General features: G+C 69.3%; 113 protein-coding genes, 3 tRNA genes and 1 other annotated feature (1 of these 117 cut by a window edge). Of the genes, 54 read left to right on the top strand and 62 right to left on the bottom strand.

Annotation, left to right across the window (positions count from 1 at the left end; genetic code table 11):
• Positions 1-91: 91 nt before the first annotated feature.
• Positions 92-1,210, top strand: a complete 1,119-nt coding sequence (gene ald / locus EES48_RS01455) for an alanine dehydrogenase (RefSeq protein ID WP_122464601.1) — start codon at positions 92-94, stop codon at positions 1,208-1,210.
• 161 nt (positions 1,211-1,371) lie between these two features.
• Here ald and EES48_RS01450 read toward each other — a convergent pair whose 3' ends face one another.
• The 5 genes from EES48_RS01450 to EES48_RS01430 all read right to left on the bottom strand — a co-directional run bounded on the left by EES48_RS01450 (position 1,372) and on the right by EES48_RS01430 (position 7,960).
• Complete coding sequence (locus EES48_RS01450) at positions 1,372-2,100, bottom strand: TlyA family RNA methyltransferase (protein ID WP_122464600.1); 729 nt, start codon at positions 2,098-2,100, stop codon at positions 1,372-1,374.
• Complete coding sequence (locus EES48_RS01445; protein WP_122464599.1) at positions 2,097-4,811, bottom strand: valine--tRNA ligase; 2,715 nt, start codon at positions 4,809-4,811, stop codon at positions 2,097-2,099. The genes EES48_RS01450 and EES48_RS01445 overlap by 4 nt, the downstream gene beginning before the upstream one ends.
• A 105-nt stretch (positions 4,812-4,916) precedes the next feature.
• Positions 4,917-5,525 carry a DUF2497 domain-containing protein gene (locus EES48_RS01440; RefSeq protein WP_122464598.1) on the bottom strand — a complete coding sequence of 203 codons (609 nt, stop codon included), beginning with the start codon at positions 5,523-5,525 and terminating at the stop codon, positions 4,917-4,919.
• Positions 5,526-5,642: 117 nt separating this feature from the next.
• Complete coding sequence (locus tag EES48_RS01435) at positions 5,643-7,193, bottom strand: TolC family outer membrane protein (protein ID WP_122464597.1); 1,551 nt, start codon at positions 7,191-7,193, stop codon at positions 5,643-5,645.
• A gap of 125 nt (positions 7,194-7,318) precedes the next feature.
• Positions 7,319-7,960, bottom strand: coding sequence for a protein-L-isoaspartate O-methyltransferase family protein (locus EES48_RS01430; RefSeq protein ID WP_122464596.1), 642 nt, complete (start codon positions 7,958-7,960; stop codon positions 7,319-7,321).
• A gap of 144 nt (positions 7,961-8,104) precedes the next feature.
• Here EES48_RS01430 and EES48_RS01425 point away from each other — a divergent pair.
• Both EES48_RS01425 and EES48_RS01420 read left to right on the top strand, forming a co-directional pair.
• Positions 8,105-8,178 (top strand) — tRNA-Cys (locus EES48_RS01425).
• A 61-nt stretch (positions 8,179-8,239) separates the two neighbouring features.
• Complete coding sequence (locus tag EES48_RS01420) at positions 8,240-8,842, top strand: hypothetical protein (RefSeq protein ID WP_122464595.1); 603 nt, start codon at positions 8,240-8,242, stop codon at positions 8,840-8,842.
• Here EES48_RS01420 and mgtE read toward each other — a convergent pair.
• From mgtE to EES48_RS01390, 6 genes are all read right to left on the bottom strand, one after another.
• Positions 8,839-10,254 (bottom strand): magnesium transporter, encoded by a 1,416-nt coding sequence (gene mgtE / locus EES48_RS01415; protein WP_122464594.1) that lies wholly within the window; start codon positions 10,252-10,254, stop codon positions 8,839-8,841. The two genes, EES48_RS01420 and mgtE, sit on opposite strands and share 4 nt — an antisense overlap.
• Before the next feature lie 61 nt (positions 10,255-10,315).
• Positions 10,316-10,400: transfer RNA gene (locus tag EES48_RS01410), tRNA-Leu, on the bottom strand.
• A 61-nt stretch (positions 10,401-10,461) separates the two neighbouring features.
• Positions 10,462-11,226, bottom strand: coding sequence for a metallophosphoesterase family protein (locus EES48_RS01405; protein ID WP_122464593.1), 765 nt, complete (start codon positions 11,224-11,226; stop codon positions 10,462-10,464).
• 128 nt (positions 11,227-11,354) lie between these two features.
• Positions 11,355-12,134: a nucleotidyltransferase family protein gene (locus EES48_RS01400; RefSeq protein ID WP_240623175.1), complete on the bottom strand. Its 780-nt coding sequence runs from the start codon at positions 12,132-12,134 to the stop codon at positions 11,355-11,357.
• A 74-nt stretch (positions 12,135-12,208) separates the two neighbouring features.
• The gene (locus tag EES48_RS01395; protein WP_122464591.1) at positions 12,209-13,108 is read right to left on the bottom strand and encodes a class I SAM-dependent methyltransferase; all 900 of its coding nucleotides are present in this window, start codon (positions 13,106-13,108) and stop codon (positions 12,209-12,211) included.
• 4 nt (positions 13,109-13,112) lie between these two features.
• Positions 13,113-14,909 (bottom strand): gamma-glutamyltransferase family protein, encoded by a 1,797-nt coding sequence (locus EES48_RS01390; RefSeq protein WP_240623174.1) that lies wholly within the window; start codon positions 14,907-14,909, stop codon positions 13,113-13,115.
• A 128-nt stretch (positions 14,910-15,037) separates the two neighbouring features.
• Here EES48_RS01390 and EES48_RS01385 point away from each other — a divergent pair.
• From EES48_RS01385 to EES48_RS01305, 16 genes are all read left to right on the top strand, one after another.
• Positions 15,038-15,114: transfer RNA gene (locus tag EES48_RS01385), tRNA-Arg, on the top strand.
• Positions 15,115-15,397: 283 nt separating this feature from the next.
• Positions 15,398-16,186 carry a PDZ domain-containing protein gene (locus EES48_RS01380; RefSeq protein ID WP_122464589.1) on the top strand — a complete coding sequence of 263 codons (789 nt, stop codon included), beginning with the start codon at positions 15,398-15,400 and terminating at the stop codon, positions 16,184-16,186.
• 202 nt (positions 16,187-16,388) lie between these two features.
• A complete protein-coding gene (locus EES48_RS01370; RefSeq protein WP_205679319.1) occupies positions 16,389-17,843 on the top strand; it encodes a hypothetical protein in 1,455 nt (484 codons plus the stop codon).
• A 90-nt stretch (positions 17,844-17,933) separates the two neighbouring features.
• Positions 17,934-20,570, top strand: a complete 2,637-nt coding sequence (locus tag EES48_RS01365) for a TonB-dependent receptor domain-containing protein (protein WP_240623173.1) — start codon at positions 17,934-17,936, stop codon at positions 20,568-20,570.
• Positions 20,571-20,712: 142 nt separating this feature from the next.
• Complete coding sequence (locus EES48_RS01360) at positions 20,713-21,588, top strand: type II secretion system protein N (protein WP_162997950.1); 876 nt, start codon at positions 20,713-20,715, stop codon at positions 21,586-21,588.
• Positions 21,585-23,687, top strand: coding sequence for a type II secretion system secretin GspD (gspD, locus tag EES48_RS01355; protein WP_338067361.1), 2,103 nt, complete (start codon positions 21,585-21,587; stop codon positions 23,685-23,687). The genes EES48_RS01360 and gspD overlap by 4 nt, the downstream gene beginning before the upstream one ends.
• Positions 23,684-25,195, top strand: coding sequence for a type II secretion system ATPase GspE (gene gspE, locus EES48_RS01350; protein WP_122464585.1), 1,512 nt, complete (start codon positions 23,684-23,686; stop codon positions 25,193-25,195). The genes gspD and gspE overlap by 4 nt, the downstream gene beginning before the upstream one ends.
• Complete coding sequence (gene gspF / locus EES48_RS01345) at positions 25,182-26,399, top strand: type II secretion system inner membrane protein GspF (RefSeq protein ID WP_122464584.1); 1,218 nt, start codon at positions 25,182-25,184, stop codon at positions 26,397-26,399. Before gspE ends, gspF begins: the two co-directional genes overlap by 14 nt.
• An 84-nt stretch (positions 26,400-26,483) precedes the next feature.
• On the top strand, positions 26,484-26,963 hold the full coding sequence (gene gspG / locus EES48_RS01340; protein WP_122464583.1) for a type II secretion system major pseudopilin GspG: 480 nt from the start codon (positions 26,484-26,486) through the stop codon (positions 26,961-26,963).
• Complete coding sequence (locus EES48_RS01335; RefSeq protein ID WP_122464582.1) at positions 26,935-27,399, top strand: GspH/FimT family pseudopilin; 465 nt, start codon at positions 26,935-26,937, stop codon at positions 27,397-27,399. The genes gspG and EES48_RS01335 overlap by 29 nt, the downstream gene beginning before the upstream one ends.
• Positions 27,392-27,751 carry a type II secretion system minor pseudopilin GspI gene (gene gspI, locus EES48_RS01330; RefSeq protein ID WP_122464581.1) on the top strand — a complete coding sequence of 120 codons (360 nt, stop codon included), beginning with the start codon at positions 27,392-27,394 and terminating at the stop codon, positions 27,749-27,751. Before EES48_RS01335 ends, gspI begins: the two co-directional genes overlap by 8 nt.
• On the top strand, positions 27,748-28,341 hold the full coding sequence (gspJ, locus tag EES48_RS01325) for a type II secretion system minor pseudopilin GspJ (RefSeq protein WP_122464580.1): 594 nt from the start codon (positions 27,748-27,750) through the stop codon (positions 28,339-28,341). Before gspI ends, gspJ begins: the two co-directional genes overlap by 4 nt.
• Positions 28,338-29,315 (top strand): type II secretion system minor pseudopilin GspK, encoded by a 978-nt coding sequence (gspK, locus tag EES48_RS01320; RefSeq protein ID WP_122464579.1) that lies wholly within the window; start codon positions 28,338-28,340, stop codon positions 29,313-29,315. The genes gspJ and gspK overlap by 4 nt, the downstream gene beginning before the upstream one ends.
• A complete protein-coding gene (gspL, locus tag EES48_RS01315; protein WP_122464578.1) occupies positions 29,312-30,412 on the top strand; it encodes a type II secretion system protein GspL in 1,101 nt (366 codons plus the stop codon). The genes gspK and gspL overlap by 4 nt, the downstream gene beginning before the upstream one ends.
• On the top strand, positions 30,409-30,885 hold the full coding sequence (gspM, locus tag EES48_RS01310; RefSeq protein WP_122464577.1) for a type II secretion system protein GspM: 477 nt from the start codon (positions 30,409-30,411) through the stop codon (positions 30,883-30,885). Before gspL ends, gspM begins: the two co-directional genes overlap by 4 nt.
• Positions 30,886-31,071: 186 nt before the next feature.
• Positions 31,072-31,710 (top strand): YceI family protein, encoded by a 639-nt coding sequence (locus tag EES48_RS01305; protein WP_122464576.1) that lies wholly within the window; start codon positions 31,072-31,074, stop codon positions 31,708-31,710.
• Here EES48_RS01305 and EES48_RS01300 read toward each other — a convergent pair.
• On the bottom strand, positions 31,686-31,976 hold the full coding sequence (locus EES48_RS01300; protein ID WP_122464575.1) for an RNA-binding S4 domain-containing protein: 291 nt from the start codon (positions 31,974-31,976) through the stop codon (positions 31,686-31,688). The genes EES48_RS01305 and EES48_RS01300 overlap by 25 nt on opposite strands.
• 41 nt (positions 31,977-32,017) lie before the next feature.
• A complete protein-coding gene (locus tag EES48_RS01295) occupies positions 32,018-32,602 on the bottom strand; it encodes a GGDEF domain-containing protein (RefSeq protein WP_240623172.1) in 585 nt (194 codons plus the stop codon).
• Between the two features lie 128 nt (positions 32,603-32,730).
• Here EES48_RS01295 and purE point away from each other — a divergent pair, with 128 nt between their 5' ends.
• Both purE and EES48_RS01285 read left to right on the top strand, forming a co-directional pair.
• Positions 32,731-33,222: a 5-(carboxyamino)imidazole ribonucleotide mutase gene (gene purE / locus EES48_RS01290; RefSeq protein ID WP_122464574.1), complete on the top strand. Its 492-nt coding sequence runs from the start codon at positions 32,731-32,733 to the stop codon at positions 33,220-33,222.
• Complete coding sequence (locus tag EES48_RS01285; RefSeq protein WP_122464573.1) at positions 33,223-34,296, top strand: 5-(carboxyamino)imidazole ribonucleotide synthase; 1,074 nt, start codon at positions 33,223-33,225, stop codon at positions 34,294-34,296.
• 6 nt (positions 34,297-34,302) lie between these two features.
• Here EES48_RS01285 and EES48_RS01280 read toward each other — a convergent pair whose 3' ends face one another.
• The 5 genes from EES48_RS01280 to argB all read right to left on the bottom strand — a co-directional run bounded on the left by EES48_RS01280 (position 34,303) and on the right by argB (position 39,877).
• Positions 34,303-36,327: a RyR domain-containing protein gene (locus tag EES48_RS01280; RefSeq protein ID WP_162997949.1), complete on the bottom strand. Its 2,025-nt coding sequence runs from the start codon at positions 36,325-36,327 to the stop codon at positions 34,303-34,305.
• Entirely contained in the window at positions 36,324-37,172 is an 849-nt protein-coding gene (locus tag EES48_RS01275) for a toll/interleukin-1 receptor domain-containing protein (RefSeq protein ID WP_122464571.1), read from the bottom strand. The genes EES48_RS01280 and EES48_RS01275 overlap by 4 nt, the downstream gene beginning before the upstream one ends.
• Before the next feature lie 85 nt (positions 37,173-37,257).
• Positions 37,258-38,118 (bottom strand): 2,3,4,5-tetrahydropyridine-2,6-dicarboxylate N-succinyltransferase, encoded by an 861-nt coding sequence (gene dapD, locus EES48_RS01270; RefSeq protein WP_122464570.1) that lies wholly within the window; start codon positions 38,116-38,118, stop codon positions 37,258-37,260.
• Positions 38,115-38,957, bottom strand: coding sequence for a pyrimidine 5'-nucleotidase (locus EES48_RS01265; RefSeq protein WP_338067360.1), 843 nt, complete (start codon positions 38,955-38,957; stop codon positions 38,115-38,117). Before EES48_RS01265 ends, dapD begins: the two co-directional genes overlap by 4 nt.
• Positions 38,954-39,877: an acetylglutamate kinase gene (argB, locus tag EES48_RS01260; RefSeq protein ID WP_122464568.1), complete on the bottom strand. Its 924-nt coding sequence runs from the start codon at positions 39,875-39,877 to the stop codon at positions 38,954-38,956. Before argB ends, EES48_RS01265 begins: the two co-directional genes overlap by 4 nt.
• Before the next feature lie 73 nt (positions 39,878-39,950).
• Between argB and EES48_RS01255 the strand changes: the two genes are divergently transcribed.
• The gene (locus EES48_RS01255; protein WP_122464567.1) at positions 39,951-40,136 is read left to right on the top strand and encodes a hypothetical protein; all 186 of its coding nucleotides are present in this window, start codon (positions 39,951-39,953) and stop codon (positions 40,134-40,136) included.
• Between the two features lie 7 nt (positions 40,137-40,143).
• Here the strand turns inward: EES48_RS01255 and EES48_RS01250 are convergent, their stop codons facing one another.
• On the bottom strand, positions 40,144-40,380 hold the full coding sequence (locus EES48_RS01250) for a zinc-finger domain-containing protein (protein ID WP_122464566.1): 237 nt from the start codon (positions 40,378-40,380) through the stop codon (positions 40,144-40,146).
• Between the two features lie 85 nt (positions 40,381-40,465).
• Here EES48_RS01250 and EES48_RS01245 point away from each other — a divergent pair, with 85 nt between their 5' ends.
• The 7 genes from EES48_RS01245 (at position 40,466) to EES48_RS01215 (ending at position 45,749) form a co-directional block, all read left to right on the top strand.
• Entirely contained in the window at positions 40,466-41,440 is a 975-nt protein-coding gene (locus tag EES48_RS01245) for an ABC transporter ATP-binding protein (protein WP_122464565.1), read from the top strand.
• 91 nt (positions 41,441-41,531) lie between these two features.
• A complete protein-coding gene (locus EES48_RS01240) occupies positions 41,532-42,668 on the top strand; it encodes a homogentisate 1,2-dioxygenase (protein WP_122464564.1) in 1,137 nt (378 codons plus the stop codon).
• Positions 42,665-43,135: a methyltransferase family protein gene (locus EES48_RS01235; protein ID WP_122464563.1), complete on the top strand. Its 471-nt coding sequence runs from the start codon at positions 42,665-42,667 to the stop codon at positions 43,133-43,135. Before EES48_RS01240 ends, EES48_RS01235 begins: the two co-directional genes overlap by 4 nt.
• Positions 43,126-43,392: a hypothetical protein gene (locus EES48_RS01230; RefSeq protein WP_122464562.1), complete on the top strand. Its 267-nt coding sequence runs from the start codon at positions 43,126-43,128 to the stop codon at positions 43,390-43,392. Before EES48_RS01235 ends, EES48_RS01230 begins: the two co-directional genes overlap by 10 nt.
• 51 nt (positions 43,393-43,443) lie before the next feature.
• Positions 43,444-44,511, top strand: a complete 1,068-nt coding sequence (locus EES48_RS01225) for a helix-turn-helix domain-containing protein (protein ID WP_122464561.1) — start codon at positions 43,444-43,446, stop codon at positions 44,509-44,511.
• Between the two features lie 66 nt (positions 44,512-44,577).
• The gene (gene fdxA / locus EES48_RS01220; protein ID WP_122464560.1) at positions 44,578-44,919 is read left to right on the top strand and encodes a ferredoxin FdxA; all 342 of its coding nucleotides are present in this window, start codon (positions 44,578-44,580) and stop codon (positions 44,917-44,919) included.
• Between the two features lie 293 nt (positions 44,920-45,212).
• Positions 45,213-45,749: a CarD family transcriptional regulator gene (locus EES48_RS01215; RefSeq protein WP_122464559.1), complete on the top strand. Its 537-nt coding sequence runs from the start codon at positions 45,213-45,215 to the stop codon at positions 45,747-45,749.
• A gap of 66 nt (positions 45,750-45,815) precedes the next feature.
• Here EES48_RS01215 and EES48_RS01210 read toward each other — a convergent pair whose 3' ends face one another.
• Complete coding sequence (locus EES48_RS01210; protein WP_122464558.1) at positions 45,816-46,946, bottom strand: hypothetical protein; 1,131 nt, start codon at positions 46,944-46,946, stop codon at positions 45,816-45,818.
• Complete coding sequence (locus EES48_RS01205; RefSeq protein WP_122464557.1) at positions 46,943-47,242, bottom strand: PadR family transcriptional regulator; 300 nt, start codon at positions 47,240-47,242, stop codon at positions 46,943-46,945. Before EES48_RS01205 ends, EES48_RS01210 begins: the two co-directional genes overlap by 4 nt.
• A gap of 100 nt (positions 47,243-47,342) precedes the next feature.
• Between EES48_RS01205 and EES48_RS01200 the strand changes: the two genes are divergently transcribed.
• Positions 47,343-47,696 carry a DUF2200 domain-containing protein gene (locus tag EES48_RS01200; protein ID WP_122464556.1) on the top strand — a complete coding sequence of 118 codons (354 nt, stop codon included), beginning with the start codon at positions 47,343-47,345 and terminating at the stop codon, positions 47,694-47,696.
• 50 nt (positions 47,697-47,746) lie between these two features.
• Positions 47,747-47,811 (top strand) — a sequence feature (sul1 is cis-regulatory element that is thought to sense ions involved in sulfur or methionine metabolism; They are found in Alphaproteobacteria).
• 66 nt (positions 47,812-47,877) lie between these two features.
• Positions 47,878-49,362 (top strand): SulP family inorganic anion transporter, encoded by a 1,485-nt coding sequence (locus EES48_RS01195; RefSeq protein ID WP_122464555.1) that lies wholly within the window; start codon positions 47,878-47,880, stop codon positions 49,360-49,362.
• A 7-nt stretch (positions 49,363-49,369) separates the two neighbouring features.
• On the opposite strand, the gene EES48_RS01190 is transcribed toward EES48_RS01195, so the two are convergent.
• The 5 genes from EES48_RS01190 to rlmH all read right to left on the bottom strand — a co-directional run bounded on the left by EES48_RS01190 (position 49,370) and on the right by rlmH (position 53,536).
• The gene (locus EES48_RS01190) at positions 49,370-49,909 is read right to left on the bottom strand and encodes a GNAT family N-acetyltransferase (RefSeq protein ID WP_122464554.1); all 540 of its coding nucleotides are present in this window, start codon (positions 49,907-49,909) and stop codon (positions 49,370-49,372) included.
• A complete protein-coding gene (gene thpR, locus EES48_RS01185; protein ID WP_122464553.1) occupies positions 49,906-50,442 on the bottom strand; it encodes an RNA 2',3'-cyclic phosphodiesterase in 537 nt (178 codons plus the stop codon). The genes EES48_RS01190 and thpR overlap by 4 nt, the downstream gene beginning before the upstream one ends.
• A gap of 8 nt (positions 50,443-50,450) precedes the next feature.
• Entirely contained in the window at positions 50,451-51,866 is a 1,416-nt protein-coding gene (locus tag EES48_RS01180) for a S41 family peptidase (RefSeq protein WP_122464552.1), read from the bottom strand.
• Positions 51,867-51,989: 123 nt separating this feature from the next.
• Positions 51,990-53,072, bottom strand: a complete 1,083-nt coding sequence (locus EES48_RS01175; RefSeq protein ID WP_122464551.1) for a murein hydrolase activator EnvC family protein — start codon at positions 53,070-53,072, stop codon at positions 51,990-51,992.
• Positions 53,072-53,536, bottom strand: coding sequence for a 23S rRNA (pseudouridine(1915)-N(3))-methyltransferase RlmH (gene rlmH, locus EES48_RS01170; protein ID WP_122464550.1), 465 nt, complete (start codon positions 53,534-53,536; stop codon positions 53,072-53,074). The genes EES48_RS01175 and rlmH overlap by 1 nt, the downstream gene beginning before the upstream one ends.
• A gap of 151 nt (positions 53,537-53,687) precedes the next feature.
• Here rlmH and EES48_RS01165 point away from each other — a divergent pair, with 151 nt between their 5' ends.
• From EES48_RS01165 to EES48_RS01155, 3 genes are all read left to right on the top strand, one after another.
• Positions 53,688-53,957 carry a hypothetical protein gene (locus tag EES48_RS01165; protein ID WP_122464549.1) on the top strand — a complete coding sequence of 90 codons (270 nt, stop codon included), beginning with the start codon at positions 53,688-53,690 and terminating at the stop codon, positions 53,955-53,957.
• Between the two features lie 159 nt (positions 53,958-54,116).
• Complete coding sequence (locus tag EES48_RS01160; protein ID WP_122464548.1) at positions 54,117-56,195, top strand: S9 family peptidase; 2,079 nt, start codon at positions 54,117-54,119, stop codon at positions 56,193-56,195.
• A gap of 68 nt (positions 56,196-56,263) precedes the next feature.
• Complete coding sequence (locus tag EES48_RS01155) at positions 56,264-57,004, top strand: lysozyme inhibitor LprI family protein (protein WP_122464547.1); 741 nt, start codon at positions 56,264-56,266, stop codon at positions 57,002-57,004.
• 4 nt (positions 57,005-57,008) lie between these two features.
• Here EES48_RS01155 and EES48_RS01150 read toward each other — a convergent pair whose 3' ends face one another.
• From EES48_RS01150 to EES48_RS01100, 10 genes are all read right to left on the bottom strand, one after another.
• Positions 57,009-58,493, bottom strand: a complete 1,485-nt coding sequence (locus tag EES48_RS01150; protein WP_122464546.1) for a sigma-54-dependent transcriptional regulator — start codon at positions 58,491-58,493, stop codon at positions 57,009-57,011.
• A gap of 96 nt (positions 58,494-58,589) precedes the next feature.
• Positions 58,590-60,437: a DUF4153 domain-containing protein gene (locus EES48_RS01145; protein ID WP_122464545.1), complete on the bottom strand. Its 1,848-nt coding sequence runs from the start codon at positions 60,435-60,437 to the stop codon at positions 58,590-58,592.
• Entirely contained in the window at positions 60,434-60,871 is a 438-nt protein-coding gene (locus EES48_RS01140; RefSeq protein WP_122464544.1) for a DUF1801 domain-containing protein, read from the bottom strand. Before EES48_RS01140 ends, EES48_RS01145 begins: the two co-directional genes overlap by 4 nt.
• 3 nt (positions 60,872-60,874) lie before the next feature.
• Positions 60,875-62,290 (bottom strand): NAD(P)(+) transhydrogenase (Re/Si-specific) subunit beta, encoded by a 1,416-nt coding sequence (locus EES48_RS01135; protein WP_122464543.1) that lies wholly within the window; start codon positions 62,288-62,290, stop codon positions 60,875-60,877.
• 22 nt (positions 62,291-62,312) lie between these two features.
• A complete protein-coding gene (locus EES48_RS01130; protein WP_122464542.1) occupies positions 62,313-62,603 on the bottom strand; it encodes a hypothetical protein in 291 nt (96 codons plus the stop codon).
• The gene (locus tag EES48_RS01125; RefSeq protein WP_122464541.1) at positions 62,600-62,908 is read right to left on the bottom strand and encodes a hypothetical protein; all 309 of its coding nucleotides are present in this window, start codon (positions 62,906-62,908) and stop codon (positions 62,600-62,602) included. Before EES48_RS01125 ends, EES48_RS01130 begins: the two co-directional genes overlap by 4 nt.
• A complete protein-coding gene (locus EES48_RS01120) occupies positions 62,905-63,219 on the bottom strand; it encodes an NAD(P) transhydrogenase subunit alpha part 2 (RefSeq protein WP_122465079.1) in 315 nt (104 codons plus the stop codon). The genes EES48_RS01125 and EES48_RS01120 overlap by 4 nt, the downstream gene beginning before the upstream one ends.
• Before the next feature lie 238 nt (positions 63,220-63,457).
• Positions 63,458-64,570, bottom strand: a complete 1,113-nt coding sequence (locus EES48_RS01110) for a Re/Si-specific NAD(P)(+) transhydrogenase subunit alpha (RefSeq protein WP_122464539.1) — start codon at positions 64,568-64,570, stop codon at positions 63,458-63,460.
• An 81-nt stretch (positions 64,571-64,651) separates the two neighbouring features.
• The gene (locus EES48_RS01105) at positions 64,652-64,966 is read right to left on the bottom strand and encodes an aa3-type cytochrome c oxidase subunit IV (protein ID WP_122464538.1); all 315 of its coding nucleotides are present in this window, start codon (positions 64,964-64,966) and stop codon (positions 64,652-64,654) included.
• 83 nt (positions 64,967-65,049) lie between these two features.
• A complete protein-coding gene (locus EES48_RS01100; protein ID WP_122464537.1) occupies positions 65,050-65,259 on the bottom strand; it encodes a hypothetical protein in 210 nt (69 codons plus the stop codon).
• 77 nt (positions 65,260-65,336) lie between these two features.
• Between EES48_RS01100 and EES48_RS01095 the strand changes: the two genes are divergently transcribed.
• Both EES48_RS01095 and EES48_RS01090 read left to right on the top strand, forming a co-directional pair.
• Positions 65,337-66,314 (top strand): helix-turn-helix transcriptional regulator, encoded by a 978-nt coding sequence (locus EES48_RS01095; protein ID WP_122464536.1) that lies wholly within the window; start codon positions 65,337-65,339, stop codon positions 66,312-66,314.
• Between the two features lie 359 nt (positions 66,315-66,673).
• Entirely contained in the window at positions 66,674-68,098 is a 1,425-nt protein-coding gene (locus EES48_RS01090; protein WP_122464535.1) for a hypothetical protein, read from the top strand.
• Positions 68,099-68,102: 4 nt separating this feature from the next.
• Here EES48_RS01090 and EES48_RS01085 read toward each other — a convergent pair whose 3' ends face one another.
• A complete protein-coding gene (locus EES48_RS01085) occupies positions 68,103-69,296 on the bottom strand; it encodes a glycoside hydrolase family 5 protein (RefSeq protein WP_205679318.1) in 1,194 nt (397 codons plus the stop codon).
• A gap of 135 nt (positions 69,297-69,431) precedes the next feature.
• On the opposite strand from EES48_RS01085, the gene EES48_RS01080 reads away from it, so the two are divergent.
• Positions 69,432-70,328, top strand: a complete 897-nt coding sequence (locus EES48_RS01080) for a 2-dehydro-3-deoxygalactonokinase (RefSeq protein ID WP_122464533.1) — start codon at positions 69,432-69,434, stop codon at positions 70,326-70,328.
• Positions 70,325-70,951 carry a 2-dehydro-3-deoxy-6-phosphogalactonate aldolase gene (locus tag EES48_RS01075; RefSeq protein ID WP_122464532.1) on the top strand — a complete coding sequence of 209 codons (627 nt, stop codon included), beginning with the start codon at positions 70,325-70,327 and terminating at the stop codon, positions 70,949-70,951. The genes EES48_RS01080 and EES48_RS01075 overlap by 4 nt, the downstream gene beginning before the upstream one ends.
• Here EES48_RS01075 and EES48_RS01070 read toward each other — a convergent pair.
• Positions 70,948-72,498, bottom strand: a complete 1,551-nt coding sequence (locus EES48_RS01070) for an alkaline phosphatase D family protein (RefSeq protein WP_122464531.1) — start codon at positions 72,496-72,498, stop codon at positions 70,948-70,950. The genes EES48_RS01075 and EES48_RS01070 overlap by 4 nt on opposite strands.
• 141 nt (positions 72,499-72,639) lie before the next feature.
• On the opposite strand from EES48_RS01070, the gene EES48_RS01065 reads away from it, so the two are divergent.
• Positions 72,640-72,891: a hypothetical protein gene (locus tag EES48_RS01065; protein WP_122464530.1), complete on the top strand. Its 252-nt coding sequence runs from the start codon at positions 72,640-72,642 to the stop codon at positions 72,889-72,891.
• 4 nt (positions 72,892-72,895) lie between these two features.
• Here EES48_RS01065 and EES48_RS01060 read toward each other — a convergent pair whose 3' ends face one another.
• On the bottom strand, positions 72,896-74,542 hold the full coding sequence (locus tag EES48_RS01060) for an MFS transporter (RefSeq protein WP_122464529.1): 1,647 nt from the start codon (positions 74,540-74,542) through the stop codon (positions 72,896-72,898).
• Between the two features lie 74 nt (positions 74,543-74,616).
• Positions 74,617-75,096, bottom strand: a complete 480-nt coding sequence (locus EES48_RS01055) for a DUF3617 domain-containing protein (RefSeq protein WP_122465078.1) — start codon at positions 75,094-75,096, stop codon at positions 74,617-74,619.
• Between the two features lie 203 nt (positions 75,097-75,299).
• Between EES48_RS01055 and rpmB the strand changes: the two genes are divergently transcribed.
• Positions 75,300-75,596, top strand: a complete 297-nt coding sequence (gene rpmB / locus EES48_RS01050; protein WP_122464528.1) for a 50S ribosomal protein L28 — start codon at positions 75,300-75,302, stop codon at positions 75,594-75,596.
• A 138-nt stretch (positions 75,597-75,734) separates the two neighbouring features.
• On the top strand, positions 75,735-76,214 hold the full coding sequence (locus EES48_RS01045) for a hypothetical protein (RefSeq protein WP_122464527.1): 480 nt from the start codon (positions 75,735-75,737) through the stop codon (positions 76,212-76,214).
• On the opposite strand, the gene EES48_RS01040 is transcribed toward EES48_RS01045, so the two are convergent.
• Positions 76,211-78,382, bottom strand: coding sequence for a TonB-dependent receptor domain-containing protein (locus EES48_RS01040; RefSeq protein ID WP_162997947.1), 2,172 nt, complete (start codon positions 78,380-78,382; stop codon positions 76,211-76,213). The genes EES48_RS01045 and EES48_RS01040 overlap by 4 nt on opposite strands.
• Positions 78,383-78,539: 157 nt before the next feature.
• On the bottom strand, positions 78,540-79,181 hold the full coding sequence (locus EES48_RS01035; RefSeq protein ID WP_122464525.1) for a response regulator transcription factor: 642 nt from the start codon (positions 79,179-79,181) through the stop codon (positions 78,540-78,542).
• Positions 79,182-79,448: 267 nt separating this feature from the next.
• On the opposite strand from EES48_RS01035, the gene EES48_RS01030 reads away from it, so the two are divergent.
• The 5 genes from EES48_RS01030 to EES48_RS01010 all read left to right on the top strand — a co-directional run bounded on the left by EES48_RS01030 (position 79,449) and on the right by EES48_RS01010 (position 84,711).
• Positions 79,449-79,991 (top strand): DUF4402 domain-containing protein, encoded by a 543-nt coding sequence (locus EES48_RS01030; protein WP_122464524.1) that lies wholly within the window; start codon positions 79,449-79,451, stop codon positions 79,989-79,991.
• Positions 79,992-80,109: 118 nt separating this feature from the next.
• Complete coding sequence (locus EES48_RS01025) at positions 80,110-80,949, top strand: fimbrial biogenesis chaperone (protein ID WP_122464523.1); 840 nt, start codon at positions 80,110-80,112, stop codon at positions 80,947-80,949.
• A 65-nt stretch (positions 80,950-81,014) separates the two neighbouring features.
• On the top strand, positions 81,015-83,705 hold the full coding sequence (locus EES48_RS01020) for a hypothetical protein (RefSeq protein WP_162997946.1): 2,691 nt from the start codon (positions 81,015-81,017) through the stop codon (positions 83,703-83,705).
• Positions 83,702-84,247, top strand: a complete 546-nt coding sequence (locus EES48_RS01015) for a hypothetical protein (RefSeq protein WP_122464521.1) — start codon at positions 83,702-83,704, stop codon at positions 84,245-84,247. Before EES48_RS01020 ends, EES48_RS01015 begins: the two co-directional genes overlap by 4 nt.
• Positions 84,244-84,711: a hypothetical protein gene (locus tag EES48_RS01010; RefSeq protein ID WP_122464520.1), complete on the top strand. Its 468-nt coding sequence runs from the start codon at positions 84,244-84,246 to the stop codon at positions 84,709-84,711. The genes EES48_RS01015 and EES48_RS01010 overlap by 4 nt, the downstream gene beginning before the upstream one ends.
• Here EES48_RS01010 and EES48_RS01005 read toward each other — a convergent pair.
• The 4 genes from EES48_RS01005 to EES48_RS00990 all read right to left on the bottom strand — a co-directional run bounded on the left by EES48_RS01005 (position 84,702) and on the right by EES48_RS00990 (position 88,480).
• The gene (locus EES48_RS01005; protein WP_122464519.1) at positions 84,702-84,986 is read right to left on the bottom strand and encodes an Hpt domain-containing protein; all 285 of its coding nucleotides are present in this window, start codon (positions 84,984-84,986) and stop codon (positions 84,702-84,704) included. The two genes, EES48_RS01010 and EES48_RS01005, sit on opposite strands and share 10 nt — an antisense overlap.
• A complete protein-coding gene (locus EES48_RS01000) occupies positions 84,983-85,366 on the bottom strand; it encodes a response regulator (RefSeq protein WP_122464518.1) in 384 nt (127 codons plus the stop codon). Before EES48_RS01000 ends, EES48_RS01005 begins: the two co-directional genes overlap by 4 nt.
• Entirely contained in the window at positions 85,363-87,846 is a 2,484-nt protein-coding gene (locus EES48_RS00995; RefSeq protein WP_122464517.1) for a CHASE3 domain-containing protein, read from the bottom strand. Before EES48_RS00995 ends, EES48_RS01000 begins: the two co-directional genes overlap by 4 nt.
• 70 nt (positions 87,847-87,916) lie before the next feature.
• Positions 87,917-88,480, bottom strand: a complete 564-nt coding sequence (locus EES48_RS00990; RefSeq protein ID WP_205679338.1) for an HNH endonuclease — start codon at positions 88,478-88,480, stop codon at positions 87,917-87,919.
• Between the two features lie 151 nt (positions 88,481-88,631).
• Between EES48_RS00990 and EES48_RS14695 the strand changes: the two genes are divergently transcribed.
• A complete protein-coding gene (locus EES48_RS14695; RefSeq protein WP_162997945.1) occupies positions 88,632-88,793 on the top strand; it encodes a hypothetical protein in 162 nt (53 codons plus the stop codon).
• On the opposite strand, the gene EES48_RS00985 is transcribed toward EES48_RS14695, so the two are convergent.
• The 3 genes from EES48_RS00985 to EES48_RS00975 all read right to left on the bottom strand — a co-directional run bounded on the left by EES48_RS00985 (position 88,774) and on the right by EES48_RS00975 (position 93,727).
• Entirely contained in the window at positions 88,774-90,276 is a 1,503-nt protein-coding gene (locus EES48_RS00985) for a CoA-acylating methylmalonate-semialdehyde dehydrogenase (RefSeq protein ID WP_122464515.1), read from the bottom strand. The genes EES48_RS14695 and EES48_RS00985 overlap by 20 nt on opposite strands.
• A gap of 72 nt (positions 90,277-90,348) precedes the next feature.
• The gene (locus EES48_RS00980; protein WP_122464514.1) at positions 90,349-92,511 is read right to left on the bottom strand and encodes an amylo-alpha-1,6-glucosidase; all 2,163 of its coding nucleotides are present in this window, start codon (positions 92,509-92,511) and stop codon (positions 90,349-90,351) included.
• Between the two features lie 103 nt (positions 92,512-92,614).
• Positions 92,615-93,727, bottom strand: coding sequence for a glycosyltransferase family 4 protein (locus EES48_RS00975; RefSeq protein WP_122464513.1), 1,113 nt, complete (start codon positions 93,725-93,727; stop codon positions 92,615-92,617).
• A gap of 184 nt (positions 93,728-93,911) precedes the next feature.
• Between EES48_RS00975 and ligD the strand changes: the two genes are divergently transcribed.
• Together ligD and mmcB are read left to right on the top strand one after the other, a co-directional pair.
• Positions 93,912-96,485, top strand: coding sequence for a DNA ligase D (gene ligD, locus EES48_RS00970; protein WP_122464512.1), 2,574 nt, complete (start codon positions 93,912-93,914; stop codon positions 96,483-96,485).
• Positions 96,486-96,529: 44 nt separating this feature from the next.
• Positions 96,530-96,976, top strand: coding sequence for a DNA repair putative endonuclease MmcB (gene mmcB, locus EES48_RS00965; RefSeq protein WP_122464511.1), 447 nt, complete (start codon positions 96,530-96,532; stop codon positions 96,974-96,976).
• Positions 96,977-96,979: 3 nt separating this feature from the next.
• Here mmcB and EES48_RS00960 read toward each other — a convergent pair whose 3' ends face one another.
• Together EES48_RS00960 and EES48_RS00955 are read right to left on the bottom strand one after the other, a co-directional pair.
• Positions 96,980-97,549, bottom strand: a complete 570-nt coding sequence (locus EES48_RS00960) for an ActR/PrrA/RegA family redox response regulator transcription factor (protein WP_122464510.1) — start codon at positions 97,547-97,549, stop codon at positions 96,980-96,982.
• A gap of 31 nt (positions 97,550-97,580) precedes the next feature.
• The gene (locus EES48_RS00955) at positions 97,581-99,032 is read right to left on the bottom strand and encodes an ActS/PrrB/RegB family redox-sensitive histidine kinase (protein ID WP_240623171.1); all 1,452 of its coding nucleotides are present in this window, start codon (positions 99,030-99,032) and stop codon (positions 97,581-97,583) included.
• 29 nt (positions 99,033-99,061) lie between these two features.
• Between EES48_RS00955 and EES48_RS00950 the strand changes: the two genes are divergently transcribed.
• The 3 genes from EES48_RS00950 to EES48_RS00940 all read left to right on the top strand — a co-directional run bounded on the left by EES48_RS00950 (position 99,062) and on the right by EES48_RS00940 (position 101,251).
• Positions 99,062-99,685, top strand: coding sequence for an SCO family protein (locus EES48_RS00950; protein ID WP_122464509.1), 624 nt, complete (start codon positions 99,062-99,064; stop codon positions 99,683-99,685).
• A 114-nt stretch (positions 99,686-99,799) separates the two neighbouring features.
• Complete coding sequence (locus EES48_RS00945) at positions 99,800-100,558, top strand: Bax inhibitor-1/YccA family protein (protein WP_122465076.1); 759 nt, start codon at positions 99,800-99,802, stop codon at positions 100,556-100,558.
• 90 nt (positions 100,559-100,648) lie between these two features.
• On the top strand, positions 100,649-101,251 hold the full coding sequence (locus EES48_RS00940) for a glutathione S-transferase N-terminal domain-containing protein (RefSeq protein WP_122464508.1): 603 nt from the start codon (positions 100,649-100,651) through the stop codon (positions 101,249-101,251).
• A gap of 63 nt (positions 101,252-101,314) precedes the next feature.
• Here EES48_RS00940 and EES48_RS00935 read toward each other — a convergent pair whose 3' ends face one another.
• The 4 genes from EES48_RS00935 to argH all read right to left on the bottom strand — a co-directional run bounded on the left by EES48_RS00935 (position 101,315) and on the right by argH (position 105,110).
• Positions 101,315-102,094 carry a sulfite exporter TauE/SafE family protein gene (locus EES48_RS00935; protein WP_122464507.1) on the bottom strand — a complete coding sequence of 260 codons (780 nt, stop codon included), beginning with the start codon at positions 102,092-102,094 and terminating at the stop codon, positions 101,315-101,317.
• Between the two features lie 73 nt (positions 102,095-102,167).
• A complete protein-coding gene (gene lysA / locus EES48_RS00930; protein WP_122464506.1) occupies positions 102,168-103,457 on the bottom strand; it encodes a diaminopimelate decarboxylase in 1,290 nt (429 codons plus the stop codon).
• 4 nt (positions 103,458-103,461) lie between these two features.
• Positions 103,462-103,701, bottom strand: coding sequence for a hypothetical protein (locus tag EES48_RS00925; RefSeq protein WP_122464505.1), 240 nt, complete (start codon positions 103,699-103,701; stop codon positions 103,462-103,464).
• Positions 103,698-105,110, bottom strand: a complete 1,413-nt coding sequence (gene argH, locus EES48_RS00920; protein ID WP_122464504.1) for an argininosuccinate lyase — start codon at positions 105,108-105,110, stop codon at positions 103,698-103,700. The genes EES48_RS00925 and argH overlap by 4 nt, the downstream gene beginning before the upstream one ends.
• Here argH and EES48_RS00915 point away from each other — a divergent pair.
• Complete coding sequence (locus EES48_RS00915; protein WP_122464503.1) at positions 105,109-105,711, top strand: TlpA family protein disulfide reductase; 603 nt, start codon at positions 105,109-105,111, stop codon at positions 105,709-105,711. The two genes, argH and EES48_RS00915, sit on opposite strands and share 2 nt — an antisense overlap.
• Here EES48_RS00915 and EES48_RS00910 read toward each other — a convergent pair whose 3' ends face one another.
• The 7 genes from EES48_RS00910 to EES48_RS00880 all read right to left on the bottom strand — a co-directional run bounded on the left by EES48_RS00910 (position 105,712) and on the right by EES48_RS00880 (position 110,465).
• The gene (locus EES48_RS00910) at positions 105,712-106,269 is read right to left on the bottom strand and encodes a DUF3035 domain-containing protein (protein ID WP_122464502.1); all 558 of its coding nucleotides are present in this window, start codon (positions 106,267-106,269) and stop codon (positions 105,712-105,714) included. It abuts the gene before it with no gap.
• 55 nt (positions 106,270-106,324) lie between these two features.
• Entirely contained in the window at positions 106,325-106,876 is a 552-nt protein-coding gene (lspA, locus tag EES48_RS00905) for a signal peptidase II (protein WP_122464501.1), read from the bottom strand.
• Positions 106,876-107,127 (bottom strand): DUF3297 family protein, encoded by a 252-nt coding sequence (locus tag EES48_RS00900; RefSeq protein WP_122464500.1) that lies wholly within the window; start codon positions 107,125-107,127, stop codon positions 106,876-106,878. Before EES48_RS00900 ends, lspA begins: the two co-directional genes overlap by 1 nt.
• 55 nt (positions 107,128-107,182) lie before the next feature.
• The gene (locus EES48_RS00895) at positions 107,183-108,091 is read right to left on the bottom strand and encodes a MotE family protein (protein WP_122464499.1); all 909 of its coding nucleotides are present in this window, start codon (positions 108,089-108,091) and stop codon (positions 107,183-107,185) included.
• Positions 108,092-108,177: 86 nt separating this feature from the next.
• Entirely contained in the window at positions 108,178-108,768 is a 591-nt protein-coding gene (locus tag EES48_RS00890) for a DUF6468 domain-containing protein (protein WP_122464498.1), read from the bottom strand.
• Complete coding sequence (fliM, locus tag EES48_RS00885) at positions 108,768-109,817, bottom strand: flagellar motor switch protein FliM (RefSeq protein ID WP_122464497.1); 1,050 nt, start codon at positions 109,815-109,817, stop codon at positions 108,768-108,770. The genes EES48_RS00890 and fliM overlap by 1 nt, the downstream gene beginning before the upstream one ends.
• Before the next feature lie 3 nt (positions 109,818-109,820).
• Complete coding sequence (locus tag EES48_RS00880) at positions 109,821-110,465, bottom strand: flagellar basal body-associated FliL family protein (protein ID WP_122464496.1); 645 nt, start codon at positions 110,463-110,465, stop codon at positions 109,821-109,823.
• 182 nt (positions 110,466-110,647) lie between these two features.
• On the opposite strand from EES48_RS00880, the gene flgF reads away from it, so the two are divergent.
• Positions 110,648-110,665, top strand: partial view of a flagellar basal-body rod protein FlgF gene (gene flgF, locus EES48_RS00875; RefSeq protein ID WP_122464495.1) — the 5' end (the start) only. Its footprint extends 720 nt past the window's final position; only the first 18 of its 738 coding nucleotides appear in the window; it begins with the start codon at positions 110,648-110,650; its stop codon lies beyond the right edge, outside the window.

Genomic DNA, 110,665 nt, shown 5'->3' with positions numbered 1-110,665 from the left:
ATCATTACGCCCCACTGGCCGTATTCCCTTGAACGGTTTATGAGCGACCCGCCCCGATCAGAGGGCGAATGTGTGCAGGGACGGACCTCAGATGCGCGTCGGTGTGCCGAAGGAAATCAAGAAGAACGAGCACCGCATCGGGCTGACGCCCACGGCGGTGCGGGAATATGTCGCCCACGGCCACGAGGTCATGGTCGAGACGAACGGCGGCATGGGCGCCGGCTTCACCGACGATGACTACACGCGCGCGGGCGCGACCATCGCGCCGGACGCCAAGTCGATCTTCGCGGCGGCCGACATGATCGTGAAGGTCAAGGAGCCCCAGAAGGTCGAGTGGGAGATGCTGCGCGAGGACCAGATCCTCTACACCTACCTCCACCTGGCCCCCGATCCCGAACAGACCAAGGGGCTGATGGCGTCCAAATGCGCCGCCATCGCCTATGAGACGGTTACCGACGCCAAGGGCGGCCTGCCGCTGCTGGCGCCGATGTCCGAGGTCGCGGGGCGGATCGCGGTCTTTTCGGCGGCGGAGACCCTGTTGAAGCACAATGGCGGCATGGGTCTGCTGTTCTGCGGCGTGCCGGGCGTGGCCCCGGCGCGGGTGCTGGTGCTGGGCGGCGGCGTGGTCGGGCTGAACGCGGCGCGCATGGCCATGGGCCTGGGCGCCGAGGTGGTGGTGCTTGAGCGCTCGATCCCGCGCATGGCCTATATCGACGAGGTCACCGGCGGCCGGGTCATCACCCGCTATTCCTCGATCAACGCGATCGACGAGGAGATGGTCAAGGCCGATGTCATCATCGGCGCCGTGCTGGTGCCGGGCGCTTCCGCGCCCAAGTTGATCAAGCGCGAGGATCTCAAGGCGATGAAGAACGGCTCGGTGCTGGTCGATGTCGCCATCGACCAGGGCGGCTGTTTCGAAACGTCCAAGCCGACCACCCACGAAGACCCGACTTATGTCATCGACGGCGTGGTCCACTACTGCGTGGCCAACATGCCCGGCGCCGCGCCGCGCACATCGTCCGAAGCCCTGAACAACGCCACCCTGCCCTTCGGCCTCGCCCTGGCCGATCACGGACTGGAGGCGCTGCGCAAGGATCCGCACCTGGCGCGCGGCCTGAACGTGCTGAAGGGCGAGATCACCTATCCGGCGGTGGCCGAGGCCATGGGCCTGGGCTGGACCGATCCGTTCGGCGTCTGGCCCAAGGGTTGAGCGTGAGGTGAACGAAGATGAACGGCCCGCTCAATGGCCGTTCAGCTTAGCGGCGCTAAACCTGACCCTGCGCCGCCGGTTATTCTTCAGCCCCCCTGTCGATCGGCGACGTACAGACCCCCGGCGGAGCGATCCGTCGGGGGTTTGGTGTTTTCAGAGCGCTATCGCTCGCGGCGGGCCCACAGCAGGTATTCGTGATTGCCGTCACCGCCCTGGATGGGGCTGTCGGCGGTGGCCTGAACGGCCCAGCCCTGATCCGTCAGCCAGCCGACGACGCGGTCGAGCGCGGCCTGGCGGGCCTCCTCGTCGCGGACCACGCCCCGGCGGCCGACATCGGCGCGGCTGTCCATCTCGAACTGCGGCTTGACCAGGGTGACCAGGTCGGCGCCCGGCGCGGCGAGGGCCAGGGGTGCGGGCAGAAGCTTGGCCAGGCCGATGAAGCTGGCGTCGCAGACGATCAACTCGGGCGGCTGGGCGATCAACGCGGGCGTCAGATCGCGGGCGTCGGTACGCTCCAGATTGGTCACGCGCGGGTCGTCGGCCAGGCGCGGATGGAGCTGGCCGAAACCGACATCGACGGCGAAGACATGCGTGGCCCCGCGCTCCAGCAGCACCTCGGTGAAGCCGCCGGTCGAGGCGCCGAGGTCGAGGCAAACGCGACCCTCGACCGGGACCGGCCACAGGGTCAGGGCATGGTCGAGCTTCAGCGCGCCGCGCCCGACGAAGCGATGGGCCTCCGCATAGCTGACCTCCGCGTCCTCGGCGACCTTCTGGGCGGGACGCTGGGCCGTCTCGCCACCGACCGTGACACCGCCGGCCTCGATGGCGGCGCGAGCCTTGGCGCGCGTCTCGGCCAGACCGCGCGCGACGAGGAGCTGGTCGAGCCTCACCCGACCGCCGCCAGCCGCGCCAGGGCCGCCTGCAGGCGAGCCTTGCCGGCCTCGGCCTCGGCCAGCTTGGCGCGCTGTTCCTCCACCACCTCGGCGGCGGCGCGGGCGACGAAGTTGGGGTTGCCCAGCTTCTTGCCGAAATGGGCGATGTCGCTGTCGAAGGCGGCGATTTCCTTGGTCAGGCGCGCGCGCTCGGCGTCGAGATCGATGATCCCGGCCAGCGACAGGGCGACCGTCGCGCCGCCGGAGACCAGGGTCACCGCGCCTTCCGGCGCCGCGTCGGCCGCGCCGATGTCCGACACCCTTGCCAGGGTGGCCAGCAGATCGCGATGGCGGTCGATGCGGGCGGTGGTCTCAGAGCCCGGTGCGATGACGGTCAGCGCCGGCTTGGCCGACGGCGGCACGTTCATCTCTCCGCGCATCTGGCGGATTTCGGTGACCAGATCGACCAGCCAGCCGATCTCGGCCTCGGCCTCCGCGTCGACGAAACTGTCCGGGAATTCCGGCCAGTCGGCGCCGATCAGCAGGCTTTCGCGGGCCGGGCCTTCCTTGCCCAGTTCGGCCCACAGCTCTTCGGTGATGAAGGGCATGACGGGGTGGAGCAGCTTCAGCGTCTGATCCAGCATCCAGGCGGTCATGGCGCGGGTCTCGGCCTTGGCGGCCTCGTCCGAGCCCTGGAACACCGGCTTGGCCAGCTCCAGATACCAGTCGCAGAAGACGTTCCAGATGAAGCGGTAAAGCGCCGAGGCCGCATCGTCGAAACGCCCGCCCTCGATGGCCGCCGACACCTGGCGCTCGGCCTTGACCAGTTCCCCGCGAATCCAGCGGTTGATCGTCTGCTCGACCGTCGAGGGATCAAAGCCCTCGATGCGGCGCGCCTCGTTCATCTGGCTGAAGCGGGCGGCGTTCCACAGCTTGGTGCCGAAGTTGCGATAGCCCTCGATGCGCTGTTTCGACAGCTTGATGTCGCGCGTGCCCGACAGGATGGCCATGGTGAAGCGCAGCGGATCGGCGCCCAGGTCGTCGATGATGGTCAGGGGATCGATGACGTTCCCCTTGGACTTGCTCATCTTCTGGCCCTTCTCGTCGCGGACCAGACCGTTGATGATCACGCGGGCGAAGGGCGTCTCGCCGGTGAAGTGCAGGCCCATCATCATCATCCGGGCGACCCAGAAGAAGATGATGTCCGCCGCCGTGACGAGATCACTGGTCGGATAGAACCGCTCCAGATCCTCGGTCTTGTCCGGCCACCCCATGGTCGAGAAGGGCCAAAGCGCCGAGGAGAACCAGGTGTCGAGGACGTCTTCGTCCTGGGTCAGGGGCAGGTTTCCGGCCTGCGCTTGAGCCTCCTCTTCCGTCTCGGCCACGAAGATCTGGCCGTCCGGTCCGTACCAGGCGGGAATGCGGTGGCCCCACCAGAGTTGGCGGCTGATGCACCAGGGCTCGATGTTGCGCAGCCATTCGAAATAGATTTTCTCGTAGCTCTTGGGCTCGAAGACCGTCGCGCCCTCCTCGACCGCCTTGATGGCCGGCTGGGCCAGGGTGTGGGCGTCGACGTACCACTGGTCCGTCAGCCACGGCTCTATGACCACGCCCGAGCGGTCGCCGTGCGGGACCATGTGGCGAGTCTTTTCGATCTCCTTCAGCCAGCCCTCTTCCTCGGCGCGGGCGACGATGGCCTTGCGGGCGGCGAAGCGGTCCATGCCCTCGTATTCGGCGGGCACGTCGGGCGTGTCGGCGGCGGTGATGCGGCCGAAGGCGTCGAGCACATTCAGGGTCTGGAGCCCCGCCCGCTTGCCGACCTGGAAGTCGTTGAAGTCATGCGCGGGCGTGATCTTCACCGCGCCCGAGCCCTTGGTCGGATCGGCGTAGTCGTCGGCGACGATGGGGATGCGGCGGCCGGTGATCGGCAGGATCACAGACTTGCCGACCAGTTCGGCGTAGCGCGCGTCGTCCGGGTGCACGGCCACGCCGGTGTCGCCCAGCATGGTCTCGGGCCGGGTGGTGGCGACGACGATGTGGTGGCGGGTCTCCCACTCGGTGGCGTTCCCGTCATCGTCGAAGGCGACCGGATGCTCATAGGTCAGGCCGTCGGCCAGCGGATAGGCGAAATGCCAGTAGTGGCCGTCGACCTCGCGCTGCTCGACCTCGAGGTCGGAGATGGCCGTCTGGAAATGCGGGTCCCAGTTCACCAGCCGCTTGTCGCGGTAGATCAGGCCGTCCCTGTGCAGCTGGACGAACACCTTGCGGACGGCCGCCGACAGGCCCTCGTCCAGGGTGAACCGCTCGCGCGACCAGTCGCAGGACGAGCCCAGCCGGCGCAGCTGGCGCACGATGGTCCCGCCCGACTCAGCCTTCCATTCCCAGACCTTGTCGACAAAGGCCTCGCGGCCCATCGATCGGCGATCCGCATTGCCCGCCTTCGCCAGTTCGCGCTCGACAACCATCTGAGTGGCGATGCCGGCGTGGTCCGTGCCCGGCAGCCACAGCACCGCCTTGCCCTTCATCCGGTGATACCGCGCCAGGATGTCCTGCAGCGTGTTGTTCAGCGCATGGCCGATGTGCAGCGAGCCGGTCACGTTCGGCGGCGGAATGACGATGGAATAGGCCTCGGCGGCCGTGTCCTGACGAGGCGCGAACAGGCCCGACGCCTCCCACTCAGCGTAAAGACGCGGCTCGGCGGCCTGGGGATCGAAGGTTTTCTCAAGCATGGCGGTCGTTTCGGGTAAGGCGCGCCGGAAGTCCAGCGGCGCAAAGGAAAAGGGCGGCTCCCGCCGGGGGAGCCGCCCTTTGAAGGGATCGCGATGTGCGACGGGTCAGCTGGCCGAGCGGGCGATGCGTTCGACTTCCTTGCGTACCTGGGCCTCGACGATGGCGGGCAGATTGGCGTCGAGCCAGTCCTTGAGCATCGGCTTCAGCAGTTCGCGCACCAGGGCGTCGATGGTCGGGCCGGACACGGCGGGCGCGTCCGGAGCCTCGGGCTTCCTGAGCGACGAGGCCAGGCCCGCGAAGGCCGAGGCCGAAGCGGCGGCGGCGGTGTCGCTGACCAGCGGCGCGGATGGCGCGGCGGGAGCCGGCGCGGGCGCGGAGGGGGCCACGTCGAGGTCGCCGATAGTCTCGGCCGGCACCTCGTAGGTGTCGGTCAGTTCCAGCACGTCCTCGTCGGCCGCGGCAGGTTCAGGCTCCTGAACCGAGGGCGTCTCGTCCATCATCGCGGGCGAATCCGCGACGGCTTCGGGCTCGGGCTCCGGAGCGGCGGCTTCCGTGACAGGCACAGGCTCGGCAGGCGTCTCCGGCGCGGGCTCTTCGTCGGCCGCATCTGCGGCGGGCGCCGCCTCGGCCGGAGCGTCGTCTTCGGAGATGATCCGCCGGATGGAGGCGAGAATCTCCTCCATCGTCGGTTCCTGAGCGGCCTGATCCGTCATGCCTATCCCCTGCGCCGCCCGAACCCGGGCGTGTCTCGACTCAAATGATCGCCAGTGGTCGCATCAAGCGGGCGGCAAATCAACGGTTCTCGGTTCGCGCCAGAGGCGAATGTCCGGTCAGGTCCCCGGCGCGGTCTGGATGACTTCCGACTTCAGTTGGGCGTCGACCGGGGCGTCTTCCTGATCGTTGGCGGGGACGATGGCCGGGGCGGCGATGCGGTCCAGGCTCTCGACCAGGAACTCCCACGGCACGGCGCCGCGGTTGCGCACGCGCTGGAAGTTGTCGGCGGGATCATAGGCCTCGACCGGCGCCAGGCTGGCCCCCGACAACTGGCCCATGGCGGCCAGCAGGGCGGCCTGGGCGACGTATTCGTTGCGCCGGGCGTTCGCCAGGGTCACCTGGGCGGCGCGCAACTCCAGTTCCTGGTTCAGCACGTCCAAGGTGGTGCGCAGGCCGACCTGCGCCTCCTGGCGCACGCCCTCGGCGGCGATGGTCGCGGCGCGCACCGCCTCCTCGCCCGCCTGCAGGGTGGAGCGGGCGGCGATGACCTGGGCATAGGCCGAGCTGACCAACTGCAGCACGTTGCGGCGCTGGCCCTCAACGCCGATCTGGGCCGCGTTGGCGCGCTCCAGCGCCTGGGCGACGCGCGAGGCGTTCAGCCCGCCGGTGAACAGGGGCACGCTGATATTGGCGGTGGCGCTGAACTCGCGGCTGCTGTCGTTGAGGTCCAGGTTGCTGAGGCTGTCGAAACTGTTGCCGAGCGAGGCCGACAGCCCGACGCTGGGGCGGTATTCGGCGCGGGTCTGGGCCACCTGGGCCTCGGCGGCGCGCAGATTGTACTCGGCCGCGGCCAGGGCGGGGTTGCGGACCAGGCCGGAGTCCAGCGCCACGTCGAAGTCGGTCGGCGCGGGCGGCAGGGCGGGGGTCGCCTCCAGGGTTGCGGGGGCCTGGCCGACCACGGCGGCGAAGGCGGCGCGCGACACCGACAGCTGGGCCTCGGCGACCGCCAGGTCGGATTCCGACTGGGCCAGTCGCGCCTCGGACTGGGCCACATCGGTGCGGGTGATTTCTCCGACCTCGAACCGCGCGTTGGACTCCTCCAGCTGGCGTTGCAGCACGGCGATGTTGTCGCGACGGATGACCAGAACCTCCTCGTCGCGCAGAACGTCGACATAGGCCTGGATGACGCTCTGCATCACCTCCTGCTCGACGTCGCGCAGGTTCTCCCGCCCGGCCAGCACCGAGGCCTCGGCGGCGTTGATGCCATGGGCGATCCGGCCGCCGGTGTAGAGGTTCTGGTTCAGCGAAACGCCGACGCTGGCGGTGGTGCCGTCAGAGATGTTGTCGCTGCCCGGATCACCCGGAAAGTCCTCGATGCCGTCCCCGTCGAAATCGAAACCAGGGGTTGGAGGCGTATCTGGCAGGTCACGGTAGCTATACCCCGTGCCTCCAGAGACGCTCAGCGTCGGGCGCAAGCCGCTGCGGGCCTGAACATAGGTCTCGTCCAGGGCGCGCTGGTTGGCGCGCTGGGCCAGCAGGGTCGGGTTGGTGCGGTACGCCAGGGCGATGGCGTCCTGCAGCGACTGGGCCTGGGCTGTCGTGGCGAGGCCGGCGACGGCGATGGCCAGGGCGGCGGCGGTGGCCAGGGCACGCGAGCGGTTCGACATCAGTTCATCCCAGGCGGACGCATCGCGCGCCCCAGTATCCGTGTGGTCCGGCGACAAGTGACCGCTGAGGGTGCGCCTGGCCAGTTAAGTTTTTTTCACGCGGCCGGGCCCGCTTTCCGTCGCGCCTAAAGGGCGAAGGCCGGGCGCGGCGTCATTCCCGCCAGCATCGTTGGCGCCGAATCGAACAGGACGCGACGCGACACACCCGCGCGGCCCCGCTCGTAAAGCACCGCCTTGCCGCCGGGGCCGGAGCGTTCGACGAAGGCGGCGCGGCCGCCGACGCGCAAGGCCTCGATCCACGCGTCGGGCCGGACGCCGACCGCGCCCTCGGAGATGATCACGTCCCAGCCCTCGCCCTCGGGCGCGTCCAGGGCGGACACCACGGTCCGGACCCCGAAGTCAGACAGGGCGGCGCCGACCACCTCGAATACGGCCGGGTCCGCCTCCTGGGCAGTGACCGTCAGCCCCATGCGGGCCAGGATGGCGGCGGCATAGGGCGCGGCGATGGCCAGGGCGCGCTCGCCCGGCCGGGCATCCAGCGCCTGCAGCAGCTTGGCCACGTCCCGGGCCTGCATCAGGGTGCGGTCGCCGGCGATGGGGACATCGACCTCGGCATAGGCGGAGAAGGCTCGGTCAGGGGCGCAGAAGCGCTCGCGCGGCACGACACGCAGGGCCGACTGCAGGGCGTGGTCGGTGACGTCGTTCACCCGGATCTGGCTATCGACCATGATTTGGCGGGCGGCGGCGAAATCCGGGGCGGAACTCATGCGGGCGATCCTGAACGGCGCGGGTCGGGAAGGCCCGGCTTATAGGCCGAGCGGCATTCAGCGAAAAGCCCGCGTTGCGGCCTCCGTCGCGATCTGATAGCGAACCGCTCCCGTCGCGGACGCTTCGCTCGTCCACGACCCGGCGGCCTGATGGCGGAGTGGTTACGCAGCGGACTGCAAATCCGTGTACCCGAGTTCGATTCTCGGTCAGGCCTCCATCCCTTCCCCGCGACATCGAGAACGCTCGCCCCGGCCCACGGCCAAGGTTAGGGTCGGCGGATGAAGCTCGCTCTGATCGCCGTCTCCGGCGCCGCCCTCGCCCTGGCCGCCTGCTCCAGCGAGCCGGCCGCCGCCCCCGAAGCCGCGCCCGAGGCGACGAACCCGCAGGACGCCTTCTTCGCCAACTTGTCGGCCCTGTGCGGCCAGACCTTCGAGGGCGAGGTGGCGACGGAGGATCCGCTGGACGCCGACTTCATGGGTCAGCGGCTGGTGATGACCGTCACCGACTGCACCGACGATCAGGTGCGCATCCCCTTCCACGTCGGCGAGGACCGCTCGCGCACCTGGGTGGTGAGCCGCACCGTCGACGGCCTGCGCCTGAAGCACGATCACCGTCACGCCGACGGGACCGAGGACACCGTCACCCAGTATGGCGGCGACACCGCCGACGCCGGGACCGAGACGCGCCAGGAGTTCCCGGTCGATCAATTCTCGATCGACATGTTCACCCGCGAGGACATGACCGTGTCCAACACCAATGTCTGGGCCATGGAGGTCCATCCGGGTCGTCAGTTCGCCTACGAACTGCGCCGCGAGAACCGGCATTTCCGGGTCGAGTTCGACCTCGCGGAGCCGGTTTCGGAGGCCGGACCGGCCGCCTAGAGCAGAATCAGCGTCGCCAGGCCGAGGAAGCTGAGAAAGCCGACCACGTCGGTGATCCAGCTGACGAACACCGGTGAGGACACCGCAGGGTCGCGATCCAGCCGGTCGAGCAGCAGCGGGATCAGCGTGCCCGCCAGCGCGGCCGCCAGGATGTTGATCAGCACCGCCAGGCCGATGACCAGCGACAGGTCGGCGCGCCCGAACCACACCCCGGCGATGATCGCCAGCAGCACGCCGATGGTCAGGCCGTTGGTCAGGCCCACGCCGACCTCGCGGCCGACGATGCGCAGGGCGTTGGCGGCGCTCAATTCGCGTGAAGCCAGAGAGCGGACGGCCACGGTCAGGGCCTGGGTCCCGGCGTTGCCGCCGATCGAGGCCACGATCGGCATCAGGATGGCCAGGGCGACCAGGGCCTCAATCTGATCGGCGAACTGGCCGATGACCAGCGAGGCCATCACCGCCGTGCCCAGGTTGATGACCAGCCAGGGGATGCGCGAACGCACCACGCCCATGACGTTGGAGCCGCGATCCTCGTCCGACACACCGGCCAGGCGCAGGATGTCCTCGCGGTTTTCCTCCTGGATGATGTTGACGATGTCGTCGACGGTCAGCTGGCCGACCAGCCGCCCGGCCGAGTCGACCACCGGGGCCGAGATCAGGTGGTATTTCTCGAAGACATAGGCGACCTCTTCCTGGTCCTGGCCGACGACGATCTCATTGATCGGCTCCATCAGTTCGGTCAGCGGCACATCGCGCCGCGCGCGCAACAGGCGGCTGACGGGCACCCCGCCGATCGGTCGGTTGACCGGATCAACCACATAGATGTCGAAGAACAGCTCGGGCAGGTCGTCGCCCTGGGACCGCAGGTGATCGATGGTGTCGCCGACGGTCCAGAACTGCGGCGCGGCCATCACCTCGCGCTGCATCAGGCGGCCGGCGGTGTCCTCGGCGTAGCCCAGCGAGCTTTCGATGGCGGCCCGGTCCACCTCAGGCATGGCGGCCAGCACACGCTCGCGCTGATCGTCCTCCAGATCCTCGACCACGGCGGCGGCGTCGTCGGAATCCAGCTCCTGCAGCGCGGTGGCCAGGGTCAGGTGCGGCACCCGCTCCAGCACCTGTTCGCGGATGCCGTCGTCCAGCTCGGGCAGGGTCTCGGCCAGCACCTCGGGCGGCAGGCTCTGGACCACGACCGAGCGGTGCTCGGCGGTCAGAAAGCCCATCAGGTCGGCGATGTCTGCGGGGTGCAGCTCGTGCAGCAGTTCGGCCAGCCGCGCGGCGTCGCCGGCGTCGGCCGCGTCCACCACCTTTTCGACGAAGGCGGCCGACAGGGCGTAGTCGTCGCGGTGCGGATCGTTCGGGTCGGCTGCGACGTCGAGGTTCAAGCCAGGCGGGCGCGCGGTCTCGATGCTCATCGCCTCGCCCTCCCCTCAGATATCGCTCAGTTAGCCGACGGCTGACCCTTCAGATGATCGATGGTGCGGTCGAGAAGACTCGAACTTCCACGGGTTGCCCCACAGCGACCTCAACGCTGCGCGTCTACCAATTCCGCCACGACCGCTCGCATCGGAGCGGGGCTGATAGCGGAGGCCGGGCGATAAGGGAAGTGGGGCCCGAAAAACTCAGACCTCGAACACGCGATAGGGCAGATCGCCCAGTTCGCGCAGCACCGGCAGGGCGACATTGAACACCGGCACGCCGCCCTTGGTCGCGCCCGCCGGGGCGCCCCGGTGAGCATGGCCGTGAACCACCAGCTTGACGTTCTCATAGCGGTCGATGGTCTCGGCCAGGCGCGACGAGCCGAGGAAGGCGTGGATCTCCGGCGGCTCGCCGATCACGGTGTCGACCACCGGCGCATAGTGCAGCAGCACCACCGAGCGTTCGGTCCGCAGCGAGCGTATCGAGGTTTCGATCTGGTTGGCGTCCTCCACCGCCGCCTGGACGAAGGTCTTGACCGCGTCCTCGCCGAACGAGCTGAGCATGTAGCGGCCGAAACCCCCAACGAAGCCCTTGCCGCCGGCGAAGCCGACGCCCTCGATCTCATAGGAGCGGCCGTCGGCGATCATCTTGACCCCCGCCTCGCACAGCATGTCCATGACCACTCCGGGCTGGCCGTGCTCATGCTCGTGGTTGCCCATGACCCCGACCATCGGAATGCGGCAGGCGCGCAAATCCTCGATCAGGATCTCGACCTCACGCGTCTTGCCGAAGTTCACCAGGTCGCCGCACAGGGCCAGGACATCGGCGTCCTCATGCACCCGATCGAACAGGTCGCGATACGGCCGTTCGCTGGACTCGCCGACATGCAGGTCGCCCACGGCGGCGACCCGAAGCTTCTTCGACGGGCCAGCGTCGAGGCCGGGCTGGGGGGTCTGGGGATCGGTCATGCAATGCGCCTGTGGTCTAAAGCGACTGACATCGGTACGCGCGGTCCTGGGCCCCGGCTTTCGCCGGGGAAACGGGGTATTTCTGCGCTCAAGTAGCGAGCCGCCGCGCGGCGAACGATAGCGCCCTCCTAGTGTATCGGGTCGTGGCGTTCTTCGAGGCCCTTGCCGACCACGTCGCCAAAGCCCCATTCCGAGATGTCGGTGACATAGTCGCGCGGGCTGAACAGCCGGCCCCGGCACACCTTCACCCGTGGCGGCGGCAGGTCGACCTGGGCCGCCAGCCGCTCGGCCAGCTCGGTCATCAGCCAGCCGGGCACCCGGCCCCGCTCGGTCGGATAGGCGAAGCGGAAATTCAGGAGATGCGCCATCAACACCTCCCAATACAGGTCCATCTGATCCAGCAGGCTCTTCCAGTCGATGGATTCGGCCTGTTTCAGGATGACGTGGTTCACATCGGCGCCGTCGTACCGATATCGGTCCTGGATGAAGACCTTGGACAGGATCAGGGCCGTGGGCGGGGTGATTTGCACCTCATGGCCGTAGACGGTGATCCGGTCGCCGCCGAACCAGCTGTCATTGACCGCGATGGTGCCGTTGGACATGGCGAAGATGACGTCGAAGAAGTGTTTCTCGTCCTTCCAGACCTTGGCGATCCAGCGCTCGTCCTCGACGTCGGTCCGATAGCCGCGCGCCTGGAAGAAGGCGAGGATGCGGGGATAGTCGCCGGGCTTGCAGAAGACGTCGAGGTCCTTGGTCGGCCGGCTGATTCCCGTGTAGGCCGTGACCGCATAGGTGCCCGACAGCAGGAACGGAATGCCGGATTCCTTCAGCAGCCGCAGGCTCTCCTCGTAAAAGGCCAGGGCGTCGGCGGGCGGCTCAAAGGTGGGGGAGATGACGACGTCGGACACCGGGCGCTCCGGGTGGAAGGTCGGGAAACGGCGCGCGACCGGCCAAGGTTCCTGAACGCCGGCCTGCCCGTCCATCAGCGCACCGCTTCGAACACCTTGTATCCGTTGCGGTCCGCGACCGGCCGGACTCGCGAGAAGGTCTCGGCCAGCGGCCGCTCGTAGGGCAGGTGCCGGTTGGCGACCAGCCACAGGACGCCGCCCTTTCTAAGCATCGCCGCCGCCTTGGCGATGAAGGCCTGGCCCAGCCGTCGATCCTCGGCGCCGCCGTCGTGGAAGGGTGGGTTGGAGACGATGAAATCCAGATCGCCGGAGGCCGCAAGCGTCCGCACATCGGCCCAGGCGACGTTGGCGCGCGGATCGTCGAGGTTACGCCGGGCGGCCTCGACGGCGCGCCGGTCGAGGTCTGTCAGGGCCAGCGCCTCCACCCTTTCCGAGCTCAGGACCGCGCGGGCAAGCGCGCCCCAGCCGCAGCCGAGGTCGGCGCCGCGCCCCTTGAGCGCCGGCAGGTGCTCGATCAGCAGGGCGGAGCCGGGATCGATCCGGTCCCAGGCGAAAATGCCCGGCTGGGTCCAGGCGTCCAGAGCCTCGATCCGGCGCGGCCCACCCTCGGCGATGGCCGCGTGCAGACCCGTCACGGCGTCCGGCCGGACCGCCTCGCAACGGCGATGGTGCGCCTTGGCCGTCTCGCCGACCTCGACACCGAAGCCGGCCAACTCCTTCTTCAGCCGCGAGCCGCCCTTGTCCTTGGGCGTCATGACGTCCAGCCGCCCGCCCGGCTTCAGCGCCCTTAGCGCGAGGGCCAGCACATGCCGTCGCTCGACGACGCCCGGCGGCGCGTAGATCACCGTCTCGTCCAGCGAACCCGGCCCCACCGCCTCCAGCGACGCCGAGCCGGGGATCAACGGCGAGACCTGCAGCGCGTCCGACGGCGGATCGAAGACCAGCGGCGGCCGGCCATAGACGACGCGATCCATCGCCTCAGCGCGCGCCGGCGCGGTTGGTCGGGATGACCTCCTCGCCGACCGGCGCCTCGATCTCGGGCGCGGGGATGCTCGGCAAGGGGCTCAGCGCATCCAGCACCACGCCCTCGCGGCGGCGATCCGCCCCGCCGGTCCAGCGGCCATCTCGCCACAGAACGCCGTGCAAGCCGGAGTTCTCGGCGTCGTTGGGCCGGAGCGCCAGACCGGCCTCGGCCAGGGCCGCCTCCATCTCCATCGAGAACATCGCCGTGTCCGCGCCGACCGTTTCGCCGCGCGCCACCAGATTGGGCAGGTCGATGGCGTCCTGGATCGGCAGATCCCAGATCAGCATGCCGACGAGGGCCTTCAGATTATAGGCCAGGATGGCGTTGCCGCCCGGCGAGCCGATGGCGGTCACCAGCCGGTTCCGATTGTCGATGACGATGATCGGGCTCATGGACGAGCGCGGCCGCTTGCCCGCCGCCACCGCATTGGCGACCGGCGCGCCCGAGGCGTCGGTGGGCGTAAAGGAGAAGTCGGTCAGCTGGTTGTTAAGGAAGAAGCCCGCCGCCATCCGACCGGAGCCGAAGATCGACTCAACCGTGGTGGTCATGCTGACCGCGTTGCCGCGCGCATCCACCACGACGAAGTGCGAGGTGCCGGCCGGCTCCTGAGTGGCGTCGGGGCCGGTGAAGATGCCGCCGGGCGGCGAACCGGCCGGGATCGGGCCCCGGCTGGACAGCGCCAGCTCGGCGCGGCCTTCTGTATAGCGCCCGTCCAGCATCCCCTGCACCGGCACCCCGACGAAGCCGGGATCGCCCACATACTGGTCGCGATCGGCGTACATGGCGCGCTGAAGACGGCCGAAGGCGATCCAGGCGCGAGCGTCCTGCGGGCCGTACTCCAGTTCGGGCGCGTGCTCGGCCATGGCCAGGAACTGCAGCACACCGACCCCGCTGGACGGCGGCGGCGGCACACAGACGACATAGACGCGGAACGGCCGGCACAGGGCGCCGCGCTCCAGCGGTTGATAGGCGGCGATGTCCCGGGTCGTCAGGCCGCCGGGACGCGGACCTTCCTGAACCGCCGCGACGATGGCCTCGGCGATCGGCCCGGTCTGAAAGGCCTCGGCGCCGCCCGCGGCGATGCGCCTCAGGGTGTCGGCGTAGGCGGGGTTGCTGAGGGTGTCGCCCGCCTGGACCCGACTGCCGTCCGGCATGGTGAAATAGCGCCGGGCGTCGGGCGAGGACGCCTGGGGCGCCTCCGACGCGATCATCCCGGCCAGCCGCGGCGAGACGGTGAACCCTTCGGTCGCCAGCCGCTCGGCGTCGACGAACAGCTCGGCCCAGGGCAGGTTTCCGTGGTCGCGATGAGCCAGGGCCAGCATCGGGATCGCCCCCGGCGCGCCCGTCGAACGACCCGACAGGATGGCGTTGCGATAGGACAGCAGTTCGCCGTTCTCGTAGAACAGCTCGGGCGTGGCCGAGGCCGGCGCCGTCTCGCGCCCGTCATAGGCGGTGAGCTCGCCGGTGACGGCGCTGTAGCGCATCATGAACGCTCCGCCGCCCAAGCCGGAAGACTGGGGCTCGACCAGACCCAGCACCGCCTGGATGGCTACGGCCGCGTCGACCGCCGATCCGCCCCGCTTCAACACTGCCATGCCCGCCTCCGCGGCCAGCGGATTGGCGGCCGAGACCATCGGCCCGACCCGCGCGTATTCCGGGGGCTCAGTCGGCCCCGTGGCGCAGGCGGACAGGATCAGGCCGGTCGTCACCAGAGCGGCAAGAACGCGACGAGGCGCGTTGAGGAGGGTCATCAGCTTCATCCCTCCGCCCTAGAACCCCCGCCCCTCCCCGCCAAGCCCAGGCGAGATTTTCGCACGACCTCTTGCATCGCGCCCCGGCGCCCGCTAGGTGACCGCCCTTCGCGAAACACGCGATCAGCGCGCCCGTAGCTCAGCTGGATAGAGCATCAGACTACGAATCTGAGGGTCGGACGTTCGAATCGTTCCGGGCGCGCCATTCTTTTCAAAGACTTAGCGGTCTGCCTGACCAACGCAGCCAAGCTGTTTTGCAGCTATTTGCACCCGGTTTTACAATGCCGGTTCACGATCCGTTCGCCGCCTCCTAGCGCGGACGGCCAGCCCCTGACGACGCAGTCGACACGAGATTGCGCCGAGTCCGCCACGCGGAGCTTCAGAGCGCGGGTCTGAGCGATCGACTTGTCCCTATCGTCGCAAAACAAACGCAAAATCGTCGTGCGAAAGTGAGAGCGCGGCTGACGTCGCCCGGGCAGGATGACGTGATGCGCGCACCATCCTTCTCACGCGAGTTGATCCGACGTGCGGTCGAGTGGGGGCTGGGCGGGGCGCTGACGGCTGTCGGCGGAGCGTGTCTGATCGTCGCCACCCATCCGCCCGCACCGCTCTCCCCTGCGCCAGTCGTCGATCAGGACCCCTCCGTCGAGAGCCTGGCCGTAGCGAACACGGCATTTGCGGAATCACCCGATGTCGGCGTGTCATCGGCCCCCACTCAGTACAGGCTGTTTGGCGTGCGCCAGGCGGGGCCCGCGTCCTCCGCCATCCTCGCGATGGAGGATGGGCGACAGCATGCCGTGCGGATCGACGCGCTTCTTCCGGATGGCGCGATACTGTCCAGTGTGGCGTCCGACCACGTCATCCTGACGTTGGGCGAGCGCCGTGTCCGCGTCGAATTCACGACCGAACCCCCGCAGACAGGCTCGCCTGACGTATCGGCTGGCGATGCTCCCTCTTGGCTGACGGACGTCGGCGCGTCCCGGTCGCGCCTGGACGGTCCACGCGGCGCGGGCGACGCCACCTCCTTCACCTCGGCGTTGCGGCCGGTGCGCCGAGGGCAGGAGCGAGGATTCGTTTGGCGCCCGGGCGCGCGAGTGGACGTGTTGGCCAAGGCGGGCTTGCGTCCCGGCGACACCCTCGTCGGACTCAACGGCATGGAATTTCACGATCCCGAACGCCTTCAGGAACTGGCCGACGAGCTGGCGATGGGCCGGGCCGTCTCCCTGACCTATGTGCGTGGCGGCCAGCGGCATGAAGCCACGGTGGGCGCACGATAAACGGCCGACGCACCCGCGCGGCACCGGGTCGGCCGACCTTGCGGTTACGACGAATTTATTATGTCAGAACCCTGATAATATTCGAGAAATCCCGGAGAAGGGTGTCATTCAATCATTGCAAAGCCCGGGCATGGGGCGGGTCGGGGGTCGACGGTGAGCGCGGCTCCGTGACCGCATCAGTCTCAGCCGGGGATACCCTCCTATGTCTCGCATCACGAAGTTTCTCTTGGCCGGCGCGGCGACGCTGGCCCTCGCCGCCTGCGGCAGTTCCGAAGTCGCCTCGCCCGGGGAAGGCGGCTTCGGCGGCGGCGGCGGCGGCAATGGCGGCGGCGATGGCGGTAACGGCGGCGGCGGCGGCGGAGCCGCGCCGGATTGCCCGACCGGTTTCTCCAATGTCGGCGTCATCAACGACCTGCGCAATTGCCAGCTGCCCGCCACCATCACCGGAAATCTGGTGGTGCCCGAGCGCGACGGCACCATTTACTCGCTCGGCGGGCGCACCGATGTCGGCACCGACCGTGGGCCGGATCCGTCCGCACCGCGCGCCGGCAGTGCGCAGGGGATCCTGACCATCGAGCCGGGCGTCACCATCTTCGGCTCCAGCGGCGCCGATTTCCTCGTCATCAACCGCGGCTCGCAGATCTTCGCCGAGGGCGAGGACGACAATCCGGTGATCTTCACCAGCCGTCAGAGCGTGCTGGGCGAGACCGGCGTGGACTCGATCGGCCAGTGGGGCGGCATCGTCATCCTCGGCCGCGCCCCGACCAACGCCTGCCCGGCCGGCGTGACCCCCCCGAACATCGCCTGCGAAGCCCAGGTCGAGGGCACCAATGCCTTTTACGGCGGCAACACCCCGGCGGATAACTCGGGCCGCCTGCGCTATGTGCGGGTGATGCACCCGGGCTTCGAGGTGCTGCCGGGCAATGAGCTGAACGGCATCACTCTGGCCGGGATCGGCTCGGGCACCACGGTCGAATACGTTCAGGTCCACAACAGCTCCGACGACGGCATCGAGAACTTCGGCGGTCGGGTGAACCTGAAGCACATCGTCTTCACCGGCATCGACGACGACAGCTTCGACACCGACACCGGCTGGCAGGGGACGATGCAGTTCCTGATCGCGGTCCAGCGCGAGAACGGCGGCGACCGCATTTTCGAAATGAGCTGCGCCGGCAATCCGGCCCTGTGCTCCTTCCCGCAGGTGTCGAACGCCACCCTGGTCCACCGTCAGGCCGGCGGCGACAACATCATCCTGAACTCGGGCACCGACTTCCTGCTGCTGAACTCGGTCTCGACGCGGATGGGAACCGGCGGCGCCTGCCTGCGCATCGACGGCGCAAACACCGCAGCGGCCAATCCGACCTTCAACTCGGTCTACTTCTCCTGCCCGACGCCGTTCTCCGACAGCGCCTCCTCGATCGGCGCCTCGGCGACGGCGGCCTACTTCAACGCCGGCCAGAACAACACCGCCAACGGGACCTCGACCCTGACGCAGATGTTCATCAACGGCGCCAATGAGAATGCGGTCACGGCGACCAATCCGACGACGTTCAACAGCGCCTTCACGGCCGTGGACTACATCGGCGCGGTCCGCGACGCGGCCGACGACTGGTGGGACGGCTGGACCTGCGGCCTGACCTCCGACGCGACCTGCTGAGGGTGATCGGGCGGCGGGATGTTCCCGCCGCCCGGCTCTCATCTTTCGCCCTGTCCGATGCGCCCCTCTCGAAGGCCTGATCCCATGAAGATGACCACCCCCCGCCTGGGCGCGCTGCTGCTCGCGACCAGCGCCCTGATCGCTCCGGGTCTGGCCCTCGCCCAGACCACCGATCCCAGCCCGCCGCCCCAGCCGGAAACCGTCGACACCGCCCCTCAGGACGAGGTGACGCAGGTCGAGGAGATCGTGGTTCTGGGTCGCTACATTCCCCAGCCCCTGCGCCAGACCTCCGAAGTCGCGGCCTTCATCACCACAGAGGACCTGGAGCGCACCGGCGACGCCAACGCCGCCGAGGCCCTGACCCGCGTCACCGGCCTGACCATTTCCCAAGGTCGCTTCGTCTATGTTCGCGGATTGGGAGAGCGCTATTCCTCGGCCCGCCTGAACGGGTCGCCCCTGCCCAGCCCCGAGCCGCTGCAGCGCGTGGTGCCGCTGGACCTGTTCCCGTCCAGTATCCTGGCCGGCGTCACCGTCCAGAAGACCTATTCGCCCAACTATCCGGGTGAGTTCGGCGGCGGCGTGATCGACCTGACCACCATCTCGACCCCGTCCGAGCCCTTCCTGACGCTCGGCGTCGGCATCGGCGGCAACACAGAGACGACGGGCAAGGATGGGCTGGTCTACTACGGCTCGCGCACCGATTTCACCGGCTTCGACGACGGCACGCGCGACATGCCCGGCGAGCTGAAGGCGGCCCTGGCCACCGGCAACCGCATCGTCGCCGGCGCGAACTTCACCGATCAGGAAATCCAGCAGATCGGCTGGGATTTCGTCAACGCGCCACTGAATCTGCTGCAACGCCAGCGCCGTATCCCGGTCGATTTCGGCTTCGACATCTCGGCTGGTCGTTCGGCCGACATCGGGGGCGCCACCCTGGGGATCATCGGGGTGCTCGGCTACGATAACGGCTGGCAGACCCGATCCGGCGTGCAGGGCGAGGGCTTCCTCGACCTCGACGAACTGGTCGCCCGTCGCAGCTACGACTTCATGTCGACCGAAAACAATGTCGGCTGGGACGGCCTGCTGGGCCTGAGCCTGGAGAACGGCGACCATCTGGTGCGCTGGACCAATCTCTATGTCCGCCGCACCACCAAGGAGGCGCGCACCCGCGCGGGCTTCGACTTCGATGCGCCGGGCAACAACCTGGTCCGCGACGACTTCACCGCCTGGTACGAGCGGCAGCTGTTCAACACCCAGCTGGCCGGCGAGCACGCCTTCGGCAATCTGGAGATCGACTGGCGCGCGGCCTACGCCATGACCGAGCGCAACGCGCCGTACGAGAAGTACATCCGCTACTCGGTCGGCGACGACGGCGTGCCGTTCCACGAGGGTCAGCGCAACTCCACCTCATTCAGCGAGCTGGACGACAACGTCCTCAGCGGCGGCGTCGACCTGAAATACACCCTGCCGCTGTCGGACCTGCGCGAGATCGTGTTCTCGGTCGGGGCCGAGACCCTCGACAACGAGCGGGACTCCGAAACCCGCATCTTCCGCTTTCAGGGCAGCGGTCTGTCGGAAGAGTTCCAGCGCCAGCGCGTGGACTTCTTCTTCGCCGACTTCAACCAGGGCCCGGGCCTGATCCAGTTGGTGGAGATCACCGGCTCGGACGGCGCAGCGGCCTATGAGGCGGAGCTTCAGGTCGATGCAGCCTACGCCCAGATCGACGCGGAGCTGATCCCCCTGGTCCGCACGGCGATCGGCGTGCGCTATGAGGACGCGGTGCAGACGGTGACGCCGTTCGATCTGTTCGGGGGCGCTTCGCCGTTTATCCCGACCTCGATTGAGAACTCCTACTGGCTGCCGGCCGGCACCCTGACCTGGAACTTCGCCGAGGACCTGCAATTGCGCCTGGGCGCATCCCAGACCATCGGACGTCCCCAGTTCCGCGAACTGGCGCCGCAACAGTATCTCGATCCTGACAGCGACCGCCTGTTCATCGGCAACCCGTTCCTGACCGACACCGAACTGACCAATCTGGACGCGCGGCTGGAGTGGTATTTCGCCCAGGGCCAGTATCTGACCGCCGGTGTGTTCCACAAGGATCTGGATCGCCCCGTCGAGTCGGCCATCAACGACATCGGGTCGGTCGTCCAGCAGACCTACATCAACGCCCCCGCGGCCACGCTCACCGGCTTCGAGATCGACGGCAAGATTTATTTCGACAGCCCGATGCAGGGCGGTTTCTGGGACTCCAAGCGCTGGCTGATCCAGGCCAACTACACCTACACCGACAGCCAGCTGGACGTGGGCGCCGACGACGTGGTCTTCCCGCTGTCCAGCGCGGGGGTGGCCCAGCCGGCGACCAACTACTTCCGCGACGGCGACCAGTTGCAGGGCCAGTCCGAGCACCTGGCCAACCTGCAGTTCGGCTTTGAGGACGACCTGGCCCGGTCCCAGGCGACCATCCTGGTCAACTACGCCTCGGAGCGGTCGGTTGCGCGCGGACGGCCGGGCGAACCCGATCTGCTGTTCGATCCGGGCGTCAATCTCGACTTCGTCTACCGCAAGGGTTTCGACGCCTTCGGTCGCGAGATCGAGCTCAGCTTCGAGGCCCGCAATCTGCTGGGGACCGAGTTCGAGGAGTACCAGGAGCAGGTCAACCGCATCGACATCAACCGCTACGACCGTGGGACCAGCCTGTCGCTGGGTCTGAAGGCGAGCTTCTGATCGACCGGGCGTCCTCCCCGGCCGCGCGGGCCGGGGAGGACGCTGTCACAAGCCTGTCGCGCAGCCGTCATCGCGGCGAGCGAGTAGCGTCATCATCCCCGCGCTAAGACCCGCCTCGACGGATCGTCGGTGGGAAAACTCCGTGTTCAGCGCATTGTCACAGGACCAGGCCTGGCGTCTCCCGACGCTGTCGCTGCCCAAGCGCAGGGTCGGAGGCACTGTCCGAATTCTCAAGTTCGACCGCTCAACGGCGCTGCGTTACGCCGCTGTCGGCGGTGTGATCACGGCGCAGATCGCGGCGGTTGGCTGGGTGATGGCCACGCCGCCATCCGCCCCGGCGACATCGCTTACGTCGGCCCCCCCGCCGACCCTCCCGGCCCTTCAGCCCAGCGCCGGATTCGATCCCTTCTTCCGGGTCGGCGCCCAGGGGGCGTTGGCCGAGGCCACCGCGTCGGCGGGCGGCGCGCTCAGCCTGTTCGGCCTGCGCGCGGGCGGCGAAGGCGGCGGTTCGGCGATCATCGGCCTGCCCGATGGACGCCAGGTGTCGATCGCGGTCGGAGAGGCCGTCGAGCCGGGCCTGATCCTGGCCGAGGTCGGCGCCGACCACGTGGTTCTGGCGCGGGGCGCCTCCCGCAGCCGTCTGGGGTTCGGTCAGGCTTCCGTCGATGCTCCGGCTCGGCCGACGCCGCCCGCGCCGCCGACGCCCGCGACCGATCAAATCGTCACCCCAACCAGCGGCGGGGCGGTCGAGGCGGTCGATCCGAAACAGGCGCTGGCGGCCATCGGTCTGCAACCGCGCGAGGGCGGCGGCCAGATCGTTTCGGGCCCCCAGGCCATGCTTGGCGCGGCGGGCCTGGAGGCGGGCGACGTCATCCTGGCCATCGACGATCGACCGCTGAACGGGCGGGTGTCCAAGGCCATGCTGGCGCTGCGTTTCGCCGGGCGTCGTTCGGTCGAGCTCCAGATCGAGCGTGATGGCCGACCCCTCACCCTGACGGCGGGGCTGGACCGGTCGTGAAACGCCTTCTGATCCCGGCCCTGGCGGCCATCCTGGCCGCGACGCCGCCGTTGATGACGGCCGGGCCCGCATGGGCCCAGGCCCAGACCCTGAATGTTCAAGGCGCCGACATCCGCGCCTTCATTCAGGACATCGCCCGCACCACGGGTCAGACCTTCATCATCGATCCGCGCGTTTCGGGCACGGTCAGCGTGGTCTCGGACCGCCCCTTGTCGCGCACCGAGCTGTTCGAGGTCTTCCTGTCGACGCTGAGGGCCAACGGCCTGGTGGTGGCCCGGACGTCCTCGGGCGCCTATCGCGTCGCCCCGGCCGAGGGCGCCGCCCAGGCCCCGGCCACCGGCGGCGCCGAGGGCTTCGCCACCGAGGTGTTCCGACTGAGGAACATCGACGCGACCTCGGCCGCCGAGACCATTGCGCCTCTGGTCGGCGCCCAAGGGTCGGTCACGGCCAACCCGCGCGGCAACACCGTGGTCGTCGCCGATTTCGCCGACAATCTCAGCCGGATCCGCTCGCTGATCGCCAGCATCGATGTCGATCGCTCGTCTTTCGAGGTCGTGACCCTGACCAGTTCATCGGCGCGCGAGATCGCCCGGGTGATGAATGAGCTGCTGGCCCCGGCCGGCGGCCAGCCGGGCCAGGGTATGGTCACGGTGGTGCCGGTCGAGAGCTCCAACTCGGTCATCCTGCGCGGTGATCCCGACGCGGTGGCGCGGGTTCGACCCCTGATCCAGGACCTGGACGGTCGCGCGGGCAGCGCCGGCGATGTGCGCGTCATCTTCCTGGACCACGCCAGCGCCGATCAGATCGTGCCGATGCTGCAGCAGATCGTCGGCCAGACCACCGGCGTCCTGGCGGCGACCCAAGGCGCCGCGGTCGAGACCGGCGAGGACGGCGCGGCGCCGATCACGCCCGCCGCCACGGGGCCCACGCCGGGCGCCCGCGCCAACATCGCCCTGTTTCCCGGGGCCAACGCCCTGGTGGTGTCGGCCCCGCCCGAGACCCAGCGCATGATCGCCGAGGTCGTGCGTCGGCTCGACACCCGCCGCCAGCAGGTCCTGGTCGAGGCCATCGTTGTCGAACTGTCCGACGACGCCGTGCGCCAGCTGGGCGTCCAGTGGCTGGTCGCCGGCCGCGACGGCAATCCCCTGGCCGCGACCAACTTCTCCAACATGCCGGGCATCCTGCCGATCGCGGGCGCGGTGGCGGGGCAGAACAATCTCGACGAGGATTCGCCCCTGCTCGACGATCTGCGCGACGCCGCCCTGGATACGATCCTGGGCGCGCGGGGTCTGATCGGTGGCGGGGGCGGCGGCCTGGGCGGCGATGGCCTGTTCGGGGCCATCATCAACGCGGTCAAGGCGGACGGGAATTCCCACCTGCTGTCGACGCCCTCGCTGATGACCCTGGACAACGAGGCGGCGACCATCCTGGTCGGCCAGGAAGTGCCGATCACCACCGGCGAGGTTCTGGCCGACAACAACGCCAACCCCTTCCGCACCACCCAGCGCCAGGACATCGGCGTGAAACTGGAGGTGCGGCCGCGCATCAACGCCGAGGGGGCCATCACCCTGGAAATCCGTCAGGAGGTCTCCAGCGTGAACGGTCTGCTGACCGCCAACGCCAGCGACCTGGTGCTGAACAAGCGCGAGATCGAGACCACCCTGATCGTCGACGACGGCGACATCGCCGTGGCCGGCGGCCTGCTGGACCAGAACGACACCCAGACTGTCGAGAGCATTCCTCTGCTGGGCGACATCCCGGTGATCGGCAACCTGTTCCGCTCGACCTCGCGCGAGCGCGGCCAGACCAATCTGATGGTCTTCATCCGGCCCACGATCGTGCGCACGCCCGACGAAGCGGCGCGGCTCAGCGCCGAGCGTTGGGACTATATGCGCCAGCGACAGCGCATCGCGGACCCGCTGTCCGAGCCCAGCCTGGACCAGATGGTGCGCGAGTATTTCGGCGCCATTCCGCCCCCGCCGCCGGTTCCGGGCGAGGTCACCGCCACGCCCACGGGCCTGGTCCCCGGGCAGGTCACGGCCGAGCCCCTGCCGCCCGTTCAGCTCCGGCCGGATCAGATCCCCTCGGGCCGCCCATGACCGAGGCGCGGACCGACCCCGTCCTGCCCTACGCCTTCGCCAAGCGCCACGGCGTGGTGCTGATCGAGATGGGCGAGCGGGCGCGGCTGGGCCTGCGTCAGGGCGGCGATCCGCTGGCCCTGGCCGAGGCGCGGCGCGTGCTGGGCCGCCCGGTCAGCGTCGAGCCCCTGGCCCAGGCCGAGTTCGACCGTCGCTTGTCGGAGGCCTATGTCGATCACGGCATGGCGTCCTCGGCCGAGGACTTCGACCTGCCGAGCGATCTGGACACCCTGGCGCATGAGCTGCCGGCGGCCGCCGATTTGCTGGACACCACCGACGACGCCCCGGTGATCCGCCTGATCAACGGCCTGATCGCCGAGGCCGCCCGCACCGGGGCCTCGGACATCCACATCGAGCCCTATGAGAGCGCCCTGGTGGTGCGCATGCGGCGCGACGGCGTGCTGCGCGAGGCGCTGCGGCTGCCGGCGCGGATCACGCCCATGCTGGTGTCGCGGGTCAAGGTCATGGCCCGGCTGGACATCGCCGAGCGCCGGGTGCCGCAGGACGGCCGCATCCCCCTGACCCTCGGCGGCAAGTCTCTGGACGTGCGGGTCTCGACCCTGCCGTCGCGGGCCGGGGAGCGGGTGGTGCTGCGCATCCTCGACAAGGAGCAGGCCGGGCTGAAGCTCGAGGAGCTGGGCATGGATCCGGTGTCGCTTGAGCATTTCCGCGCGGCCCTGACCGAGCCCAACGGCATCATTCTGGTCACCGGCCCCACAGGCTCGGGCAAGACCACCAGCCTGTATGCCGGCCTGGCCCTGCTGAACGACGCCAGCCGCAACATCCTGACGATCGAGGATCCGGTCGAATACGCCATGGAAGGCGTCGGCCAGACCCAAGTGAACACCAAGGTCGGCATGACCTTCGCCTCGGGCCTGCGCGCCATCCTGCGTCAGGATCCGGACGTGGTCATGGTCGGCGAGATCCGCGATGTCGAGACCGCCCAGATCGCGGTCCAGGCGTCGCTGACCGGCCACCTGGTGCTGTCGACCGTGCACACCAACGACGCGGCCGGGGCCGTCACCCGTCTGCGCGACATGGGAGTGGAGCCCTTCCTGCTGGCCTCGACCCTCAGGCTGATCATGGCCCAGCGGCTGGTGCGCAAGCTGTGCCCCCATTGTCGCCGGCCCGAACCGGCCGATGCCGCCACCGCCGCCAGCGCGGGGCTGGAGCCCGGGGCCATGGTCTGGCGGCCGGTCGGCTGCGACGCCTGCGGGCAGCAGGGCTACGTCGGCCGCATCGGCGTCTATGAGGCGATCCGCATCGACGACGCCGTGCGTCGCCTGATCGTCGCCGACGCCGACGAGAGCGAGATCGCCGCCGCCGGTTTCCGACGCTCGACCAGCTTCGTCCAGCGCGCCCGCGAAATGGTCCTCACCGGCGTGACCAGCCTGGAGGAGGCGGTGCGTGTCATTCGTCAGGACGCGCCCGCTCCGGCCCGCGAGGGAGCCGACCATGGCGGCGTTTGACTATCTGGCGCTGGACGCCGCGGGCGGCACGCGACGCGGCCGGGTCGCCGCGCCGGATGAGGCGACCGCGCGCGCCGCGCTGGACCGCAGGAAGCTGTTGCCGCTGGAGCTGGCGCCCGCCGCGACCGGCCGCGCCAAGACCGAAGCGGTGGCCAGGGTTCGCGCGCCGCGCCTGGGCGCCAAGGGCCTGGCCCTGGTCACCCGCCAGCTGTCGACCCTGATCGCCGTGTCGCCCCTGGAAGAGGCGATCCGCACCATCGCGCTCCAGTCCGAGCGGGCCCCGGTGAAGCGGGTCCTGGAGGGCGTCCACGCCTCGGTCCTGGAGGGCCAGCGTCTGTCCGACGCCATGGCGCGCCAGCCCCGGGCCTTTCCGCCCCTGTACCGCGCCATGGTCGCGGCGGGCGAGACGTCCGGCGCCCTGCCGCAGGTGCTCGACCGGTTGGCCGACCATCTGGAGCGCCAGGAGCAGGTGCGCGGCAAGGTCATCACCGCCCTGGTCTATCCGGCCGTGCTGTCGGTCGTGGCCGTCGGCGTCATCGTGGCCCTGATGACGTTCGTGGTGCCCAAGGTGGTCGACCAGTTCGCCGACATGAACCAGACCCTGCCGCTGCTGACGCGCATGGTCATCGGGGTGTCGGAGGCGATGCGCGCCTGGGGCTGGCTGGCCTTGATCGTGGCGGGTCTGGGCGTGGCCGCCTTCGTCTTTGGCCTGAGGCGCGAGGATTTCCGGCTCAAGGTCGATGCCGGGCTGTTGCGACTTCCGGTCGTCGGCCGGCTGATCCGCGACCTGAACGGCGCGGCCATGGCCCGCACCCTGTCGATCATGCTGTCGAGCGGCCTGCCGGTGCTGGAAGGGCTGACCATCACCGGCCGCACGGTGGAGAACCGGGTGCTGCGCGACGCGGTCGTACGGATGGCCGTATCGGTGCGCGAGGGCGGTGGCCTGTCCGCCGCCATGCGCCGCACCGAGGTGTTCCCGCCGCTGCTGGTCTACATGGCCGCCTCAGGCGAGAGCAGCGGCCGGCTTGAGACCATGCTGGACCGCGCCGCCGACTATCTGGAGCGCGAGTTCAACACCTTCACCGCCGTGATGCTGAGCCTGCTGGAGCCGGCCATCATCGTGGTCATGGGCGGGGTGGTGGCGCTGATCATCCTGTCGATCCTGCTGCCCATCCTTCAGATCAACACCCTGGCGATGGGGTGAGGAGGCAAGATGCTTGACGTTGGTCCTATCGCTCGCCGCTTGAAGGACGTTAGTCCTACCGCTCGCCACGCGGTGGCTCGCTGCATGAGGACCGAGGCCACTTGCGCTCAAGCAGCGACGAACCGCGTTCGTCGCGGTAGCGCCAGAAAGCCCAATGGATTCACCCTGGTCGAGCTGATGGTCGTCATCGTGATCATCGGCCTGCTGGCCACGGTGGTGGCGATCAACGTGCTGCCGACCCAGGACCGGGCCATGGGCGAAAAAGCCCGGGCCGATATCGCCGTGCTGGAGACGGCGCTGGAGACCTACCGCCTCGACAATCTGACCTTCCCGGAGAGCGCCGAGGGGCTGAATGCTCTGCTGACACCGCCGGCCTCGCTGGCGCGGCCCGAACGCTATCGCGAGGGCGGCTACATCCGCCGCCTGCCCGAGGACCCGTGGGGAAATCCCTATCAGTATCAACGGCCGGGTCGCGACGGGCGGCCGTTCGACATCTATTCGCTCGGGGCCGACGGCCGCGAGGGGGGAGAGGGCAATGACGCCGACATCGGCACCTGGGGCTAGAGCTCGCCGGCCGGGCTTCACCCTGGTCGAGTTGATGGTGACCATCACCGTCATCGGTCTGGCCGCCTCGGTGGTCGCGCTGTCCCTGCCCGATCCCCGCCCCGACGCCCTGACCGCGGCCGAACGCCTGGCCGCCCGCCTGATCCACGCCCGCGAGGACGCCATGCTGACCAACCGCCCCGTCGCCGCCCGCCTGGACGCCCAGGGCTACGCCTTCGTGCAGATGTCGGGGGGTGAATGGAGCGCCGTGTCCGAGGGACCGCTGCGCCGCCAGGCCTGGCCCGAGGGCGTGTCGCCGAACTTGGCGGGCGACGCCGAGCGGCTGATCCTGTTCGACCCCAGCGGGCTCAGCGCCCCGGCCACCATCGAACTGCGCGCCGAACAGCCGGCCTCGGTCCGGATCGACGATCAGGGTCGCGTGCGGGTTCATGGCTAGGCGCGGCGGCTTCACCCTGATCGAACTGCTGGTCGCCCTGGCCGTGTTCAGCCTGGGCGCGATGGCGCTGTTGAACCTGGGTGGCGAGAACACCCGGGCGGCCATCCACGCCGAGACCCGCGCCCTGGGCGGGATCGTCGCCGAGAACCGCGCCATCGAGGCCGTCATCGCCACCGCGCCGCCCGAGCCGGGGATCGACGAGGGCCGCGAGACCCTGGCCGGCCGCGACTGGACCTGGACGCGGACGGTGTCGCCCACGGCCCGTCCGGAAATTCTGCGCATCGATGTCGCCGTCAGCCTGGAGGGCCAGCAGGCCGCCAGCCTGACCGTATTCCGCGGGGTCGAGGCGTGACCCGTCGCACCCGCGCATCGGGCTTCACCTTGGTCGAGGTGCTGGTCGCCCTGTCGATCTTCGCCATCCTGGCGGTGGCCGGGGTCAGCGTGCTGGCTGTCAGCATCGACAATCGCCAGTCCGTGGAGGTCGCCAACCGCGCCACGGCCGGGCTGCAGACCACCCGGGCCCTGCTGCGCGCCGATCTTGCCCAAGCGACGGACCGGCGCGTGCGCGACGACCAGGGCCGCGCTGAACCCCAGGCCTTCTCCGGCGGCGAGGGGCAGCGGCTGCTGGCCCTGACCCGCGCCGGCTGGGTCAATCCCGGCGCAGAGGCGCGGCCGTCGATGCAGCGGGTCGAGTACTGGCTGGTCGAGGGCCGGCTGGAGCGGCGCGCCCAGCCTCTGCTGGACGGGGCCGCCACCCTGCCGCCGCAAGTCCTGCAGGAGGGGATCCGCGCCGCCGAGATCGCCTTTCTGGACCGCGGCGCCGAAAGTCCGGCCTGGACCCCCACCCTGGAGCGCAGCTTGCCACAGGCCGTGCGCCTGACGCTCGACACGCGCGATCAGGGTCGGGTCAGCCAGTTGTTTCTCGTCGGCGTCGGCGCATGAGACGGCCGGCGCGCGAACGGGGCATGGCGCTGCTCACGGTGCTGCTGCTGGTCGCCGTCATGGCGGTGGTGGCCACGGCTCTGATCGACGATGTCCGCTTCGCCCTGCGCCGCGCCGCCAACGCCGAGACCACGGCGCAGGCCCAGTGGTATGCGCTGGGCGCCGAGGACCTGGCCCGGGTTGAGATCGCCCACCTGACCCAGGTCGATCCGCGGCGCACGCCCCTGACGCCCGAATGGAACGGACGGCCGTTGAACTTTCCGATCGAGGAGGGCGCGATCCAGGCGACCCTGAGCGACGGCCAGGCCTGTTTCAACCTCAACAGTCTGGTGGAGGGAGAGGGAGAAACCCTGAACGCCCGGCCCCAGGGCGCGGCGCAGTTCACGGCCCTGGCTCGGACCCTGGGGGTGGGCGCCGGGGCAACCCTGGCGGCCGCCGTCACCGACTGGATCGACAGCGATCAGACGCCGGTCGCCGGCGGCGCTGAGGATGGGGCCTATGCGGGCGGCAGGCGGCCCTATCGCACCAGCGGCACGCTGTTGGCCGAAGTCAGCGAACTGCGCGCGGTGCGCGGGTTCGATTCCGCGACCTATGTGACCTTGCGGCCCCACCTGTGCGCACTGCCAACCACCGACCTGTCGCCGATCAACGTCAATACCCTGACCGAGGCCCAGGCGCCCCTGCTGGTCATGCTCAGCGGCGGCGCCCTGGGCGAAGGAGCCGCGCGTCAGGTCATCGTGCGTCGTCCGGCCGAGGGTTGGACCGACGTCAACGCCTTCTGGGCCGAGCCGCTGATGGCCGCCGTCTCGCCGTCGGACGCGCTTTACGACCAAGTCACGGTCCGCACCCGCTTCTTCGCCCTGGAGACGCGCGTGACCTACGCCGACGCCGAGGCGGTCTCGACAGCGCTGCTGGAGGCGCCGCTGGCGGGGCCGGTCCGCACCGTCGCCCGCCGCTGGAGCCTGGCCGAATGAGCGCGACGCGCCTGATCCTGCTCGAGGACCGCGATCCGCCCTCGGCCGATTGGCTGACCTTCGACGCCCAGGGGCAGGTGCTGGCGCGCGGCCGCCTGACCGAGGGCCGCCCGTCGCAGGGGGCGATCCGAACCGTCGTGGTTGTCCAGGGCACCGAGGTCACGGTGCGCTGGCTGACGCTCGCCGCCCGCAGCGACGCCCAGGATCGCGCGGCCGCCGGCTGGATGCTGAAGGACGCCCTTGCCGGATCGACCGATCAGTCGCTGATCGCGCTGGGCGAGACCGACGGCGATCAGCGACTGGTCGCGGTGCTGGCGCCGGAGGCCCTGGCGCGCTGGCTGGACCACTGTCGTCGTCTGGGCGTGACCCCCGACGTCATCACCCCAGCGTCCCTCGCTATCCTGCCCCCGGTCGATCCCGGTCAGGCCCTGGCCGTTCCGATCGGCGACGAGACCGTCGTCCGCGCCCGCCGGCTGGCCGTGGCGGTGGAGGCCGAACTGGCCTCCGTGATGGGCGGCGACCTCGCCCTGCATGAGGAGACGCGCCCGGAGGTGATCGAGCGGCTGCTGATTCAGGCGGCGTCGGCGCCGCCCATCAATCTGTTGCCCCGCGCCGCCGCCGGCTACACGGGCGGGTGGCGGGAATGGCGACTGGTCGCCGTGCTGGCGGGCCTGCTGCTCCTGTCGCCGTTGATGTTCCTAGCCGCCGACGCCTGGCGGCATGATCGGGCCGCGGCCCGGACCGACCGTGAGACCGAAGCCCTGGCGCGGCGCGCCTGGCCCGATATGGCGCCCGGCGCCGATCCCGTCGCCGAGGCCGAGCGCCGTATGGCCGGCGACGCCGCGCGCGGCGGCTTCTCGCGCGTCGCCTCGGCGTTGTTCGCTGCGATCGAACAGGTCGAGGGCGCCGAGCTGGACGCACTGTTTCTCGATCCCGACGGCACGATCCGGGCGACCCTCAGCCACGGCGACTATGGCGACCCAGACCGCATCGGCGCCCTGTTGTCCGAGCAGCGCCTGACCGTGACCGAGGCCAGCACCCTGGAAGAGGACAACGGCCGCATCGTCAGCGACCTGGTGATCGGAGCGACGGCATGACGGCGTCTAACTCCGCGATCGCCCGCCTGTCCGACGCCTGGTCCGCGCGCACGCCGCGCGAGCGCCTGATGCTGGCGGTGATGGCGGTGGCTGTTGCGGCTTTCGTGCTCTGGTTCGCTGTCATATCCCCACTACTGACTTGGCGGCGCGACGCTATCGAGGACTATGGCGACGCCGCCCAGGCTCATGCGACGGTTCAGGCGTCGGTCCAGCCCGCCGTGACGCCGAGCGCTGTCGGATCGGCCCAGACGCGCGTGGCCCGGCTTGCTCAGGATCACGGACTTCAGGCGGCGATCACCGAGGCCGATGGTCAGGTGGAGGTGCGAATCGAGGCGGCTCCGGCCGAAGCTGTGTTCGCCTGGATCGCGGCCCTGGAGGCCGAGCGCATCGCGGTGCGCTCTCTCTCGGTGCTGGAGAACGCGGACGCGACCGTTCAGGCAGAGGTCGCCATGGTTCCGAACGCTCGGCCCTGATGTCGGAATGAATGCGAGATCTGCCGGGTATCCTTTCTCACGTCCTATCGTGAATTGCCGCCGTTCCGCGCATTACGGGTCTGTACACGATCGTGAAGCAACCCGGCCTTGAGATTGTGCTGGGCTGGGCTTATCCGTATCCGTCTTAGGTGCAATTCGAGGAGGCTTCCGCCAATGAGAGTTTCAATGCTGGTCGTCGCCGCGACCCTGACCCTTGGCGCCGGCGCCGCCGCCATGATGTCTCCCGCCGCCGAGGCTCAGGACGCCATGACGCGGGTTCCCGCCGAGGTGCGCGCCGGCACGTACGCGCTGGATTCGGCGCATGGCAAGATCACCTGGTCGGTCGATCACCTGGGCTTTTCGACCTATGTCGGCCAGTTCGTGAACGTGGCCGCGACCCTGACGCTGGACCCCGCCAATCCGTCGGCCAGCACGCTGACGGCGACCATCCCGCTGACGGACGTGGATTCGAATTCCGACGGGCTGGACCAGCATCTTCAGACCGACGATTTCTTCGACACCGCCAACCATCCGACCGCGACCTTCCGAGCCACCTCGATCGTGATCGACGACGACGATCCGACCGAGGCCGACGTGATCGGCGAGCTAACCCTGCGCGGCGTCACCCGCCCGGTGACCATGGAGGTCGAGTTCAATCAGGCCGGGCCGTCTATGGGCGGTGTGTACAAGGTCGGCTTCGACGGCGAGGCGACGATCCGTCGTTCCGAGTTCGGCATCAACTTCGCCCTGCCGGCGCTGGGCGACGAGGTCGAACTGCATATGGAGGGCGAGTTCGTCCTTCAGGACGGTTCGGCCAGTTCGTAAAGTGCCCGGGCCTCGGGGGCCGGCCCGCGCCGCGCCCCCAGGCCCACGACCGTCAGCTCGATCAGCCGTTCATTGAGCACGAACACCAAGCGGTCACCGGGTCGGACAAAACGGCTCGGCTTGTCCAGCCTCGCCTGACGTCCCTGATGGGTCAGCCTAACCGCCCCCGCCTCGATGAAGCCCGCCGCCTGGCCGCGCGTCTTGAAGAAGCGCGCACGCCAAAGCCAGACATCAATGCGGCAGGGTTCGGGCGCGGTGTCGCTCATGAGCCGACAACCCGGCGACGGGTCAAACGGCTCCCGCTCCATCAGCGGGCGCCGCGCTTTCTGACCCACATGGCGGCATCGGCCTCGGCCAGCCAGGTCTCAGGGTCGTCCTGGCCGACATAGGCGCGGATGCCGAAGGCGCCGCCAAGGGATGCGGTGCGGCCCTCCCACTCGAAGGGTTCGGACGCCATGCGTTCGGTCAGAAGGCGGGCCTTGTCGCGACCCTGCTCCAGCCCGGCGTTCAGCATCACCAGGGCGAATTCGTCACCGCCGAGCCGACCGACGGCGTCGGACTCGCGCACATTCTCGCTCAGCAGACCGGCGACCTTGATCAGGGCGGCGTCGCCGGCGGCGTGGCCCAGGGTGTCGTTGACCCCCTTGAAGCCGTCCAGGTCGAGATACAGCAGCACCGCCTCGACCTGATGGCGGGCGCAATAGGCCATAGTGCGCTTCAGCACCTCGACGAAGCCGCGGCGGTTCAGGGTCGGGGTCAGGACGTCGTGGTCGGCCAGGGCCTCTGCGGTGACGGCCCGGGCCTCGAGCTCGGCGGTGCGGGCGCGCAGGGCCGCGACCTCGGCGCGCAGGCGCTCCAGTTCGGCCGTTCCGGTCACGTCCAGAGTGGTCAAGATCGCCGTCAGTCCCTCAGGCCCGGGCGACTCACCCCGGCTCCGACGGGTCCGATGATAGGGCCGCCGGTTGCGGGCGCAACGCCGCGCGTGTAGTCCCGCGCTTTCCCGCGCAGAGAGGGGCGCGCATGGCCCACGCCAACCCACCCGTCGCCATCGTCATGGGTAGTCGCTCGGACTGGCCCACGATGAAGCACGCGGCCGACGCGCTGGACCGGCTGGGCGTGGCCTGGGAGGCCCGGGTGGTCTCGGCGCACCGCACGCCCAAGCGGCTGTGGGACTTCGCCCACGGCGCAGCCGAGGCGGGGTTCAAGGTGATCATCGCCGGAGCGGGCGGCGCGGCCCATCTGCCGGGCATGGTGGCCTCCATGACGCCGCTGCCGGTGCTGGGCGTGCCGGTCCAGTCAAAGGCGCTGAGCGGGCTCGACAGCCTGTTGTCGATCGTCCAGATGCCCGGCGGCGTGCCGGTCGCGACCCTGGCCATCGGCGAGGCGGGAGCCAAGAACGCGGGCATCCTGGCCGGCCAGATCCTGGCGCTGAACGATCCGGAGTTGCTTGGACGCCTCAAGGCCTTCATCGAGGCCCAGGCCGAGGCGGTCCACGAGACGGTCGAGGACTGAGTGACGGCGGCGCTTCCCCCCGGCTCGACCCTCGGCGTCCTGGGCGGCGGCCAGCTGGGCCGGATGCTGGCCCAGGCGGCGGCGCGGCTGGGCTTCGACACCGTCATCCTGGACCCTCAGCCGAACAGCCCTGCGGGCCGGGTGGCGCGCGAGCAGATCGTCGCCGCCTATGATGACGCCGACGCCCTCGATCGACTGGGCGCCCTGGCCGACGCCGTCACCTTCGAGTTCGAGAATGTGCCCGCCGCCTCGGTCGAGCGTCTGACCCGTGCGGGCGCCCGCGTCGCGCCCGGCCCGCGCGCCCTCGCCGTGGCCCAGGACCGGCTGGAAGAGAAGACCTTCCTGAACGGCGTCGGCGCGACCACGGTCGCCTTCGCCGCCGTGGAAGACCGCGTCTCCCTCGATGAGGCCATCGCGCGGCTGGGCCTGCCGGCCGTGCTCAAGACCCGGCGCGAGGGCTATGACGGCAAGGGTCAGGTCTGGATCCGCGAGCCGGCTGACGCGGAGACCGCGCTCGGCGCGATGGCTGGCCGCGCCGCCATCCTGGAGGCCCGGGCCGACTTCACGCGCGAGCTTTCGATCATCTGCGCCCGTTCCTGGAGCGGCGAGATCGCCGTCTATCCGCTGGGCCAGAACGTTCATGCGAACGGCGTCCTGGCCACCACCGTCGCCCCCGCCGAGATCGACGCCGCGACCGAGGCCCGCGCCCGCAAGATCGCCACGGCCATCCTGGACGGGCTCGATTATGTCGGGGTCATGGGGGTGGAGCTGTTCCAGCTTTCGGATGGGACGCTTCTGGTCAACGAGATCGCGCCGCGCGTGCACAACACCGGCCACTGGACCCAGGACGGCTGTCTCTGCGACCAGTTCGAACAGCATGTCCGCGCCGTCATGGGCTGGCCGCTGGGCCCGACCGAAGCGCGGGCTAAGGTAGAGATGACCAATCTGCTGGGCCCGGCCGTTCAGGACTGGGCGACGCTTGCCGCCGATCCCGGCGTACGGCTGCATCTCTACGGCAAGGGCGAGGCGCGTCCTGGCCGCAAGATGGGCCACCTGAACCGAATCATCGACTGAACGCCCTCAGTCGGAGGCCGCGACCACCTGATCCGCGCCCTCGATCAGCGCCATGGCCGCCGGGCGGACATCCGGGCTCAAGGCTTCAAGGCGGCTCGGGACGGGCTCATCGAGTTCGATGCGCCAGATGACGTCCGGCCGGAGCCGACGCGCCGTCTCCAGGGCGCGAACCTGATCGTCGGTGTCCAGGCCGGAGATGATGCGGGGCGGGCCCTCGGTCGCCGACGCCAGACGGGCCGCAATCGCTTCGGCGTCGGCCGAGTCCAGGCGAAGAGAGTCGAACGCCGACACCGCCACCCCCTCCTGGGCCAACAGCGCGACCATGTCGCCGACCACTGCCCGATCCTTGGCCTTGGCCGCCTCGCTCAGCGTATCGTAGGGCACGAGGTCGGGGTGGCGTTTGCGGGCGTTGTCGCGGACCGCGGCGTGACGCCAGCCGATCAGCTCCGCGCTGGCCGCCCAGCGCCGATGCTCGGTCCGGGCCGCCCGCTCAATCGCGGCGTCGGTCAGGGTCGGCGGCGCGCCGGCGCCCGGCCGCGTGGTCCAGCCCAGGGACGCGAGGCGAAGTGGGATGTAGTCGGCCTGGTCCCGGTTGGCCTGGCGATAGGCTTGTCCGAGGCGCGGCCAGGGCCGCTGGCTGGGCTGGGTCGGGCCGCCGGCGGGGAGCCGGCTGATATACCCGTCGTGGATGGCGCGGGCCCGGCGGTCCAGGCGCGCGCCGGTCAGGGCCTCCAGGTTGCGGGCCTCGTCGCCTCCGAAGCTTGAGATGCGGGTAAGGTCGACATCGGGGATGGGCAGGGCGGACAGCTGGCGGGTCAGGTCGTGCGGGCCATGCCGCCGCAGACGGATCGGCGGGGCCAGACGGCCCAGTCGGGCCCAGCCGCGCCGTAGCGCCACCGCCATCAGCACGCTGGTCGGGTCATCGGACAGGCAGACGAAGACGATGTTGGCCTCGCCCAGAGGGCCGGCCAGCAGGCGATCAATCTCGCCCTCATCGCCCGGGTCCAGATCGCCTTCCTGGAAGGCGATGGTCTCCAGCGGCGCGGGGCGGCCGTGGCGTTCCCGAAAGGCCCGGCCCTGACGCGCGGCCTGGCGATCGACGACCACGATCTGGGGCGGCTGGTCGGCGACGATGGCGGCGCGGGCCAGCTGCAGGGCCAGCGCCTCGCCCGTGGCGCCGAAGCCCAGGATGGCGGCGCGCACCGGCTCGCCGCGCTCCACATCGACCGAGCGATGGAGCGGCTCACGGGCCAGCAGGTCCCTGACCCTCGCTTCGGCGGGCGAGGCGATGTGCAGGGCCACGCCGGGCAACACGTCCTGGCCGCGATAAACCTGATCGACCAGGGCCCTCAGGTCGGGATCGGCCAGGGCGCAGACCACGTCGATGGGCTCCAGCTCGGTCGACCGGTCTCGCGCCGCCTCGGCCACGGCCAGGGCGGCGGCCATGCCGGCCCGGTCGTCACTCTCCAGGATCAGGGCGGCCCGGGCGCGCAGCACGCCGGCGCGGCGCCAGGTTTCCGGATCGGCGCTGTCGCCCACCAGCACCGCGCCCCGCCCGGCCGACAGAGTGGCGGCCTCGGCCTCGTCTCCCGCCAGAATGACGCCGTCCTCGGCCGATTCGCCCTTGCGGCGCCGCATCAGCGCGGTGGTGTGATCGGTCGCGCCGGTCAGGATCAGGTGCCCCCGCTTCATGCCGACGGAGGCGGCGCCGATCGGTCGGCGGATCTTGCGGACCAGGGCCGTGGCGCCGAACCACAGGAACAGGGCCGGCATGGCGAAGCGCGCCACGTTCAGGGTCCAGGGGATGTCGTCGCCCGCCGCGGATCGGACGTCCGTGGGGAACTGCGCGAACAGCAGCTGGACCGTGCGGAACAGGCATTCGATATAGGCCTCGGGCGTCGCCGGCCGATAGATTTCGACGAAGCCCAGAAACCCGAGCACGCAGGTCGCGGCGCCCAGCACGGTCTTCAGCAGGGTGGCCTTCTGGCCTCCCAGATTGACGACGGTCCAGCGCAGCGAGGTCGGCGTCACGGGCACTTGGCCATGACGAGGCGCACCTCCGAGCGGCGGTCCTGGATCACCAACTGGGTCGGCTCGGGCCGCAGCTCGACGACATTGCCGCGGTCCTCCTCGGGCGTAAGGGCCTCGGTGAGCACGAGGCCGTCGGTCACGCTGATGACGCGACCTTCGTACCGGGTGTCGCTGCCCTGGGAGACCACGCGGATCTGCTCGGCCGACGGATCGCGCACCACGCTGTAGGTGTAGACCGAGTCCGCGCAGGTCGGCGTGCCCCAGCGCCCTTCCAGGGCGGCCAGGGTGATGTCTTCCGCGCTCGGTTCAGGGGTCGTTTCGGGGGTCGGACGCGTGGCGAACCAGACCCCGACGGCGACGACGGCCAGGAGGGCGACACCGCCGCCGATCAGCATGGGCAGGGGCGGCGTGCGGGATTTCGGCGCGGCCATGCCGACGCCGGCTTCCGCCTCGCGTCCCTCCAGCGTCGCCCGGACCCCCGCGATCACCGCCTTGATCCGGGGGTCGTCGGCGCGGCCGGTCCAGCCTGTCAGATCGATGCCCTGGCGCTCGCCGAAGAACATCGGCGGTTCGCACGGCTCAATGAAGGTCTGGACCAGCTGATTCTTGCCGCGCGCCTTGCGGGCCTCGGCCTTGACGTTCTCGGACGCCACCGCGGCCTTGGACCAGCACACCACCAGGCAGCGGGCCAGGCCGTGCTCCTTTTCGATGGTCTCTTCCCACGGGGCGCCGGTGGGGATGTCTCGATCCCACCAGACCGTCAGCCCGTCGCCGCGCAACGCCTTGACCAGCCGCGCGACCGCCGGCTCGTCCTCGCGCTTGTAGGATACGAAGACGTCCGCCAAGCCGCTCTCTCCCCCGGCCCCCCTGGGCCCTCCTCATGTGAAGCGGATTTCGCCGTTCCGCGCCAGAGGCTGGGCTCCGGGAGGACTAGTCCCGAAGCAGTTCGTTCACGCCGGTCTTGGCGCGGGTTTGGGCGTCCACGCGCTTGACGATGACGGCGCAGTAGAGCGACGGCCCCCCGTTCGGGCCGGGCAGGGCGCCGGGGACGACGACGCTGTAGGCCGGAACCTCGCCGCGGAACACCTCGCCGGTGGCGCGGTCGACGATCCGGGTCGAGGCCGACAGATAGACGCCCATGGCCAGGACGGCGCCCTCGCGCACGATCACGCCCTCGGCCACCTCGGCGCGGGCGCCGATGAAGCAGCCGTCCTCGATGATGGTCGGATTGGCCTGCAGCGGCTCCAGAACGCCGCCGATGCCGGCGCCGCCCGACAGGTGCACGTTCTTGCCGATCTGGGCGCAGCTGCCGACCGTGGCCCAGGCGTCGACCATGGAGCCCTCATCGACATAGGCGCCGATGTTCACGAAGCTGGGCATCAGCACGACGTTCCTGCCGATGAAGGCGCCCTGGCGCGCCACCGCGCCCGGCACGGCGCGGAAACCGGCCTTTTCGAACTCGGCGTCGGTCCAGCGCGACCACTTGCCGGGCACCTTGTCCCAGTAGGGACCAGGGGTCGGGTCACTGAGCCCCATGAAGACATCGACCGGCCCCGCCATACGAACATTGGGGTTCAGCCGGAAGGACAGCAGCACCGCCTTCTTCAGCCATTGACGCGTGGTCCACACGCCGTCCTCACCGCGTGAGGCGACACGGGCCTCGCCGGAATCGAGCAGCGCCAGCGCGGTCTCCACCGCCTCCCGGACCTCGCCTTTCGTGGCGGTCGAGATGTCCGCGCGCGCCTCCCAGGCCTGTTCGATGACGGTTTCCAGCTGGGCGCGGTCGGTCATGCGGCGTCTCCCTTGAGCACGGCGGTGGCGAGGAAGGGGGCCAGCGCGAGCGCCCGGTGATCGACGAACGCCGCCTCGGAGTCCAGCGCCCTGGGGCCGACCAGAACCGTGGTCATGCCCAGCGCCTTGGCCGGGTCGAGATTGCGCTCGGTGTCCTCGAAGAAGGCGGTGTGGACCGGGTCCAGAGCGAAGCGGTCCAGCATGCGGGAGAAGGTGTCGGGGTGGGGCTTGGGCCGCATGTCGGCGTCCTCGATGGCGAACAGGCCGTCGAACAGGTCGCGCACGCCCAACTGCTCGGCCACCCGCTCGCCGTGGCGGATCGAGCCGTTGGTGAAGATGTAGCGGGGGCCTTCCAGCCGCTCCAGCGCCGCGCGCAGACCTTCGGTCGGCTCCAGGTCGTCCAGCGCCACGTCGTGGACGTCATGCAGAAAATCGGCGACGTCGATCTCGTAATCGGCCATCAGCCCGCCCAGGGCCGCGCCGTGGTCAGCCAGATACTTCAGCTGCAGCGCCCGCGCCTCGTCCTCCGGCAGGCCGGTCAGGCGGATCATGTAGTCGCGGATGCGGCCCGAAACGCGCTTCAGGATTTGCCGCTCCGGCGGATAGAGGGTGTCGTCCAGATCGAACAGCCAGGTGCGGACGTGGCTGAGGTCGGCGCCGAGTTCGGTGGCCGGCTCTCCCTCCCCTTCGGGGGAGGGCAGTCGCTGCGAAGCGGCGACGGGTGGGGAGGGCCGATGACCGCGAGCGCCGGCGCCTGAAGATTCTGGAGCGTCCCCACCCGGTCGCTCTGCGACCACCCTCCCCTGTGGGGGAGGGAGACGGCCTTCGCTGTCCATCATGCCTTCACCAGGGTGCCGGCGCCGTGCTCGGTGAACAGCTCGACCAGCATGGCGTGGGGACGGCGGCCGTCCAGGATGACCACCGCCTCGACGCCTTCGCGCACGGCCGCGACGGCGGTCTGGAGCTTGGGGATCATGCCGCCGGTGGCCGTGCCGTCGACGATCAGCGCCTCGGCGTCCGCGACCGTCATCTGGCGGATGATCTGGCCGTCCTTGCCCTTCACCCCCGCCACGTCGGTCAGCAGCAGCATGCGCTTGGCCTTCAGCGATCCGGCCATCGCCCCCGCCACCGTATCAGCGTTGACGTTGAAGGTGCGGCCGTCCTCGGCCACCCCGATGGGGGCGATCACCGGCACCCAGTCGGCGTCGGATTCGATCAGGCGGACCACCAGCTTGGGATCGACCTTGGTGGGCTCGCCGACGAAGCCCAGATCGACCTCGTGCTCGATCAGGCTGTCGGGATCGCGCTTGGTGCGGCGCGTCTTCTCAACCGTCAGCAGACCGGCGTCCTTGCCCGACAGGCCGACGCCGCGCACATCGGCCTCCTTGCCGGCCACCGAGATCCAGTGGGCGATCTCCTTGTTGACCGCGCCCGACAGGACCATTTCGGCGATCTGCATGGTGTCGCCGTCGGTCACCCTCAGGCCGTCGACGAAGTCCGACCGCACCCCGGCCTTGTCCAGCATGGCGCTGATCTGGGGACCACCGCCGTGGACCACCACGGGGTTCACGCCCATCAGCTTCAGCAGCACTACATCGGCGGCGAACTGGCGGGCCACCGCCTCCTCGCCCATGGCGTGACCGCCGTATTTGATGACTACGGTCTCGCGGTCATAGACCTGGATATAGGGCAGGGCCTCGGCCAGGGTCTTGGCGGTGCCCCAGGCGCGTTCCTCGGATTGGCGTTCGGTCTCGTCCATGATGCGGCCCGCCTAACGGATCGCCCCGGCCCTGTCATCCGAAACCCTTTGCGAGGCGGCTCGTTCAGCCCCCATGCGCGAACATGAGATCGACGATCACGGCCTGACCCCCAGCGATCCCGCCGACCCGTCGGCCCCCAGCGGCATCGACCCGAGTCAGTGTCCCGAATGCCAGGGCCTCGGAACCCTGCCGGACGGCGAGACCTGCCCGGTGTGCGACGGCACGGGACAGGCCACGGCGCGCACCGGCGGGGGCTGAAGTCGGCTTAGTGCGCCTCGCCGTGGCGCGGCGCGGGATCGAGATACTCGCTCTCGGCGCGCTCATGGGCGCTCAGCACGAAGCGGCGGTCGCAATAGCCGCACTCGACGAAGTCGTCCTCGCCCATGTCCATATAGACCAGCGGATGGCCCAGGACGCCGCCGCCGTCGCAGGCGACCCGCTTGGTGGAGACGACGATCTCCTCGGGCGGCGGGACGAGGACGTCGGGGTGGCGCGGCGGCATGGCGTTCGGGCTCGGCACTTGGCGAAGGAGAGGTCGGCGCATACCTATGCCGCGCCCCGTCCAGCGTCAAAGCCGAAAGAGCCGCATGCCCGAAGCCGAAGCCCTGCCCGACAACGCCATCTCGGTCAGGGGGCTGAAGAAGACCTACGCCGGCTCCAAGAAGGCGCCGCCCAAGACGGCGCTGCACGGCATCGATCTGGACATACCGCGTGGCTCGATGTTCGGCCTGCTGGGGCCCAACGGGGCGGGCAAGTCGACCCTGATCAATATCCTCGCGGGGGTGGTCAACAAGTCCGAGGGCGTGGTCCAGATCTGGGGCCGCGACATCGATCATCGGCCCCGCGACGCCCGTGCGGCGCTGGGCGTGGTGCCCCAGGAAATCACCGCCGACGTCTTCTTCACGCCACGCGAGGCGCTGGAGGTTCAGGCCGGCTTCTATGGCGTTCCGGCCGACGAGCGACGTTCGGATGAACTGCTGGCCGCCCTGGGTCTGTCGGACAAGGCCAACGCCTATGTCCGGGCGCTTTCCGGCGGCATGAAACGGCGGCTGATGGTGGCCAAGGCCCTGGTCCACAATCCGCCCATCCTGATCCTGGACGAGCCCACCGCCGGGGTGGACGTCGAGCTGCGCCGCCAGCTGTGGGAATACGTCCGGCGCATCAATGCCGAGGGCGTCACCATCGTCCTGACCACCCACTATCTGGAGGAGGCTCAGGAGCTGTGCGACACCATCGCCATCGTCAACCACGGCGAAGTCATCGCCTGCGAGCCGACCGGCCAGCTGCTGCGTCGGCTGGACACCCGCAATGTGGTGGTCACGCCGGAGCACGACCTGACCGCGCCGCCGGTTCTGGAGGGGTTCGAGGTGAAACCGCGCGCCAACGGGGCCTTCTCCGTGACCTACCGCTCCGGCCAGTCCAGCGTGGAGCAGGTGCTGGCCGCCGTGCGCGCCGCCGGGGTGACCATCCGCGACATCACCACCGAGGATCCGGACCTGGAGGACGTCTTCCTGGCCATGACCTATGGCGACAAGACCCGGGCCGATCCGACGAAGGACTGACGGGTCGCGCCCGGCGATCCGCATGGTATGACGAGCCAAACGCGGCCACGGGCGTTCAGTCCGGGTCGAAGCGGATCAGGAGAGGCGCATCATGGGCGGCAACAAGAACTGGATTCCGGTCCGGGGCGCGCAGGGCGTCCATTCGCGCCAGGCCCACGCCGACCTGCCGGCCGGCACCTATGAGCGGGAAATCTCCAAGGAGGGCTTCTTCGGTCCGGCCGCCTTCCTCTACCACCCCAATCCGCCGACGGGCTGGTCCAGCTTCGAGGGGCCGCTGCGCCCGCGCGCCTTTGACCTCAACGGTCTGAACGAGGCGGCGGGCTCGCCCTGGAACGCGCCCAAGGTGCTCCACAACAAGTCGGTCGAAGTGCGTTTCTGGAAGCTGTCCGGCGTCATGCCCGACCTGGCGCGCAACGCCGACGGCGACCAGCTCCTGTTCGTCCACTCGGGCCAGGGCGACCTGTTCTGCGACTACGGCCGACTGCGGTTCGAGGCGGGCGACTATCTCTATCTGCCGCGTGGGACCATGTGGCGGCTGGCCCCGGAGGGGCAGGCGGCGATCCTGATGATCGAGGCCACCAACGGCCACTACACCCTGCCGGACCGGGGGCTGCTGGGCCCCCACGCCATCTTCGACCCCTCGATTCTGAAGACGCCTGAGATGGACGAGGCCTTCAAGGACCATCAGGCCGAGAGCGGCGAGTATCCGGTCAGGATCAAGAAGCGCGGCGAGGTCTCGACCGTCACCTTCCCGTTCAACCCGCTGGACGCCGTCGGCTGGCACGGCGAACTGGCGCCGGTGAAGCTGAACGTGCGCGACATCCGCCCCGTGGCCAGCGCCCGCTATCACCTGCCGCCCAGCGCCCACACTACCTTCCTGGCCGACCGCTTCGTGGTCTGCACCTTCGCGCCCCGTCCGTTCGAGACCGATCCGGGCGCGATCAAGATCCCGTTCTTCCACAACAACGACGATTTCGACGAGGTGCTGTTCTACCACGCCGGCGACTTCTTCAGCCGCGACAACATCGACGCCGGGATGATGACCTTCCACCCCTCTGGCTTCACCCACGGGCCGCACCCCAAGGCGCTGAAGAACATGCTGGTCCAGACCAAGGAAGCCACGGACGAATACGCAGTGATGATCGACACCCGCGATCCGCTGGACGTCGGCGATGGCGCCGCCTCTGTCGAGAACCACGCCTATGTCGACAGCTGGAAGGCGCGGTGACGAAGACCGACACGCCGGGCGTCATCGCCCCGCCGCCGCTGATCTATCTTGGTTTCCTGCTGGTTGGCTGGGGGACCGAGGCCCTGTTCCGCGACGTCACCTTCGGCCTGGAGGGCGATCGCCACAGATACCTTGGGTTGCCGCTGCTGATTGCCGGTTTCCTGATCGAGGGCGAGGCGACCATGCGCTTTCGCCGGTCCGGCACGGCGGTCGAACCCTGGAAGCCCTCGACACGGTTGGTCACAAACGGCCTCTACCGGTTCAGCCGCAACCCCATCTATGTCGGCATGGCGGTGCTGTACGGCGGGCTCGCCCTCATTCTGGACTCTCCGCTCGCCCTCGCGCTGCTTATCCCCTGCCTGTTCGTGATCGATCGCGGGGTGATTGCGCGCGAGGAGCCGTATCTCGAGGCCCGTTTCGGCCAGGACTATCGCGACTATCGCTCTCGGGTGCGCCGATGGCTGTGAGCGAGGACGAGCTGCGGGCGCTGGCCGAGGAGGAGCTCGCCGCGGCCTGTTCGCTCAGCTTCGCCGAGCTGTCCCGGATCACGCCTTGGGGCGACAGCCATCGCGGTTTCTCGCCCTCCGGCGTCGAGGTTGAGTTCGAGCGGCGCTATCTGTGGGCCGACCAGCCGGACGGTATCCTGGTCGAGGTCGAGGTGCGCTGTCCGCCCGACAATCCCACCACCGGCGCCGAGGCCCGGCGCATCGTGCGCAAGGGCTGATCGGCGCACATCCCCATCGCGATTCAGTCGGCGCTGGGGTAGACAGCGGCGGTGACCTTCACGGCCGACGAGCACGACTTCGACCCGCTGCGCGACTGCCCGTCGCTGGGCGAGGCCCTGCGCGCCGCGCGGCAGTCGTCCGGCCGCTCGCTTGAGCAGCTCTCGGCCACGACCAAGGTCCATGTCCGCTATCTGACGGCTTTGGAATACGGCGATTACGGCCTGCTGCCGTCGCGGGTGTTCGCCCTGGGTTACCTGCGCGCCTACGCCCAAGCCCTGGGGCTGGATGAACACGCCGCCGCACAGCGATTTCGCCGCGAGGCGCCCGATGACGGCGCCAAGCTCAGGGGCCCGGTCGGCGTCGCCCACGACGAGATTCGCACGCGCGCTCCCCTGGTGATCGGCGGTGTCGCCGTCCTGCTGGTGGCGGTGATCGGGTGGAACATCTTTCAGCGGGTGGTGCGTATCGCACCGCCTCATCCCTCAGAGATCGCCGTGGCGCCCAAGGAGTGGGCCGAGACGCCGGGGCTCGATCAGACCGGCCTGACTTTGGGGGCCCCGACCCCCGCGCCGGAAGAACAGACCGTACCCCAGCTCTATGTGACGCCCGGACTTGAGGCCCAGCTTCTGGGCATCGATCCGGAGGACGCCGCCCTGGCCGCCGTCGCCGCCGCGAACGCGCCGCCGGTCCAGGCCGCGTTCAATCCGCGCGGGCCGGTGCATGGCGCGGGAGCCGCCGAGTCGGACGTGATCCTGCAGGCCGACCGAGCCTCGGTGCTGGTCATCCGCATCGGCGACCGGGTGCTGTTCGCGCGCCAGATGGCTGAAGGTGAGAGCTGGCGCGCGCCGCGCGGCCTGGCCGCCACCATCGACGCCGCCGACCCTCAGGCCTTCAGCATCTATCTGAATGGCGAGCACGCCGGCCGCTTGGCCGCCGCCGAAACGCCGCTGCAAAGGCTCAACGCCCAAGCCGCCTCGGCACAGCAACAGGCCGCCGCCGTCCAGGCCGCCCGCGCCGAAGCCCTGCGCGCGGAGGCCCTGAAACTGGAAGCCCAACGCGCCCTGGCCGCCCGCCAGGCCGCCGAGGCATCGCCGCCCGCGGCGCCCGCGCCCGGTTGACAGGATCGCGCCGCGCGGCCATCTGCCCGGCCTCCCTCCCGCGCAACTGGCCCGCCGTCCGCCTCCATGACCTATATCGTCACCGACGCCTGCGTGCGCTGCAAGTTCATGGACTGCGTCGAGGTGTGTCCGGTCGACTGCTTCTATGAGGGCGAGAACTTCCTGGTCATCGCGCCGGACGAATGCATCGACTGCGGCGTGTGCGAGCCCGAATGCCCCGTCGACGCCATCAAGCCGGACACCGAGGACGAGCCCGACGGCAAGTGGCTGCAGGTCAACGCCGAGTACGCCAAGGTCTGGCCCAACATCACGGTCAAGGGCGCGCCGCCCGCCGACGCCGAGGCGTTCGAGCGCGAGACCGGCAAGTTCGAGAAGTATTTCTCGGAAAAGCCCGGCAAGGGCTCCTGACCCCCGAAACCACCGTTATCGGGTCGGGCGCTGCGCCAGCGTGGCCGCCGGGGTCAAGGACGTTTTGAAATTTCGCAAAAATGTGGTAGGTTCTCCACATTGGGTCGGGCGGTCTGCGAATTCCTCGCGCCGCCCGCTGTTGTGAATGAATCCCGCCTCAGAAGCGGGGTCGACCAGAGGTTGGGTGTTCCGTTTCCGCTGATGATCCCGCCGTTTCGCTCCGACACCTCCTCGTCGGCGCGCGATGACGTGACCCCGCGGTCCAGCGCCTTCCCGGTCGGGAAAGGAACGATATGACGAGCAAGAGCGGTCTGGAGTTCAAGGTCGGCGACGCGGTCGTCTATCCGGCGCACGGAGTCGGCAAGGTGGCGGCGGTCGAGACGCAGGAAGTCGCCGGCATGAGCCTGGAAGTTTATGTCGTGACCTTCGACCACGAGAAGATGACCCTGCGCGTTCCGACCAAGAAGGCCAAGACCGCCGGCCTGCGCTCGCTGGCCGCCGAGGATGTGGTGACCAAGGCCCTGACCACGCTGAAGGGCCGCGCCCGTATCAAGCGCACCATGTGGTCGCGTCGGGCCCAGGAATACGAAGCCAAGATCAACTCCGGCGACCTGATCTCGATCGCCGAGGTGGTCCGCGACCTGTTCCGCGCGGACAGCCAGCCCGAACAGTCCTATTCCGAGCGCCAGCTCTACGAATCGGCGCTGGACCGCATGGCCCGCGAAGTCGCCGCCGCCAACAAGATCGACAAGGACGCCGCCGTGGCCCTGCTGGCCAAGTCGCTGGCCGCCAAGAAGCCGGTCAATCCCCCGGCCGCCGAAGCGGCCTGATCGCGGCGACAGCGTTAAGACTTCGAAAGGCCCGGGAGCAATCCCGGGCCTTTTGTCCGTCCGGTCTCAGGGCGTCGTCACGAGCAAGAGACCCGATGTCCCTTCTGGCCGCGGGACGTCGTGGTCAGCGACATTGCACAGTGATCGATCCTGGCGCGGAAAGGCGATCAGGCTGAGAAAATAGCCGATAATAGCGCTGCCGCCGTATCCGACCAGGGGCGTCGGATAGTTGCCCAGGGCGGCGGCCACGATCAAGCCGACCCAGACGGCGCCGAACACCACCCGCGTATCCTGATCCCGCCCCGTACCGAGCGCGGGCAGGACCAGCAGGCCCGCGCCGAGCAGGACCGCCACTCCGGCGGCGGGGTTCTGGAAGCTGGTGAAGAGGATCTGATCCACGAACGGCATCGCCGGTGACGCATCGGGCCGGACCAGCGTCACCGCGAACCCCGCCGCGGCCGCCACCGCCGCCAGGCGCGTCAGGCCGGACGGCCGCACTAGGGCCAGAGCCATCATTCCCGCCGCGACGGCCCCGGCGGTCCCGCGATCCGGCTGAAACGCCAAGGCCATGGCGACGACCGCAATCCCCATCAGGCTCCATGGTCCGGGCGACCGCGCGAACAGCACCGCCGCCAGCGGAGCGATGATCAGGCCCGGCTGTATCGCCAGCGGGCCGATGGACACCCATCGGGTGACCCCGTCGGCCGCGATTCCCCACTGACTGACCGCAAGAAGCGACACGCCCAGGGCGAGACTCAGCGGCCCCGCACCCAGGTGACCGCGTTTCAGGGCCAGGGCGACGAAGGCCACGGCCAGGACGCCGAACACGGCGGCTCCGGCGTTGATCAGCAGATAGGCGGGCGGGGCGTCGCTCATGGCCATATAGATCAGGCCCAGGATCACCGCCGCCAGACCGCAAAGGCCTGCGAACGCGCGAGGCGCAAAGAGGGGCGGTCGGGTCATGGCGCGGGCATCCTCCGAAAGGCCGATCGCGCGATGACGGCTCGGCGCGGCGACACCCGCCGCCTCCCGCAGCGCCCACCCGACGAACGCCACGGCGAACAGCCAGGACTGCGTCGTGGGCCCGGTGGTCCGAAGCTCCGCCTCGGCCGCCTCACCCCAGCGGGCAAGGTCCGGTGGCAGCCAGCTCCGCGCCAGACGCACGAGCAGAAGGGGCACGCGATGGATCAGGCTCATGCGAGACGCCCCGAAGGCTCGGCCGCGCCCTGCGGCGCGGGGTTTTCCGCGGCCAGGCGGCGTCCGGCGACCGTCAGACGATAGACGTGCCGAGACGGGCGGCCCGGCGTTTCGGGCGGCCGCCACTCGGCGTCCAGATAGCCCTGAGCCTCCAGCCGCGCCAGAAGCGGATAGAGCGTGCCCGACAGGATGCCCGCCTCGCGGCACAGGTCATAGCCGTGCCGCCAGCCGCCCGTAACCGCCAGGGCGGCGAGCAGGCGACGCGCCTGAGGCGACAGGGATCGGGACCGAACCATGCCTCATAACTCTACATAAATAGATTTGAGTCAAGCCCAGCTTCATGCGTCATGCCGCCGATCCTGATATCGTCCGACGACCTCAATCGGGCGAGCGACAATGGCCGGCAAGCACCGCATCTACACCACCAGCGTGGCCAGCGTTCACGTCCACTACGTCGCCAAGGCGGAGAAGAAGGGGCGCACGCGAGCTGAGGTGGACCAGATCATCCGCTGGCTGACCGCCTACAGCCAGGCCGAGCTGGAGGCGCGGCTGGCCGACAGGACCGACTTCGAGACCTTCTTCGCCCAGGCCCCGGCGATGAACCCGGCGCGCGAGCGGATCACCGGGGTGATCTGCGGCATCCGGGTGGAGGAGGTCGAAGACCCGCTGATGCGCGAAATCCGCTATCTCGACAAGCTGGTTGACGAACTGGCCCGGGGCAAGGCGATGGAGAAGATCCTCAGGGCGTGACCCCGCCCGCCTTGCGCGACCGGCTCAAAGCTGGCACACGCCCGCCGCAACAAGGACCCGCGTCCGGCGACGGACCAGCGGGTGGCTATCCCGGCCGCCGATCCGCCGGGAAACCGACAGGCCCAGACTGATGTCCACCCCGGCGAGGCGCCGGCGGGCCTGACCTGATTGTGTAATTCTCATGCTCGTCTTTGAATCCGCGCGCCAGCAATGGCTGGCGAACCCGCGCCGCGACCTGTTGGCCGGCACGGTCGTTGCCTTGGCCCTGATCCCCGAGGCCATCGCCTTCTCCATCATCGCCGGCGTCGATCCGGCCGTCGGCCTCTACGCCAGCTTCGTCATCGCCGTGACCATCGCCTTCGTCGGCGGCCGCCCGGCCATGATCTCGGCGGCTACGGGCGCGATGGCGCTGCTGATGATCACCCTGGTCCGCGATCACGGGCTTGAGTACCTGTTCGCGGCCTCGATCCTGACCGGCGTCTTCCAGATCATCGTCGGCCTGTTGAAGCTGGGCCGATACATCAAGTTCGTGTCCCGCTCGGTGATGACGGGCTTCGTCAACTCCCTGGCGATCCTGATCTTCATGGCCCAGCTGCCCGAGCTGATCGGCGCCAACTGGCAGACCTACGCCTTGGTCGCAGCCGGCCTGGCGATCATCTACGGCCTGCCGCGCCTGACCCGGGCGGTGCCCTCGGCCCTGGTGGCCATCGTGCTGATCAGCGGCTTTGTTATGTGGAGCGGGCTGGATGTGCGCACCGTCGGCGACATGGGCGAGATGCCCTCCACCCTGCCGATGTTCCACATCCCCATGGTCCCCCTGACCTGGGAGACCCTGGCCATCATCGGGCCGGTGGCGGCGACCCTGGCCTTTGTCGGTCTTCTGGAGAGCCTGCTGACCGCCAACCTTTTGGACGACATCACCGACACGCCGTCGGACAAGGACCGTGAAACCCGCGGTCAGGGCATCGCCAATGTCGCCGCCGGCTTCTTCGGCGGCATGGCCGGCTGCGCCATGATCGGCCAGTCGATCATCAATGTGACCAGCGGCGCGCGGGGCCGTCTGTCGACCCTGTGGGCCGGTCTGTTCCTGCTGTTCCTGATCCTGGTCCTCCAGGACTGGGTGGCGATGATCCCGATGGCCGCTCTGGTGGCGGTGATGATCATGGTGTCGGTCGGCACCTTTGATTGGGGCTCGGTGATGAAGCTGCGCTCCACGCCGTTCCAGTCGTCGGTGGTGATGTTGGCCACCACGATCACGGTGGTGCTGACCCACGACCTGTCCAAGGGGGTGATGCTGGGCGTGCTGCTGTCGGCCATCTTCTTCATGCGCAAGGTCGGCAAGACCATCGTGGTCGAGCGGATCGAGGTCCCGGAGCCCGGCCGCCTGAAGTACCGCGTCACCGGCAATCTGTTCTTCGCCTCGGCCGACGTCTTCGCCGCCAGCTTCGAGCATCACGGCCACCCGACCCATGTCGAGATCGATATGTCCCAGGCGCATCTGTGGGACCTGACCGGCGTCGCCGCCGTCGACAAGGTGGTGTTCCGCTATCGCCGCCAGGGCGCCGATGTGATCGTCACCGGCATGAGCGCGGCGGCCCACACCCTGGTCACCCGCGTCGGCCGCCACGACAAGGAGCATCTGCCCGGCGAGGCGGTCGCGCATTGAGGCGTGGTCAGCGCGTCCGTCCCCGCCACTGCTCCCGCGTCTGGCCCCAGATGTTGACGGCGATGTCCTCATAGGGGGCGGGCATGCGGCCCGGGCCGCGGTTGGTCGAGCCGAGGCGTTCGGCGACCCTTTCCGAGGGGTGGTTGTCTGGGGCGATGCAGTGGATGACCTCGTCCCAGCCCAGCACGTCGAAGGCATAGTCGAGCGCGGCGGCGGCCCCTTCGACCGCATAGCCCTTGCCCCAGGCGTCGCGGTGCAGGCCCCAGCCGACCTCGGGGCCCGGCCAGCCCTCGGGGCGCCACGGACCCAGACGGCCGACCCACAGGCCCGAGCTCTTCTCGATCACCGACAGCATCCCCACCCCGGTCAGATGCCAGGCCCCGGCCACGCTCATCATGCCGCGCCAGGCGGTGGACGGGGGTGTCGGGCCGCCCAGAAATCGCGTGCTCTCCGCATCGGCCATGAACTCCGCCCAGCGGGAGAAGTCCTCGATCTGAATCGGCCGCAGGATCAGGCGTTCGGTCTCGATCGAAAATCCGGCGCTCACAGGGGATAGCTCCGCTCCAGCTGATAGGCGGACCCCTGCCCGCCCAGGGTGCTGGAATACAGGCCGAAGCGGTCGATGCGGAAGGGCGGAGAAGCCAGCAGATTATGGCCCGTCACCCAGGCGCCCACTCGGGCCGGATCAGCCTGGGGCTTCAGATAGGCCAGGGTAACGTGGGGGCGATAGTCGCGGCGTGGCAACTCGATGCCGGCGCGCCGCCCGGCCGAGGCGCAGCGCCCGGCCAGGATGGTGAGCGGCTCGCTGTCCGCCACGCCCGCCCAGATCGCCCGCGTGCGCCAGTCGTCGCCGAACGCCCCGACGCCCTTCAGGCTGAGTTCGAACGGCGCCCCGCGCACCCGCGCTAGCTCGGCGTCGAGATCATCGGCCACCGGCTCCGTCACCTCGCCATAGAAGGCTAGGGTGATGTGCAGCGCCTCGCCCGGCCGCCAGCGCGCGCCCGGCAGCCCCTGCTGCCGCCGCGCCAGGGTCTCGCCGATATCCGGCGGGATCTCCAGAGCGGTGAACAGGCGGATCATCGAGGCCCCTATTCGTCCTCGTTCTGAGGCGTCGGCTCCGGCAATTCGGTGGTGGGAGGTTCGCCCGCCTCGCCGGCTTCGGCGTCCGGATCCTCGGGCGGAGTGTCGGAGCCGACCAGCACGATGTCGGGCGCCGCCGCGATCCGGTCGACTTCGCCGCCGGCCCGCAGCAGGTCCAGCGCGCGCTTCAGCTGATAGTCGTCCTCCTCCGGCCAGGCGTCGGTCGGCGATTCATAGGGCACGTGGGCGCCCTTGCGCTCGGCGCCGATCGAGGAATCCAGCGCGGTGGCGTAGGCGTCCTCGGAATAGATGAAGCTGGAGCGCGACACGATGCGCGCCTCGGCGGCGTTCCGCGCCACCTCCAGGTCCGGCTCGATGCCGATCTTCTGAATCGAGGCGCCGGACGGGGTGTAGTAGCGCGCCGTGGTGATCGACAGCGCCCCGTCCTCGCCGCCGCGCATGGGAATGACGGTCTGCACCGAGCCCTTGCCGAAGCTGGTCAGGCCGACGATCGTCGCCCGTTCGTGATCCTTCAGGGCGCCGGCCACGATCTCCGAAGCCGAGGCCGAGCCGTAATTGATTAGCACCACCACCGGCGCGCCGTCCGTCAGGTCGCCGGGCTTGGCGGTCCAGCGCTCGATCTGGTCCGGGCGGCGGCCCCGCTGGCTGACCACCTCGCCGCGCTCCAGAAACGCGTCCGAAACACCAATGGCCGCGCTCAGGAGACCTCCGCCGTTGTTGCGAAGATCGACCACCCAACCGGCGATGTCAGGGTTCTCGGCCTTCAGTCGCGCGATCTCGGTTTCCAGCTCGCGCACGGTGTTCTGATTGAAGGTGGCGATGCGGAGATAGCCGAAGCCCTCCTCCATACGGGCCCGCACGGAATCGACCTTGATCACCTCGCGCGTCAGAACGACTTCGCGCGGCTCCTCGCCGTCGCGCAGGAAGGTCACGGTGATCGATGTGCCCATGGCTCCGCGCAGCTTCTCCGACACCTGGCTGACGCTGAGGCCCGAGGCGCTCTGGCCCTCGATGGCGGAGATGACGTCGCCGGCCTGGACCCCGGCGCGCGCGGCCGGGCCCTCGTCCATCGGCGAGATGACCTTGACCAGCCCACCCTCGGACGTGATCTCCAGCCCCACGCCGGAATACTGGCCCTCGGTGCGCTCGCTGAGGTCGCCGAAGTCGTCGGGCGACAGATAGTTGGAGTGCGGATCCAGCGCGGTCATCATGCCGTCCAGCGCCGCCTCGATCAGCTTCTGGTTATCGACCTCGACCACATAGGCCTGTTCGACCACCGCCAGGACGTCGCCGAACAGCTCCAGCATGCGGAAGGTCTCGCCGCGAGGCGTCTGGCTGGCCACGGCCGCGGCGCTGCCGCCGAGAGCCAGGGCGGCGCAGCCGATCATGAGCAGTTTGCGCATTCAGGAACCTTCAGCGGGCTGGGGAGGTCGGTCTAGGGTCGATGGCGGGCGGAACCAAGGCGACCCGACGCCGCCCCCATAAAATCAGGGTGATCGCCCGGCGTCGAGATGCGGCGGAGTCGGTCAGTCGAGGAACGGCGCCGGATTCACGGGTCGATCCTCCCGCCGCAGTTCGAGATACAGGTCGCCGCCCTCACCGCGCGGCATTTCGCCGACGCTCTGACCCTCGGTCACGCGCTGGCCCTCGGCCACGGTTCGCACCTCCATGCCGGCCAGCACCAGTCGCCAACCGGGCCCGAGGTCCAGGATCACCACCTCGCCCCAGCCGGTCAGAGATCCCGAGAACGCCACGGTCGCCGGCGCGGGGGCGGCGACCTCCGCGCGGGCCGAGGGCCGCCAGATCCAGCCGGGCGAGGCCTGCGAGAACCGCTGCACCGGAGCGCCGCCGACCGGCGCGGCCAGCCGCTCACGCCCGCCGGGCAGAAGGGCGATGGCCGGACGCGGCTCAGGCGCGGCGTCGTCAATGCGGCCGCCCAATGCCCTAATGCGGTCCTCCAGCGTGCTGGCCGCGCGGTCGGCGCGGTCGGCCTGGGCGTCGAGCGAGGCGGCCAGGGACGCGCGGCGGGCACGCAGGGATTCGATTTCGGCGCGGCGGTTCAGCCGGTCGCTCTCGGCGGTGAAGAGGGCCTCGCTCTGCAGCGCCGCCTCGCGCCGCAGTCGCCCGATCTCCGCCTGGCGATCCGCCAGGCTGCGCGCCCTTCGCTGGACCTGGGGCGTGACGGCGCGGATCAGGATGGAGGCGCGCACCGTATCGATGGCGTCGTCCGCCGGGATCAGCAGCGGCGGCGGCGGATCACGGCTCATCAACTGGAGGGCGGAGAGCAGCCGGCCCAGCACGGCCGCCTCGTCGGCGCGCTCGCGGGCCAGCAGACGTTCCCGGCGGCCCAGTTCATTCAACCGCGCGCGCTGGCCTGCGATGCGGTCGTTCTCGACGTCGGCGGCTCCGGACAGACGCGACAGCCGGGCGTCCAGCGCCACCATCTCGCGCTCGGCCTCGGCCGCCTGACGACGCAGGGTCAGGGCGCGCGCCCGCTCGTCACCGCGTTCGGCCTGCAGCCGGTCCAGCTCCTGCGCCGAGCGCTGGCCGACCGCCGGCGCCGCCAACGTCAGCAGGGTCAGACCCAGAATCGCGGAAAGCGCTCTCATCAGTCGCGATGATAGGGCGAGCCGGCCAGAATGGTCATGGCGCGATAGACCTGTTCGGCCAGCATCGCCCGGGCCAGGGCGTGCGGCCAGGTCTGGGGCCCGAAGGCCAGGGTCGAGCGCGCCGCCGCCCGCACCGCCGGGTCCAGCCCGTCCGCTCCGCCGATGGCGAAGACCAGCCGGCGCTCGCCCTGATCGCGCAGCCCGGCGATCATGCCCGCGAAATCGCGCGATCCATAGGCCCGGCCGCGCTCGTCGCAGGCGATCAGATGCGCGCCCTCGGCCGCGGCCAGGATCAGTTCGGCCTCGGCCGCCATGCCGGCCTTCTTCGGCTCCAGATCGATCAGCTCGACCGGCCCGAGCCCCAGCGCCCGCCCCGCGAGGCCCGCGCGCCGCGCATAGTCGTCGGCCAGAATCGTTTCGGGTCCGCGACCTGGTTTTCCGATGGCGATGATGCCGACCCTCATGCCCCAGCCATGCCGTTCACCGCCCGACGACGCAAGCGGACGCCCGCCACGGCGGCGCTTGGCCGTAAAAACGTCGAAATCGAACACGGCCGCGTGAACCGATCGTGATCGGCGGCGTTATGCCGTCTCCACGAACCGAGGGGATACCTCCATGCGTAAGATCTTCATCGCCGCCGCCTCCGTTTTCGCCATGGCCGGCCTTGCCGCCTGCGGTGAGAGCGCCGCCGACGCGCAAGCCGAACAACAAGCCGACGCCCTGGAAGAGCAGGCCGCGGCCGCTCCGACCGAAGCCGAGGAAACCGCCCTCAACGCCGAGGCCGACCGCATCGAACAGGAAGCCGGCAACGCCGACGGTGGCATGACCACCGAGAACACGCCGAACACCTCGCCGAGCGCGAACGAAGCCAACCCGAACATGTAAGACGCTTGGCGGGGGTCATGACCCCGCCACACGAAAGCGTCCCGTAAAGGGTCGAAACCCCCGCCGGTCCGCCGGCGGGGGTTTTTCGTGGCCGCGCGGCGACTTGCATTCCCGGGCGGATGGGGGCTCTGTCGCGCTCGAACCGAACGAGGCTTTTCGATGCGCTTTCGACTTGTCGCCGGGCTGGCCGCCCTCTCCCTGTCCGTCGCCGCCACGCCCCTGATGGCGCAGGAGGCCCGGCCCTTCACCTATCAGGACCTGGTCGAACTGAACCGGGTGTCCGACCCGAAGGTGTCGCCGGACGGCGACAGCGTCTCCTACTCCGTGCGCGCCACCGACCTGGAGAACAATCGCGGCGTCACCACCCTGTGGCTCGCCAATCTGACGGGCGACGCCGAACCGCGACGGCTGGCTGTCTCCGACGAGGGCGCCTCCACCGGCCGTTGGGGACCGGACGGCAGCCTGTACTTCCTGTCTAACCGCTCGGGTTCGACCCAGGTGTGGAAGACGGACGTTGAGGGCGCGACCGCGACCCAGGTCACCGACCTGCCGCTGGACGTCCAGACCTTCCGCATCGCGCCGTCGGGCGACCGGCTGGCGGTGTCGCTGTCGGTCTATCCGGACTGCGAGGCCCTGGCCTGCACCGTCGAGCGCATGGCGGCCGCCGAGGACGAAGCATCGACCGGCCAGGTCTATGACAAGCTGTTCGTCCGCCACTGGGATACCTGGATGGACGGAACCCAGAACCACGTCTTCACCCTGCCCCTCGGCGCCGAGGGCGCGGTCGGGGAGCCGGTCTGGGTGTCTCAGGGCTTTGACGGCGACGTTCCGTCCAAACCCTTCGGCGGCGAGGAGGACTACGCCTTCTCCCCTGACGGCGACTGGGTGGTGTTCTCGGGGCGCACCGCCGGGACCACCGAGCCGTGGAGCACCAATTTCGACCTGTGGCGCGCTCCGGCCGAGGGCGGCGAACTGACCAATCTGACCGAGGCCAACGAAGCCTGGGACGCCGGGCCGGTGTTCTCGCCCGATGGTCGCACACTGGCCTATCGCGCCATGGCCCGCCCGGGGTTCGAGGCCGACCGCTGGCAGATCACCCTGATGGACGTCGACAGCGGCCAGACCCGCCAGATCGCCGCCAACTGGGATCGGTCTCCCGACAGCCTGTCGTGGTCAGAGGACGGCCGCACCCTCTACGCCACCGCCCAGGACATCGGCAAAACCAAGCTGTTCGCCATCGACGTGACCTCCGGCCAGGTCACGCCCATCACCGGCGAGGGCCACGTGTTCGGCGTCGAGACCACGCCTTCGGGCTTCGTCTTCGGCATGGACAGCATGGGCGCGCCGGCCGACCTCTATGTGAAGACCTATCGCGGCCGCGAGATGCCGCGCCGCATCACCGACCACAACGCCGACACCCTGCCCAACCTGGCCATGGGCGAATACGAGCAGTTCAGCTTCCCCGGCTGGAACGGCGAGACGGTGCACGGCTATGTCGTCAAGCCCGCCAACTTCGTCGAGGGCGAAGAGTATCCCGTCGCCTTCCTGATCCACGGCGGGCCGCAGGGGTCGTTCGGCGACGCCTGGTCCTATCGCTGGAACCCCCAGACCTATGCCGGCGCGGGTTATGCAGTGGTGATGATCGATTTCCACGGCTCGACCGGCTACGGCCAGGACTTCACCGATTCCATCACCCAGCACTGGGGCGACCGGCCGCTCGAGGACCTGCAGAAGGGCTGGGAATACGCCCAGCAGCAGTACGACTTCCTCGATGGGGACAACGCCTGCGCGCTCGGCGCCTCCTACGGCGGCTACATGGTCAGCTGGATCGCCGGCAAGTGGCCGAATGAATTCAAGTGCCTGGTCAACCACGACGGTGTGTTCGACACCCGCTTCATGGCGTTTTCGACCGAAGAGCTGTGGTTCACCGAGTGGGAGAACGGCGGCACGCCGTGGGAGCGGGGCACGACCTATGAGCGGTTCAACCCGATCAATGAGGTGGCCAACTGGCGCGCGCCCATGATGGTGGTCTCGGGCGGGCGCGACTATCGGGTGCCCACCGACCAGTCCATCGCCGCCTTCACCGCCGCCCAGCGGCAGGGAATCGAGAGCAAGTTCCTCTACTTCCCCGACGAGAACCACTGGGTGCTCAAGCCCGCCAACTCCCTGCACTGGCATGAGGAAGTCGAGGAATGGCTCGCTCGCTGGTTGAGACCTGAGGCGTCGGCGGCGAACTGAGTTAAGGTCGGCGGCGTTCAAGGGGCGGGCCGGATTCGGTCCGTTCGTTTCGATCCCGCCGAGGCGCCATGGCCAAGTTCAGTCCCGGAATGTTGCTGGCGCTCGGCCTGGGCGGCGCCATGGTGCTGACCGCCGCCGGGGTTCAGTGGTTCACCGGCGACGGCGAGCCCAATGGGCGCGCGGACGCGCCGGCGGCTCGCGACACCTCGACCGCCCCCTCCCCCGACGCCCTGCGTCCGGCCCTGCCCGATGGCGAGCGGGTCAAGATCGCCGTGGTCGATCCGGCCCCGCCGATGCGCATCCAGCCCGGCCCGCGCATGGAGGTCATGTCGGCGGTGGAAAATGGCTTCAAGGGCTTCGTCCGCCGCTCGCGCCAGACCCTGGCCCTGAACCGCGCCCCGCCCCCCATCGTCGATGCGCCGGCCGACGACGCCGGCGCCCTGATCAACGGACAGACGTTCGCCGAACTGTCGGCGGACCGCATGGCGGGCGCCGGCGCTTCGGAGTGGCGTGACGAAGCGCCCCGACCCCGCGTGCGCACCTGGTCGGCCACAGTGGTGACGGGCGACGATCCCTGCGATCGTCTCGGCTCGCGCGCCGATCGACTGGTGTGTCGCGAGCCGCGCCTGGCCGAGGCCGACGCCCGGATGCGTCAGGCCCTGGACCGCGCCGCCGAGGGTCCCGAGCGCGATGCGGTGCTGTCGGATCAATCCCGCTGGCTCGCGGCGCGCGAACGCGCCGCCCAGGACGGCCCGGGCGCCGTGGATCACATGTACGCCATCCGCCTGAGGGAACTGGAGGGCCGCTAGGCCCTCACGAGGCCTTGGCCAGGGCCTCTTCCAGACCGTTCTCGCGAACTTTGCGATACAGCGTCGAACGGCCGATGCCGAGCCGGCGCGCGATCTCCGACATATGACCGGCGTAGACCGAGATGGCGTGCTCGATCAGGTCGCGCTCGATATCTTCCAGGGTGCGCATATGGCCCCGCTCATCCAACACGCGGATCGGGCTGTCGGGCGCGGGCGGCAGGGAGGCAAGGGTCTCCAGCGCCGACATCGGCGAACCGGCGACACTTTCGGGCGCCGGGGCGTCGGCCTGCACCTCCGGCATGCTCAGCGGCGCGGCCAGACCGGACACCGCCGGAAAGTCGTGCGGCTGCAGCCAGGCCTGATCGGCCAGGATGAGGGCGCGATAGATCGAATTCTCCAGCTGGCGGACATTGCCCGGCCAGTCGAAACCCTGGAGCAGCGCCAGCGTTTCGGGCGCCAGGCCCTGCACGCGTTTGCCCTCCTCGACGTTGAAGCGCCCGATGAAATGGGCGGCCAGGGCGGCGATGTCCTCGCGCCTCTCGCGCAGCGCCGGCGCCTCGATCGGAAAGACGTTCAGGCGATAGAACAGGTCCTCGCGGAACCGGCCCTCCTTCACCTGGCCGGCCAGATCGCGGTTTGTCGCCGAGACCAGCCGCACGTCGACCTTGACCGGCCGCTTTGAGCCGACCGGGTCGATCTCGCCTTCCTGGATGGCGCGCAGCAGCTTGACCTGCATGTCCAGCGGCAGCTCGCCGATCTCGTCGAGGAACAGGGTGCCGCCCGAGGCCTCGGCGAACTTGCCCAGGTGCTTGTCGGAAGCGCCGGTGAAGCTGCCCTTCTCGTGACCAAACAGGATGGATTCCACCAGATTGGCCGGCAACGCCCCGCAGTTGACCGCCACGAACGGCTTGCCGGCGCGGTCCGAGGCGCCATGCAGGGCGCGCGCGATGACCTCCTTGCCGACGCCGCTTTCGCCGGTGATCAGGACCGGGATGCCCGACCGCGCGGCGCGTTCGCCCAGCGCCTTGACCATGCGCATGGGCGGGCTGTCGCCGACCAGATCGTCGAAGCTGGTCTTGCCCGAGACGTGTTTCTTCAGCCGCACCACCTCCTGGGTCAGCTCCCCCATCTGCAGGGCGTTGCGGATGCCGATCAGGATGCGCTCGGGGCTGGCCGGCTTGACGAAGAAGTCCTGGGCCCCGGTCTGCATGGCGCGCACCACGCCCTCGATCCCGGCGTTGGCGGTCAGCACGATCACCGGCGTCCGCACCCCCGCGGCGCGCGCCTGTTGCAGGGTCTCCAGCCCCGACAGGCCTGGCATGACCAGATCCAGCAGCACCACATCGGCGCCGCCGCCCCGGGTCAGACGATCCAGCGCCTCCTGCCCATTCTCGGCATGGACGACCTGATAACCGTCGCGGTCCAGCACCGCCTGGACCAGTCGCCGCTGGGTCGGATCGTCATCGACGACGAGCACCGTCTTGGCCATTCGAACACCTTCACCATCATCACGGACGGCCGTCCTCGTTGATCGGGATCGGCTCGTTTCGGGACAGTTATGGGCGCGAGCGGGTGAAGATCGGGTTTAAGGCGTATCGGCCACCTGGGCCTCGGCGGCGATCGGACAGGTGGTCTCGTCGACGAGCGGACTGGCTTCGCCGCCAATCTCCAGATCGGGCCAGCGGCGCGGCCTGGGCGTCAGACTCCCGTCCCGCATCAACTGGCGCGCGTCCGGCGCGTCTTCCGGCCCGCAGGACAGACGTCGATACTCGCCCTGATACGTCCAGGCGCCCGCCGCGTTGCGCGCGAACAGGTGGACCGAAAAGACCTGCGCCAGCAGCAGCTCGTCGGCGCCATCCCCGTCCAGATCGAGCGCCTGAACCAGGCAGGCGTCCGCCGTGTCGCATTGTGCGCGGGGATCCGGCAACGCCACAGGGGCGAGGAAATCGGTCGGCGTCACGGCATCGGCCGGCCACGGCTGGATGACCGGCGTGACCGTCTGCACGGAGGTCTGGTCGACCCCGAGCTGATAGCGCTCCTGGACCGCCTGCATGTCGGCCGCCCGGCGCGCCACCTCGGCATCGTCCGAGCGGGCCAGATCGCCCAAGGCCCGCTGGCCCGCGCGTCCCGCGTCGAACCGCAAAAAGGCGTAGTCGAACTCCTCCGCCGAGACGGCGCCGCGCTCCAGTCGGTCAAGCTGATCATTGATGGACAGACGGACGGGGTCGGCCACGGGGCTGAACAGAGCCAGAATCACCAGAACCACGGAGACCGCCGCCGCCACATTGGTCCGCTCCAGCGGCGCCATCCAGGCGCGGCGACGCAGGGTCGCGACCGCCGCCCAGCCATAGCCGCCGGCATAGACGGCCCCGACCAGGGCGCAGCTGAGGGCGATGATCCGCTCGGGCGTCAGGCCGTGCTGGCCGATCCTGAGCGCCAGGCCCCATAGCGCCAGGGCTACCAACGGCGTCAGCAACAGGGCGGCTGCGGGCGCGGCCCAGCGCAGGGGCCGGGCGGGCCGATCCTCGGGGTCGCCGTCCTGGTAGGCGGCGTTGATCAGGATGATCAGGGCGGCGGCGGCGGCCAGCATCATGGCCGTGGCGCTGGGTCCTCTGAACAACCCGTCGAGCCCCGTGAACGGCAGGGCGATCAGGAAAGCCGCCACCAGCCCGGTCATCACCGGCAGCAGCCAGCTGAGCAGCATCAGGGCCACGGTGCGCACGCCCCGGATCAGCCCGTCGCGCACATCGGTCAGATGCACGGCGGCGGCGAAGCTGAGCGTGGTGGCGGGGGCGGCGAACCAATCCTTGCCGATCAGGTCGGACAGCGCCTCGACGCCGATAACGCGGAACAGGCCGGCCCCCAGGAACAGCAGCAGCCAGAAGGCGCCGACGAACGCCGCCGACAGCGCCAGCTGGACCCCCGCCTTCCAGGCCGTGTCGAAATAGGCCGGATAGGGCGCGATCCAGCGTCTTGCCTGCAACGCCGGCAACAGCAGGTGATGCGCGACGAACAGGATGGCCAGCGACGCCATGACCGTCGGGAAGGACGGCTCGAACGACCGACGCCACTCGGGCGCAATCTGGTTCATCGCCTCCCAGGCGCCGAAGCCGCCGACCACCCCCGCCGCGACCAGGCCCCAGACCGCCAGCCAGCGCCAGCGCATCCGCCCGGCCGCGCCGAGCAGGACGATGGGCGCCATCACCGTCGCCAGCAGCAGGGCCGCATAGAGCACCGGCTGGCTGGCCGGCCAGGCCAGGGTCGGCGGCGCGGCGTCGGCGGGCATGAAGGCGCGGCCGCCCGAGGCGCTGCGGATCAGCCACCAGACCATCGCCCCCTGAGCCAGCCCGACAGCCAGCCGGAACAGGCCGACGGCGCGGCGGGGCGTCTCGGCGGGAGCCGGAGACGGGGAGAGATCGCCGGTGTCGGTCATGAGGGGTCGGCTAAATTCGTGGGATAGCGCTCGCGCATGCGCTCGACCGACCATTCGCACAGTTCGCGCAGGGCGGTCTGGTCCACCTGATCCAGCCGGTTGATGTAGAGACAGCTGACGCTTGTCTTCACCTTGCCCAGACGCGCCATCAGGTCGGGCCGCTCATTGAAGCCCGGCATGATGTAGACGGTCAGATTGGCCTTCCTCGGCGACAGGCCGATGACCGGCCAGTCGGCGGGCGTCTTGGTCGTATTGACATAGGTGTAGCGCCCGAAACCGATGATCGACGGCCCCCACATCACCGGCCGCTCGCCGGTGATCTCGCCCAGCATGGCGGTGACGGCCCGCGCATCCTCGCGCCGTCGCGCGTCGGGCACGGCGGCCAGGAAGTCCTCGACCGAGGCTTCGGTGGGTCGGGTTTTGAGCTCGGACATGGCCTAGAGCCCCTTCACGATCCCCTCGACCATCTTCTTGGCGTCGGCGAACAGCATCATGGTGTTGTCGCGGAAGAAGAGTTCGTTCTCGACCCCGGCGTAGCCCGAGCCCATGCCGCGCTTGATGAACAGGACGGTGCCGGCCTTTTCCACGTCCAGGATCGGCATGCCGAAGATCGGCGACTGGGGGTCGGTCTTGGCCGAGGGGTTGGTGACGTCGTTGGCGCCGATGACGAAGGCGACGTCGGCGGAGGAGAATTCGGAATTGATGTCCTCCAGCTCGAACACCTCGTCATAGGGGACGTTGGCCTCGGCCAGCAGCACGTTCATGTGGCCGGGCATGCGGCCGGCGACGGGGTGAATGGCGTATTTCACCTCGACCCCCTCGGCCTTCAGCAGGTCGGCCATTTCGCGCAGCGCATGCTGGGCCTGGGCCACGGCCATGCCGTAGCCGGGGACGATGATGACCTTGGAGGCGTTCTTCATGATGAAGGCGGCGTCCTCGGCCGAGCCCTGTTTCACCGGCCGTGTCTCGGCGGGGCCGCCCGAGCCGGCCGCCGCATCGCCGCCGAACCCGCCCAGGATGACCGAGACGAAGCTGCGGTTCATGCCCTTGCACATGATGTAGCTGAGGATGGCGCCCGACGACCCGACCAGGGCGCCGGTGATGATCAGGGCGATGTTCTCGAGCGTGAAGCCCAGCGCGGCCGCCGCCCAGCCGGAGTAGGAGTTCAGCATCGACACCACCACCGGCATGTCGGCCCCGCCGATGGGGATGATCAGGGTGGCCCCCAGGATCAGGGCTATGACGAACACGCCCCAGAAGGCCCAGACCGCCGTCCCGCCCGTACCGATCAGGATGCCGATCAGGAACACCAGCGCCAGCCCCAGGCCGATGTTGATCAGGTGCCGCGCGGGCAGCAGGATCGGCGCGCCCGACATGTTGCCGTTCAGCTTTGCGAAGGCGATCACCGAGCCGGTGAAGGTGATGGCCCCGATGGCGACCCCGAGGCTGAGCTCGACGATCGACAGGGTCTTGATGCCCCCCAGGCCGTCGTCGATCCCGAACGCCACGGGCGCATAGACGGCCCCGATGGCCACCAGACAGGCGGCCAGGCCGACCAGCGAGTGGAAGGCGGCGACCAGCTGGGGCATCTGGGTCATCTGCACCCGCCCGGCGATCAGGGCCCCCAGCCCCCCGCCGACCACCACACCGCCCGCGATCAGCCCCAGCGTCAGCGGATCCAGCGCCCGGCTGGCGCCCAGGGTCAGCAGGGTCACCCCCACCGCCAGGGCCATGCCGATCATGCCCAGGGTGTTGCCGCGCCGGCTGGTCTCCGGACTGGACAGGCCCCGGAGCGACAGGATGAACAGGACGCCCGCGACCAGATAGGCCAGGGCGGCGATGGATGCGGTCATTGGTATCCCCCCAGACGCGCGCTCATCCCCGGCCCCCGTCCTTGCCCGAGGTGCGGCCCAGGCGGACCAGGGCGGCCAGGATGAACAGCGGTGAGATGACGATCAGGAACCAGTCGATCGGGGTCATGGCGCGGTCCATCAGGGCGATGCGGGCCAGCACCGCCGAGAACACCAGCACCATGCCGCAGTCCTGGAACCGCAGCTTCTGGACCGGGTGCTTCTCGCCGAACCAGCTGTAGAGCCACAGGCCGAATCCCAGGCCGGTGACGGCCCAGGTGGCGGCGACGATCAGGGGAAAGGACGACGTGCTCATGCCGGCGGTCCGACGGCGGCGCGCCGCTCCTCGCCGGTCCAGCTGGGGCGGGTGCGCAGGGCCGCGGCGATCTGCACCGCCACCGCCGCGATCAGGGCGACGACGGCCAGGCGAACGTTCAGGTCACCCTCGGTCTGGGCCAGAATGCTGGGCCCCTGGAACAGCGCCAGGCCGGTCAGGAACAGGCCGAGGCCGGTGAAAAGCCGGATCAGTCGCGGCCGGCGGATCACCAGCCAGGCGTAGCAGGCCAGGGCGGCGACGGCCGCCGCCAGGCACAGGGCGCCGAGCAGGGAGCCGCCTATCACTGGGGTTTCTCCTTCTTGCGGTACATGGCCAGCATCCGCCGCGTGACCATGAAGCCGCCGAAGATGTTGACGCTGGCCAGGGTCACGGCGGCGATCCCCGCCCCCTTGGCGACCCAGCCGCCCGGCCCGTCGCCCGACACCGCCGCCGCCGCGATCAGGCCGCCCACGACGATCACCGAGGAGATGGCGTTGGTCACCGCCATCAGGGGCGTGTGCAGCGCCGGCGTCACCGACCAGACGACATAGTAGCCGACGAAGATGGCCAGCACGAAGATGGCCAGGCGAAAGACGGTGGGATCGACGTGTTCCATCATGTCTTCCTTTCGAGGCGATAATCGATGCTGAGGAGGACCAGCAGTATTCCTCCCATCGTCAGGGTCTCGCCGATCGACCAGGCGATGCGCTCCCAAGCGGAAACCATGCTGACATGGTACGGCAAGTCCGGTGGGCGAATAATCGCTGAAACAATTACGCTTCCCGACCTGACGAGCCCGAGCAAGATGTAGCCCCACGCGGCGAGTGTCAGAACGATCCTCAGCCTTCGCCCGATCATGCCGAACCCTCCCCCGTCACCAGCGCCGCCTTGAGAATCTCGTCCTCCAAGTCCGGGGCCAGGGCGCCGTCCTTGATGAGCAGGCCCACGAAGGCGGCGAGGTTGCGGGCATAGAGGGCGGTGGCGTCGGCGGCGATGCGGGCGGGCAGGTTGGAGAAGCCCAGAATGGTCGCGCCGTTTGCGGTCGTCACGGCCTGGTCTGCTTGCGCGCCCTCGACATTGCCGCCGGTCTCGACGGCCAGGTCGATCAGCACGCTGCCGGGCTTCATGGTCGCGACCTGATCGGCGGTGACCAGGCGCGGCGCCGGGCGGCCGGGGATCAGGGCGGTGGTGATGACGATGTCCTGCTTCTTCAGATGCTCGCCGACCAGGGCGGCCTGTTTGGCCTGATACTCGGCCGACATCTCCTTGGCGTAGCCGCCGGCGGTCTGGGCGTTTCGGAACTCCTCGTCGTCGACGGCCAGGAACTTGGCGCCGAGCGACTCGACCTGCTCCTTGGTGGCGGGGCGCACGTCGGTGGCGGTGACAACGGCGCCCAGGCGGCGCGCGGTGGCGATGGCCTGCAGCCCCGCGACGCCCACGCCCATGATGAAGACCTTGGCCGGGGCGACGGTGCCGGCCGCCGTCATCATCATCGGAAAGCCGCGCCCGAAGGCTGAGGCCGCCTCGATCACGGCGCGGTAGCCCGCCAGGTTGGCCTGGGACGACAGGGCGTCCATCACCTGGGCGCGGCTGATGCGCGGCACGCGCTCCATGGCGAAGGCGGTGACCCGGGCGGCGGTCAGGGCCTCGATCGTGGCCGTTTCCCGCGTGGGGTCGAGCATGCCGACGACCACGGCGCCGGGCTTCAGCGCGCTGATCTCCTGGGCGGTGGGGCAGCGAACCTTGAGCAGGATGTCGGCGCCCGCCAGCACGGTCTGGAGGTCGGGCGCCACCGCGGCTCCGGCCTCAACATAGGCGGAGTCGGGGATTGAGGAGCCCTGGCCGGTCCCGGCCTCGACGGTGACAGTCGCGCCGGACGCTATCAGCGTCTTGACCGTGTCGGGCGTCAGGGCGGCGCGCGCTTCGCCTTCGCGGCGTTCGCGGGTCACGGCGACGGCTACGGTCATGCGAACTCCCGGCGTGTCTTCCCGCCGGGAGGTTAGGACGTTTCCAAAAGCGAGGTAAAGCGGCGTTCGATCGCCGCCGCCCTAGTGGCCGCCGGCCTTGGGCTTGCGGGCCAGGAAGACGCCACCGATGACCATCAGCACCACGGTGGGGATGAAGGCGCCCATGAAGCCGGTGCCGGGCGCCAGGATCAGGAAGGCGAACAGGGCCAGGCAGAAGCTGATCAGCGTGCCCCACTCGGCCAGGGTCTGGAACAGGCTCCAGGTCGCCGACTGCTCCTCGATGGTCATGGTCCCGCGCTGATAGGCGACGGCGTCGTGATCGGCGTGCTCGGTGGCGCGATCGCCGACGTGCGGCTCTTCATGCGGGAAGGCGGGGCTTTCGGGCGTCACGGCCATGCGGGCGGGTCTCGAAACTGGAGGTCGGAAAAGCGGCGCGGACTATAGCGATTGCCGGCCGCCGCTCAACCCCGCGGCGCGGATCAGGCCGCCAGGCGCCAGGCGTCGCGATCGGCCGGAGCGCGGGCCTCGTCCCACAGCAGGTCTTCCTCGGCGTAGCGGGCGGCGGGAGCGGCGATGACGTCGACGACCTGCTCCTCCAGCCGGTCCCAGATGACCTTCAGCCCATTGTCGCAGGGCACGGTCAGATAGCGGTCGGCGAAGCGGGGAGCGGTGGAAGCGGTGCGGGTCATGTCGGCGTCCTCATCGGCTGGGCTTGTCTGATGAGGCACCGTGAGGCAGGGTTACGCCAAAATCGGACGTATCGGCTATGCGGCACGACAAAGCGGTCATCCTCATCGATCTGGCCCGGCGCATGGCCGCCAGCGCCGAGGGGATGACGCTGGACGACATCGCCAACGATCTTGATGTCGGGCGACGCACGGCCGAGCGGCTGCGCGACGCGGTCGGTCTGCTGTTTCCGACCATGGAGGAGATGTCGGATCCGCCCAACAAGCGCTGGCGTATCCGGGGCGGGCTGTCGGCCTTCGAACAGGCGCCGACCACGGCCGAACTGGCCGAGCTGTCCAACGCCTCGCGGCGGTTGCGGACTGATGGCGAACCGGCCCGGGCGGCGCAGCTGGAATCGCTGGAGCGCAAGATCAAGAGCGCGGTCAGGTCCACCACCCTGAACCGGCTGGCCCCCGATCTCGAGGCGCTGGTCCGGGCCGAGACCATCGCGGTGCAGGCCGGGCCGCGCCCCACCGCCGACGAGGCCATGCTGGCCGAGATCCGGAGCGCGGTGCTGGCGGGATCGGCGCTGGCCTTCGTCTACAGCCGCCCCGGCGCCGAGGCGCGTCGGCGCGCGGTCGCCCCGTGCGGCCTGATGTTCGGCCGGGCCAATTATCTGGTCGCCGCCGACCTGACGTCCCAGCGCATCCAGACCTTTCGCCTGGACCGGATGAGCGCGGTCGAGGCCCTGGGCCAGCCCGCCTCGCCGCCCGAGGACTTCGACCTCGCCGCCTTCGCCAGCCAGTCGTTCGGCATCTATCAGGACGCGGTCGAGGACGTCGTGCTGCAGATCGCGCCGGAGGGGGCGGCCGAGGCGCGGGCCTGGCGCTGGCATCCCACCCAGGCGATCGAGGACCGACCCGACGGCTCGGTGATCGTGCGCTTCACCGCCTCGGGCATGCGCGAACTGGCCTGGCACCTGTTCAGCTGGAGCGGCCAGGCCCGCATCCTGGCCCCCGAACGCCTCAAGACGGTCATGGCCGCCGAACTGGAAGCGGCGCGGCGAGCGCTGACCTGAGCACGAACTTTTTTGAGTCCAGGAGTCCAACGGCGGCCGTTGCCGCTGAAGATTGCTGAGCCTTTTCAGGGACGCGCGCGGCGACAAGTGCGCGCTACGCGTTGGACTCTCGCAGCGACGCGAGTCCAGGTGCGGGTGAGGGCGGCGTTTTGCAGCGTCCATTTTCCCATCATGAGGCAGTCCGGCCCTGGGGCGGACGTCGTGACGCTGAATCGCAGGAATCCGCCGGGACGCGGAGCCTGGGCCACGTGGGATGGGGGAACAGCAGCGCACCTCTCAAGCGCCGGAGCCGGAACCGGGCCCCGGGTGTGACGACTCGGTAAGGTGACGGCGGCCCGGCGCTCGCCTAACGGACGGGTATGATCCGTCTTTTCCGCGCGCCGCTGGCGCTGATGATCCTCGTCCTCGCCGGCTGCGCCACGGCCCCGGCATCAAGCTCACAAGGGGCCGACGCCGACATCCGCGTCGAAGTCGCCCGCGCGGGCGACCGGTTCACCGCCGATTACGTCCTCGACCGCGACGCGCCGGTGTGGGCCTTCGTGCGCTCCAGCCTGATCATGGAGGTGCGCGAGCCGTGGCGGCCGCGCCAGTGGACGGTCGAGACGCCCGGCGTGCTGCTGGAGCGGCGCGGAAACTACGACGTCCTGCGCGCCGTGGACGGCGGTCCGGTTCCACGCTCGGTCAGGCTGACGCTGCGGCCCGAGGCGGTCGATCTGGAGGCCGACTACGCCACCCTGATGTTCTCGGACGGCGCGGTGGCCATGCCGACCCACATCTTCGATGTGTTTCCGGTGTCGAGCCTGGAAGCCGTCGAGGCGCTGCCGCGTGACCTGAACGGCGTCAGTCTGGCGACCGGGCCGGCCGAGGTGAGATGGACGGATCCGGCGGGCCAGATCCTGTTCCGGGGCGAGCGCTGGGACGGGATCACCACCAACGACGCCGACACCTATGTGCTGTTCGGCGACGCGCGGGTGACGCGCGGCGAGCGCCTGACCACCGTGCTGGACCCCACCCTGCCCAGCTGGGTGCCGCAGCAGATCGGCGAATTCGCGCCCTGGGTGGCCGACTTCTATGAGGCGCGCCTCGGGGAAGGCGCCTTTGGGCAGCCGACCGTGATGGTCAGCTGGAACGGTCCGACCGAGCGCATGACCTCGATGAGCGGCAGCGTCATGCCGGGCCTGATCGTGATGAGCTACGAGGGCCAGGGCATCGTCACGCCGGACCAGGAGATGATCGACCGCTCGCGCTGGTTCATCGCCCATGAGAGCGCCCACTTCTGGCTGGGCCAGACGGTGCGGTACGCGGGCCCGCCTCAAGCCTGGATTACCGAGGGCGGCGCCGACCTGATGGCGATTCGCGCCCTAGCGGCGGCCGACCCGACGTGGGACGCCCGCGCCGAGCTGCAGCGCGAGGTCGACGACTGCGTTTCCCTGACCGACGGTCGGGGCGTGCAGGGCGCCGGATCGCGCGGCGAGCACCGGGCCTATTACGCCTGTGGAGCGGTGCTGTGGCTGGTCGCCGAGGCGGCCCAGGGGCGGCGCGACGGCGGCGACGGCTTCGACTTCCTGCGCCCGCTAATCGCGGCCAATCGCGAGGACGAGGTGCTGTCGCGCCAGGACTGGCTGGCGGCGCTGATGGCGGTGTCGGGCGACGTCATCTTGCTTGGTGATGTCGAGCGGCTGCTGGACGATGGCTCCGACGACCCGGCCGAGATGGTGGCGGGACTGCTGGCGCGGGTCGGCATCGCCCATCGCATCGAGGGCGAGCGGGTGGTTCTGGGCTGACGGCTCAGCGGTCGGTCAGACGCTCGACCAGATCCGGGTCGGCCCAGCGCGACCAGCTGGGGTCGAACAGGCCCCAGCTCTCGACCGCTCCGACCTGGCGGCCGTAGCCCGAGGACTGGGTTCCGTTCAGCGGCTGCCAGCTCCAGTCGATACGGCTGTCGCGGGCGTAGCGGGCGAAGGCCTCGACATAGGCGGTGTCGGTGGGCGGACAGGCGCCGTTGTGGTCGGGCTGAAGACAGCCGCCCCATTCGCTGACCCAGACCGGAGCCTGATGAGGGAAGTCGCGATCGCGCACAAAGCCCCAGCGTTCATGGGACCGTTCGGCGAACAGGCGCGGATCGGCCCGCTCCTCCTCACTGCGCCACCAGGGATAGTCGTGGACGGCGTAGACCAGCCGGTTGGGACGCGAAAGCTCCACCGGATGCTGCCACACGCCGTGCAGATTGTTCTGCCAGTCGATGCCGCCGACGATCACCAGCAGATTCGGATTGGCCTGGAGCACCGCCTCGCCGCCGCGCCCGGCCGCCGCCTGCCAGTCGGTCAGCAGGGCGCCGTCGCCCCAGGTCGGGGTCAGCCCCTGGCCGGGATCGGGCCGGATGCCGTTCCTCAACTCGGCCCCGATCACATGCGGCAGGTGACCGTAGCGCACGGCCATGCGCCGCCAGTGCTGGAGCCAGACCGCTTCGGGATAGGCGGCGGTGTGCCACAGGCCGTCGCCGTGAGCGGTGTCGCAACACCAGTCGGCGCGGCTGCGGTGGTTGTCGAGCACCACCATCACCCCCTCGGCGCCCAGGGCCTCGACCACCCGATCAAACACGCCCAGCGCGCGCAGGCCCTGAAGCTCGGGATTGGCGGCCAGACGGTCGGCGGCGATCAGGGGATTGCGCGCCACCATCTCGTTCGACCAAGGCAGCCGCACGACATTGAAACCCGCGTCGGCGATCTCTCCGGCGATTTCGGCCAGCGGGCGACGATCCAGGCCGCCGACCACGAAATCGGGCGATTCCGCGCCGTACCAGTTCACCCCCTTCAGCATCACCCGGCGGCCGCGCTGGTCGACGATCTCCGCGCCTTGGGTGCGCAGCGGCAGCACGACGCCCGGAACGGGCTGTTCGCGCGTGACCCCGGCCGGTCCGGTGGCGCAGGCGGCGAGCAGCAGGGTCACGCCGAGCAACAGGGCGGTCAGGCCGGTCTTCACGGTCAGGCGGTCTCCGGGGAGGGTCGAGGATGGTTGGCGCATAAAGGCGGGGATCGCCGTTCGGATCAATCGACAAGGCTCAAGCCGGGCCACAAAGACGTTGCCACCCGTGCATCGAGATTGCATGGGTGAAACATGACGTCGTCCATGGACAGCGCCGATCTGCTCGCCCTCGACTGGGGCACGACCAGCGTTCGGGCCTACCGGCTGGCGGCGGATGGGACTGTGGTGGGGCGTCGGCACGACGATCGCGGCGCGTCGAAACTGACGCCCGACGCCTTTCGCGGCGTGCTGGAAGACTTGGCCGCGTCGTTGGACGCCGGGAGCTTGCCCGTGATCGCCTGCGGCATGGCCGGGTCGAAGGAGGGATGGGCGCCCGCGCCCTATCTGCCCTGCCCCGTCGGCCTCGACGATCTGGCCCGCGCGGTGCTCAGCCCGCCCGATCGGCCCGATGTCCGCATCGTGCCCGGCCTCTGTCTCGAGGACGAGGGCCTGGGCGACGTTATGCGCGGCGAGGAGATTCAGGCGCTGGGCGTCGAGGCGCCGGCGGCGCGCTTCACCGTGCTCGCGCCAGGGACGCATTCGAAATGGATCCGGCGTGAGGGCGACCGGATCGTGGGGTTTCGGACCTTCCTGACCGGCGAGCTGTTCGCGGCGGTGAGGGACGCCACCCTGATGGGACGCGGCATGGCGACGCCCGGCCAGGACGACCGCGCCTTTTTGGACGGCGTCCGCTTGGGCTTCGACGATCCGGCGTTGACGGCCACCCTGTTCCGGGTGCGGGTGCGGCGTCTGGCGGGGACGCTGGACGGCGCGGGCGCGGCGGACCTGCTCTCTGGGCTTCTGGTCGGGGCGGAGATGGCGGGCGGCCTGGGCGAGGTCGACGGGCCGCTGGTGCTGGTGGGGACGCCGGCCCTGACGGCGCGTTACGCCCTGGCGCTGGAGGCGCTGGGCCGACCTGCGGCCAAGGTGGTCGATGCCGAGGTCGCGGTGGCCGCCGGACTACATCGCCTGTGGAGAGCCCTGTCATGACCGACCCGCTGGCCTGGATGGATGAGCTGCCGCTGGTCGCCATTCTGCGCGGCCTGACGCCGGAGGATGCGGCTTCGGTCGGCGAAGCCCTGGTCGAAGCGGGCTTCCGCTGTCTGGAGGTGCCGCTGAATTCGCCCCGGCCGCTGGAGAGCATCAGCCGGATGGTCGAGGCGGTGGGCGACCGGGCGGTGGTCGGAGCCGGCACGGTGCTGACCGTCGAGGCCACGCGGGCGGTGGCCCAGGCCGGTGGGCGGCTGGTGATTTCGCCGGGCATGGACGCGGCGGTGATCCGCGAGACCAAGGCGCTGGGGCTGGTGTCGCTTCCGGGCGTCTTCACCCCGACCGAGGCCTTTCAGGCTTTGGCGGCCGGAGCCGACGGGCTGAAGCTCTTCCCGGCCGAGATCGCCGGGCCCGCGGGGCTGAAGGCTTTGCGCGCGGTGTTGCCGGCGGAAACCCGAGTGCTGGCCGTCGGCGGGGTGTCGCCCGAGACCATGGGCGACTGGATGCAGGCCGGAGCCGCCGGCTTCGGCATCGGCGGGGCGCTCTACAAGGCGGGCGACAGCGCCGCGGTCGTCGGCGAGCGGGCGCGAACGTTCGTCGAGGCGTGGCGCCGCATCCGCTAGGCGGCCAGTACGGCCGGGCGGCCGTCCTCGACCACCCAGGCGGCCAGGGTGGAGACCGTGGTGGCAGGATCGCGGACATCGGAGACGGCGCGGTAGGCGACCGCCATCCGATCGGGCGTCAGATCGGCGGTCATGTAGCCGCGCACCCGGCCCTCGAAGAAGCGAATCTGGGGATTGTGGCGCATGAAACCCATGATGGCGTCGTGGGGCGGGCCGCCCGAGGTGATCGAGCTGCCGACGAACTCGGCGGCGACGGTGGCGGATGAGGGATCGGCGGGGTCGCGCTTCACCTCATTGGCCCAGAAGGAGTGATAATCGCCGCTGAACACCACCGGGTTGCGGGGCCTGAGTGTCGCCAGCGCCTCGGTCAGGCGCGCGCGGGCTGCCGGAAAGCCGTCCCAGGTGTCGGTCCAGTAGGGGGTGTCCGGCCCGCCGTCGCCGAAGCGCAGCCCGGCCATGACCAGGTTCTGGCCAAGGATCGTCCACCGGGCGTCGCCCTGGCCGAGGCCGTCGTACAGCCACCGTTCCTGGTCGAAGCCGAGGAAGGTGCGGGACGGATCCAGCCGGTCGGGACACAGGGCGTCGGCGATGACCTGGCCCTTGCCGCCGGTCTCGGGATCCGGACACGGCTGTCGCGACCGGTGCTGGCGGCCATCCAGCATGTGCAGCTCGGCCAGACGGCCCCAGCGGGCGCGGCGATACAGGCGGCTGGACAGGCCCGATCGGCGCACCGGCATGGCCTCGAAGAAGGCCTGGTAGGCCGCCGCGCGGCGGGCCTGGAATGCGTCCGGAGTGACGCCGGGGGTCTTGGACCAGACGCCGGAGTAGTCGTCGTGGACCTCGTGGTCGTCCCACACCGCCAGGCACGGCGCGGCGGCGTGCAGCGCCTGCAGGTCCGGGTCGGTTCGGTGCAGGGCGTAGCGGTTGCGATAGCCGGCCAGGGTCGTGGCTTCCTCCAGCCCATAGGGCCGGACGACCTCGGCTGATCGGTCGCGCCCCAGGCTGTACTCATAGATATAGTCCCCGAGGAACAGTGTCAGGTCCGGCCGCTCCTCGGCCATATGGCGGTAGGCGCTGAAATAGCCGCGCTCCCAATTCGAGCAGGAGGCGATGGCCAGGCGCAGGCGATCGGCGTGGGCTGCGGGCGCCGGCGCGGTGCGGGTCAGGCCCACCGGGCTGCGCTGTCCCTGGGCGGCGAAGCGGTACCAGTAGGGCCGGCCGGGACGCAGGCCGGCGGTCTCGACATGGACGCTGTGGGCGCGGGCGGATTCCGCGATGGTTTCGCCCGAAACAGCGATGCGGTTGAAGGCCTCGTCCTCGGCGACCTCCCAGCGGACCGGCACGGCCCCGGCCATGCCGCCCTGGCCGTCGGCGGCGAGCGGGTCCAGGGCCAGGCGGGTCCACAGCACCATGCCGTCCGACGACGGGTCACCGCTGGCGACACCCAAGGGAAACAACGACGCCGACGCCGCGCGCGCGGCCCCGAACCGCAACACCCAGGGCGCGGCGACCAGACCGGAGATCACGGCGCGGCGGTTGGGACGCATGGGCGAGCTCCTTAAGCAGGCGGCGGAAAATCGCCCCGACCCTATAACTTTGGCGCGGTTTGGCGACGATTGGGCGCCGCTCGGCTGGCTATTCTCTCATCGGTTGCGTCATGGCCTTTCCCGACACCCGAGGGGAGCGCCATGACCGAGACCCAGTTCGACTCCGTTTCCGGCCAGTTCGCCGGTCAGGTTCAGGAGACGCCGGCCGAGATGAGGGCGCGCGCCGCTGACCTGCTGCGCGCCGCAGAGAAGTCGCCGTTCGGCATGGACCGGGCCGTTCTGCGCGGCCTGGCCGGCGAAATGAAGCGTCGCGCCGAGGTCGCCGACCGCGCGGCCCGCGTTGAGTTCGAGCCCGAGCGCCGGACCTGGTGGATGCGTCTGCTGGGCCTGTGACCGCTCAGGCGTGGATGTCCGCGTCCTTGCCCTCGCGCACGAAGATCAGGCCGACGATCACGGTCAGGACGGCGATGACGATCGGATACCACAGCCCGGCGTAGACATTGCCCGTGGCCGCCACGATGGCGAAGGCGGTGGTCGGCAGAAAGCCGCCGAACCAGCCATTGCCGATATGATAGGGCAAGGACATCGAGGTGTAGCGGATGGCCGTCGGGAACATCTCGACCAGGGCCGCCGCGATCGGCCCGTAGACCATGGTCACATAGAAGACGAGCACGAACAGAATGCCGACGACCAGCGGGACGTTGACCAGGGCTCGGTCCGCGGCGGCGGGATAGCCGGCGGCCGCGAGGCTTTTTCCAACCTCCCCTTCCCACGCGGCGCGTCGCTCACCCAGCTGCGTTACGGGCAGCTGGTCGCCCCGGAAGCTGTCGATGGTCTGATCGCCGATGCGGACCTGGGCCACCGATCCGGTCGGGGCGGACACGGTCTCATAGGTGACGCCGGCCTTGGCCAGATAGGATTTGGCCAGGTCGCAGGAGCTGGCGAAGGTCGCCCGGCCAATCGGATCGAACTGCAGCGAACAGTCGGCCGGATCGGCGATGACGGTCACGGGGCTCGAGGCGACGGCGGCGGCCAGGCGCGGATTGGCCGCCTGGGTCAGGGCGCCGAACAGCGGAAAATAGGTCAGGGCCGCCAGCAGGCAGCCGGTCAGGATGATCGGCTTTCGGCCAATCTTGTCCGACAGCCAGCCGAACACGACGAAAAAGGGCGTGGCCAGAAGCAGGGCCGCCGCCACCATCATGTAGGCCAGCGAGGCCTCGACCTTTAGCACCCGCTCCAGGAAGAACAGGGCGTAGAACTGGCCCGTGTACCAGACCACCGCCTGACCGGCGGCCAGGCCGAACAGGGCGATCAGCACCAGTCGGAGATTGGGCCAGCGGCCGAAGGAGTCCTTGAGCGGCTGGGTCGAGCCCCGGCCCTCGGCCTTCATGCGCTTGAAGGCCGGGCTCTCGGCCAGCCTCAGGCGGATCCACAGGGACACGCCGAGGAGCAGGATCGAGACCAGGAACGGGATGCGCCAGCCCCAGTCGGCGAAGGCCTCCTCGCCCACCGTCAGGCGGACGCCCAGGATGACCACCAGGGACAGCATCAGCCCGGCCGTGGCGGTGATCTGGATGAAGCTGGTGTAGAGGCCGCGCTTTCCGGGCGGCGCGTGCTCGGCGACATAGGTGGCGGCCCCGCCGTACTCGCCGCCCAGCGCCAGCCCCTGGATCAGACGCATCAGCACCAGGATGATCGGCGCCGCCACCCCGATGGCCGCATAGGACGGCAGCAGGCCGACCACGAAGGTCGACAGGCCCATCAGCACCATGGTGACCAGAAAGGTGTTCTTGCGTCCCCACAGATCGCCCAGCCGGCCGAACACGATGGCTCCGAACGGCCGGACCGCGAACCCCGCCGCGAACGCCATCAGGGCGAAGATGAACCCCGTGGTCTCGTTCACCCCCGAGAAGAACTGGACCGTGATGATCGCGGCCAGGGAACCGTACAGATAGAAATCGTACCACTCGATCACCGTGCCGACCGAGGAGGCCAGGATCACCAGCCGGTCGTCGCGCCGGATCGGTTCGGTGGTCTCGCCCATTGCCCGTCCCCCCCCTGTCGCCGGGATCAGGCGACGGGCGACCTTAACAGGCGGTCAGGCGCTGGCCAGTCAGGTCAGAAGTATTCGGCGTTCGCCGGGCATTGGGCAGCGAGGCGTTCGGCAGTGATGCTGGCGGGGATGAAAGGGCTCCAGATGCCGGCGGCGCGGATCGAGGCGCCGCCGCGGAAGCTGAATTCCTCGGGCTGGTAGGTTCCATCCAGACGGACGCGGACCTGGCGGCCGCTCTTGGAGACGCAGCTGCCTTCGAAGCGGGCGTTGCCGTTACCCACCTGACGCACCGGATAGGTGCAGGTGTAGCGGCGGGTGGATAGCCCGCCGAAAAACCGGTTGATCTCGGAGGCGCGCACGCACTTGGTTTCGGTATCCTTCGCCCCCAGTGCGCTGGTGGTGTAGCGCCAATAGCCGGGCAGGACCGTATCAGCCTGCGCACTCTGGGCGTTGAGCGAGGCGGCAGGCGCGGCCAGCATAAGGCCGCCGGCCACGGCGGGCAGGGCGACGCTCAGGAAACGGGTCAGGATCGGGCGCTTGGTCATGGGCATGGGCTTACAGATGGGGGGTTGAATGCCGGCTGAACAGCCCGGTTCCCGTTTCGACAGCCCCCGCGGCGCTTGACGGCAAGGCCGGGTTTCGCCTATACGGCCGCCTCTCTCGCGCGGGGTCGATCCCGCGCGACTTTCGTTTCATGCGTCAGGCGCGGCGATTTCACGTCGCGGCCCTCGCCCCGAAGGATAGAACGATGTCGCGTCGCTGCGAACTCACTGGCGTCGGCCCCATGGTCGGCAATCGCGTCAGCCACTCGAACGTCAAGACCAAGCGCCGCTTCCTGCCGTCGCTGAAGTCGGTCAAGGTCCACTCCGAGGCCCTGGGCCAGACCTTCAGCCTGCGTATCTCGAACGCCGCGCTGCGCACCCTGGACTTCAAGGGTGGGCTGGACCCCTTCATCGTCAAGGCCCGCGACGAGCAGCTGTCGATCGCCGCCCAGCGCATCAAGCGCCAGGTGCGCGCCAAGCTGGCGGAGCAGACCGCCGCCTGATCGGCGACCGTCACTGCGATTTTGCGAAAGGCCGGCGGAAACGCCGGTCTTTTTTGTTGCGGCGCCGGCGTTAACCGGGCGCCAATCTGACTACGGCTAGGCTTCGCGCGTCGCTTCGTCCCAGAACAGGACCTCGCCGTGACCGATCAGACGCTCGCCCTCACGCCCGCCTCCCCGCTCGCCGAGCCCGCCGCCCAACAGCGGTCCGCCCGCGATGAACGCCGGGGCCTCTTCAATCGTCGACTGAAGGACCGCCGCGGGGCAGAGAGCCGCATCAACGCCCGAGCGCCGCGGCTGTCCAATCTGAAGATGGCGGCCTGCTGGGCGACCTCGGCCACGGTCAGCCTGTTCGTGATCGCCCTGATGATCGGCGAAGTCTTCTATGGCCGCACGCTTTATGGCCCGCTCAGCGTGATCGGCGCGCTGGTGGCGCTCAGCGCCATCGCGGTGATGCTGGGCATGATCGAGGAGCGGCTGATCGAAATCCGGCTGGAGCTGATGATGCTGAACGGCGGGGGTCGCCGCAGCGATCATGCGGCCGGCGCGTGGGATGGGGCGGACCGCCGCGCCGGCGACCGCCGCCAGCGGACGGGTGGGGTCGAAGACCGCAGGGCCTAGGCTGTGGGACCGCCCTGGTCGAAATCGAAGCCGGGATCCTGTCGCCGCTGCTGATCCCCGCCGCCGAAGGTATAGGTGAAGCCGACGTACAAGGTCGGCTCATTGAAACGGCTGACGGAACGCTCCTGAAAATCGGGGGTGTCGATGACCCGGACGAATTCGGCGCTGTCCAGGACGTTATTTGCGGTCACGACCAGGCTGAGCGCATCGCTGACCTTGCGGCGATAGCCAAGGTTGAGAATGCCGAAGGGTTCGTTGGATCCCTGAGCTTCGACCCGCTCGCCGCGCCAGAAGCCGTTGAGCTGGAAGAAGTCGTTGTCGGTCGGCTGCCAGTTCAGCGAGGCGCGGGCCGAGCCCGTGGTCCCGCTGCGCGCTCCAATCCCCGGGGTGACGATCTCGTTGCGATAGAGCGAGCCTGAGACGTTATAGGTGAACTGCGAGCCGAAGCGGCCGTTGGCGATGAATTCGGCGCCGAGCCGTTCGCTCTGGGCCAGATTCTGGCGCGTGGTCAGGAAGACGCCGTCCCCAAGGTCCTCGACCACGTCGGTGATTCCGCCCGAGCTGTCGCGGTAATAGCCGGTCACCGAATAGAAGGTCTGGCCGTCGCGGAGCTGCCAACCCAGCTCGAAGGAATCGGTGATTTCCGGCTCGAGGTCCGGGTTGCCGCGCCGAAGGTTCTGGGGGTCGAGATAGACCGTGAACGGGTTGAGGTCATTCGGCCCGGGCCGGCTGATCCGGCGGCTGTAGCCGCCGCGCAGGCGCTGGCCGTCCGTCAGCTGATAGCCGAAATTGACGGTCGGATAGGCGCGGAAATAATCCTGGCTGGCGACCGCCTCGCCCGGCACGGTCAGGTCGAACGCCACCTGCTCCAGACGAAGGCCGCCCTGGAAGTCCAGATCACCGAACGGCCGCTCATAGGTGGCGTAGGCGGCGTGGACCCATTCCTCATAGTCGAAAGCGCTGGTCAGTGACGCGATCGGCGCAAGCGACCCCTCATCCGGCCCCCGCTCGCCGGTCGAGCGATAGTCCTCGCGCTCGACTTCGCCCTCATAGCCGACGCGCAGCAGGCGGCGCTCGCCCATGGGGCGGACATATTCGACGTCGGCGCTGAAGCTTTCCTCGTCGGTCTCGGATTGGAAGCGCTGCAGATAGCCGGGCTCGGCGCCGGCCAGGGTGACGGCGGTGATCTCCTGGCTGCGGTCGGAGCCGCCGGTCTCGGCTTCCACACTGGCCGTCAGTTCGTGCTGATCGCCGTCGAACTGGCGGCGCCACGAGACCTGCGCCTCGGCGTCGGTGCTTTCCGACGCGCCGTTCTGATCGCGCGCGATGCGGTCGGTGACGTCCCCATCATCGGCCCGCTCGAAGGTTTCCAGGCTCTGGTTCTCGCCCTCCCAGCCGCGCAGACTGACCTCGCCGCTGAGACGGTCGCGGGCGTTCAGGTCGTAGTCGACGCTGAAGCGGCCGTTTCCGGAGGTGTTCCGGCTGCGGCTGTCGAACTGGCTGAGCTCGGTGATGAGTTCGCCGTTCTCGCCGGTACGGCGCCGATCGCGCTCGCTAGCGCCGTCGCCTGTGCTGCGGCGCGCGCTGAGGTCGCCGGCCAGGGTCAGACCCTGGTCCGAGCGGCTGCCGCTGACCGAAACATTGGCCTGATCGTCCAGATCCCAAGAGCCGCGGACGGAAGCGGTGGCGGCCGAGGGCGCGCGCGTGCGCGTGACCAGGTTGATGATGCCGCCGCTGCCTTCGGGGCTGAAGGCGGCCGAGGGATTGGTCATCACCTCGACCCGCTCGATCTGGGCGCCGGACATGGCCTGGAGCACGTCGGCGCGCGAGGCGCCGCGGAACATGCCCGAGGGCCGCCCGTCGATCAGGATCTCGACGCTGCCGTCTCCCCTGAGGCTGACATTGCCCTGCAGATCGACCTCGACGCCCGGCACGTTGCGAAGCACGTCAGCGACCGATCCGGTCTGGGCCTGCAGGTCGTTCCGCACGTCGAAGATCATCCGGTCGGCGGCGGTGATGATGTCCGGCCGGGCCGCCTGGACGACGATCTCCTCGAGCTCCGTCGCCTCCTCCTCCGGTTCCGCCTCAGCGTCATCCTGCTGAACGGGCGGCGCGGGCTGCGCATCCTGCGCCCACGCTGCCGGGGAACTGAAGAGGGCGGCGAGCAAGGTGCTCGTCAGCAAAGCGACGCGAAAGGACATGAGGAGGCCATAAGATCGGTCGCGAACGGGAAGGGCGACACGGGGAGGCGCGCTCCTTGGACGGAGTGTGTGGCGGCTTCAAGTTGACTGGTGGAAAGGTCGCGAGAACTTGATCGAAAAAGGGTCAGTCCCGACCGTCGCTTATCAGATACGGCCGCGCCGCCAGGATGGCCTGGCTTCGGTTTGTGACGCCCAGTTTGCGGAAGATAACGTTCAGGTGCTGCTTCACCGTGCCCTCGGTGATGTCGAGGTCGTGGGCGATCTGCTTGTTGAGCTTGCCGTCGGTCAGGGCGATCAGCACGCGCAGTTGGCCGCCGGACAGGGTGGCGAGACGCTTCTGGAAGTCGATGGCGGCCGGTTCTGGCGCCGCGCTCGTTTCCGGGAAGAGCGTCTCCCCTCTCAGGAAAGCCCCGACGGCGCTGACCAGCATCTCCATCGGGGTCGCCTTGGACAGATAGCCGACGACCCCGAACGTGCGCGCCATCGATACGGAATGAGCGTCGTCGCGCGAGGAGACGATGGCGATCGGGATGTCGGGGAGGAGCGCCTGGAGCTTCATCACCGCCGTAAAGCCAGTGACGTCGGGGAGCATCAGGTCAAGCAGCACCAGTTTGATGCGGTCGCCGTTCTTCTTCGCATAGGTTTCGGCCGCCTCCGCCGAGGCCGCCCGCCCGACATCCAGGTGGGGATAACTGGCACGGATCGATAGCTCAAACGCCTCGCCGACCAGCGGATGGTCATCAACAATGAGGACGATCCAACGCAATTCTCTGAAAACCTCACGAATGGCCGAGATCGACTTGAGTGAAACCGATCATGATCAGAATGATGAATCAACTCTTAATATGACGTTGCTCGGCCGAGCCCTGTCTCATTCCGGGATAACGCCCTGCTCTGCTCGGTTGGCTATACGAGGAACCTATAACTCTGGTTCGATTTCAGCCCTTTCCAGGGTTCGTCGCGTGGACCGTCACCGCGATTGGGAGGACACCCCCTCCAACGCCGCAGCCCCCGCGGCATTGGAGAGACCCAAATGACCCGCACCGCCCTGACCCGCACCGCCGCCGTCGCCGCCGCCCTGGCCGCCACCGCCTTCGCCGCCCCCGCCCTGGCCCAGTCGTCCGGCTCGGCCACCGGCACCGGCACCATCACCATCGTCCGCCCCCTGACCGTGACCAAGAACGCCGACCTGCGCTTCGGCACCGTCGTCCGCCCGGCCTCGGGCTCGGGTTCGGTGGCGGTCACCGCCGCCGGCACCCGCTCCGTCACCGGCGGCGTGGTCGGCCTGTCCTCGGGCGACACCCCGCAGGCGGCCCAGTTCACCGTCGATGGCGAAGGCGGCCAGTCGGTCTCGGTCACCGTTCCGGCGACCTTCACCATGGCCAACGGCACGGACGTGCTGACCGTCACCACCACCAACAACCTGTCGGGCTCGGCCGCCGCCCAGACCCTGTCGAACAGCCTCGGCTCGGCCGGTTCGCTCAGCTTCCGCGTCGGCGGCTCGGTGCCGGTCGCCTCGACCTCGCCCAGCGGCGTCTACACCGGCAGCTTCACCGTTTCGGCCGCTTACAACTAAGCGTCCGGGGTCGCGGGGGCGCCGCGGCCGGAGGCTTGACCCTTCTCCCCTCGGGTTAACCTCCGGCCAAGGCGTGCGCGGCCATCATGTCCCCTCGGGGGCTGAGACGGAGACCAAGATGTTCAGAACCCTGATCGCCGCCGCCGCCCTGACCCTGGGCCTGGCGCTGTCCGGACAGGCCGTGGCGCAGGTGGGCGCCGACCTGAACATCTCGCCCAAGCGGGTCGTGTTCGGCCCCGGCGAACGCACCGCCACCGTCTATGTCTTCAATCAGGGCGATGAGCCGGCGACCTATACGGTGGAGCTGGTTGATCGTGTCATGCTGCCGGACGGCCAGATCGCCGCCGCCGCCGATCATCCCGAGCAGCCGATCGCCTCGGCGCTGGAGCTGGTCCAGCACACGCCGCGACGCATCACCCTGGCGCCGCGCCAGAGCCAGGCCATCCGCGTGCGCGCCCGTCCCGGCGCCGGCGAGGCCGCAGAGCGCCGCACCCATCTGACCGTCACCGCCCTGCCGCCCGAAGACGCCGGCTTCACCGCCGAGCAGGCCGCCGTCGAAACCGGTGACGACGTGGCGCTGAGGGTCGTCGCCCTGTTCAGCGTTTCCATTCCCGTCATCGTGCGTGACGGCGTCGCCGATGCCCGCGCCGCCATCGAGAACCCCGTGTTCCGTCCCGCCTCCGAAGTCGGCGGCCAGGGCGGCGTCGCGCTGGATCTGGTGCGGCTGGGCGCCAATTCCGTCTATGGCGACGTCGAGATCCGGGCCGGCCAGGGTCGCGACGGCCGCGTCGTCGGCCTGGTGCGCGGCGTGGCCGTCTATCCCGAGGTCGAGCGCCGCACCGTGGTGGCTCCCCTGGCCGAAGCGGTCGCGCCCGGCGAGCCCCTGACCCTGATCTATCGCGACGACGACGCCCGGCCGGGCGAGACCCTCGCGACCGTGACCCTTCTGGCGCCGTGAACCCGGATGCGCGCCAGATCGATCCTGTCATCCGCCCTCGCCGCCTCGCGCGGGGGCCTCGCCTCATGGCGGGCGTCGTGATGGGCGCGCTGGCGATGTCGGCCGGACACGGCGCGCGCGCCCAAGCCATAGACGGCCTGCTGGCGGCCGCCCAGCCCCAGCCCTTCACCGCCGACGATGTGCTGTGGCTGGAGGTCCGGCTGGAAGGTCAGCCCCTGGCCGAGTCGATGGACGCCTATTCCTCGCGCGCCGGGGTTTTCGTGCCGCTGGGCCAGTTTTCCCGCCTGCTCGACCTGGCGGTGGGCGTGTTCCCGGCCCAGCAGCGGGCCGAGGGCTGGGTGCTGACCCGTGATCGCCTGCTGGTGGTCGATCTGATCGCGGGCGAGGCTCAGGTCGGAGGCCGCACCCTGCCAATCGCCGCCAACCAGGCCGCCATCTTCGACGACGAACTGTTCGTGCGGCTGGATCTGGCCGAACAGCTGCTGCCCGTGCGCCTGACCGCCGACCCCAGCGCCCAGCTGCTGGAGGTCCGCGCCACCGAGCCCCTGCCGTTCCAGAGCCGGCTTGAGCGCGAACGGCGTCGCCTGGGGCTGGAGGCCGGCCCCGGCGAGATCGAAGCCGCGACCCGGGTCGAGACCCCGTATCGCCTGTTCACCCCGCCGACCGTGGATGTGAACCTGGGCGGCCAGCTGACCCGCGACGGCGACGATCAGCTGCGCCGCTACGACGTGCGTCTGGCCGGCGATCTGGCGTACGCGGGGTTTCAGGGATTCCTGGGCTCCGACGAGGACGGCGAGCTGAGCAGCGTGCGGGTGTTGCTGGAGCGCAAGGATCCGTCGGGGCGGGCGCTGGGCGCGCTGGGCGGGACGCGGGCGGGGATCGGCGACGTCTTCACGCCGTCGATGGCGCTGGGCGCGGCCAGCTATGGCGGTCGCGGGCTCTACTATTCCTCGGCGCCGCTGGAGAGCCTGGACCTGGCCACGCCCCTGACCCTGCGCGGCGAGCTGGCGGTGGGCGAGGAGGTCGAACTCTACGTCAACGAGATTCTCCAGGGCGCGCAGTCGGCGCCCGAACAGGGTCGCTACGAGTTCCGCAACGTCCCGCTGAGGGTCGGGCTGAACACCATCCGCCTGGTTTTCTATGGCTCTCAGGGCCAGACGCGCGAGCAGGTGCGGCGCATCAACTTCGGCAGCGGCCAGGTCGAGGCCGGCCGCACTGTGGTGCGTCTCGGCCTGGTCGAGCAGGGCCTGCCGGTGATCGACGCCGGCGCGCCGATCGCCGACGCCTCGGCCGGCGAGGCGCGTCTGGTCGCCACCGTCGATCATGGGCTGACGGCCGGCCTGACGGTCAGCGGCGGCGCGGCCCTCTATACGCCCCGTGAGGGCGAGGCGCGCAGCCTGGGCATGCTGGGCCTGCGGAGCTCGCTGGGCTCGATCGCCACTCAGGTCGACGCCGCCGTGGACGACCAGGGGGGCCACGGCGTGGCCCTGGGCGCCGCCGCCCGGCCGTGGGGTGTGTCGGTTCTGGCCCGCCATGCCGAGTACGGCGGCGGCTTCATCGACGAAACACGGCAATTGGGCGTCAGCGCCGCCGAACCCCTGGTCCGGTCCAGCACCCTTCGCGCCGATTTCCAGGTCCAGCCGATCGCGGGCCTCACCCTCCCCGTCTCGCTGGACATGCGCCGGGCCGAACGGATGAACGGCGAACGTCAGACCGTGGCCGAGCTGCGCTCTTCGGCGGCGGTGGATCGCTATTACCTGTCCGGCAGCGTGATCTACGAGGACGAGGTCACGGCCCAGGGCCGCACCGAGCGGGTGCTGGGCGGCGCCGACCTGGCGACCCTGATCAACGCCGCCGTCCAGCTGCGCGGCGGCTTCACCTATGAGATCAGCCCGGACGCGCGGCTGGACACCGCCTATGTCAACGCCGACGTGCAGATCAGCGAGACGGACGCCCTGCGTCTAGGCGCCGTGCGGGCGCTGGGCGCGTCGGGCGAGACCAGTCTGCAGGCGTCGTACCTGCGTCGGGCCCGCCGCTTCGACATCGCCCTGAACGCCGCCTACGAGACCCGCTCCGAGGAATGGCGCGTCGGCCTGCAGCTGGGACTGGCCCTGGCGTGGGACAGCGGGCGCGGTCGCTATGCGATGGTGCGTCCGGGCGCCTCGACCGGAGGGGCGGTGGCGGTCAATGCCTGGGTCGATCGCGACGGCGACGGCGTGCGGGACGCGGACGAGCCGGCCGTGCCGGGGGTGGTGGTCGAGTCGCCCGCGGAGGCCGTACTGACCGACGCCGACGGCCAAGCCTTCGCCACCGGCCTCGGCGACGGCGCCGCGGCGCGGGTCCGGCTGAACGCCGAGGGGATCGAGGATCCCTTTCTGATCGGCGGGCCTTCGACCTTCGAGCTGACGCCCCGCGCCGGTCGCGTCGCCCAGATCGCCTATCCCATGGTTCCCGGCGCCGAGGTCGAGATCACCGCCCTGCTCGCGCGTGACGGCGGCGAGGCGCGCCCGCTGTCCGCCCTCGATCTAGAGCTGGTCGGCGCCGATGGGGCGGTGATCGCCACGCGCACCGATCACGCCGGAGTGGCCTTCCTCGAGGCCGTGCGGCCTGGCGACTACGCGGTCCGCCTGAACCCCGAACAGGCCGCGACCCTGGGACTGGAGCTGGCCGCGCCGGCCCGCCTGACCGTTCCGGCCGAGGGCGGCTTCGTGCGCGGTGATGATATTGTCGTCCGTCTGACGGGAGGGGCCGAATGAACCGCCTGATCGCCATCATCGCCGCTCTGGTCGCCGGACTCGCCCTACTGTCCGTCGCCTCAGCCTCGGCCGCCCAGGCCCCGACCGTCAGCCGCTCCCCCGCGACGTCACCCCAGTTGGGACGGGTCATCGCCGGGGCGACGACCACCACTTTCTCGATCAGCACTGCGGGGGCGGTGACGCGCACCTCAGGAGACGCCATCCGCCTGACCAATACCTCGGTGACGGCCCCCACCGTCACAATCTCGTGCGGCTTGCTCAATCTCAACAGCGTCTGCGCGCTGCGGAACATTCGGGTGACGGTCACGGCGACCGGCGCCACGGGAGAGACCCGCATCGTACGACTGCGCGCCGGAACCCTGACCGGCTCGACCTATCGCGCCGGAGGGGTGCGTGAGGGGACGACCCTGACGTTCGACATCAATCCCATTGGAATTCTCGGCAGCGCCAGCTTTCCTCTGGGCATGGATGTCCAGGTGGACGCCGGGGCCCAACCGGGTGCAGACAGTTTCACCTACACCGTCACGGCGCAGTTTCTGTGAGATCGCTGACCCTCCTCATCATCGCGCTGTTGGGTCTGGCGTCGCCGGCCCTGGCTGAGCCGCGCTCGGAGACCGCCGCCCGCGCCAGCCTGACCGTCGTACGTGGCCTTCAGGTCGGCACGGTCAGCCCCATGCAGCTGAGGCCTCGGCCGGGCGTCCGAGACGACTTCGGCGGCCTGCGCGCCCGCGTCGCGCCGGATGCGCCCGCGGTGATCCGCGTCAGCGGCGATCCTCGCCGCGCCTATCGCATTCGCGCGCCGCGCCAGGTGGTGGACCGCGACCGCTCCGTGCTGGTCGAGGACGTCGCGGTCTGGAGCGCCAACGTCGGGGACCTGTCGCACGGCGGGATGTCCCGCATGGACGCCCAGGGCCACGACTATCTGCGGATTTCGGCCCGCTACGCCGGCGGCGCGACGGTCAGCGGCGGAGGATCGGCCATCCCCTTGGCGATCGACTACGAATAGTCGCGACCCAGCAGGTCCAGCGCCTCGATCAGCGGCGTTACGTCACCCGGCATTGGGGGGTCGCCCGCGGCGAACCGGGCGTCGAGCGCCCGCGCAAGGTCGGACACGACCGCGAACCCGAACAGCCCCGCCGCGCCCGCCAGAGCGTGCACCGCCTGTTCGGCCTCGCGCGTCGACATCTCGCCCCCTCGGTATTGGCGCAGCAGCGCGGCCTCATCGGCCGCCTTGGCGGCGAAACGGGCCCTCAGCGCCGCTAGGGGATCGGCGGTCGTCACCCTTTATGGGCCGCCAGAATGCCGCGCACCTCGGCCGCCAAGGTCATGGGGTCGAAGGGCTTGGTGATAACGGCCAGAGCGCCCAGGGAGATGTAGCGGTCCTGCTCGCGGGTCTGGGCGCGGGCGGTCATGAAGATGACCGGCGTGAACTCCAGCCCGTCGATATCGCGCAGCCGCGCCAGCGTCTCGGGCCCGTCCATGCGCGGCATCATCACGTCCAGCAGTACGACGTCGGGCCGGAACCCGCCGGCCAACAGCGCCAGCGCCGCCTCGCCCGACTCGGCGCTGGTCAGGGCGATGTCGGGATCGAGCTCCAGCGACAGGCTGGCGACCTCGCGGATATCCGGCTCGTCGTCGACGTGGAGAATGGTCAGCGTCATGCGGGCGATCTCGGCTGGAGGGTGAGGCGGCGAACCGTGCGGGCGAGGCTGGCGAGCGAGGTGCGGGACTTGGTCAGCACCGCCTCGGCGCGGCCGGCGAGGGCGGCGTCCATCTCCTGGGCGGAATAGATCACCACCGGAATGGGCTCGTCAGCCTCGTCCTTGAGGTCGCTCAGCAACTCCAGGCCCGAGCCGTCCGGCAGGCCCAGATCGAGAATCACCAGGTCCGGTCGGCGACGCGCAAGGGACTGACGGGCGTCGGCCAGGCTGACCGCCGAGGTCATCTCCACCGCAGACCCAAGGGCCGAGGCGGTGACTTCAAGGATGTCGCGGTCATCGTCGATGTGCAGCACCACGGGGCGCCGCGACTGGCTGCGCGCCAGAACCGCGTCCACGGCGGCACGCAGCCGGTCCTGGTTGAAGGGCTTCTCCATCCAGTCGACCACCTCCAGCGAAGCGCCCCGGGCCCGGCCACGCGTCACGTCGGCGGACACGACCACCACCGGAAGTTCGTGGGTGTCCGGTGAGGCCCTGAGCGCCCGGATCAGGCCGATCCCGTCGGCGTCCGGCAGGTTCAGATCGACCAGCACGGCCGCGTAGCCGCCGCGCCGCGCCGCCGCCAGCCCTTCGCGGGCGGTCCGGGCGGTGTCGGCGATGAAGCCGTCCTGGACCAGCATGGTCGCCAGCACTTCCGCGGCGTCGGCGTCGTCCTCGACGATCAGCAGACGCGGGCCCTCGCCCTCACGCGCCTCCACCTCGGCGACCAGGGGCAGGTCCAGATGGAAGGTCGCGCCCTCGCCTGGGGTCGATTCGAACCACAGCCGGCCCCCATGGCGCTCGGCGATCTCCCGGGAGATGGCCAGACCGAGGCCCGTGCCGCCCTTGGCTCGCGTATCCGAGGCGTCGGCCTGGGCGAACTTGCCGAAGATGCGCGAGCGGAACTCGTCGGGGATGCCCGGGCCCTGATCGATGACGCTGAGACGGGCGATGCGGGTCTGGGGATCGACGCAGACGACCACCTCGCCGCCGGCCGGCGAAAACTTGGCGGCGTTGGACAAGAGGTTGACCACCACCTGGATCAGCCGATCGGCGTCGCCACGCACGGGGGCGGCCGGGCCGTCGCGCAGGACCAGCGACACCGACCGCTCCTCGGCGTATCCCGCCGCGCTCTCCAGCGAACGCTCGGCGATGGCGCGCAGATCGAGGGGGCTCATCTCCAGCAATAGTTTACCGGACTCGATCTTCTCGACATCCAGAATGTCGTTGATCAGCCGCACCAGGCGCTGACTATTGGCGTGGGCGATGCCGATCAGGCGCTGGGCCTTGTCCGGGAGGGCGCCGGCCGCGCCGCCCGCCAGCAGGCCGAGCGATCCCGCGATCGAGGTCAGGGGCGTGCGCAGCTCGTGGCTGACGGTGGAGACGAACTGCTCCTTCATCTCCTCGATCCGCCGCCGCTCCGAAATGTCGCGCACCACCGCGACGATGTGCGATCCGGTCGGCAGCTCCATAATGCCGAGCGCCACGTCGACGGGGAAGGTCGCCCCGTCGCGGCGCCGCGCGGTCAGCTCGCGGACGATGCCGCCCTGAAGCGCGCCGTGCGACGCGCCCAGCCGCTTCAGAAAGGCACCCTCGCCCTCGCCGGCCAGATCGACCAGCACGGCGACGTCGCGGCGGTCCAGCTCGGCCGCGCTCCAGCCGAACATGCGCTCGCCCGCGGCGTTGATGCTTTCGATGCTACCGCTGGGATTGAGGGTGACGATGGCGTCGATGGCGCTGTCGAAGATGGCCTGTTGCCGCGCCACCGTGGCCTGAACCCGGCCCAGTAACGATCGGCGCGTGCGGACATAGCGCCACATCAGAAACGCCGTGCCGATGACCACCGCCACCAGGATCGCGAAGACGCCGACGACCATGGCCTCGGCGCGACCGCTGCGCGCCTCTGACCGCGCGCTCAAGCTTTCAAGGAAGCCGGCCTCGGCCTCGACCATGCGGTCGACCACCACGCGGATCCGGTCCATCGCCGTCTTCCCCACGCCGGTCGAAACATAGGCGATGGCCGCGTCCTGGCCTTGGTCACGCCGGATCGATATGCCCTCTTCCAGGGTCTGTTCCTTGGCCTCGACCAGATCGGCCAATCCGACGTAGTCGGCGGCTTGGACGGGATGCCCCTCGAACAGCTCCGCGAGGTCGGCCATCTGGTTAGACAGCTCGCCGCGCGCGGCGACATAGGGGCCGAGAAACTGGTCCTGGCCGGTGATGACGAAGCCCCGCTGACCCGTCTCGGCGTCCTGAAGCAGCGAGAAGACGCGCAGGATCTGGGCCCGCGTCTCATGCGAACGCTCGACCTCGGCGCGCAACACGCGTCCGCGTTCGAATTCCCGGAATAGCTCCCAGCCGGCCAGGGCGAGCAGCGTCGCGGTCGCCAGCGCGGCGATCACCGCCGCCAGTCGCAAGCCGCGTCTGGAATCACTTAGAGCCATGTCGCCTCCCGGTGCGGAAGGTGCGATTCACGCCCGCGATGGTCAACCGACGTGAACCCGTCCGCGCACGCTAAGGCAACAGCTCCACATCCCAGTAGAGATAGTCCAGCCAGCTCTGGTGGAGATAGTGCGGCGGAAAGCGGCGGCCGGCTTCCTGGAGCTGCCAGCTGTTGGGGCGGTGGGGGCTGCGGCGGATCGGCATCGAGGCCTGCCGCGGGGTGCGGCCGCCCTTCCTGAGATTGCAGGGCGCGCAGGCGGCGACGATGTTTTCCCAACTGGTGCGGCCGCCCTGAGACCTCGGCAGCACATGGTCGAAGGTCAGGTCCTGGCTGGAGCCGCAGTACTGGCAGGCGAAGCCGTCGCGCAGGAAGACGTTGAAGCGGGTGAAGGCCGGGGCCCGGTCCTGATCGATATAGGACTTTAGCGACACCACGCTGGGCAGCGCCATCTCGATCGACGGCGAACGCACCACACGGTCATAGGTCGAGACCACGTCCACGCGGTCCTGGAACACGGCCTTGACCGCCTCCTGCCAAGGCCAGATCGACAGAGGGTAATAGCTGAGCGGCCGGAAGTCGGCGTTCAGCACCAGGGCGGGGTGGCCGGACGGCGGGCGGGTCAGGACCTGCATCAGGCCCCTCCCGGCGCGGGTCGGAGGGTGGCGGCGGCGACGGAACTGAAGACACGTCTCCTCTCCGGTCAGAGACGTGACGGTAGCGCTGATTCTGTCGCTTGGCGATGACCGGGGCGTGGCGCCCGCGTGACACCCGCGCTAGCTTCGGAGCATGTCCGACGCCCTGTTCTTCGGCGCCTGCGCCCTGATCGCCGCCGCCGTCATCGCCCTGGCTCTGGTGTGGCCGGCCGGCGACGCCGGCGAAGGACCGTCCGAACGCCCCACCGCCCCGGCCCCCGCCAACCCCGCCGAGATCAGCGCATCGTCGGGATGACGAAGGAGCTGTCGGCGTGCTCCAGGTCGCTGTCGGGCCAGCGGGCGGTGACGGTCTTGACCTTGGTCCAGAACTTCACGCCCTCCATGCCGTGCTGGTTGGTGTCGCCGAAGGCCGAGCGCTTCCAGCCGCCGAAGGTGTGATAGGCGACCGGCACCGGGATCGGGACATTGATGCCGACCATGCCGACATTGACGCGGGCGGCGAAGTCGCGAGCCGCGCGGCCGTTCTGAGTGAAGATGGCGACACCGTTGCCGTATTGATGCTTCGACGGCAGGGCCAGCGCCTCCTCGAAGCTCTCGGCGCGCACGATCTGCAGGACGGGACCGAAAATTTCCTCCTGATAGGAGGCCATCTCCGGCTTCACGTGGTCGAACAGCGATGGGCCGATGAAATAGCCCTTCTCGTGGCCCTGCAGGCTGAAGTCTCGGCCGTCGACCACCAGTTCAGCGCCGTCCTGAACGCCGCGCTCGATCCAGCCGGCGACGCGCTCGCGGTGCTGGGCGGTGACGACCGGGCCGTAGTGGGCGTCCGCATCGGTCGAGACGCCAACGCGCAGGGACGGAATCTCGGCCTCCATGCGCTCGCGCAGGATGTCGGCGGTCTGCTTGCCCACCGGCACCACGACCGGCAGGGCCATGCAGCGTTCGCCCGCGCTTCCGAAAGCGGCGCCCGACAGGTCCTTGATCACCTGGTCCATGTCGGCGTCGGGCAGGACGATACCGTGGTTCTTGGCCCCGCCCATGGCCTGGACCCGCTTATGGTTGGCGGCGCCGGTCTGATAGACATAGTGGGCGATATCGGACGAGCCGACGAAGCTGACGGCGTGGATCAGTGGATGGGTCAGGATGGCGTCGACCGCCGCCTTGTCGCCGTGGACGACGTTCAGCACACCGGCGGGAGCGCCCGCCTCCATCATCAGCTCGGCCAGGCGCACCGGAACCGAGGGATCGCGCTCGGACGGCTTGAGGATGAAGGTATTGCCGACCGCGATGGCCACGCCGAACATCCACATCGGGATCATGGCGGGGAAGTTGAACGGGGTGATGCCGGAGACCACGCCTAGCGGCTGGCGCATCGAATAGACATCGATGCCGGGCCCCGCGCCCCAGGTGTATTCGCCCTTCAGCGCATGGGGGATGCCACAGGCGAACTCGATGACCTCCAGGCCGCGCTGCACGTCGCCCTTGGAGTCGGCGATGACCTTGCCGTGCTCGCTGGACAGCAGCTCGGCCAGCTCGTCCATATTGGCCTCGACCAGGCGTTTGAACTCGAACATCACCCGGGCGCGGCGCTGAGGGTTGGTCGAGGACCAGCCCTCGAAGGCGTTCTGGGCGGCCTGGACGGCGCGATCCACCTCGCTCTCGGTCGCCAGCTGGACACGCGCCTGCACCTCACCGGTGTTCGGATCGAACACGTCCGAGAACCGGCCGGAGCCGCCCTGGAAGCTCTTGCCGTCGATGAAGTGATGGATATCGCGCATGGGTGTTCCTCGCCGTTTCTGCGTTGGGCGCGGTTTAGCGGGCGGCGCGGCCCGCGGCCAGAGCCCGGACCCTCACAGGGCGTTGACCACCTTGACCGTGCGCTCGGGATTACGCCGCGACACCACCGTGCCGTCGGCGGTCCGGCGGAAGGCGAGATCGACCGTCTCGCCAGCCATGTCGAGGCGGCTCAGGTTCAACTGCTCGATGCCTGGCGGCAGGATCGGATCGTCGACCGTCACCACCTTGTCGACCGCGTCGATGGTCAGGCCCAGCGCCGCCTGCAGCATCTGGAAGACTGAACCGGCGGCCCAGGCCTGGGGCATGCAGGCCACCGGATAGGCGATCGGCGGCTCGCCCGGCTCGCGCTCGAAGCCGCAGAAGAGTTCGGGCAGACGCAGGTCGAAATGGCTGGCGGCCGAATAGATCTCGTGCAGCAGCATGGCCACCGCGTCGCGCTCGCCGTAACGGGCCATCCCCGCCACCCCCATGGCTGTGTCGTGCGGCCAGACCGAGCCGTTGTGATAGCTCATCGGATTGAACCGCGCCTGACCGTGGGCGAGCGTTCTGAGCCCCCAGCCGCTGCGGAACTCGGCGCCCAGCATGCGCTGGATCACGCGATGCGCGCGGTCCTTTGACGGCAGGCCGGTGAACAGCAGATGCCCGGCGTTCGAGCCTATGGCGCGGCAGGCCTGGCCGTCGCCGTCCAGAGCGATGGCGTAGAAGCCTTCCTCCTCGATCCAGAACCGGTCCTCGACCAGGGCCCGCATCCGCTTGGCCTTGGCCAGGTAGCCGGCCGGAGCCTCCTCGCCGATCAACCGCGACAGGTCGGCCATGGCCCGCCAGGCGGCGAAGGCGTAGCCCTGGACCTCCAGCAGCGCGATCGGTCCCTTGGGGAAGCGTCCGTCGGCGTGGAAGATGGAGTCCTCGGAATCCTTCCAGCCCTGGTTCGACAGTCCCGTGTCGGCGGCGCGCTGATAGGCGATCAGCCCCTCACCCGTCGGATCGCCATAATCAGACATCCAGGCGGCGGCGGCCTTGAGGTTCGGCCAGATGGCGCGGATCGTCTCCAGATCACCGGTGCGCCGCGCATAGGCCCCTGCCAGCGCCACGAACAGACAGGTGGTGTCGACCCCGCCGTAGTAGAGGCCGAACGGCACCTCTCCCAGACGCGACATCTCGCCCTGGCGGGTCTCGTGCATGATCTTGCCGGGCTGGGAGTCCTGGAAGGCCGAGGTCTCCGTTGCCTGCCGCGCCGCCAGATAGGTCAGTACGCCCTTGGCCAGGGAGGGGTCCAGCCACAGCATCTGCCAGGCGGTGATGATCCCGTCGCGCCCGAACGGCGTCGAGAACCACGGCACCCCCGCATAGGGATAGGGCCCGGTCGACAGATCGGTGGTCAGCAGGGCCACATCGGCTCGCGACTGGTCCAGCCACAGATTGAACCGCGGACTGCGCGGCCCCCTCAGCGAGGCGCCGCGACGCCGGCGGGCGCGCATGGCCAGGCGGGCGTCCACGGCGCAGCGGCGGAACCGATCCTCGTGCGGCGTGTCGTCAGGGCGGACGCCGACCTCGACATAGAGATCCTCGCGCCGGCCGGGAGGCAGGGTGAAGACGAACTCGGCCCGCGATCCGCTCAATCGCGAGGGCGGCTCGGAAAAGGCGACGCAGCTGGTGCGCCGGACGCCATCCAGCCCCTCATAGGCGAAGGTGACGCGCCGCCCGTCGGTGACCGGCGCCGCGATCTCGCCGTGCCGGGCGCGGGGGGTGCCGCGCACCTGGAAGATGTCGTGAAAGTCCGCGCCAAAGTCGAAGGCCAGCGGCAACCAGACTTCCTCGATCCCGTGGTTGGAGATGCGGATGCGCTCGAATAAGCGCCGGTTCCGTACGAAGCGCCGCCGCTCGATGTGCAGCACCCCCCCCGGCGTCGACCGCTTGCCCATTGGCGGCAGGGGCCGGTTGGTCGAATGGCAGATGAAAAAGACGTTGTCCTTGCTGATCCCGGCGCTCAGCCGCGAGGGCCTCTGGCGACCCACGGTCATGATCCAGCGCGACAGGATGCGGGTATCCTGATCGAACAGGCCATCCGCCCCGCCGTTCATGTCGCCGAAGTCGTCGGACACGGCGAAGGTGTCCGCGTCCTTCAGCGCCATCAGGCGCGTTGTCGGTTCGGGCTCGCCGGTGACGGCGTCCGTGACCTCGGTGGCGGTCGTCTTCACCGAATAGGCGTCGTCCATGGGAGCTCCGCGTCCGTCTCGGGTCGTGAGGATGACCAGAGCATGCGAACGCACGATGGCGTCCTGATGTTCAGCGCGTGGCGCGCCGAATTCAGATCGGGCGTCAGGCGATGGCGGCGAAGCTGCGGTCTTCGGACGGCCTCAGGCGCGTGACCACGTCCGGCAGAGCCTCCTCGGCGAACGGACGCCTGGCCAGCAGGTCGCCGTAGACGTCGAGATAGCGCCGCGCCATGGCGGTTGCCGAATAGCGCAGGTCGAACCGCGCCCGGATCGCCGCCCGGTCCAGCAGATGCGCGCGCCCGGCCGCAGCCACCGCCTGTTCGATGGTGTCCACCAGATAGCCGGTGTGGCCGTCATCGATGACCTCGGGCGTCGAGCCGCAGCGGAACGCCACAACGGGCGTGCCGCAGGCCATGGCCTCGATCATCACCAGGCCGAAGGGCTCGGGCCAGTCGATCGGGAACAACAGGGCCTCGGCCCCGCCCAGGAACTCGGATTTCTGATGATCGGCGATCTCGCCGACGAACTCGACCAGGGGATTGGCGTCGACCATCGGCTTGATGACCGTCTCCCAGTAGATCTTGTCCGCCGCATCGACCTTGGCCGCCATCTTCAGCGGCTTGTTCAGGGCGGTGGCGATCTGAATGGCGCGGTCGGGGCGCTTTTCCGGGGAAATGCGGCCGAGGAAAGCGAGATAGCCCTTCGATTCCGGCGAGAACCGATAAAGCTCGCCCGGCATGCCGTGATGCACGGTCGCCTTCCAGCTGGCGAAAGGCAGCGGCCGGCGCTGGTCGTCAGAGATCGACACCAGGCCGAACTCGGGCCAGCGCTCGTAGACGCCGGCCAGGTCCTTCAGATCCAGCCGCCCATGCAGGGTGGTGATGGTCCGGTCGGCCATGCGGCTGAATACCGGGAAATGGATCATGTCGGTGTGGAAGTGGATGATGTCGAACTCGTCGGCGCGCGCCAGGACTTCGGACACCATGGTCAGGTGGGCGGCCAGATCGGACTTCAACGGCGCCGGATCCAGCCGGATGGCCTGATCGCGCACGGGGATGAGGCGCGCGCGTGTCTCGGCGTCGGCGCTGGAGAACAGGGTCACGTCGTGGCCGAGATCGACCAGGGCATCGGTCAGGTGGGCCACAACCCGCTCGGTGCCGCCGTACAGCTTGGGCGGAACGGCTTCGTACAGAGGGGCGACTTGGGCGATTTTCATGGGGAGGCGCTCCGACACGGCCGGGTTGCGGCCGGTCTACTCGCGTCAATCATTTCGCAAGCGCGAAGTTCCCGGATCGGTGATATTTTTCAGGGGGTTTCAGCGGAGTTTCATGATTAGGCTGGGCTATCGCTGATCCAAAACCCGCCGTCGCCCGTTGTCCTGCCGGCAGAGGGAGGCGCGGGTGGCGAAGGGCGAACTGAAAACCTACCAGGCCAAGCGCAAGTTCGACCTGACGCCTGAGCCCAAGGGGGCCAAGGGCAGGGCCCGCAAGGGCGAGCTGACCTATCTGATCCAGCGCCACGCGGCGACGCGGCTGCATTACGATTTCCGCATCGAGATCGACGGGGTGCTCAAGTCCTGGGCGGTGACCAAGGCGCCGTCGCGCGATCCGGCGGTCAAGCGGCTGGCGGTCGAGGTCGAGGACCATCCACTGGATTACGGGACGTTCGAGGGGACCATCCCGTCCGGCAACTATGGCGCCGGCACGGTGCAGCTGTGGGACCGGGGAAGCTGGCGGCCGCAATCGCCCGACACTCTGGCTGAGGACTGGTCGCGCGGATCGATCAAGATGTGCCTGGACGGCGAGCGGCTACAGGGCGGCTGGGCACTGGTGCGGCTGAAGTCCGATCGCGGCAAACCCTCGAAGCGCAACAACTGGCTGCTGATCAAGGAGAAGGACGAGCACGCCGTGCCCGGCGAGGGCGACGCCAATATGGAGATCGACGCCTCGGTGGCCTCGGGGCGCAGCCTGTCGGAGATCGCGGAGGGCAGGAAGCAGTGGACGTCGTCCAAGCCCGTGGCGCGCAAGGGCCCGGCCAAGCCGAAGCCGACCAAGGCCGAAGCGTCGGTGGCGAAACCCCGCGCCTTCCTGCCGATCCAGCTGTGCAAGGTCGCCGACCACCCGCCGGGCGGCCAGGGATGGGCGCACGAGATCAAATTCGACGGCTACCGAATCCAGGTCTCGGTCGGGGGCGGCCAGGCGCGGCTGTTCACCCGGCGGGGCCATGACTGGTCGGACCGGTTCCCGGAGATCGCCGCCGATGCGGCGAAATGGCCGGACGGCGTGCTCGACGGCGAAATCTGTGCGCTGGATGCCGATCACATGCCGGATTTCTCGGCGCTGCAGACGGCGATCGCGGACGGCAAGACGGCCGATCTGGTCTTCTTCGGTTTCGACCTGCTGCATGAGGGCGCGGAGGATCTGCGGGCCCTGCCGATGTCGCACCGCAAGGCCCGGCTCCAGGCCCATATCGACCGAACTCCGAGATCGGCGGCCAAGCGGCTGCGCTTCGTCGAGCATTTCGCCACCTCGGGACAGGCCATCCTCGACAGCGCCTGCCGGATGGATCTGGAGGGGGTGATCTCCAAGAAGCTGGACGCGCCCTATCGCGCCGGGCGGTCCTCAACCTGGCTGAAGTCCAAGTGCCGGGGGCGCGACGAGGTGGTGATCGGCGGCTGGTCGTCCGAGGGCGGCACGCGGTTCCGATCGCTGCTGGTCGGGGTGCGGGACAAGGACGGGCTGAGGTCGCTGGGGCGGGTCGGCACCGGCTACTCCGCCGCCCTGCTCAAGACCCTGGTTCCGGCGCTGAAGGGCGCGGCGGCGGATCACAGCCCGTTCACCGGCAAGGGCGCGCCGCGCGGGGGTAGGGACATCCACTGGGTGAAGCCCGTGCTGGTGGCCGAGATCGAACACGGCGGTTTCACCGAATCCGGCACGCTGCGTCACGCCTCCTACAAGGGTCTGCGCGAGGACAAGCCGGCCAGCGAGGTGACGGATGACCCGCAGGCCCCGTCGACCAAGGCCAAGTCCGCAAAATCGGGCCAGTCGGCGCCCTCTGCGACCGTGTCGAAGCCTGGCAAGGTGATCGTCGCGGGAGTCACCATCTCCAACCCCGATAAGGCGCTATGGCCAGCAGCCGCCGGTAAACCCGCCCTGACCAAGGCCGATCTGGCCCGCTATTACGAGATGGCGGCGGAGCGCATCCTGCCGCACGTCGCCGACCGGCCGGTGTCGATCATCCGAGCGCCCGAAGGCATTGAGGGCGAAACCTTCTTTCAGCGCCACGCCATGCCGGGCTCCAACCCCCGGCTGAAGCTGATCGATGTGAAGGAGCGCAAACCCTATGTCGGGGTGGTGGACGTCGGCGGCCTGGTGGCCATCGGTCAGGCGGGCGGGCTGGAGCTGCACCCCTGGGGCGCGCGACCGGGCGATCCCGAGACGCCGGACCAGATCACCTTCGACCTCGATCCCGACGAGGGGCTGGACTTCGACGACGTGATCGAGGCGGCGCGGATGGTGCGCAAGCAGCTGGAGGGGCTGGGCCTCAATCCCTTCGTCAAGACCACCGGCGGCAAGGGGCTGCATGTCGTCGTGCCGATCAAATCGGACGGCCGCAGTCGGATCGAGTGGGACCAGGCCAAGGCCTTTGCCAAACAGGTGTCCGAGATCATGAAGCGCGAAAGCCCCGACCGCTTCACAACCACCCTGGCCAAGAAGGCGCGGGGTGGAAAGATCTTCCTGGATTATCTCCGAAATGGCCGCATGGCGACGGCGGTGGCGCCGTGGTCGCCGCGCGCTCGGCCGGGCGCGGGGATCGCCTATCCCCTGGCCTGGATCCAGGTGAAGAAAGGCCTCGATCCCAAGGCCTTCACGATGCACGAGGCGGCGGAGCTGCTGAAGAAGCCCGATCCGTGGAAGGATTTCAGGAAGGGGGAGGTCAGTCTGCGGTCCGCTTTGAAGAAGGTCGGTCTCTAGGGACCGCGCTTGCGCCCGGAACGCAAGGCGAACATAAAAGGCCGATGACCGCCGCCGCCGTGCATCTGGAGTTGGCCTTTTCTCGCCCCGAGACGACCCTGGGCGTCACGCGCGGGACGGCGCGGCTGATGGCGGATCTGGGCTATGCGCCGCTACTGGAGGTGGGTCTGCCCAATGGGCGGCGCGCCGACGTCATGGCCTTAGGGCCGCGCGGCGAGATCGTCATCTGCGAGGTCAAGTCGGGGATCGAGGACTATCGCTGCGACCGCAAGTGGGCCGAGTACGGGCCCTTCTGCGACGCCTTCTATTTCGCCGTGGCGCCGGAGTTTCCGCAAGCCGTGCTGGACGAGGCCTGCGGCCTGATCGTTGCCGATGCCTTCGGTGGGGCCGTCCTCCGCGAGGCCGCGCGCACGCCGCTGGCTCCGGCGCGTCGCAAGGCGTTGACGTTGGCGTTCGCGCGGCTGGGCGCCCTGCGGTCCATCAGGGACTAGGGCTCAACGCGGCGCGCGCTTGGCCAGGATGCGCTGCAAGGTCCGGCGATGCATGCCGAGGCGACGCGCCGTCTCCGAAACATTGTGGTCGCACAGTTCATACACGCGCTGGATATGCTCCCATCGGACCCGGTCGGCGCTCATCGGATTGTCCGGCGGTTCGGGTGTCTCGCCCTCGGCGGACAGCAGAGCCTTGACCACGTCGTCGGCGTCGGCCGGTTTGGACAGATAGTCGACCGCCCCCGCCTTGACCGCCGCGACGGCGGTGGCGATGGCGCCGTAGCCGGTCAGCATGACGACGCGGGCCTCGGGTCGGGCCTGGCGGAATTTCTCCACGATGGCGAGCCCGTTGCCGTCCTCAAGCCGCATGTCGATGACGCCGAATGCCGGCGCGCGTTCGTTGAGCGCGGCCTCCGCTGCGGAAACGGATTCACAGGTGGTGACCTGGAAGCCGCGCGACTCCAGGGCCCGGCCCAGCCGGGTGCGCAGGGCCTGGTCGTCGTCGAGCAACAACAGGCTCTTGTCGGGGAGGGCCTGGAGGCGATCCTCCAGGGAAGGAAGAACGTCGGTCATATTGGGGAAGTCGTGCCGACCGCGCGAAACGTCAAGGGTCGACGGCCAGCGCCGCCTGCGGCCAATCGACCACCACCCGCGCGCCGGAAAGCCGAGAGCGCGACAGTCCGGCGCCGTCTCCGAACCCTCGCAGCGCACCGAGACGCGGCTGCGGTCCCAGCACGGTGACCCGGCCGCCGGTGCGCTCGATCAGGGTGCGGGCGATGAAGAAGCCGAGGCCCAGGCCCTCCCCCTCCCCGCCTGTCGGCGCGCCGCGTCGGCGGGCGATGGCGGCGCCGAGCCGGCCGCGGGCGCGACCTCGGCGGCTGACGAAGGGGTCGCCCAGACGGGCGATGACCTCGGGCGCGAAGCCCGGGCCGTCGTCGGCCACCTCGATGACGATCCGGCCGTCGATCAGCCGGGCCGCCACCTCGACCTCGGCGCGGGCGAAGTCTGCGGCGTTCTCGACGATGCCGAACAGGGCGTGGACGATCTCGGGTAGCCGCCGCACACTGAGCTCGGCCGTGTCCGGCGCGACCATGAGGGACAGCTTCAGGTCAGGCCCCCTGTGAGGGTCCGCGACCTCCTCCAGCAGGGCCGCCAGAGTAATTGAACGATAGAGCGCGTCGCCGTCCTCGGGCCGCTGGGACAGGCCCCGCAAGATATCACGACAACGAGCGGCCTGATCGAGGATCAATTGGGCGTCCTCGGCCAGCGCCGGATCATGGCGTGTGGCCCGGACCATCTCCCTGGCCGCCACCTGGATGGTGGCCAGGGGCGTGCCGAGTTCATGCGCCGCCGCCGCCGCCAGCCCGCCCAGAGCCGCCAGCCGCTGTTCGCGCTCCAGCACCTCGGAGGTGGCGGCCAGGGCGTGCTGCAGGCGCTCCGCGTCATGGGCGACGCGCCAGGCGTAGCCGGCGGTGAACACCACCCCGACCGCCAGGGCCAGGCCCATGCCGAGGCGATAGAGCGCTGGAATCTGCAGATCGACTCCGTGCCGCCACGGGATCGGCATGGACCAGAAATACATGGCGGTGATGGCCGCCAGCGCCAGCAGGGCCAGCACGGTCGCCGGGCGCGCGGGCAGGGCGGCGGCGGCCACGGTCACGGGCGCGACCAGCAGCAGGCTGAACGGATTTTCCAGCCCGCCGGTGAGGGCCAGCATGACGCTGAGCTGAAGGATGTCGAAGCCGAGCTGCAGCGCCGTGGTGGGGCCATCGGGGCGGCGTGATCCGGGCTCGCCCAGCCGCGCCATGGCCGCCATGTTGAACAGGCATCCGGCCAGAATGGTGGCCAGGCAAGGCTCGAGCGGCAGGTCGAAATGCAGCCATTGGTGGGCGAACAGCACCGCCGCCAACTGCCCGGTCAGGGCCAGCCAGCGTATGATGACCAGTGTGCGCAGCGACAGGCCCCGCGCCGGCCCGGCGGGCGAAACCTGCGTCGACGGGGGCTCTGGCGACAGGGTCACCGGAGCCGTATAGACCGCCTCGATCGGTCCGCCCAAGCGACCGGACGCCTCAGGAGGCCGATTCCGTGCCCAGCCGCCGCATTCTCTTCTTCGCCCTGGCCTGTGTGGTTCTGGCTGTCGCTCTCGTGGGCGCGACCCTGATCGTCCAGTCGCGGCGCGCGGACGCCGATCTGGGAACCACGGTGGTGACCACCGGCGAGGCGCAGGTCGGCGGACCGTTCCAACTGGTCGACCAGACCGGCCAGGCGGTCGATGAGAGCGTGTTGGACGGGCGATGGAGCCTGGTCTTCTTCGGCTTCACCCACTGCCCGGACTATTGCCCCACGACCCTTCAGATGCTGGACGCCATCCAGCGCCAACTGGGCGCCGAGGGCGAGGACATGCAGATCGTCTTCATCTCTATCGATCCAGAGCGCGACACGCCTGAGGCCCTTGCGGACTATCTCCAGACGTCCAGCTTTCCCGAGGGGGTGATCGGCTTGACCGGCACGCCGGAACAGGTCGACCAGGCCGCCGACGCCTACCGCGCCTTCTACGAGAAGGTGGGCGAGGGCGACGCCTATCTGATGAACCACTCGCTGGCGATCTATCTGATGGGGCCGGACGGTCGCTTCCGGACGACGCTGAGCTCCGAGCTCGGGCCCGAACGCTCGGCAGAGTTGATTCGGCGCGCCATGTCGCGCGGCTGAAAGGCCCGCGTCTCTTAGCCGCTGGCGGTTTCGCTTGCGTCTTGCGTTGTCTGTTTCGATATTGCGTTCACGCGACCGGGCCTGATGCCCGGCCTCAAGGAGACCGAACTCGCCATGAGCGACTTCAACAATGGATTTTCCCGCCCGGCCCAGGCCCCGGCCCGTGCCGAGGTCGAGGTCGACGCCGGCCTGCGAACCTTCATGCTGGGCGTCTACAACAAGCTGGCCATCGGCCTCGTGGTCGCCGGCGCACTGGCCTATGTGACCGGCAATGTGCCGGCGGTGCAGGAGCTGCTGTTCGTCCAGACGGCCAATGGCGTCGGCCTGACCCTGCTGGGCATGATCGTCCAGTTCTCGCCTCTGGTGATGCTGTTCGGCTCGATGTTCTTCATGAAGAACCCGTCGGCGCGTGGCGTGAACCTGCTCTACTGGGCCGTGGTCGCCACCATCGGCGCGGGCCTAGGCATCGTCTTCCTGCGCTACACCAACGCCTCGATCGCCTCGACCTTCTTCGTCACGGCGGCCGCGTTCGGGGGCCTCAGCCTGTTCGGCTACACCACCAAGCGTGACCTTGGGCCGATGGGCAAGTTCCTGATCATGGGCGTGATCGGCCTGATCATCGCCTCGCTGGTGTTCATGTTCCTGCCGGCGGCGCAGAACCCGGTCTTCTACTTCGCCATCAACATCATCGGCGTGCTGCTGTTCGCGGGCCTCACCGCCTACGACACCCAGCGGCTGAAGATGACCTACTACGCGCTGGAGGGCGATAAGCACGGCCTGGCCGTGGCCACCGGCTTTGGTGCGCTGGGCCTGTTCATCAACTTCATCAACATGTTCCAGTTCATGCTGGCGCTGATGGGCGGACGCGAATAGCGCACTGGCCTTTTCGATCCTCAGAACCCCCGGCCTCGCGGTCGGGGGTTTTTGTTTGCGCGGCGCTCAGGCGGCGCTATCCGGGGCGGCATGAAACTGCTCATCACCGCCCCCTCCCCCTACGCCCGCAAGTGCCGGATCGTCGCCCGCGAGAAAGGTCTCGGGAACCGCGTTCGCGAGATCGTCGCCGATCCGTATGCCGACGCACCGGAACTGGTCGCCAACAACCCTCTGGTCCAGGTGCCGGCCCTGATCGCCGAGGACGGCCTGCCGCTGACCGACAGTCCGCTGATCTGTGAGTATCTGGATGGTCTGGGCGCGGGTCCGCGGCTGTTGCCCGAGACAGGGCCGGAGCGGCTGCGGGTACGGCGGATCGAGACGCTGGCGTCCGGCGTGCTCGAGGCCGGGGTCAAGCTGGTTCTGGAGAAACGGCGGCCCGAGAGCGAGCGTTCGCCGTCCTGGATGCAACGCTGGACGGCGGGAATGGAGCGATCGCTGGATGCGCTCGAAGCCCTGTCTCTGGAGGAAGAGCCCCTGCATCTGGGCACGATCACCACAGCCGTGGCGGCAACCTGGCTGGGCTTTCGCCACCCGGACACCGACTGGCTGGCGACGCGGCCTCGACTGGCCGCGCTGACGGCGCGTCTGGAACAGCGCGAAAGCTTCCGGGAGACGCATCCGGCTCAGGCCTGACCGGCCTGAGCCATTCCGGCGCTCAAGCAGCACGGCTCCGCGAGCCGTGCGTTAGCACCAGCATCATGGCGCGAACCCTGCCAGCTGGAGCCCTTGATAGGCTGCCAGGAGCAAAACCAGCGCCCCGACCATGAGGGTCAAAACGCGCGTCGGGATGCTCTTTGCGATCCACCCGGCGAAGGGGGCGGCGATCAAGCCGCCGACGATGAGGCCGGCAACGGCCCAGCCGTGGTCCTGAAGCGCGCCCGCCTCGTCCCAGTGCCCCGAAAGCAGGGCCCAGACGAAGGTCGCCGAGATCGCGATAGTGACCAGGAATTCGGCGGTGTTGACGGTGCCGATGGCCCGGCGCGGCTCCTTGCCCGCTCCGACCAGGGCGGTAGTGACGGTCGGTCCCCAGCCCCCGCCACCGACGGCGTCCATGAAGCCTCCGATCAGGCCCAGAGGCGCCCCCCAGACGCTGCGGATGTGTCTCGGCCGAATATCCCGAAGACCACGGATGAGGATCCAGGCGCCCAGAATACCGAGATAGGCGAGGATGAAGGGCTTGATGACGTCTCCTTCAATCCCTGTCAGCACATAGGCGCCCAGCGCACCGCCGATGACGCCCGCGGCGGCCAGGGGGATGAACAGCCTCCAGGTGACGTTCCTGTGCAGCACATGGCTGGAAGCCGAGGCGCCGGTGGTGAACACCTCGGCGGCGTGGACCGAGGCGGAGGCGACGGCGGGCGGTACGCCAAAGGCCAGCAGCACCGTGCTCGACACCACGCCATAGGCCATGCCCAGCGCGCCATCGACGGCCTGCGCCAGAAAGCCCACCAGCACGAAGAGGGCGAAGGTTTCCATGTCGGTGACGTCCGTCAGCCCGGGGAGGCGCAGGCCGTGGGCGACATTGAGCGCGAATCCGCCGCGTCGGCAATCACGATTTCGCGGTCGATCCCAACCATTCGGCGACCGGCTCTCGCTCGAGAAACGCGTCCGGATCCGGACGGCGACGGATCACCGCCCAATCATCGCCGTCGACCAGGACTTCCGGCACGAGCGGCCGAGCGTTGTACTCGCTGGCCATGGTCGCCCCATAGGCGCCCGCGGTCAGGATGGCGACCAAGTCCCCGGCTCGAAGCGCCGGCAAGAGCCGACCGCGCGCCAAGGTATCGCCGGTCTCGCACACCGGCCCGACGACGTCATAGATCACCTCGCCCTCACCGTCCGGGGCCACCGCGACGACCTCGTGCTCGGCGTCATAGAGGGCCGGACGGCTGAGGTCGTTCATGGCGGCGTCCAGCACCAGGAATCGGCGGCCATCAGGGCGCTCGGTGACCTGGATCACCCGGCTGAGCAGCACACCGGCCTCGGCCGCGATGACCCGGCCAGGTTCGAGAACAAGCTGAACATCGAGATCGCGGACCGTTTCGGCGACCACCTCGGCATAGGCGTCAAACGGCGTGTCGGGGTCGCCGGGGCGATAGGGCACGCCGAGGCCGCCGCCGAGATCGAGCCGTTCGATCGCCAGACCCTCTCCGCGCAGGGTTTCGACCAGCCCGCGCATGACGGCGAAGGCAGACCTCAGCGGCGCGACATCGGTGATCTGGCTGCCGATGTGGCAGGCCAGGCCAGCAGGCCTGACCGCGCCTGAGGCGGCGGCGCGGGCGTAAAGCTCCAGCGCCTCGGCGACGGGAACGCCGAACTTGTCGCCCGCCCCGCCGGTGGTGATCTTGGCGTGGCCTCCGGCGCCGATGGCCGGGTTCACCCGGATGGCGATGTCAGGAACGCGGCTCTGTTCGCGGGCCACGGAAATCAGTCGCTCCAGCTCCGGCGCCGACTCGACATTGATCTGACGCACGCCGGTTGCGACGGCGAAAGCCAGTTCGGCGTCGGTCTTGCCCACGCCGGAAAAAACGATGCGGTCGGGCGGCACGCCGCCGGCGAGCGCCCGGCGTATCTCGCCTTCGGAAACGGTGTCGGCGCCCAGGCCTTCCGCCGCGAGCACCGACAGCACCGAACGGTTGCCATTGGCCTTGACCGCAAAGGCGATCAGCGGGTCGACGATATCAGGATGGGGGGCCAGGGCCTCGCGCAGTCGCCGGGCCTGCGCCCGAAAACCGCCGGCCGAGTAGACATAGACGGGCGGGCCGACCTCTCGGGCGATCGTCGACAGGGCGATCGATTCGGCATGAAGCGCCCCGTCCCGGCGGGGGAAGGGCGTCATGGGGTCAGTAGGGGTCGCGGCCGGCCGCCGTGCCGCCGATCAGGTCGTTGGGGCCGCCGTCGATCGGGTTCTGGCTGGGCGGACGATTGGACATGGCCGGGTCGGACAGAGGCTTGTCCCAGGCATTGCGCATGGCGCGTTCGGTCTCGCGGCCGTCGGGCGATTCGAGCGCGCCCATGCGGCCGCAGGCGGCGACGCCGAGAATAAGGAGGCCGCAAGCGGCGATCTGCAAGGCGGTCTTCATGCCAGGCGCTCTTTCCAGTCGGCGATGCGCGCGCGGACCCCGTCCGGCGCCGTCCCCCCGAAACTCCTGCGGCTCGCGACCGAGGCCTCCGGCGACAGCACTCCATAGACGGAATCGGTGATCCCCGCCTCAAGCTTCTGCAGTTCGGACAGCGGCAATTGGTCCAGACCGACGCCCAAGGCCTCCGCCCGCTTCACAGCCGCGCCGGTCACGTGGTGGGCGCGGCGGAACGGCATGCCCAGTTCACGCACCAGCCAGTCGGCCAGATCGGTGGCGGTGGAGAAGCCCGCACCCGCCGCCGCCGCCATCCGCTCGCGGTTGGGGATCAGGGCCGCGACCATGGCGGTCATGGCCGTCAGCGCCAGGTCCAGAGCGTCGAAGGCTTCGAACACCGGCGGCTTGTCCTCCTGCATGTCCTTGGAATAGGCCAGCGGCAGGCCCTTCATCACCGTGGTCAGAGCGATCAGCGAGCCGGTGATCCGCCCGGTCTTGGCCCGGACCAGCTCGGCGGCGTCGGGATTCCTCTTCTGAGGCATGATCGAGGAGCCGGTTGTCAGGTCGTCGGGCAGGGTCGCGAAGCCGAACTGGGGGGTCATCCACACCACGATTTCCTCGGCCAGGCGCGACAGATGCCCGGCGGTGATGGACGCCGCGGCCAGGCTCTCCAGGGCGAAGTCGCGGTCCGAGACGGCGTCCAGGCTGTTGGCCATCGGCCGGTCGAAACCCAGCGCCCCGGCCGTTGCCTCACGGTCGATCGGAAAGGGGGACCCGGCCAGGGCGGCCGCGCCCAGCGGACTTTCGTTCATCCGTGAACGGGCGTCGGCGAAACGCCCGGCGTCGCGGCCGAACATTTCCACATAGGCCATCAGGTGATGGCCGAGCGTCACCGGCTGGGCCGGTTGCAGGTGGGTGAAGCCAGGCATCAACGCGTCGGCGTTGGCCTCGGCCTGGTCCAGCAGGGCATGTTGCAGGGCGTGGATCTGGACGACAGTCCGGTCGCAGGCGTCGCGCACCCAAAGGCGGAAGTCGGTCGCCACCTGGTCATTGCGGCTGCGCGCGGTGTGCAGGCGTCCGGACGGCTCGCCGATCAGCTCTGCCAGACGCGCCTCCACATTCATGTGGATGTCTTCGTACTGGTCGCGGAAGGGGAAGTCGCCGTCCCTCAATTCGCCCTCAATCGTGTCGAGACCGCCCAGTATCGCCTCTGCGTCGGCGCTCCCAATGATCCCTTGCGCGGCCAGCATGCGGCAATGCGCCCGCGAGCCGGCGATGTCCTGTTCCCACAGGCGCTTGTCCACCCCGATCGATACATTGATGGCCTGCATGATCTCGGCGGGCTTGGCCGAGAAGCGTCCGCCCCATAGAGACTGGCCCGTCGGCTCCTTTGGGGGCGTGGATTGGTCGGACATGGCGACGCCTCCTCAACGAAAATCGCGGCGCGGGATCGCCGTGGCGGCGGGGCTCCTCGGCCTGATCGCGGTCGCCGGGGTGGTGGCCTATGCATCGGGCTTTGTAAACCGCGATCGGGGTCTGGAGGCTCTGGCCGTGGGAGAGATGGCCGGGCTGACGATCGCCGAGACCCCGACGCCCTCCCCCGCCCTGCCGTTTACGGGTCCGGACGGCGGCGAAACAACGTTCACGGCCTTCGAAGGCCAGGTGGCCGTGGTCAATCTTTGGGCCATGTGGTGCGCGCCGTGCCGTGAGGAGATGCCGACCCTGGCGGCGCTGCAGAAGGCGTATGATCCGGGAGAGGTCGTGGTGGCGGCCATCAATGTCGATGGCGATCCCGCACAGGAAGCCCCCGCGCGGGCCTTTCTGGCCGAGCACGCGCCGCTGGCCTTCTATCGCGAGGCTGGCTTTCGGTTGCCCTTCGAATTGCCGGGCGCAGGGGCCATGCCGCAGACGGTCCTTATCGACCGCGAGGGCCGGATCCGCGCCTGGAAGACCGGCGCCGCCGACTGGTCGAGCCCCGAGGCGCGCGCCGTTATCGACGCGCTCAGAGCCGAGTGATCAGAGGCCGGGAAGCTTGAAGCCGCGGTTGTCGCCGCGCTGGATGACGATGGCCTGACCGCCGGTCAGGGCCTGGAGCCGGGCCTGCTCTGATGCAGCGTCGATGGTGACATTGCCTTCGGAACCCACCGTGGTCGTGGCGCCCTGGGTGGAGGCGTCGTCTCGGCGCCAGAACATCAGCCGGTCGGCGAAGCTCTGCTCCTTGTGAGCCAGGTCCCCGAACTCGTCGTCGACGACAAAGCGCGCCAGCGGATCGGCGCGGTCGGCGCCCGCCTGGGCGACCAGGGCCTGTTCGCCGGTGGTGCGGGTGATGGCCTGACGCTGTCCCAGCAGGATCTGACGGGCGGCGCTCTCAGGAGCCAGTTCCTGCGGACGGGGCTGACCCGGCTGCGGCGGGGTCAGGGCGTATTCCGGCGGAACGGTGAGGGGCGCGGTCGAGACGGTCAGGAACTCGTCGGGACGGACCCGCTCCAGGCCGACGGAGTTGCGGAAGCTCTGGCAACCCGACAGGGCCACGGCCGAGGCGGCGGCCAGGAGGATAAGGCGGGTGGGACGCATGAAAGAAAAACTCCGGTCTCGCCGATCGGGCGCGAAGGAACTGGAAAGCGGGGGATTACGACTTTTCGGGGGCCGCGCCAACCGAGGCGGCCGCGTCGTCGCGTCGCTTGGCGGCGTCCGCCTGCTGCTTGGCGCGGCGTTCGGAAAGGAGGCTGTCGAGGATCAGCAGGACCACGCCGATGGAAATGGCGCTGTCGGCGACGTTGAAAACCCAAGGGAAGCCAATACCTGAAAAATCGAGGAAATCGACGACGCCGCCGAAGCGGATGCGGTCAATCACGTTTCCGAGGGCGCCGCCGATCACAGACCCAAGCGCCAGGGCCAGCAACGGCCGATCGGCCCGCCTGGCCCACCAGGCGAGGCCGCCGGCGACGATGATCGAAAAGGCGGTAAGCAGCCAACGGCCCGTCTCGCCGCCGGTCAGCAGGCCGAAGCTGACGCCACGGTTGAGCACGAACGACAGGTTGAACCAGGGATCCAGGACCAGGATCTGGCCGACCTCGCGCAGATGCAGGCCGAACAGCATCCAGGCCTTGGTGATCTGATCCACGATGATGACGCCGAGCGCCAGCGTGTAGGCGACAAGAGCGAGCCGGGTCGGCGTCATCACTCTTCGCCTTCCGGGGACTGGAGGTAGGGCTCGACCGGACCCTGCAGCTTGACGGTCAGGGGGTTGCCCTTGCGATCAACCCTTTTGCCCAACGCCAGGCGCACCCATCCCTCGGAGACGCAGTATTCCTCCACGTTGGTCTTTTCCTCGCCTTTGAAGCGCACGCCGATGCCGCGCTGGAGCAGGGCTTCGTCGTAGAAGGGGCTGTTCGGATCAACCGATAGGCGGTCGGGCAGGGTGTCGCTCATGGCCCGGCTCTTAGCGGGCCCGAGGGCTTCGGGCAACGCGGCGATGCGAAGCTTGTCAGCTAACGGTCTGGCGCGGCGTCTCGGCGTTCGCCGGGGCGGCTCGTGCCGGAGCGTAGGGGCGAGGACCCGAGGCGGGCGGCGTTTCCTCGGCGGCCTTTTCCGCTGGCGGGGTACGGGCGGGCTGGGGCCGCGGGCGGACTGGAGCCGGTCGTGCGGCGCGCTGAGGCGCTGGCGCGGCCGCCTCGGGCCTGGGCGGTTCCGCAGCCGGCGTGGCTTCGTCCGTGGCTGGCGCGGTGGCGGCGGCCGGGGTCGCCTCGGCGGTGGCGGCGCGCGCTGCGGCCTGCTGCGCGGCGAAGCGGCGGGCCAGTTTCTCGGTCAGTTCGCGCGCGGCCGGCGCCGGCATCTGGGCCAGGATCGCCGCCAGGGCGCGGGGCCGCATGGCGCCGGCCACCGGCAGTCGGACGCTGTCGTCCAGGGTCGTGAACACCGCCGCCGCTTCCTTGGGCCGCATGGCCTGATAGACGGACACGAGGCGATCGGTCTCGGCCTGCTCCCGCTCCGACACCTGCCCCACCAGGGTCTGCAGTTCGGCCTTGAGCGCATTCATGGCCTGGACCTTGGCATCCAGCTTCTGCTCGGCCGCGACCATGAGGGGCAGCATGGTGGCGAAATCGGTGTCACGCGCGTCCAGCTCGCCGCGGCGGGCCGACAGGCTCTGAATGATGCGCAGCTCGGCCGGCGAAATGCCGGCCTGCTGAGCCAGCTGTTCCGAGGTCAGGGCGCAGACCGCCGGCGGGCGGCTTTGGGTCGTGGCGTCCAGCGAAGGGGCGACATTGCCGGCCGCCTCCTCGGCCCAGGCCTGGGCGCCCTGAAACAGCTCGGGCCCGACCCCGGCGACGCGCATGACCGCCACGCCGCCGATGGCGACGGCGATCAGCGGCAACAGGCGAGGCAGTTTGGACATCAGGAGGTCTCGGCTTCAAAAAATCGGACGGCGCGATCGTCCCTCAAGTCGCCCCGTCGCCGCGCGGCGGGGCATAGGGACACAGATCAAGCCGCGAACAGGTCTTCATCGAGATTACGCCGGGCGCGGTTCAGGCTTTGTTGAGCGGCGTGGTTAGCGGCCAGGGCCTGCAGCACCGGCCTGGCGCGGGGCTGCTCCTCGAACAGGCTTTCGGCTGTCGTCGCGACGGGTCGCTGCGCCTCGCCCGAGTGACGATCCAGCCGGCCGCGCGCCTCCGCGAACAGGGTTTCGATCCGCGACCGGCTTTCAGCCGGCGGAGAGATGGGGGCTTTTTCGACGACGGAACGAGGAGCCGGGGTAGCGGGCTCTGCCAACGGCGCATCGATCCTGGCCGCCTCGGCGCGCGGAGCCTTGCGGATCAGGACTTCCAGTTCGTCCTTGAGGGCGCGGGCCTTCATGATCCGGTCGTGCAACAGGTCGGCCTCCTCGCCGGCGGCGCGCAGCGAGGCCAGGGCGCTCTCGGCCCGCCCGGCGGCGCCGTTCAGCTCGCCCACCGCCTTGCCGAAAGCGGCCTGACCATCGCGCAGCACGGTCAGCTTCTTCTCCAGGCGGACGCCGTAGCCGACGGCGGCGACCAGCAGCAGGATCAGGATGGAATCCAGGATCAGTCCGGCCATCAGCTTTTTCCCTTCTTGATCAGGCTGGCGGGGTCGACCTTGACGCGCTGGTCCACACGCACCGCGATGTTTTGGCCGCGACGGCCCATGCGGCCGGTCGTCACCGGGATGGCCCCACAGCGCAGCGACACGGCCGAATCGGGCGAGGCGTTCAGCATCAGGGTGTCGCCGACCTTGAGATCCAGCACGCTGGACAGGGGGGCCGACAGCTCGTCCAGCACGGCGCGCACCTCGGTGTGGGTGGTCCAGAGTTCGGTGGCCAGGTGGCCTTCCCAGATGTTGTCGCGCCCGAACTTCTCACCCATGAACTGCTGCAGCAGCATCTTCCGGATGGGTTCCAGGGTGGCGTAGGGCAGGAGCAGCTCGACCCGTCCGCCCCGGTCCTCCATGTCGATGCGCAGCTTGACCAGTATGGCCGCGTTGGCCGGCCGGGCGATGGCGGCGAAGCGCGGGTTGGTCTCCAGCCGATCGAGGTTGAAGCTGACCGGCGTCAGGGGCTCGAAGGCGGCCTGGGCGTCGGCCAGGATAACCTCGACCATGCGCTGGACCAGCACCCGCTCGATGGTGGTGTAGGGGCGGCCCTCGATCCTCAGCGCCGCCGTGCCGCGACGGCCGCCCAGCAGCACGTCGACGATCGAATAGATCAGGTTGGAATCGACCGTCAGCAGGCCGTAGTTGTCCAGCTCCTCGGCCCGAAACACCGCCAGAATGGCCGGGAGCGGGATGGAGTTCAGGTAGTCGCCGAACCGGATCGAAGAGATGTTGTCGAGGCTGACTTCGACGTTGTCGGAGGTGAAGTTCCGCAGGGACGTCGTCATCAGCCGCACCAGGCGGTCGAAGACGATCTCCAGCATCGGCAGCCGTTCGTAGCTGACCAGGGCGGAGTTGATGATGGCGCGGATGCCGCGCTTGTCAGCCGAGTCGTCGTCGCCGAGATCGAAGCCCAGGAGGCTGTCGATCTCCTCCTGATTCAGCACGCGCTCGGCCAAGGGCGAGGCGCCGCCGCCCGCTTCGGCCAAGGCTTCGTCGAGGGTGTCGGCCGCACTCATCCGTCAGTTCACCAGCATCTCTTCGATCAGCACGGCGTCCACCTTGCCGGGCGCGGCGATCAGATTGACGCGGCGCTGGATCTCGGCGCGCAGCTGATAGCTGGCGGCCGAGCCGGCCAGTTCCTCGGGGCGCAGCTCGCGCAGGAAGGTCTGCATCATATCCTTCACCCGCGGCGCGTCGGCCATCAGGGCGTCGGCGACGTGGGCGTCGTGGGTCTCGAGCGTCACCGTCATCTTCAGAAAGGTCGGGCGGCCGTCGGCGGACTGCAGGTTCACCACCATGTCCGGCAGGGTGTAGAAGGTCGCGCCGTCGGGGCCCGAACTGATCTTGCCCAGCTCGGGATCGGCCTCGCCGTCCTCCCCGCCGCCGTGGCCGCCGCCCTTTTCCTTCTTGGCGCCGTGATCGGCCTTGGCCTCGCCGTGGCCGCCCTCCTCGGCCGCGGCCGGCTTGGGCTTCATCAGGAAGAAGGCCGCGCCGCCGCCTCCGCCCAGGACAACCAGGGCGGCCGGGATAATGATGAACAGCAGAGGCAGCTTCTTCTTGGCCGGCGCCGCGCTCTCGGCGGCGTCGCCCTCGGCCACGGCCGGAACGGCCGCGTCGACCGCGGCGGCGTCCTTCTTCTTTCCGAACTTCGGAAGCTTGAGCATCGGCTCCGGGCCCTCACGCACTGTCCCTCGGTCAGATGCGCCGGGTTTGGTTAACGAGACGTTCAGAACCGGCAATTCCTGCCGGGCTCGAGACCCTCGGATCAGGCCGAAGCCCATACGGCGCGGGCATTAACCCTGCTGGCCCGACCCTTGCGAAGGCTGGGGCGAAGGAGTTCCGCCCCGTGGAAAACGCCGCCTAC

Origin of the sequence: Brevundimonas lutea (genome assembly GCF_003704105.1) — a bacterium.
Classification (GTDB): Bacteria; Pseudomonadota; Alphaproteobacteria; order Caulobacterales; family Caulobacteraceae; genus Brevundimonas; species Brevundimonas lutea.
The sequence above is the reverse complement of the archived record's forward strand: the minus strand, read 5'-3'. Positions and strand labels throughout refer to the sequence as shown.

Bases quoted from the DNA above. Each gene is read 5' to 3' on its own strand.
- ald (WP_122464601.1), top strand. From the start codon at position 92: ATGCGCGTCGGTGTGCCGAAGGAAATCAAGAAGAACGAGCACCGCATC.
- EES48_RS01445 (WP_122464599.1), bottom strand. From the start codon at position 4,811: ATGCTTGAGAAAACCTTCGATCCCCAGGCCGCCGAGCCGCGTCTTTAC.
- EES48_RS01440 (WP_122464598.1), bottom strand. From the start codon at position 5,525: ATGACGGATCAGGCCGCTCAGGAACCGACGATGGAGGAGATTCTCGCC.
- EES48_RS01435 (WP_122464597.1), bottom strand. From the start codon at position 7,193: ATGTCGAACCGCTCGCGTGCCCTGGCCACCGCCGCCGCCCTGGCCATC.
- EES48_RS01430 (WP_122464596.1), bottom strand. From the start codon at position 7,960: ATGAGTTCCGCCCCGGATTTCGCCGCCGCCCGCCAAATCATGGTCGAT.
- EES48_RS01420 (WP_122464595.1), top strand. From the start codon at position 8,240: ATGAAGCTCGCTCTGATCGCCGTCTCCGGCGCCGCCCTCGCCCTGGCC.
- mgtE (WP_122464594.1), bottom strand. From the start codon at position 10,254: ATGAGCATCGAGACCGCGCGCCCGCCTGGCTTGAACCTCGACGTCGCA.
- EES48_RS01405 (WP_122464593.1), bottom strand. From the start codon at position 11,226: ATGACCGATCCCCAGACCCCCCAGCCCGGCCTCGACGCTGGCCCGTCG.
- EES48_RS01395 (WP_122464591.1), bottom strand. From the start codon at position 13,108: ATGGATCGCGTCGTCTATGGCCGGCCGCCGCTGGTCTTCGATCCGCCG.
- EES48_RS01390 (WP_240623174.1), bottom strand. From the start codon at position 14,909: ATGACCCTCCTCAACGCGCCTCGTCGCGTTCTTGCCGCTCTGGTGACG.
- EES48_RS01380 (WP_122464589.1), top strand. From the start codon at position 15,398: ATGCGCGCACCATCCTTCTCACGCGAGTTGATCCGACGTGCGGTCGAG.
- EES48_RS01370 (WP_205679319.1), top strand. From the start codon at position 16,389: ATGTCTCGCATCACGAAGTTTCTCTTGGCCGGCGCGGCGACGCTGGCC.
- EES48_RS01365 (WP_240623173.1), top strand. From the start codon at position 17,934: ATGACCACCCCCCGCCTGGGCGCGCTGCTGCTCGCGACCAGCGCCCTG.
- gspE (WP_122464585.1), top strand. From the start codon at position 23,684: ATGACCGAGGCGCGGACCGACCCCGTCCTGCCCTACGCCTTCGCCAAG.
- gspF (WP_122464584.1), top strand. From the start codon at position 25,182: ATGGCGGCGTTTGACTATCTGGCGCTGGACGCCGCGGGCGGCACGCGA.
- gspG (WP_122464583.1), top strand. From the start codon at position 26,484: ATGAGGACCGAGGCCACTTGCGCTCAAGCAGCGACGAACCGCGTTCGT.
- EES48_RS01335 (WP_122464582.1), top strand. From the start codon at position 26,935: ATGACGCCGACATCGGCACCTGGGGCTAGAGCTCGCCGGCCGGGCTTC.
- gspI (WP_122464581.1), top strand. From the start codon at position 27,392: ATGGCTAGGCGCGGCGGCTTCACCCTGATCGAACTGCTGGTCGCCCTG.
- gspK (WP_122464579.1), top strand. From the start codon at position 28,338: ATGAGACGGCCGGCGCGCGAACGGGGCATGGCGCTGCTCACGGTGCTG.
- gspL (WP_122464578.1), top strand. From the start codon at position 29,312: ATGAGCGCGACGCGCCTGATCCTGCTCGAGGACCGCGATCCGCCCTCG.
- gspM (WP_122464577.1), top strand. From the start codon at position 30,409: ATGACGGCGTCTAACTCCGCGATCGCCCGCCTGTCCGACGCCTGGTCC.
- EES48_RS01305 (WP_122464576.1), top strand. From the start codon at position 31,072: ATGCTGGTCGTCGCCGCGACCCTGACCCTTGGCGCCGGCGCCGCCGCC.
- EES48_RS01300 (WP_122464575.1), bottom strand. From the start codon at position 31,976: ATGAGCGACACCGCGCCCGAACCCTGCCGCATTGATGTCTGGCTTTGG.
- purE (WP_122464574.1), top strand. From the start codon at position 32,731: ATGGCCCACGCCAACCCACCCGTCGCCATCGTCATGGGTAGTCGCTCG.
- dapD (WP_122464570.1), bottom strand. From the start codon at position 38,118: ATGACCGACCGCGCCCAGCTGGAAACCGTCATCGAACAGGCCTGGGAG.
- EES48_RS01265 (WP_338067360.1), bottom strand. From the start codon at position 38,957: ATGATGGACAGCGAAGGCCGTCTCCCTCCCCCACAGGGGAGGGTGGTC.
- argB (WP_122464568.1), bottom strand. From the start codon at position 39,877: ATGGACGAGACCGAACGCCAATCCGAGGAACGCGCCTGGGGCACCGCC.
- EES48_RS01255 (WP_122464567.1), top strand. From the start codon at position 39,951: ATGCGCGAACATGAGATCGACGATCACGGCCTGACCCCCAGCGATCCC.
- EES48_RS01250 (WP_122464566.1), bottom strand. From the start codon at position 40,380: ATGCCGCCGCGCCACCCCGACGTCCTCGTCCCGCCGCCCGAGGAGATC.
- EES48_RS01245 (WP_122464565.1), top strand. From the start codon at position 40,466: ATGCCCGAAGCCGAAGCCCTGCCCGACAACGCCATCTCGGTCAGGGGG.
- EES48_RS01240 (WP_122464564.1), top strand. From the start codon at position 41,532: ATGGGCGGCAACAAGAACTGGATTCCGGTCCGGGGCGCGCAGGGCGTC.
- EES48_RS01230 (WP_122464562.1), top strand. From the start codon at position 43,126: ATGGCTGTGAGCGAGGACGAGCTGCGGGCGCTGGCCGAGGAGGAGCTC.
- fdxA (WP_122464560.1), top strand. From the start codon at position 44,578: ATGACCTATATCGTCACCGACGCCTGCGTGCGCTGCAAGTTCATGGAC.
- EES48_RS01215 (WP_122464559.1), top strand. From the start codon at position 45,213: ATGACGAGCAAGAGCGGTCTGGAGTTCAAGGTCGGCGACGCGGTCGTC.
- EES48_RS01210 (WP_122464558.1), bottom strand. From the start codon at position 46,946: ATGAGCCTGATCCATCGCGTGCCCCTTCTGCTCGTGCGTCTGGCGCGG.
- EES48_RS01205 (WP_122464557.1), bottom strand. From the start codon at position 47,242: ATGGTTCGGTCCCGATCCCTGTCGCCTCAGGCGCGTCGCCTGCTCGCC.
- EES48_RS01200 (WP_122464556.1), top strand. From the start codon at position 47,343: ATGGCCGGCAAGCACCGCATCTACACCACCAGCGTGGCCAGCGTTCAC.
- EES48_RS01195 (WP_122464555.1), top strand. From the start codon at position 47,878: ATGCTCGTCTTTGAATCCGCGCGCCAGCAATGGCTGGCGAACCCGCGC.
- thpR (WP_122464553.1), bottom strand. From the start codon at position 50,442: ATGATCCGCCTGTTCACCGCTCTGGAGATCCCGCCGGATATCGGCGAG.
- EES48_RS01180 (WP_122464552.1), bottom strand. From the start codon at position 51,866: ATGCGCAAACTGCTCATGATCGGCTGCGCCGCCCTGGCTCTCGGCGGC.
- EES48_RS01175 (WP_122464551.1), bottom strand. From the start codon at position 53,072: ATGAGAGCGCTTTCCGCGATTCTGGGTCTGACCCTGCTGACGTTGGCG.
- rlmH (WP_122464550.1), bottom strand. From the start codon at position 53,536: ATGAGGGTCGGCATCATCGCCATCGGAAAACCAGGTCGCGGACCCGAA.
- EES48_RS01165 (WP_122464549.1), top strand. From the start codon at position 53,688: ATGCGTAAGATCTTCATCGCCGCCGCCTCCGTTTTCGCCATGGCCGGC.
- EES48_RS01160 (WP_122464548.1), top strand. From the start codon at position 54,117: ATGCGCTTTCGACTTGTCGCCGGGCTGGCCGCCCTCTCCCTGTCCGTC.
- EES48_RS01155 (WP_122464547.1), top strand. From the start codon at position 56,264: ATGGCCAAGTTCAGTCCCGGAATGTTGCTGGCGCTCGGCCTGGGCGGC.
- EES48_RS01150 (WP_122464546.1), bottom strand. From the start codon at position 58,493: ATGGCCAAGACGGTGCTCGTCGTCGATGACGATCCGACCCAGCGGCGA.
- EES48_RS01145 (WP_122464545.1), bottom strand. From the start codon at position 60,437: ATGACCGACACCGGCGATCTCTCCCCGTCTCCGGCTCCCGCCGAGACG.
- EES48_RS01140 (WP_122464544.1), bottom strand. From the start codon at position 60,871: ATGTCCGAGCTCAAAACCCGACCCACCGAAGCCTCGGTCGAGGACTTC.
- EES48_RS01135 (WP_122464543.1), bottom strand. From the start codon at position 62,290: ATGACCGCATCCATCGCCGCCCTGGCCTATCTGGTCGCGGGCGTCCTG.
- EES48_RS01130 (WP_122464542.1), bottom strand. From the start codon at position 62,603: ATGAGCACGTCGTCCTTTCCCCTGATCGTCGCCGCCACCTGGGCCGTC.
- EES48_RS01120 (WP_122465079.1), bottom strand. From the start codon at position 63,219: ATGGAACACGTCGATCCCACCGTCTTTCGCCTGGCCATCTTCGTGCTG.
- EES48_RS01110 (WP_122464539.1), bottom strand. From the start codon at position 64,570: ATGACCGTAGCCGTCGCCGTGACCCGCGAACGCCGCGAAGGCGAAGCG.
- EES48_RS01105 (WP_122464538.1), bottom strand. From the start codon at position 64,966: ATGGCCGTGACGCCCGAAAGCCCCGCCTTCCCGCATGAAGAGCCGCAC.
- EES48_RS01100 (WP_122464537.1), bottom strand. From the start codon at position 65,259: ATGACCCGCACCGCTTCCACCGCTCCCCGCTTCGCCGACCGCTATCTG.
- EES48_RS01095 (WP_122464536.1), top strand. From the start codon at position 65,337: ATGCGGCACGACAAAGCGGTCATCCTCATCGATCTGGCCCGGCGCATG.
- EES48_RS01090 (WP_122464535.1), top strand. From the start codon at position 66,674: ATGATCCGTCTTTTCCGCGCGCCGCTGGCGCTGATGATCCTCGTCCTC.
- EES48_RS01080 (WP_122464533.1), top strand. From the start codon at position 69,432: ATGACGTCGTCCATGGACAGCGCCGATCTGCTCGCCCTCGACTGGGGC.
- EES48_RS01075 (WP_122464532.1), top strand. From the start codon at position 70,325: ATGACCGACCCGCTGGCCTGGATGGATGAGCTGCCGCTGGTCGCCATT.
- EES48_RS01070 (WP_122464531.1), bottom strand. From the start codon at position 72,498: ATGCGTCCCAACCGCCGCGCCGTGATCTCCGGTCTGGTCGCCGCGCCC.
- EES48_RS01065 (WP_122464530.1), top strand. From the start codon at position 72,640: ATGACCGAGACCCAGTTCGACTCCGTTTCCGGCCAGTTCGCCGGTCAG.
- EES48_RS01060 (WP_122464529.1), bottom strand. From the start codon at position 74,542: ATGGGCGAGACCACCGAACCGATCCGGCGCGACGACCGGCTGGTGATC.
- EES48_RS01055 (WP_122465078.1), bottom strand. From the start codon at position 75,096: ATGACCAAGCGCCCGATCCTGACCCGTTTCCTGAGCGTCGCCCTGCCC.
- rpmB (WP_122464528.1), top strand. From the start codon at position 75,300: ATGTCGCGTCGCTGCGAACTCACTGGCGTCGGCCCCATGGTCGGCAAT.
- EES48_RS01030 (WP_122464524.1), top strand. From the start codon at position 79,449: ATGACCCGCACCGCCCTGACCCGCACCGCCGCCGTCGCCGCCGCCCTG.
- EES48_RS01025 (WP_122464523.1), top strand. From the start codon at position 80,110: ATGTTCAGAACCCTGATCGCCGCCGCCGCCCTGACCCTGGGCCTGGCG.
- EES48_RS01020 (WP_162997946.1), top strand. From the start codon at position 81,015: ATGGCGGGCGTCGTGATGGGCGCGCTGGCGATGTCGGCCGGACACGGC.
- EES48_RS01015 (WP_122464521.1), top strand. From the start codon at position 83,702: ATGAACCGCCTGATCGCCATCATCGCCGCTCTGGTCGCCGGACTCGCC.
- EES48_RS01000 (WP_122464518.1), bottom strand. From the start codon at position 85,366: ATGACGCTGACCATTCTCCACGTCGACGACGAGCCGGATATCCGCGAG.
- EES48_RS00995 (WP_122464517.1), bottom strand. From the start codon at position 87,846: ATGGCTCTAAGTGATTCCAGACGCGGCTTGCGACTGGCGGCGGTGATC.
- EES48_RS14695 (WP_162997945.1), top strand. From the start codon at position 88,632: ATGTCCGACGCCCTGTTCTTCGGCGCCTGCGCCCTGATCGCCGCCGCC.
- EES48_RS00985 (WP_122464515.1), bottom strand. From the start codon at position 90,276: ATGCGCGATATCCATCACTTCATCGACGGCAAGAGCTTCCAGGGCGGC.
- EES48_RS00980 (WP_122464514.1), bottom strand. From the start codon at position 92,511: ATGGACGACGCCTATTCGGTGAAGACGACCGCCACCGAGGTCACGGAC.
- EES48_RS00975 (WP_122464513.1), bottom strand. From the start codon at position 93,727: ATGAAAATCGCCCAAGTCGCCCCTCTGTACGAAGCCGTTCCGCCCAAG.
- mmcB (WP_122464511.1), top strand. From the start codon at position 96,530: ATGACCGCCGCCGCCGTGCATCTGGAGTTGGCCTTTTCTCGCCCCGAG.
- EES48_RS00960 (WP_122464510.1), bottom strand. From the start codon at position 97,549: ATGACCGACGTTCTTCCTTCCCTGGAGGATCGCCTCCAGGCCCTCCCC.
- EES48_RS00945 (WP_122465076.1), top strand. From the start codon at position 99,800: ATGAGCGACTTCAACAATGGATTTTCCCGCCCGGCCCAGGCCCCGGCC.
- EES48_RS00940 (WP_122464508.1), top strand. From the start codon at position 100,649: ATGAAACTGCTCATCACCGCCCCCTCCCCCTACGCCCGCAAGTGCCGG.
- EES48_RS00935 (WP_122464507.1), bottom strand. From the start codon at position 102,094: ATGGAAACCTTCGCCCTCTTCGTGCTGGTGGGCTTTCTGGCGCAGGCC.
- lysA (WP_122464506.1), bottom strand. From the start codon at position 103,457: ATGACGCCCTTCCCCCGCCGGGACGGGGCGCTTCATGCCGAATCGATC.
- EES48_RS00925 (WP_122464505.1), bottom strand. From the start codon at position 103,701: ATGAAGACCGCCTTGCAGATCGCCGCTTGCGGCCTCCTTATTCTCGGC.
- EES48_RS00915 (WP_122464503.1), top strand. From the start codon at position 105,109: ATGGCGACGCCTCCTCAACGAAAATCGCGGCGCGGGATCGCCGTGGCG.
- argH (WP_122464504.1), bottom strand. From the start codon at position 105,110: ATGTCCGACCAATCCACGCCCCCAAAGGAGCCGACGGGCCAGTCTCTA.
- EES48_RS00910 (WP_122464502.1), bottom strand. From the start codon at position 106,269: ATGCGTCCCACCCGCCTTATCCTCCTGGCCGCCGCCTCGGCCGTGGCC.
- lspA (WP_122464501.1), bottom strand. From the start codon at position 106,876: ATGACGCCGACCCGGCTCGCTCTTGTCGCCTACACGCTGGCGCTCGGC.
- EES48_RS00900 (WP_122464500.1), bottom strand. From the start codon at position 107,127: ATGAGCGACACCCTGCCCGACCGCCTATCGGTTGATCCGAACAGCCCC.
- EES48_RS00895 (WP_122464499.1), bottom strand. From the start codon at position 108,091: ATGTCCAAACTGCCTCGCCTGTTGCCGCTGATCGCCGTCGCCATCGGC.
- EES48_RS00890 (WP_122464498.1), bottom strand. From the start codon at position 108,768: ATGGCCGGACTGATCCTGGATTCCATCCTGATCCTGCTGCTGGTCGCC.
- fliM (WP_122464497.1), bottom strand. From the start codon at position 109,817: ATGAGTGCGGCCGACACCCTCGACGAAGCCTTGGCCGAAGCGGGCGGC.
- EES48_RS00880 (WP_122464496.1), bottom strand. From the start codon at position 110,465: ATGCTCAAGCTTCCGAAGTTCGGAAAGAAGAAGGACGCCGCCGCGGTC.